Here is a 113,485-nt window from a genome sequence, read left to right as displayed (position 1 = left end):
GAGCTCTCGGTGCCGCCGGCCGCCCTCGGGGCGGACGCGGCGCTGCTCGACCTCGGGAGCGAGGTGGCCCGGCTGCGCTCCCGCATCGACGTGCTGACCCGGCAGCAGGAGGAACTGCTGCACCGCCTCCACCTGCTCACCGGCGGCCCCACCCTGGTCTGACCGCCGGACCCGCCCTTCGGACGGGCGGCACCGCTTTCGGCACGCCCCCTAACGACCCCAGCGCAGCAGCGCCGTCCCCACCGTCATCCCGCCGCCGAAGCCCGCGAGGAACAGCAGGTCGTCCTCGGCGAGCGCGCCGTCGCGGGCCACGTGGTCGAGGGTGACGGGGACGGACGCGGCCCCGGTGTTCCCGTGCCGGTCCACCGTCAGGTGCACGCGCGCCCGCGGCAGCCCCAGGGAGCCGGCCAGCGAGCGCAGCATCTCGCCGTTGGCCTGGTGCGGCACGAAGTGGGCCACCTCGTCCGGGTCCACCGCGAAGGCCTCCAGGGTGCCCGCGACGGCCGCCGGGAGCTCCCGTACGACGAAGTCCCGCACGTCCCGGCCCCGCATCCGGAAGTGGTGGTCGCCCCGCAGCAGGGTCTTCTCCGAGGCGGGGAGCCGGCTGCCGCCCGCCTCCACCCCGATCAACCCGTGCAGGTGCCCGTACGAGCCCATGCCGGTGCCCAGCAGTCCGCGCCCCGGGGCGACCGGGCCCAGGACCACGGCCCCCGCGCCGTCCCCGAAGAGCGGCGCGGTGCGCCGGTCCCCGCGGTCGAGGATCCGCGAGTACACCTCGGCGCCGACGACCAGGGCGCAGCGCCGCCCGCCGTCGGCCTCGGGGACCGCGAGCAGCCGCGCGCCGGTGTGCAGGGCGGTGGCGAAGCCCGCGCAGACGGCGTTGACGTCGAAGGCCATGGCCCCGGCGGCGCCGATGCGGTGCTGCACCAGGGCGGCGGTGGCCGGCTGGGGGTGGTCGGGCGTCGAGGTGGCCACGACGATCCAGCCCACGTCCCGGGCCCGCAGCCCGGCGTCGTCGAGGGCGCGGACGGCCGCCTCGGCGGCCAGGTCCGAGGCGGCCTCGTGGTCGGCGGCGTAGTGGCGCTCCACGATGCCGGTCTTCCGCTCGATCCACTCGGCGGTGACCCCGGCGCGGGTGGCGACGGTGTCGTTGCCGACCGGTTCTCCGGGCAGGTACGAGCCGGTGCCGAGGATTCCGATGGATCCCGCCGGGGGCGAGTAGACGGTCATGCCGCGATTCCGTTCATGAATTCTCCTAGCCGTTTTCCGGCGGGGCCGGACGACAGCATGAGCGTTTCGCGAGCGGCGTACATCCCCTGTTCGACCCCAGGGAAAAAACAGGGGTGCGCACCGGGGGAATTAGGGGTCCCCGGGCGTCGGAAACCGGCCTAGCCTGACCGCGGAGCGTCCCCTCTACTCGCAAGGGATTTCACGTGGACGAGATCGTCAATGCCCTGCTCGCCGAGGGCGTGGCGCCGGCCGACGTCGCGGCCCTGCCACTGCCCGAGTCGTACCGGGGCAGCGTGGTGCGCCGGGACGAGACGGACATGTTCGAGGGGATGGCCTCGGCGGACAAGGACCCCCGCAAGTCCCTGCACCTCCAGGAGGTGCCCACCCCGGAGCCCGGTCCCGGGGAGGCGCTGATCGCGGTGATGGCGAGCGCCGTCAACTACAACACCGTGTGGAGCTCGATCTTCGAACCGCTGCCCACCTTCGGGTTCCTGGAGCGCTACGGCCGCCTCTCGGAGCTGACCCGGCGCCACGACCTGCCCTACCACGTGCTGGGTTCGGACCTGGCGGGCGTGGTGCTGCGCACCGGTCCCGGGGTGAACCGCTGGAAGGCCGGCGACCGGGTCGTCGCGCACTGCCTGTCCGTGGAGCTGGAGTCCGCCGACGGACACGGCGACACGATGCTCGACCCCGAGCAGCGCATCTGGGGCTTCGAGACCAACTTCGGCGGCCTGGCGGAGCTGGCGCTCGTCAAGTCCAACCAGCTCATGCCCAAGCCCGAGCACCTGACCTGGGAGGAGGCCGCGAGCCCCGGCCTGGTCAACTCGACGGCGTACCGGCAGCTCGTCTCCCGCAACGGCGCCGGGATGAAGCAGGGCGACAACGTCCTGATCTGGGGCGCCAGCGGCGGCCTCGGCTCGTACGCCACCCAGCTCGCCCTGGCCGGCGGCGCCAACCCCGTCTGCGTGGTGTCCTCCCCGGAGAAGGCGGAGATCTGCCGGCGGATGGGCGCCGAGGCGGTCATCGACCGCAGCGCCGAGGGCTACCGGTTCTGGAAGGACGAGGAGACGCAGGACCCGCGCGAGTGGAAGCGGTTCGGCAAGCGCATCCGCGAGCTGACCGGCGGCGAGGACGTGGACATCGTCTTCGAGCACCCGGGCCGCGAGACCTTCGGCGCGAGCGTGTACGTCACGCGCAAGGGCGGCACCGTCGTCACCTGCGCCTCGACCTCCGGCTTCCGGCACGAGTACGACAACCGCTACCTGTGGATGTCGCTCAAGCGGATCATCGGCTCGCACTTCGCGAACTACCGCGAGGCCTGGGAGGCCAACCGCCTGATCGTCAAGGGCAAGATCCATCCGACCCTGTCCAAGGTCTACTCCCTGGAGGAGACCGGCCAGGCCGCCTACGACGTCCACCGCAACCTCCACCAGGGCAAGGTCGGCGTCCTCGCGCTCGCACCCCGCGAGGGCCTGGGCGTGCGCGACCCGGAGCTGCGGGCCGAGCACCTCGACGCCATCAACCGGTTCCGCACGCAGGAAGGCTGAGGGAGCCCGCCATGACCCAGGCACCGATCACCGCCGTCGTCGGCCTCGGCAGCCTCGGCGAGAGCCTGCTGCGGCTGGCCCTGGCCGCCGGACACGAGGTCGTCGCGGTCGACGCGGACCCCGACGTACGGCACCGGGTGGCCCGCCGGGCCAAGGCCGCCGCGCCCGACGGCGCCGCGGACCGCGCCGTCTTCACCGACGACCCGGCGCGGGCGGGCCGGGCCTCCGTCGTCGTCGAGGCCGTGACCGAGGACCTCGGCGTCAAGACGGAGGTCCTGCGGCAGCTGGCGGCCGCGGCCCCCGGGGCCGTCCTGGTGACCACCTCCGCCGAACTCCCCCCGGCCCGGCTCGCGATCGCCTCGGGCCGGCCCGCCGACGTGGCCGGACTGCGCTTCCTGGTCCCGCCGGGCCCGGGCGGCACCGTCGAACCGGTGCGCACCGCCCTGACCTCGCCGGACGCGGCGGCGGCGGTCGACGCCCTGATCGCCTCCCTCGGCCTGACGCGGGTGGCCCTGGGCGCCCGCCCGGCCGCCGACGCCACCGCCCTGGTCCTGGCCCACCTCAACCGGGCCGTCGCCTTCCTCGACGAGGGCCACGCCTCCCGCGACGACATCGACACCGCGATGCGGCTGGGCTGCGGGCTGCCGCAGGGCCCCTTCGAACTCCTGGACGCCATCGGCCTGGACACCGCGCACGCCGCGCTGACGCGGCTGCGCGAGCGCACCGGCGACGCCTCCTTCGAGCCCGCCGCGCTGCTGACCCGCACGGTCGGCGCCGGACGGCTCGGCCGCAAGACCGGCGAGGGCTTCCACCGCTACGACGACGAGGGCCGGGCGCCGCGCCCGCCCGCCGGCTCCCCCGGCGCCGCCGGCGTCCGGCCGGTGCGCACGGTCGGCGTCCTCGGCTCGGGCGCGATGGCCCGCGGCATCGCGGAGGTGACGGCGGCGGCCGGACACCCCACGGTGCTCGTCGCCCGGAGCCCGGAGAAGGCGTCGGCCGCCCTCGCGGCCGTCGGCGCCTCCCTGGACCGCTCCGTCGAGCGCGGCCGGACCACCGCCGGGGCCCGGGACGCCGCCCTGGCGCGGCTCACGGGCGCCTCCGGCGTCGCGGCCGTCGCCGGGTGCGACCTGGTCGTCGAGGCCGTGGCGGAGGACGAGGAGGTCAAGCGGGAGCTGTTCGCCGCCCTGGGCCGTACGGCAGGGCCGGGCACGCTGCTGGCGACCACCACCTCCAGCCTGTCGGTCGCGGACTGCGCCGCCGCCTCCGGCCGTCCGTCCGACGTCGTCGGACTGCACTTCTTCAACCCGGCGCCGCTGATGCGGCTGGTCGAGGTCACCCGGACCGCCGAGACCTCCGACGGCGCGGCGGCGACCGCCCGGGCCTTCACCGAGGGCCTCGGCAAGACCGCCGTCGACTGCCCCGACCGGGCCGGCTTCATCGTGAACGCCCTGCTCTTCCCGTACCTGGGCGCGGCCGTCGACCTGCTCGAACGCCACGGCACCGACATCGAGGAGACCGACGAGGCGGTCCGGCGCGGATTCGGCTTCCCCATGGGGCCGTTCGCCCTGCTCGACACCATCGGCCTCGACGTGTCCCTCGCGATCCAGAAGCGGCTGTACGAGCAGCTGCGGTCGCCCGAGCACGCGCCGGCCCCCCTCCTCGCCGACCTGGTCGCCACCGGGGCGCTCGGCCGCAAGAACCGCCGGGGGTTCCGTACGGCCGCCCGGCGCGGCTGACGGGACGGCGCTCACTCCCCCACCACCGCGCCCCGGTCCTCGCGGGCCGCCGCGTCCCCGTCGGCGGCGGCGGCCCGCCACAGGGCCGTGAGGTCGGCGCGGGAGCGCACGCCGAGCTTGCGGTAGACGCGGGTCAGGTGCTGCTCGACGGTGCTCGGGGTGACGAACAGGCGGGCCGCGACGACCCGGTTGGTGCAGCCCTCGGCGACCAGCCCCACCACCCGGCGCTCGGCCCGGCTGAGCACGGCGAGGGAACTCCCTTTTTCTGCGAAGGAGTGACCTGACCGGGAGCCGGCGGGCCCGGTGGCGTCACGGCCCCCGGTCAGCGGGACCACCGCCCCGCGCCCGTCCTCCCCCGGCCGGGACGCGTCCGCCGGCCCGGTCCGCCAGTCCAGCGCCCCGGCCGGTTCGAGGCCCCAGCCGGCCATCAGGTCCCGGCAGGTGTGGAAGTCGTCGCGGGCGGCCGCGGCCCGGCCCGCGGCGAGCTGGTGCCGGCCGCGCGCGAGCAGGTACGGCAGTCCCGCGGTGGTGCGGAACATCTCCTCCGGCACGGGGACCCGCAGCAGTTCCGCCGCCTCGCCGTGGGTGGCGCGGGCCGTGGCGGCGTCGACGGCGACGGCCAGCGGGACCCCGGCCGCGACGCCCCAGGCCGCCGGGTCCACCAGCTCCAGGGCGCTCGCCGCGTGCCGGGAGGCGGCCCGGTGCTCCCCGGTCCGCTGGTAGAGCACGGCCGCCGCCGCTTCGAGCACGGCCCGGCGGGCGGGCGAGCCCTGGGTCCACGCGGCCCCCTCGGCGAGCAGCGCGGACCAGGCCCGGGGGCGCGGGAGCCGCCAGGTGTGCAGGAGGGCGCCGAGGAGTTCGGCGACGGCGGGCCGGGGCGCGTGGCCGAGCGCGAGGGCCCGCAGGACCCGCTCGGGCGTGCCCGTCACGGCGGCCGCGGACCCGGCGCCGTCGGCCCAGGGCCCGCCGGTCCCGGAGACGAGGGCCCCGTCGGCGTGGACGCCGTCCGGCCGGGGCCAGATCCGCCCGGTCAGCGCGCGCAGCGCGGTCGCGGCGGCGGCCGGCGCCTCCGGCCGCCCGTGCCACAGCAGGGGCCCGGCGGCGGCGAGGGCCTGCCGGGGGTCGAGGCGGCCCCGTTCCAGGGCGTGGGCCAGGGCGGGCAGGTGCCGGGTGACGGAGCCGGGGTCGGTCTCCCACTCCGCGCAGGCGAGGTCCACGAGGACCGCGTCGGAGTGCCGCGCGTCCGGTCCCGACCGGTGCGCGGTGCGCAGGAGTTCGGCGGCACGCCACGGGTCGCCCGCGCGCAGGGCCGCCCCGGCGGCCTCGGCCAGGACGGGCACGGCCCAGGGCGGGCGGGCGGCGGGGGCGTCCGGGGCGGCGGCGTGGGCGGCGGCCAGGTGCCGGGCGACGGCGGCGGGCGGAGCCCCGTCCTCGTGCAGGAGCCGGGCGGCCCGCTCGTGCAGCCGGGCGCAGTCGTCGGGCGCCAGTTCCTCCAGCACGGCGGCCCGGACGCCCTCGTGGCGCAGCCGGCCCGAGGCGAGCAGCCCCATGGCGTCGAGTTCGGCCAGGGCGGGCACGGCGGCCCGGTCGTGGGTGCCGAGGAGCCCGCCGACGAGCGCGAGGGTGGCGCCGTCCCCGAGGACGGCGAGCGCCCGGGCGGCCTCGGCCGCGGCGGGACCGGCGGCCCGCAGGCAGCGGCCGACGGCCCGTTTGACGGCGGTGCCGACGACCGGGCGGGCCGGACGCAGGGGGGCGCAGGCCGCGTGGTCCTCCAGGAGGGCGCGCAGCAGGCGCGGGTTGCCGCCGGTGACGCGGTGCCAGGCGGGGGCGAGCCGCCGTGCGGCGTCCGCGCCCAGGGCGCCGGGCCCGGCGAGGAGGCCGGCGGTCTGCTCCGGGGTGAGGGTGGTGAGGGCCGCCCGGTGCGCGGCGGGGTGGCGCAGGAGCTGGGCCAGGGCGGGCGGCGGCGCGGTACGGGTCCACCGCTGTCCGGCGACCAGGAGCAGCAGCCGGTGGGGTCCGAGCCGGCCGGCGAGGTAGAGCAGGGCGCGGGCGGAGGGCTCGTCGGCGTACTGGACGTCGTCCACGGTGACGAGTACGGGCTCCCGCGCGGCCCGGTCCCGCAGCCTGCGGAAGCCCTCCTCGAAGGCCGACGCCCGGGCGTCGCCGGGGAGTTCGGGCAGTGCGGCGCCGCCGAGGAGCTGGCCGAGGACGCCGAGCGGGAGCTCCTGCTCGGCGGGCGAGGCCGTGGCGGCGAGGACGGCCGCCCCGGCGGCGCGGGCCCGCCGGGCGGCGGCGTCGAGCAGGGCGGTCTTGCCCGTGCCGGAGCTTCCGGTGACGACGGCGAGCGCTCCGGCGGCCGGGCGGCCGGGATCGGTCAGACCGCGCAGCAGGGCCGCCACGGGCGCGCCCGCGGGACCGTCGAGCGGCCCGCCGGGGCCTCCCGCACCCACCGCCTGCCCCACCGGGCCGCCCACCGGCTCCCCCACCGGGTCAAGCGGCTCCCCCGTCGGATCCACCGCGTCCACCGGGCTCTCCACGCCGGCCGGCCCCTCAGCCGTGTCGACCCAGCAGGACGAGTGCCTCGTCCACGGTGAGCCTGTCGTCGCGCACCGCGTCGAGCAGTACGTCGAGTTCGGTGCCGTGCGCCGCCGTCCCGGCGGCGGACGCGGCCGGGGCCGGAGCGGGCGCGGCCCCGGTGCGGACGGCGACGTGGGCGGCCAGCGCCGCGAGGTTCGGGTGGTCGTGGAGCGCGGCGGCCCGCTCCCGCAGCCCGAAGGTGCGGTTGAGGACGGTGACGAGCTCGGTGCCGATGATCGAGTCCACGCCCAGGAGCGGGAAGGACGCGGAGGGGTCGATCTCCCAGGCGTCGCAGCCCAGGATCGCCGCCAGCTGCTCGCGCAGGATGTCGAGGATCGCGCCGCCGTCGGCAGGGGCGCGGCTCCCGGACTCCGGGCGGGATTCCCCGTACGGGACGGGGTGCACGTCGGAGGCGTACGGCATGCCGACGTCGGCCCGCACCGTCGCGGAGGCGGAGGCGGCCCGGGCTCCGGGAACCGACCCCGCCCCGGGGATCGCCCCCGCCCCCTCGCTCAGCCCCTCCTCCCGGGCGAGCCGGCGGGCGAAGGCCGCGGGCGACGGGTGGTCGTAGAGCTCCGTGGGCAGGATCCGGAGCCCGTACCGCGCGTTGAGGACGGCGACGAACTCGACGGTCAGCAGCGAGTCGAAGCCGAGGGACTGGAACGTCTGCTCCGGGTCGATCCTCTCCGGCCGCACGCGCAGGACGTCGGCGAGGACGGTGAGGACGTCGGTCAGGAGGTCGCCGGGAGGAACGGTTCGGTCACTGGTCATCGGTGCCTTCTCCAGGAGGTCGGCGGCGCGGCCGGTCGCGTGCGCGGGGCGCGCGCACGGCCCGGCTCAGCCCACGCGGACGAGCCGGTCGTCGGCGTTCTCGACCGCCTCGACGACGCTCTCGGGACCGGCCATGAGGATCGCGCGCTGGAGCCTGCGCAGCGCGGCGGAGGGCTCCAGGCCCAGTTCGCGCACGAGGGTGCCGCGCAGCCGCTGGTAGACGTCCAGGGCCTCGCCGCGGCGCCCGGAGCGGTGCAGGGCGAGCATGAACTGCCCGTGCAGGTTCTCGTGGGTGCGGTAGCGGCTGGCGAGCACGGTGAGTTCGGCGAGCAGCTCGCGGTGGCGGCCGAGCCGCAGGTCGGCGTCGATGCGCTGGTCGAGCGCGCAGAGCCGGGTCTCCTCCAGGCGCCGGGCCTCCATGTCGAGCTGCACCCCGCCCTGCACGTCGGAGAAGGCGGGACCGGACCAGAGCGACAGCGCCTCGCGCAGCAGCCGGGCCGCGCCCGGGAAGTCGCCCGAGTCCATCGCCCGGTAGCCCATGCCGGCGAGCCGGTCGAACTCGCGGACGTCGGTGGTGCCGCCGCCGCTGTCGAGCAGGTAGCCGCCCGGCAGCGTCACGAGCACGTCCTTGGCGGTGCGCCGCCCGGTGGGGTTCTCCTCCCCGTCGGACGCGGCCCGTTCCAGGGCGGTCGCGATGAGGGCCCGCAGCTGCAGCACGTAGGTCTGCAGGGTGGTGCGGGCGCTGCGCGGCGGTGCGCCCGCCCACAGCTCCTCGATCAGCGCCGACACCGGGACGACCTGGTCGGCATGGAGCGCCAGCAGTGCCAGCACCTGCCGTGGTTTGGGGGCCGTCGGCGTGATGGAGACTCCTTGCTCCCGCACCGCCAGTGCGCCCAGTACTTCGATGTCCACGCGTACTCCCCTGTCCGCAGATGAAGCCTGGCTCAGTAAAAAACAGGACACGCGGTTTGTCAATACGAAACCGACCGCGCTGTTTTAACTGGAAGGAAGATTCGACGCTCCCTCAAGGAGCGCACCTGACCTGCGGGTTCATCGATCCACCGCAGCCTCGTACCTGCTCGGAGCGCCCTGTCCGGTCCCGGAAAACCGTTTCCGGACAGGGCGAAACAGACTGACGGGTCCTACGAGGACCGCGTCCCCTCGACCCTGACGTCGGACAGGGCGGTCTTCGGTACGAGCGTCGGCAGCAGCAGCCGCCAGAACCGCCCGACCGTGGCCGTCGAGAGCCACTCCGCGTCCCGTACGCCGAGCACCTCGAAGCCCACGGTCGCGGCCACCACGGCGGTCACCACGTCCTGCGCCGCGACCTCGGGGCGCAGCTCGCCCTCCGACTCGGCGTGCTTGACCGCCTCCTCGACCCAGCGCCGCCAGTGTTCGCGCAGGTCGATACGGACCGTACGGACCGTCTCGCCGTTCAGCGAGAAGCCCGCCCGCAGCACCACGTCGCGGCGCAGCGCGGCGGCGAGCCCCTGGGTGGCGTCGACCAGGAGCTGCACGCGGCCCGCTCCGGCCGGGGGGCCGGCGTCACTGACGGCCCGCAGCCTGATCAGCGCCTCCGCCTCCACGACGTCGGCGAGGGCCGCCTTGTTCTCGAAGTGGAAGTGCAGCGCCCCGTTGCTGACCCCGGCCCGGGAGCTGATCACCGAGAGCGAGGCCGCGGAGAAGCCCTCCCGGTCGAACACCTCGGCCGCGGACCGGATCAGGGTCTCGCGCGTGCGCGCCGCGCGCTCCTGTTTGACCATCGACTGCTCCGTCGTTGCAGAGGGGCCGCACCCGCCGAGGGGCAGGCCGGAAGGACGTGCTTGCTCCGGGGCTCCACGGGGAGGCGGGCCGGTGCCGCTCGGGCACCTTCACCGCCACGACCCGGCCTTTTCCTGGTAGGCCCCACGCAACTCTAACAAACCGCTCGCGCGGTTTCTATTGTGCGGTGGCACACAACCGGGCGCACGGGGGCGCGGGGCGACCCGTGTCGGGCCTCCGGAGGCGGCCGGAGCGACCGCGAGGAAGGCGTCCTCCGCCCGGCCGGCCGGGCGATGACGCGCCGTCGGAAAGGGGCCGGGCCTCCCGGTACGACGCCCGCGCCCGCCGTCGTCACACCGCCGCGGGCCCGGAACCGCCCCGTGAACGCTCCGTCCTGCGCCCCCTGTCGCCCGGGGCCAGGGTCCGGACGTCCACGGCCTCGGCGGGCGAACTCGTGGCGTACAGCCCGTCGGGAGCGGTGTCCCGGTCGTGCGGCAGCAGCCAGAACACCCGCCGCCTGAACGTGCCGGAGGGACGCGACGGCTTGGCCGTGGGCCCCAGCAGGGCGTACCCGACCATCCGTCCGTCACGGTGGTGGACGGGCCTGCCGCGCCGGGTCGGCAGACGGTCCAGGGTCTGCCGGACGTAGTCGAGCCGGCCGGTGTCCTCCAGCCAGACGAGGCTCACCTCGTGGGCGAGCTCGTCGTCCGTGATGAGGGCGCTCATGCCGTCTCCTCGTCCGCGAGCGGGCCGGCCCCGATCCTGACACCGCCCCCTGGAGCACGCGTGGAGCCGCAGCTCAACGGGGCTGTACGCACCCCCTGCCGGCGGCCGCACACCCCCTGCGCACCCCCGCCGGCAAACCGCCCCCGCCCACCGGCCATCCGCCCCGACCGCGACGGCCGAGGATCGCTCGAAGGCCGCTCGGGACACCCTGGAGAGCCCCCGTGACGAGCCCGGTCCGGCGCCTGGAAAAGGCAGTATGCACGCCCTGGGCAGCACGCCCTCCCCCTTCTCGAAGGCAGTTGCCAGGGGCACATTCCCGCACGTCAAACACCTTGCAGAGGTGTCCGGTAGGGAAACTTGGGTGCATTCGCGAAGGGAGTGTGGCGACCCCGTAGAAAATAAACCGGTTGGTCTGTATCTTCGCTGCCTGAGGGGACGTCACGCACGTTCGAGCCAAAGACACCTCAGGGGGAACCATGTCCATCAGCACCTTCCGCTCAGCAGACACGACTTGCCCCGAGAACCACGCACCGGCCTGGACGGCCGCTCTGCGCTACCCGTCGCTCACCACGACGGTGCCCAAGGAGTTCGTCCACAGAGCGAGCGTCGCCGAGGTGATGCTCACCGACTGGAAGCGCACGGGCGACGACCGCTTCGTCGTCTCCGCCCAGTGGCCCCGCGCCCACAGCTTCTTCACCGCGGTGGAGGGCCGCCACGACCCGCTCATATCCGCCGAGACCATCCGCCAGGCCGGCTGCCTCCTGGCCCACGCCGAGTACGGCGTCCCGCTCGACCACAGCTTCCTGATGTGGTCGCTCGACTTCGTGGTGTGCCCGGACGGCCTCCTGATCGACGACGCGCCGGCCTCGCTCGACATCGAGATCACCTGCTCCGACGTCAAGCGCCGGGGCGGTTCCGTCGCCGGGTTCCGCTACGACGCGGTGATCCGCCGCAACGGCCGGATCGCCGCGACCGGCTCCGCCGACTTCACCTGTGTGCCGTCCAGGGTCTACACCCGCATGCGCGCCGAGCGGCTGGCCTCCGGCCGTCCGCGGATCCCGCTCACCGCCCCCACGGCCCCGCAGACCGTCGGACGGATCTCGCCCACGGACGTCGTCCTGTCGCCCACCGGCGAGCGGGACAACTGGCAGCTGCGCGTGGACACCCGCCACCCCATCCTCTTCGACCACCCCGTCGACCACGTACCCGGCATGATGCTGCTCGAAGCGGCCCGCCAGGCCACGGCCGCGACCCTGGGCCGCCCGGCTCTCGCCCTCGGTCTGACCGGCACGTTCAGCCGGTACGCGGAGCTGGACGCGCCCTGCTTCATCACCGCCCGCCGCCTGCCCGGCACGAGCGCCGGGGAGTCCGTCCTCGTGACCGGCCACCAGGAGGGCGAACCCGTCTTCAGCACCACCGTGACCGCGGCCGCGGCCTGCTCCGAGTAATCCGGCACGGCCCCCGCACGGCGACGCATCGTTCCGGTCCTCGGGGCGCACGCCCCCGGCCCCGAGGAGACCGGCCCGCACCATCACGGCGGCCCCCGCCGCCGCCCTCTCCCGCTTTTCCGCCTCGCCCACCCACCGCGTTCCCGATTGTTCAGATGTTGATCAGTTGGGTTCGGAGAGCTGCGCCGAGCACCGCTGGATGTAAGATACATACTGGGCGGTTTTTTTATGGCGCCCTCAGGTTCACCGCAAGAAAGAGGCGAAAGTGGTCAAGCAGGACCGATCAGTCCGTACACGACAGACGATCCTCTCGGCAGCGGCCAAGGTCTTCGAGGAACGTGGCTATCAGATGGCGACGATCAGCGAGATCCTCAACACCGCCGGAGTGACCAAGGGGGCCCTGTACTTCCATTTCCCCTCGAAGGAGGACCTCGCCCAGGGGGTCATCCACGAGCAGGACCAGCTCCTCCCCGTACCGCCCCGGAGCTACAAGATCCAGGAGCTCGCGGACACGGTGATGCTGCACGCCTACCGGCTGCAGACCGAGCCGATGGTCCGGGCCGGCGTACGGCTCTCGCTCGACCAGCAGGCCCACGGCCTCGACCGCAGCGGTCCGTTCACCTACTGGACCGAGGTCGTCAGGGCGCTCCTGGACGAGGCCCGGATCAAGGGCGAGCTGCTCCCCCACGCCGTGCCCTCCGAGGCCGCCGACGTCCTGGTGGGCTCCTTCGGCGGGGTCCAGGCCATGTCCCAGGCCGTGTGCGACTACCAGGACCTGCTGTCCCGGGCCTCCAGCCTGTTGCGGTACGTACTGCCCAGCGTGGCCGTCTCGTCGGTCCTCGCCTCGGTCGACCTCACGGAGAGCCGCGGCGAGAAGATCGCGGCCGAGCTCCGCGTCCGGGCGACCGCCCCGGACGCCACGGTCGGCTGACCGGTCCGACACGGCACGGACGCACACCCCCGAAGAAATACGCCCCCGCCCGGCCTCCGTGGCGATTAAAAATATACCGGGCGGGCGGTTCTCTTTGCAAGACGGGTCCGTCCGCCGGTCTCCCGCTCGCGTCACGGGCGGGAACGAAGGTGCAGCGGCCGCACGGCACCCGCCGCCAGGCCGCCCCTGATGATCCGGTCCACCCTCGTCTCCTGGCCGGGACGGGCCGCCTCGGCGGTCCGGCGGAGCGCCTCGTACGCCTCCTCGGAGGACAGGTGACCGGCGGCGACCAGGCCCCCGGCGGTGTAGGCGGCCCGGTTCAGCCTCTCGGTGAAGCCGGCGCCCTCGGCGACCGCGCCGCAGGCCGCGACCTCGGCGAGGACGCCCGCGAGGACCCGCTCGGCCGGGTCGCGCCCGCCGCCCGCCGCGACGACGGCCTGACGCGCCCTGGGCGGTACGGCCTGCCGGACGGGAGCGGCCCGTTCGACGGGCGCGTGACCGGTGCGTTCGAGCTCGGCGGCCAGCCACCCGGGCAGCGGCGCGGGCCTGCGGGCCTCCCCGAGCGCGGTGTAGGTGCCCGCGACCGTGGTGGTGCCCGGGGCGATGATGTAGCCCCCGTGGGCCCGTACGTCGACCTGCCAGGCCAGGGCGCGGCCTCCGGTCGAGCCGGTCGAACACTGCCAGCGGCGCCCGTCGGTGACCCGGTACCAGATGTGCATCCCGCCCGAGGGCGTCCGTACGCGCAGGGTCGTCACGTCCTCCGCCGGACTGGGGCGGCCCCTGAGCGCGGCGAGCACCGCGAGGGTGTGGAAGCCGGTGGCGATGCCGGCCACGTCGACCCGCTCGTCGATCCCGATGCCCGGCAACAGGCGGTCTCGGGAGGGGGGTTCGCGGTCCGGATGCGCGTCGACGTCGATCACGACGAGCCCGGCGGGACCGCAGGCGACGCCGACGCCGAAGCGCGCGTCGCCGCCCCACCAGCGGTCGATGCGCGCGGTGTCGAGGGTCGCGGCCCGGAAGCCGTGGCACCAGCGGCCAGCCCCGGGGCAGGGGCAGTCGTCGTAGCGGTGGCCCGGCGCACGGCAGGCCTCGCAGTTGGCCGCGGGCGTCTTGCGCCCGGGAGCCAGCGGGAGGACCGGCCAGCCCTGCCGGGCACACCACCGCGCAGTGACCGAAGGGGCGGCCGGTACGGGCGCCCGGGCGGCAGCTCCTGAGTCGCTGGAGGGAAAGCCCAGTTCAGCGGGCATGCCGGCTCCCGGCAGCGACCGAAGCGACCGGACCTCGTGCACAGGACGTTCCGAACACCCGGGGAGCGGATGAACTCCTCGGGAAAAACGCCTCCTCGCTCATGTCCTGAGAGGGAACCAGCTACCGGAGGCGGGGTCAAGCGACCCGGTCCTCGCGGCCGGACGGCTCGGGTCGCCGGGAAAACCGCAGGTCGGAAGGGTGGGCACCCTCAGAAAGCGACTGAAGCGACTGAGTCTCCCTATATATGACGCGCACGCGCACACAGGGAACCCTCATATACCCGAAGCTTCGGTCGCTTGAGTCGCCGAGAAGTCCAATCCGCCCCCCTGACCTGGGATTTCCTCCCCCGATCCGGGAGCTACCCGGAGCGCTCCGGTCGCTCCCCCACAGTCGCTCCCCCGGCTCCGCCCCCGACCGGGCCCCCTCTCGGGTCGCTCCGACCGGACGTACGCACCGGGGTCTCTCGGCCGGCCATACGGGCCTGAGTCTCTTGGGTCGCTGCACACCCCTCCCCCAGCGGGTTGCGTCCACCGGGGTAGCAATGATTGGCTCGAACTTGATTCTGACAGACCGGACGGTTTTTTTCTGTAGGATCCCGAACGGCGTGATTCGCCTTCGGTACTGTTCATGTCATAGATGAGTCGCTTCGGTCGCTGGTGGGGGAAGAACATGGCCGGTGAACTGCGTTTTCCGCGCAGCGACTTAAGGCAGCCCTGGCGCGGTCGTTTCTCGCCCGGAGGCTGTCCGCCCCCGGGCCGTCGGGGAACCGAACCGGATCAGCGGGTTCCCTCTTCCCGCGCGCCCCGGTCCGGATCCGTTCCCTCTACGGCGGGATCAGTCGCCCACGGCTGCTCCCCAAGCATCGGCCGCACACGCCCGAGGGGCTCCAGGGGGGATGTATGACTGTCGGTCCCGACGACAAACTTTTCGACGCCCAGGCGGTGGCCGCGCAGATCCTGGCCCACTTCTCCGACGCTCCTCCCCAGCAGGCGCCCCCCGGAGCGCCCGGGCCGCCGGGGGAGCACGCCGGCCCGTCGGGCCTGCTGCCCGACACCCTCAGCGACCGCGGCAACGCCAAGCTCTTCGCCAGGCTCTACTCCCACGACTACCGGCACGTGCCCGGTCTGGGCTGGTACCGGTGGGACACCACCCGCTGGCAGATCGACGAGGACGACACGGTCCTGTGGGCGGCCGGCGACCTGGCGGAGAACATCGCCGTCACCGACCCGCGGGGCGTCTACACGGACACGGCCATGCGCCAGCACCGCCGCCGCGCCCTGAGCACCGGCGGCATGAACGCGATGCTGACCCAGGCGAAGTCCGCCCCGGGCATGGTCCTCAACGCCGCCTCCCTGGACGCCGACCCCTACGCCCTGTGCACCCCGGCGGGGATCGTGGACCTGCGCACCGGCGCGGTCCGGCCGGCCGCCTCGGACAAGGACTTCCACTCCCGTTCCACGTCCGTCAGCCCCCGGGCCATGCCCACCCCCCGCTGGCTCCGGTTCCTCACCGACACCTTCGGCGAGGACGCCAAGGGCGCGGAGATGATCGACTTCCTCCAGGTGCTCCTCGGGTACTCGATCACCGGCGACGTGGGCGGACAGGTCATGCCCTTCCTCTTCGGCTCCGGCAAGAACGGAAAATCGGTTCTGCTGGACGTGCTCCTGAAGCTCCTGGGCGACTACGCCGACGCGGCGCCGCCCGGCTTCCTGATGGCCCGGCCGTACGAAGGCCATCCCACGGACCTGGCCGAGCTCCACGGACGGCGCGTCATCGTCTGCAGCGAGGTGAAGCCCGGCGACCGCTTCGACGAGGCCCGGGTCAAACTCCTGACGGGCGGCGACCGCATCAAGGCCCGCCGGATGCGCCAGGACTTCTTCAGCTTCGAGCCGACGCACAAGCTCTGGCTCCTGGGCAACCACCGCCCCGAGGTCAACACCGGCGGCTTCGCCTTCTGGCGCCGCATCCGCCTGCTCCCCTTCGAGCGGGTCGTCTCCGACGACCGGAAGATCGACAACCTGGCCGATCTGCTCGTCACGGAGGAGGGCCCCGGGATCCTCAAGTGGCTCATCGACGGCTCCCGCCGCTACCTCGCCGGCGACCGGGACCTCACCGGCCCCGAGCGCGTCCGCATCGCCACCACCGCGTACGCCGAGACGGAGGACCACACCGGCCGCTTCTTCGAGGAGTGCTGTCTGCTCAACCCGGACCACCGGGCGGAACAGGCAAGCCTGTACGCCGCCTACCGGAGCTGGTGCCAGAATGAAGGCGCGCCCGCCATCTCCTCCCGGGCCTTCGCGGCACGGGCCAGGGAGCTCGTCGGACTGGCCTCGCCCAAGGAAATGATCCTGTCCAACTCCCGCAAGTACTACCCAGGCATCGGCATGGCGGTGCTCGCGGACGAGGAGACCACATGAGCTCCCTCATCACCGACGAGGAGATCAGCGACGAATCCGAGCTCGTCTGGCTCGAGAACGTCGAGGACCTCGACTACGTCCGGCAGAGCCTGGACCGCCTCCCGACCCGGCGGGGCAGGCCCGCCTACCACCGCGACGGGCGGATGATCGGCTACGCCCAGCTCAGCCCGCAGGCCAAGGCGTCCCGCTCCTCGGGCACGTTCCGCCGCCGCGTCTTCTGGCTGCTCCCCCACGACCGGGACAACGACCCCGAGGGCCTGTACGCGACGGGGGCCCCGGCCGAGGCGGTCGACCCCCGCACCCTCGCGCCCGGCGCCAAGGGCAGCAAGACCCAGCGCTCCAAGGGCACCGACGCCCCCCGTCTGTTCACGTAGGGACGGGGACGCCCCGCCCGGCGCCGGCGATGCCCCTCCCCCACCGGGGGACGAAGGCATCGCCGGTTCCGTGGCGCCGTCCTACGCGCCTTCACGGAGACCCGCGGCGACCTGCTCCAGGATGGCCGCCAGCGAGTTCCGGTCCTGCACGGCGAGGTCCCCCCGCATGTCCGCGATGACGGCCCCCACCCCCGTACTGCGCTTGAAGTAGTGCTGGATGAACGCACTGCGCTGCCTGGGATCGAGCCGGTCGAAGGCCGTGTCCATCAGAGCGACACCATCGTGCAGCGGCACCTCGGGAACGGCCGGTACCGCAGCGACGACCGGCACCGCCGGAGCCGCCGGACTAGTCGGAGCCTCCTGTGCACTTCTTGGCGCGGGCACCTCGTCCGTAAAGGACCCACGGTCTTCGCCCGCCGGGTTATCACGGCGTGATAGGTCGACGGCTCCCCCGTCGACGACTCCCCCGTCTGCGGCACCTTCTCCCGAGATGCCTCCACCCGAAACGCCTCCACCCGAAACGCCCCCACCCGAAACGCTCTCTCCCGAGGCACCCCCACTCAAGACGCTCCCGTCCGTGGTTCCGCCCCCGCCCGAGACCACCACCTCGTGAACGACCGGCGGGTTATCACGGCGTGATAGGTCGCGCTTGGCGGCGGACCTCTGCTCCGCCGCCTCCGCCCGGGCGTCGGCCTTCGCCCGCTGCTGCTCGGGAGGCAGCTTGGACAGATTGCGGACGTGCTCGATCGTCCGGCGCCCCTCGACGAGATCCGCCTGGAGCCCGTGGTCCAGGTCGAGGATCGACAGCTTGGAGGAGATGGTCGACTGACCGATGCCGAGGCGCTTCGCGGCCTTGTTCTGCGAACCGTAGAACTCCACGAGCTTCTTCAGCGCGTGGGCCTGCTCGATCGGGTTCATGTCGTCGCGGTGGACGTTGGCCACGAACGCGGCTTCGAGGAGGGCCTCGTCGGTGGCGACGAGGTGGTTGTTGACGCTGACCCGGATCACGGTGGCACCGGCGAGCCGCGCCGCTTCGAGCCGACGGTGGCCGTCGACGACGATGTACCGCGCTCCCTCGTCCACGTCCTCGGCCCGTTCGGGCCGCTCGGCCAGATAGGAGTCGACGGTGGCGACGGTGATGGAGTTGACGAGACCGATCTCGCGGATGCTGTCGGCCAGCCCTTCGAGATCGCGGAGCTCCTCGCGCGGGTTGTCGGGGTTCTGGCTGATGAGGCCGAGCGGAAGCTCCGTGGGGTCCGGAACGCCCTCGGTCGGTGCGGCCGTGGCCGCGCCGATGGCGGCTCGGCGGGCACTGATGGGACGGGCCTGCGCGAAGGAGGATCCGGCCCCGAGGTTCTTGGCCTTGCTCACTTGCTGATCTCCCGGGCGAGGGCGCGGAGCGCGACGGACTGCTCGCACCGGGGTGCGTAGGCGAGGAGGGGCCGCTTGGCGCGGACGGCCTCCTTCTGCTCCTTGAGGTCACCGATGACGCCGACGACCCGCGGATCCTTTATGTCCATCCAGGACTGGAGGGAGGACGTCGCGATGTACCCGCGGCGGGCGTCGTAGTGGTTGACGACGAGACCGAGGTAGTCGATGTCGAGGGCGAGGTCGCCGCGCATGTCCTCGATCTGCGCGGTCAGCAGGCCGTACGCGTCGGCGCTGCTGTCCTCGGCCTGGACGATGATGAGGACGCCGGAGTTGCCGGTCTCCTCGTTGTCGCGGCGGCGTCCGTAGTACGACGCGGCGTCCATGCTGAGGCCGAGGCTCGGGGGGCAGTCGACGACGATGACGTCGTAGTCGGCCTCGACGGCCCGCAGGGCACGTTCGAGGGCGGCCTCGCGGGCCCGCACGGAGGCGAGGCGGACGTCGAGGAGGAAGGCGTCGGTGCAGGCGGGCAGGAGGTCCAGCCGGTCGCCGAAGCGGTCCTCCTCGACGGAGACGACCAGATCGGCCAGTTCGCCCTTGCCCTCGCCGGCCATGTGGTTGGTGAGGGAGTCCCCGCCCATGGGGAGCAGTTCGTGGCCGAGCTGCTTGGTGAGGTGGCCCTGCGGGTCGAAGTCGACGAGCAGAACACGCTGACCGAGCCCGGGAAGGTCTTCCAGGGCGAGGGGATCCTCGGGGCGGTCGTCGGCTTCGAGCAGCGCGGCGAAGTGCTTGGAGACCCGGACGGGGACGAGCTCGGCCGCGTTCTCGGCGAGGGCCTCACCGAGCCCGGCGGTGATGGCGGTCTTGCCCACACCGCCCTTCTGGTTGCAGACGATGACGCGCCGGACCATCGCGGGCCGCTTCGCCTCGGGGACGGGGTTGTTGTCGAGCCAGAGGGCGACGGCCTGGGCGATGCCTTGGGTGAGGGAGACCCCACGGCTCTTGCAGTCGTCGCGGAAGCCGTCCCACAGTCCGGCGGGAAGGAAGGTGGAGTAGGTCTCCGCACCGGCGGTGTCGACGGCGGCCAGGTTCGACCCCAGACCGCGCCAGGCGGTGATGCCGGCTTCGACGGCGTTCTGCATGTCGAGACCGTGGAGAGCGGCTCGGACCTTGAGGTCCTGCCGGAGGGTACTGGTGAGCTTGGTGACGACCTTCTCCCGGTCGCCGCCCGTTTCGGGTGACGTCATGGACGTCACCCTACTAACGACTGAGATCAACTTCTGCCATTGACGCGTTAGGAAGGTTACGAACTCCTCTCGGGTTATCACGGCGTGATAACCCCTCACCCCACTCCGGCCCTCACCGACCTATCACGTCGTGATAACCCCTCAGCCCCTCTCGACCCCGCCCGACCTATCACGGCGTGATAACCCCGCGCCCCGTCTCCAGGCCGTCCGACCTATCACGGCGTGATACCCCTCCCTCCCACTCCGCCTCCTCGCCGACCTATCACGCCGTGATAACCCCGGAACCCCACAGCACACACCCACTCCCCATGCACGCGTTTCGTACGCCGAACGTACGCGATATGTACGTTTCACCAGGTAAGGTGTCGGCCCGGAGGTGTTCCATGTCCGAGTTGTTCGACGCGGTCGACGCCCTGCTCGCGTCCCGCGCCCCGCTCCCGCCGCCGGCGGAACGCAAGCGTCTGCGCAGCGCGCACGGTCTGACGATCGACGAGGTGGCGAGCGCGCTCCAGGTACGCCGGGCCACGGTCAGCGCCTGGGAGTCCGGCAGGACCGAACCGCGCCCGCCGGAACGCGACGCGTACGCACGCCTCCTCGACGGCCTCGCGAAGCTCTACCCCGCCGACACCGACACTCCTCCCACGGAGACACCGGACCCGGACCCGGCCCCGGAAGCGGAGACGGCTCCCACGCCCCCGGCTCGGGAAACGCAGCCCCGACCCACCCCCGCCGTCACCAACCCTCCTTCGGCCCCCCGGAGGACACCCCCGGCCGACACCTCTGCGCCCCGCACACCCGGCACGCCCGACAGGGCGGACGCACGGTTCGCGAACGGCCCGCTCGCCGTCGTCGACGTCGACGAGACCGGCCAGGCGCTGGCGTACTGCCCGGGCGGCCTCCTCCTGGAGATCCCGGCCAAGTCGCTCCCCTCACTGGTGGAGTGGACGCTGCGCGAGGGCAGGCTCGGCCAGCCCAAGCTGTCCGGGCCGGGCAAGGACGCCGACCCGCTCCTCGTCCTCACCGAGGCCGCGCTGAAGCGCTACGGCCTCCCCGTCGCCCTCACCGAGGAGGAGCGGCTCGCGGGTCGGATCCCCGAGAGCCACAAGGTCGTCAAGCAGCTGGCCCGCGCGGAGTGGAAGCTGACGAAACGCGGCTTCGGACCGTGGGCGCGGATCTACCGTCCGGCCACCGGCTCGGAACGGGCCTGCGTGCAGCTCTGCATCCCGTCCTGGCACGCCCTCGACACCCGGCACTGGGGGAGCGTCGGGCAGCTCCCGCCGGCAGAACTCGCCCGGGTCCTGGGCGTGTACGCCTCCCGCGTGATGACGCCGCGCGGCTCGACCGCGGTGACCGGCCTGGAGCTGATGACCGCCCTGCACCCGCCGACCCGCGCCTCGGAGCCCGACGCCGACGGCAAGCGGCACTCCGAGCGCAACCCCGCCTCCCTGGGCAAGGACCCGGTGGACTGCGCGCCGTGCGAGGCCCCGGACGGGCACCCCCTGCTCAAGGACCTGCCGCGCTTCCACGTGCGCGGCCCGGCGGAGAAGCTGTTCGAGGAGGCGTACGACTGGGCGCGGCCGATGACGGACGCCGAGTGCACCCTGCGCCACCTGGTCGGCGTCGACGTCAACATGGCCTTCGCCGCCGGAGCCAACGGCCTGGTCGTCGGCCTCGGGGCACCCACCCGCGTCCGGAACCCCGCGTTCGACCCGAAGCTGCCGGGAAGCTGGCTGGTCGACCTCTCCCACGTCGACCTGTCGCACGTGAAGGTCGCCAAGGACAAGTGGGCGGAGCTGGACGGCGGCCTGTTGCCCAGCCCGTTCACGCCGAAGGGCGACCGCCCGGAGGGACCGGCCTGGTATGCGACGCCGACCGTCGCGTACGCGGTGGAGCTCGGGTACGACGTGGCTCCGCTGGAGGCGTACGTACGCTACGAGAACGGCCGGTACCTGGACGGCTGGTACAACCGGCTGCGCGACGCCCACCTCGCCACGATGGCCGACCTGGGGGTCGGCGCCGACCTGTCGCCGGAGGAGTTCCTCGCCGCGATGGACGGCCACCGCGGCCGCGATCCGGAACTGGCCGTCGTCGCCTCGGCGATCAAGGCGACGGTCAAGGGCGGCCTGGGCAAGCTGCGCGAGCGCCCGCGCGGCGAGGGCTGGCGGCCGGGGGAGCCGTGGCGCGCCCTGTCCCGCCCGACGTGGCGGCCGGACATCCGCGCGGCCGTCATCTCCCGCACCCGGATCAACCTCCACCGGAAGATCGTCAAGCACGCGGCGTTCACCGGGCAGTACCCGATCGCGATCCTGTCCGACTGCGTCGTGTACGCGGCCGACGGCGAATCGCCGCTGGACTTCCTGCCCTACCGTCAGGGCAAGCCGCTGCCCGGCGGCTTCAAGCTCGGCATCAACCCCGGCCTGGTGAAGCACGAGGGCACCCAGACCGTCCTGTGGGGCGAGGAGGTCCGCGAGCGCTTCGACGCCCCGGACCTCAACCTCGCCCGGTACATCAAGGACGGCACCGTCACCGACGTCGACAACGGAGAGTAGGAGAGGGCGATGAGCCTGTTCGGGGACGGCCTGGAGAAGGCGGTGCAGAAGGCGTTCACCCGCCCCGCGCCGAAGTCGGCCGGCGCGCAGATGCGCTACCTGGTCAAGCGGATGGACGGCACCAAGGCGGTCGCCCAGCTGCTGCGGGTCTCCCAGCGCACCGTCGAACGCTACGTGAAGGGCCAGATCAAGAAGCCCCGCCCGGACCTCGCCGTGCGCCTGGAGCGCGAGGTGAAGAAGCGCTGGCAGCCCCAGGTCCGGGCCAGGGCCCGGCAGAAGGCGGCCACGACGGGCGGCATCGTCATCGACACCCGCGCCCGCATGGGCTACACCGCCCCGATCGGTACGACGGACGAAGACCGCATCCGTCACCTGACCGTGGCACTGCCACCCCACTACGCCGCCCGCCTCTTCGACGCCCAGGACGCCGGCGCCGGCGACCAGCGCCTCCAGGAGATCACCGCCGAAGGAATCAGAGAGGTGTACTTCCAGGACGGCGGCCGCCGCGCGGGCAGCCTGGAGGAGGTCCGCTTCACGAACGTCGAGCACCTGGAGTTCGACCTGTAGGGGCCGCGCCGGAGCCGCCCTGTAGGGCTTGGTGAGACCCGTGAACGTCTCCGCACCGTCCGGGATCATGCGGCGGCACGTACGAACCGGGACACATCCATGGCCGGGTTTCCCTCAGGCGGGTCGTTCGGACACGGATGGTCGAAGATCGAGATGGTGCTATCGCGGTGGAGGCAGTACTCTGACGGCGATATCTAGACGCATTGAGGCCCCTGCTCAGGCAGGGGCCTCAGTGTTTTCCGTGTTACTTCTTGCCGCTCCTGCGCCGTGTCCTTCTGGCTGCGGCGAAGTCGAGGACCGCGGGGTCCTCCACGGAGTCGGTCTCGGCGGATTCCGCCGGGGCCGTGTCCTGGGACTTCTTGCGGGCGGCGGCACGGCGGCGGCGTTCTTCCTCCGCCTCGGCGACGGCCTGGTCGTAGCGTTCTTGGTAGTCGTCGATGTCGAGCCGGTCTTCGGGGTCCATCTCGTTGATGGCCGCGAGCTGGTCGGCGACGGTGCGGTAGCCGCTGATCATGGGATTGAGGCGGTAGACGCCCTTGGCCTGCCGGAAGACGAGCCGGGCGTGACCGAGGCACTGGAACCCGCGTCCGACCAGCGACCGATGGACGTTGAGCATCTCGGCGAGCTCGTTCTCGGTGATGATGCAGCGTCCGCCGGGCTCCTGGATGCCCACGACTTTGGTCAGGACGCGGTACGCGATGCCCGGCATGGCCGGCAGGTAAGCGAAGCCGTTCAGCGAGCCATAGGTCAGCTCGGGTGGTTCGGGGCTCACAGAGGTTGCCGGGATCATCTCACTCCTCCGGCTGCTGGGTACTGGGGCTGGTCCTGGGTTCCTTGGAGGGTCGAGGAGACGGCGGTGGGAGCGTGGCGTCGGGCATCGCCATCTCCCGGAACACCTCCGGGACCTGATCGTCGAGGACCAGCTCGTTGAGCAGGCTGAGCTGTTCGATCCTGACGGTCGTCCGCTTCGCGGCGGCTCCCCGGACAGGGGTGTCGACGGTCACGTAGCCGCCGCGGAGGGTCACGGTGGGCTGGAGCTGGTGGCGGCCGCGGGAGACCGTGTGGACGAGACCCATCTTCCGGGCTTTGGTCATGGCGCGGGAAACCGCTTCGTCGGACAGCTTCAGATCGGTGGCGATCCTGCGCTGGGTGCGCTTGACGATGCCGCCGACCTCTTGGCTGCCCATCAGGTAGAGCACGACGCGCAGGCCTGTGAGGTCGTTCCAGTAGTACTGGGCGAGCCACATCAGGAAGTCGAGGCTGTCCTGGGCGAAGTACTTGCCGAGGAACTGGGCGGAGACGCGTTCCTGGGTGATCTCTGCCCGGTGGCCCGGCGGGAGCTCGACGGTGTTGGCGCGCGGGCGGAGTGCGCCGACCGCGAAGGGGCTGTTGGCGCTGGGGGCGCGTGGTGCTGTCCGCGGAGAACGCCGTGGGTCTCCGGGAGCGGATGCGGGCATGGGTTCCTGACACTCCTGATGATCGATACCTAGACGAAGCGCACAGTATCGATTGCGCACATGCATAGCAACGACGCGACCCATGTGCGCGTTGCGCCGGTGTTCTATGACTGGAGAGGCAAGGTTCTTCCGGCGTCGCAAGATTGCGCATAGAGGTCGCAATTTTTACGGGCGAACTTGCTTCCCCAGGCATGTCAGCAGGGGGTTTCTTGACCCTGAGACATAAGTTTTTCCCCATCGGCAAGGCTCTGACCAGCGGAAACGTGGTCGGTCAACATCTAGAACATCTTCTGCACCTGCCGCCCCATGAACCCGAAGCCACACGGGTACGACTCGCAGACACCAACTTCCTTACGTTCCACAACGCTGGTACAAGCCCACTACCAGCAGGTTTTCCCCGAGCTCAGCGCTCTCCCACCCTCCTGAACCTGCACCACCGACAGTCAGCCACGACGATGCGTCCACGTAGGCAGGCGTGCGCCACGTATGCACGGCGACCACTTCCCGTCATCAACCACGCTGCACTGGTCCCAGCTTGCTGGGACCCACCCGGACTAAGGTGCCACCTCCTCATTCACTGTGCGGTGCCCCTTGGTTGAAGGGTCGTAGTGCTTTGCCGAGATCATCTTGCAGCGCTGTGTGCCGTCTCCCGGGCCGCCTCGGTGGTCCTGCTGGCGTAGTCCCCAAGATCCACGGACGGGAGTGGCAGGCAGAGGTCGGGGGTGAAAGCCTGCACCGAGGCCGACCAGCGGCCGGACTCCATGATCGGGAGATGCGTGGTCATCGACCGGACCGGGCGGCGAGTTCGAGGTATTGGGCGTTGTCGGTCTGCATCACCGGCTTCTCGTACCCGGGGGAGGGGATGTCGGTGGAACGGGATGCCTACGGCTGCTGGTCGTTGTCCGCCGGCGGGAAGCCCATGGCTCGGGTGAGCGCCTGGCGGAAGACGGGGACGAGTTCCTGGTCCATCCGGTAGGCGATGTTCTGGTGCCAGGAGGGGTTGGCGGGGTTGGACACGGGGGTGATGGGGGCCGGGGTCCCCTCCGGCCACCAGTCCTTGCGGACGCCACGATCAACGGCTCGCTTCAGGGAGTTGGACGGGCCGTTGAGCTTGCCGAGCTCGCTGCGCAGCTTGTCGGCTTCGAGGTAGCCGTCGCCGTCGACGATGACCATCTGGGCCATCCGGCGACCGCTGGCGGTCAGGGAGCGGAGATAACGCTCGGCTCGGTCGACGGTCCAGCCCGGCTGGACGGTGCTGATGGACAGCTCCGCGTGATGCTGAGCGGCGAGCGCGACGAGCTTCTCGGCGAACTCTTCGCTCGCGCCCTTGATGATGATCTCCATAGGAGCCTTCCGACAGATCCTTACCTGGTTCTCCCCGGTCTCCACGCAGGATGCCCGCCTCCGGACCTTACTATCTAGACCGGGGAGAAGATTGACAGAATTTTGCACTCATCACAGAATTCCGCACTCATCATGGGTAGGCGATCGTCTCGATGGACTGCGGTGCGACGAGGATTTAGCCGACTGGTGTCCGCAGGATGGGCATTGGGGACTCTCGCCTGCCCAGCTGGCCACCGTGTGTGCTGCAGTTCCTGCTCGGACCGGCGGACCGGCGGACCGCCGAGAAGGAAGACGGGCCCGGGCTGCCGCCCTCATACCACGGCTGAGTGAACGTCGTGCTGACGCGCAGCCGTCGTTCGACCTCCTCGGCGCAAGCACGTTGCGGATGCCTTCCGCGGGACTCGTGTTCCGGCTTCAGTTGAAGGACCTGGTTGCGCAGGCGCCACGGTTGCTCCAATCCGCGAGTTCAACGGGCCGTCCCCACCCGTGTCGGACGAGGCCACTTGCGCCCGTGAGCGCGTGACCCGCTGACGCGGTGACTCCGGGTCGGCACCAGGCCCCCGCGCCGCCGACACGATCTGCGGCTTTCCGGAGTCCAGGCCGATCGGGACCGGGGGGACCCGGCTGCGGTCGGCTGTCGAGACGCGGTCCGTTCAAGGAAAGACCGAAGAGTGGAGCGCGGCCGACCGGCGGCGGTCGGGAGTCTGCTCATGGTCGGCCGGGTGCCGATCCGCTCGGATCGGCACGGGCTCGACCGTGACCTCGGCGGTCAGACGGGTGCTCTGCTCCTGCTCGACGACGGCCCGCAGTGTGTTGCCGCGTGACGGGGTTATCGAGACCCAGGCCGGCGCGTCCAGTTCCACCCAGCCGTCGAAGGAGACCGACATCCCGGTCACCATGCGGTCCGTACCGGGTGAGTCGGCGTGCGCGGCCTGACGGACGGCTTCCAGGAGGAGCATGCCGGGCGCATGGTCGACGGGGTGGTCGAACAGGACGGCGTGATCCAGGTCGGCGCGCAACTGCCAGTGGCCCGGGCGACCGGTGTCCGCCAGCACCACGTTCTCGCGGTGACGGTGCCCTACCGTGACCGGCTGGAGGGGCGGTGGTGGCGGCAGGGCTCGGCGGAGTGCCCCGGCAAGATCGTGCCCACCGCGTAATCGCCGGTAGACGGCGGAGGAGTGATTGGTGAACCGGGTGCGGGCGCTGCCGACGTGGCGACCGTTCAGCCGGACCTCCGCATACATGGTCATCGAGACCAGACGATCCTTTCTGGTCCGGACATCGGCGCAGGTGGCATCCAGGACGACGTCGGCGCGCGCCGACGGGGCCGACATGACCTGCGGTTCGACTTCGAAGGCGAAGTCGTCCCAGACCAGGTGGCTGCCGAAAGGCACGCCGTAGGCGACGTGGGACAGCAACGGAAACGTCTGACGCACCGTCTCCACGAAGAGCAGAGGGTCGAAACGGTGGTTCCGCGACTGGTAGAAGGAGTGATGACGGGGCCACGAGGCGTGGATGGTGTGCCGGTTCCGGCCGTGGGTGGTCCAGTCGGTGAGGAGGACCTCGGTCGAGTCCCGCTTGTGCACGAGTTCCTGTGGCACCCTCGCGGCGACCCGCAGTCCTTCCGATCCGCCGTTGTGAACGTTGGGCATGTGGCCCATCTCCCCGAGTTCATGGCCTGCGTGACAACCGTGCGGCTAACATAAATTATGTTATCTATGTGTGTCGAGGAGTGATGCAGGGTGACATCTGTCAAGGCGCAGCAGGCCGCTCGGACGCGACAGAGGGTCTTGCTGGCAGCGGCGGAAGTCTTCGACGAGGCCGGCTACGAGCAGGCGTCGGTGACTCGGATCGTCGAACGGGCCGGACTCACCCTTGGCGCGCTCTACTTCCACTTCGGCTCGAAGCAGGGGCTGGCCGAAGCCCTGATGAACGCCCAGCCGACGACGATAGAGCCTCACCTCGAGTCGACCGGACTGCAGCGGATGGTCGACATCACCCTCGTATGGGCGGATCGCATGAAGCGCGACCCGATCCTGCGCGCGGGCGTTCGTCTCGCTGTGGAACAGGGCAGTCACGGCATGAACGACGCCACCTCCTTCGAGGAGTGGCGGGAACTGATGCGAGACCACCTCGATGTGGCCCGACGGGAGGGTGAACTCCGTGAGGGGACCTGCCCGGACCGTTTGGCACGGTTCTTGGTGGGTGCCTGTACCGGTCTGCAGGTCTACTCGAATCTGGCGGCCGGGCGTGCCGATCTCATGGAAAGGGTCTGTGACATGTGGGACCTGCTGCTGCCCAGCGTCGCGTCCGAGTCCGTGGCGCACGACATCCAGATCGGTCCTGCGCGCGTCCCGGGTCGGTGACCGCGCTCATGTCGCACATCGTGCTCACCGGTGCGACGGGGCAGGTGGCCTCGTTGATGGTCCGCCATCTCCCGGCTCACTTCCGGGTCACTCTCACCAGCCGCACCTCATCACCCGAAGTGGTCCGTTCCGGGGTACGGCACGTCACCTGCGACTACGGCGTGCGCGAGAGCCTCGTCGCCGCGTTCCGAGAAGCGGACGTCCTCTTCGTGGTGACCAACGACCCCATGCGCCCCGAGCACGACCGGAACGTGGTGGAGGCAGCCGTCGAAGCGGGTGTGGGACACATCGTGAAGCTCTCCGCCGCAGCCGTGCTCGACAACGCCGCACACGACCTCGTCACCGAGTGGCAGCGGAAGAACGAGGAGCGCATCAGGGCGAGCGGAATCCCCTGGACCATGGTCCGGCCGCGATCGTTCATGTCCCATGCGCTGGGATGGGCACCTGACATGCGCAGCCACGACTCCACGCACGCCCTGTACCCGCACAGCCGCAACGCCTGCATCGCGCCCGAGGACATAGCGGAGGTCTCCGCCCGTCTCCTCGGGGACGTCAGGCACCACTTCCAGTCGTACCAACTCACCGGACCACAAGCACTGTCGGCCCACGAACAGTCGGCGATTCTCGCCGAGGTGCTGGGGCGCCCCCTCGTCTGCCGGGAGTTGTCCCCGGAGGAAGCGCACCGGCGCTACTTGCGCCGGCACCCGGCGCCGATGGCCGACGCCCTGCTCGTGAGTGCCGAGCGGCAGCTCGCCGGAGCCAAGTCCCACACCACCGACACGGTGGAGCGGATCATCGGGAGGCCCGCCACCACCTTCGCGCAGTGGGCACTGGACCATCGGGACCGCTTCGAGTGAGGTCGACGACCTCAGGACGACCACTTCCGGTACGGCTGTCTCGAAGGCGGTCGAACGCGACACACACATCAAGGAGCCTCATGGCCGGGCAGGGTCTGTTGGACGGCAAGACGGTCGTCATCACCGGAGCCAGCAGCGGCATCGGCGCGGCCGCTGCGGAACTCTTCGTGCGGGAGGGCGCCCAGGTGGTCCTGACAGCCCGCCGCAAGGACCGGTTGCTCGACGTGGTCGACAGGATCGGCGCCCGGGACGGAAAGGCCGTCGCCGTGGTGGCCGATGTGACGCGCGCCGAGGAGATGCGGACGGTCGTGCGGACCGCGGTCGAGACGTTCGGCGGGGTCGACGCCGCCTTCAACAACGCGGGGTGGACCTCCACCGGCACCCCCATGCACCTGATGGACGACGAAGAGTACGACCGCATCATGGATGTCAATGCGCGAGGCGTGTGGAACGCGATGAGGGCGGAGATAGCCGTGATGCTCGAACGAGGTGGCTCCATCGTGAACACCTCGAGTGTCGCCGGAGTCCGCGCGACCGGTGCCTCCGCCCCGTACATCGCAGCCAAGCACGCGGTCATCGGCCTGAGCAGGGCAGCGGCCGACGAGTACGCGAAGCACGGCATCCGTGTCAACGCGATGGCTGTCGGCAGCACGCGGACCGAGTTGATGGAGCAGGTGCTCTCCGACACGCCTGCACTTCTCGGGCCCTTCACCGAACGCTCGATTCAGCGGCGCCTGGCCGACCCCGTCGAGATCGCCCGGACGGCCGCGTGGCTCTGCTCGGACCGCTCGTCGTTCACCACCGGCGCGGTTATTCCGGTCGACGGGGGGTGGACCGCCCGATAGAGCATGCCCAACGGGTGAACTTGCCGAGAACGTAAGGGCTTTCCCCTGATCGCGTGCTCGTCGTCGGGCGTCGGCCGTATGGTCGAACCGCCCGTCGAGCCGTCGCCGCGGGACCGGTCAGGCACGACAGTTCATCTGTCGCCGCAGAGGCTGCTCAGAACGTTCTGGCCGACATGCCGACAAGCCCGGTGGAGCCGGCGTCGAACATCGTCGTGTGATCTTCGAGGCCTATATGAAGAAGAGTGAGCGAGCCGCGTCCACCCGCGCGAACCTCGTCCTGTCCGCAGCACGCCGCTTCGACCGGTACGGCTATGACGGGACGACGCTGAGCAGCGTGTGTGTGGAGGCGAACGTCACGCTGGGGGCCCTCACCTTCCATTTCCGCTGCAAGGCATCACTCGCCTTCGAGGTGGTGCAGAAGGGCGTCGACGAACTGCGGCACATCGGTACGGCTCGTCCGACCGCTGCCGGAGCCCTCACCGAGCTGTCCTTCCTCGTCCTGCAGATGGTGACGGCCCTCCAGGGCAACGTCCTCACCCGGGCTGCCGTACGCCTGATCCAGGAGGGGCACGTCGCCTCCGACTGGTTCGACGCCTTCCACGAGGAGGTGTCGCGCCTCCTCGAAAGAGCTACCGCCGCCGGCGACCTCGTCGCCGGCGTACGTCCGACCGTCGCCGTTCGGCTCGTCATGTACGTGGTCGAGGGCGCCATGGCGGACGCCAGGAGGGCCGGGGCCGGGGGAGTCCCGACCGGGCCTGACTTCGCCGAGGTCTGGAGCGCCGTGCTCGAAGGGTTGGACGCGCACACGGGCTGAGCGCGTACGGCGGCCCCCTGCTTTCGAAGCTGCTGCAGGGGGCCGGACGCGGGCCGGGCCTCCCGTGCGGGCTGACGGCACGGGCGCACGAATGCGGCGGACCCGGGCGGGTTCGTCGTGCGGCACGCGCCCGGGTCGGAGACGGGCAGCGGGGATCGCCGTCGGCACGGCCGTGGTCGACGGCGACGACGAACGGCGGACGGACAGCCGAAGGCGGTGCCGGCAGGGCCCGGCCGTCATGGCGGAGGACGTGTGCCACCGTGAAGCCGTTCACCGCTCCGGGAGCTCAGCCTCGAGGGACGGTCCCGGCAGTACGGTCACCGACCCGGGAGTAGGCGAAGGCGGCGGAGACCAGTGTTGTGTGGTGGTGCCATCCCGGGAACGACCGACCCTCGAAGTCCTGCAGCCCGAATTCCTCGTTGAGAGTGCTCACCACACCCGCGGCCAGTCGCGGCTGGCGCATCAGCGGCAGCAGCTCGGGCAGCTGCCGGTCGACCAGGTTCGTCAGCCACGTTCGCGCCGAGTCGTTCGGACGGTGCCGGACGAGCAGTCGCAGCGGTACGCGTTCCGTCGAACGGCCGGGGAGTGCCACCGGGAGGGAGACGACGTGGTCTCCTTCCCCTCCGGCCGCCGCCGAGGGGTCCGCGAGGATCTGCTGGAGGGTGAGCGGTGCTGCACCCGGCACCGAGGACGTCGTGCGCACGATGCGCAGGGTGTCGGGCACCTGCACCACGAAAGGCCGCTCGCTCCGCGTCAGACGGGTGAGGAAGGCTTCCTGGTCCGGCAGCCAGGACAGGTCCGCTGTGACGGGGGCGTTGTGGACGGAATGCCACGAGGGAGCGCGCCGGATCAGCCTCAGGGCCTGTGACCACAGAGGGCCACGTATCTCTTCCGGCACCCGCGCCCTGGTCCGCCGGTTCCCGGTCCACTCGCCGGGGATGTAGAGGTCCCAGTCGATCGGCAGGGGGCCGTGTTCGCCTGTGGCCAGTACGGCCATTCCCAGCTGGCAGTTCAACAGCCGTCCCCGCACGGGGTCGAACCTGCAGTGGACTCCGGCGGAGTGGTCGCCGCGCTTGGGTATGAACACCGGTGTCAGCGTCCAGGCGGTCACCGCTGAGCCGGCCTGCGCCGCCCAGCGCAGCAGTTCCCGACGTGCCATCAGCCAGTCCCACGGGCTTGCGTTCACGAACTGGTGCAGGGCCTGGGAAGCGGTCGGGGAGTCGCTGACGGATTCCGCCAGCCGGCGCGGCGACTTCTTGCCCGGTGTCTGCAACAGGGCCTCGACGTAGGACTTCGCCCACTTGAGTTGATCCGCTCGGGGTAGGCAGGCGAAGACGGTCTCGACGAACGCGGGGAGACCGGGGGTGTGGTCGTCTTCGGTGGACGCTCGGGACATCGGCTCGTGCAGCAGTGTCATCGGGATTCCCCTCCCATGCGATGTACCGCTGTCCCCGGTGGGTGTGAGGACGCTGTGCCCTCCGGGGGCGGGGTCCCTCGGAGGCGAGACCGAGCCAAGCATAAAAAGCGCTATTTATGGTCGGCTAGACGGTCGAGGTCGACTTGGCCGAATCCGCTGCCGCGTTCGGCCTTCCTGCGCACCGGACAGGCCGTGGCCGTTCTTCCTGTACGCGGACGGCATCAGCGCCGGCCCGCGCACGGCGACGCCGAACACGTCGCGCCCCGTCTCGGAGCGCGCAGGGCCTGTCCTCCTCCTGGTGGCGGCGTCGACGAGCGCGGTCTGCCCGTGGCGAGACTCTGTCCGAGCCGTGGAGGCGCGTACGGGTGGAGTTGCCGAAGTTGCGCCACGCTTGCCCTCCCGCCAGACATAAATAGCGCTTTTTATGCTTGGCTCGGTCTCGCCTCCGAGGGACCCCGCCCCCGGAGGGCACAGCGTCCTCACACCCACCGGGGACAGCGGTACATCGCATGGGAGGGGAATCCCGATGACACTGCTGCACGAGCCGATGTCCCGAGCGTCCACCGAAGACGACCACACCCCCGGTCTCCCCGCGTTCGTCGAGACCGTCTTCGCCTGCCTACCCCGAGCGAGCCAGTGCGTACGGCCGCTGCATGCCGAGGCCCTGTCGCGAACGACGGACAGCGGTCCCTGAGCCCCTCCCCGCTCACGCCGCCGGCCCCGTCGTCGACGAGGTGAGCCCCGCCCGTTCCCCGTCGCGTGACACGGGGGCGAGGCCCTTCCTACGGGTTCGGTCCGGTGCGCACGCCGCTCGACACGTCCGCTGCCCGCGGACTCGGCGCCCCGACGCGTGGCCCGTCGGTCCGCGCATCGCCCCGGCCCCGCCGGGTTCCCGTCCACGCTCCCGGCGAGACCCGTCTCCCGTGCGTCGTCCACCCCGTGCGTCCTGAGCCGGGACCGTGTCGACGGAGTCGTCGGGACGGTCCCTCGGCACCTGCGATCCCCTACCCGCGGAAAGACCGGACAGAAAGCAGACTTCAGTGCCTTCAGACCTGGCGGACACCCCGCCCGCGTTCCCGGCAGACCGGCCGGAGACGGCACGCGACCTCGGGGAAGCCGCGCGAAGCGAGTGCTCCGACATCCACCGAGTGCCCCTCGCCTCCCTGAAGGCCGCCGACTCGCCACGTCTGGGCGGGGTGGACCGAGAACACGTCGAGGCACTCGCGCAGGGTGCCATCGAGCCGATCCTGGTCCACCGGGACACCCTGCGCGTGGTCGACGGGATGCATCGGCTCCAAGCGGCCGGGCTTCGGGGAGAGGAGACGATTTTGGTCCGTTACCTGGACGGGCCGGTCGGCGAGGTCTTCATCCACTCCGTGGCGGCCAACGTCAGCCACGGCCTGCCGTTGACGCTCGCGGACCGGAGGGCCGCGGCCCGACGGATCCTCGGTTCGCACCCCGACCTGTCAGATCGGGCGATCGCCCGCATCACCCGGCTCTCCCCGAAGACCGTGAGTGCCGTCCGCCGGGTTTCGACCGAGGAAGTTCCACAGTCGAATGCCCGGGTCGGGGCGGACGGCCGGTCCCGGCCGCTCGATGCGGCGCGGCGCAGGGAGGCCGCGCGCGCCTTTCTCGCCGAGCACCCGGACGCCACACTGAACGAGGCGGCCACCAGCGCCGGAATCTCCGTCAGCACCGCGTGCGAGGTGCGCCAGCGTATGCGACGTGACAAGGGGAACTCCGCGTCGCGCCCAAGTGCCGCACGCGAGACCCGGGAGCGCGGTCCGGCAGGCGGCGAGGGGAGGGCGGCGGGCGGCCGGTGTGCGGGGCCCGGCCGGCCGCGTCGCACCGCGGCCCTGGCGAAGGACCCGTCACTGCGCCTCACCGAGTCGGGGCGCGCCCTGCTGCGCTGGCTGAACGAACGCGCACCCGACCTCGAAGTGGGTCGGCAACTGATGGCAGCGGTGCCTCCGCACTGCACCGTCGTCGTGGCCGACCTGGCCAACTTCTACGCCAGGGAGTGGCAGCGCTTCGCCGATGCCCTGCACCAGACCGACGCCGACACCGACGCCCATGCCGTCGAGGAGTAGGGCGCGTCGTGACCCGGTGGAGGGCGCGCACCGTACGCGCGAGTCGGGAACGAAGCATGGAATGACGCCGGGACGCGGAGGACGAAGCAGTTCCCCCGTCCCGGCGTCCGCCTGTCTTGGGACCGTGCATCCACCGAGCGGCAAGGACGTCCGGGCGGTGGTCGTCCCGCGCCGGCCCGTACGCGAAAAGTTTCTTCCGCCGCAGTCCGGGTCCGGTGCGGTCCGAAGTTCCGGGCCCTTTTCTTGACGGTGTACGCGTGCCACTGGACTATGAAATGGCGCTCGACGGTAATCCGGCTGAAACGCGAAAAGATCACCCGGGCGCTCTTGAGCGGAGCGCGAGAATCCTTGACGGCGAGAAGAGGTAATTCTGTCCGCCGCGAGGACGAACCGCCGAGAAAGCGAGCCGTCCGAGGCATTCGACCTGACGCGAGAAAGGCCTGGAGTCCAGGATGAACCAAGCGGGAGTTCGAATGGATAAGACCGTGGGCGGCATGAAGACGAACGCGGACGTCGCTGTGGTCGGAGCAGGCCCGGCCGGCCTTTACGCGGCCTACTGCGCAGGCTTCCGAGGGCTTTCCGGCGTGCTGGTCGACGCTCTGCCCGAACCGGGTGGCCAGATCGCCGCCCTGTACTCCGAGAAGAAGATCTACGACGTCGCCGGGCACCCGGCGGTGCGGGGCAGGGACCTGGTCGACAACCTGGTCGCCCAGGTCGCGCCGTTCCGGCCCCGGTACCTGCTCGGTCGGGCGGCGCTCTCCCTGGCGCCCGACGAAGGCGGAGGCTGGGTGATCGGCCTCGAGGGGGGCGGTCGGGTGCACGCCAAGGCCGTCGTGGTGGCGGCCGGACTCGGCCGCCCGGTCCCCCGCACCCTGCCCTGCCTGGCGCCCTACCAGGGCCGGGGCGTGGCGCACCACGTGCCGCGTCTGGACGAGCACCGCGGACGCGACGTGGTGATCGTGGGGGGCGGTGACAGCGCGGTCGACTGGGCCCTGGCTCTCGCGTCGGTCGCGCGGTCCGTCACCGTCGTCCACCGGCGCTCCGCCTTCCGCGCCCACGAGTACGGCGTCAAGCAGATGTACGCGAGCGGCGCCCAGGTGATCACCGATGCCGAGGTGGTGGCGTGTCGCGGCTCCGAGCGCCTGGAAGAAGTGCTCGTGCGGGCGGGGGAGAAGCAGTGGGTTCTGCCCGCCCAGGCTCTCGTCGGGGCGCTGGGATTCATCACCAACCTGGGGCCGATTGTCGATTGGGGGCTTCAGATGGTGAATCGCCGGATCATGGTCGACGCGACTATGCGCACCAATTTGCCCGGGGTCTACGCGGTCGGAGACATGTGCTCCTACAAGGGGCGTGTTCCTCTTATCTCGGTGGGCTTCGGAGAGGCGGCGACCGCGGCGAACCACCTGGCGGTGGAATTGCGCCCCGGATCCCGTCTCGCCCCGGACCACTCCACCGACACCGATGGCGCGTTGATCCCATGATCATGAAAAGGCTGAACATTCTTCCGACGGGTGCGGAGATATCTCTCCCCGTGGGATCCCCCCTGACCGAAGTCGAGTACGAGACGTCGCAGCAACTCATTCCGTTCGGATGCCGATCCGGTTCCTGCGGTGCGTGTGTCATCGAGGTCCTGGAGGGCTTCGGCTCCCTGGGGGAGCCCGACGACGACGAACTCGACTTCCTGGAAGACCTCGGCCGGACCGGCGGCTCGCACCGCCTGGCCTGTCAGTGCCGGCTGCAGGGCGACGCGACCGTTCGCGTCGCCGATGCCACCTGAAAAAGCTCGTCCACACGTGCGAGCACCCAGAAGAAGAGGTGAACCATGCAGAACCGCGTGACGAACGTCGGCTACGGGGAGCGCTCCCGTTTCCTCAGCGCCTCCGCCTCCGCAAAGCTGCGCGCCGAGATCGACCAGCAGCTCGACCAGCAGGTCCTCGAGTGGTACGCCAACGTTCCCGAAGCCGCCCACCTGGAGGGCAAGAACGTCGACTCCGAGTACTACAAGCGGAACCTGATCGAGACCGCCTGGCGTATCCGGCTGCTGCGCGTCTCCGAGGCCAAGGCCCTGGTCGAGATCGCCAAGCGCAGCCCGGAGGCGGCACAGGTCTGGGCCAACTACGAGCAGGAGGAAATGCTCCACGACGAGCTCTTCATCACCGACCTGGAGAAGGTGGGGGTGTCGCGGGAGGAGTTCCTGGCCACCGAGCCCTACCTGTCGACCAAGCTGCTGACCGGTTACTTCTCCTACCTCCTGGACCACGAGGGGCCGCTCGGCGTCGTCGCGTACTCCTACCTCGTCGAGTACGTGAACGTGAAGCTGGAGCCCAAGAAGCTGGAGGCGCTGAAGAACTCCGTCGGCGAGGGCAACATCGGCGGCCAGATCAACCACTCCCACACCGACATCAACGACGACCACCCCGGCGAGGTCTGGGCGGCCGTTCGCCACCTCCTGCGCAACGACGAGGACGTCGCCGCGTTCAAGCGGTACCTCCGCGAGCACCAGACGATCCTGGCGAAGTACTTCGAGGAGCTCTACCTGGACACCATCGCCAAGGCCGAGCAGCAGCCGGCCTGACACCCGCCCCAGCGGGGGGCGCGGCAGCCGACACCGCCACGCCCCCCGCCCGCCGGTTAGGAGGCCGGATTGAGCACGGAAAACGCCAGGGGAGTGCTGCTGCTCAGCCACGTCGGGTTCTCGTTCCTGGAGGATCTCGCCCGCACGGTCGCGGCACGAGGACTGAAATGCCATGTGCTCAGCTCGCTTCCGGAGCCACAGCACCAACAGTCCAGGCCGGCGGTGCTCGCCGACCTCGCCGACGACGTCCGCATCACACAAGGACACGTCCTGACGCCGCGCGACGTCGAGGAACACCTCGACCACCTCCGCGCCGCGGGCGAGGACGTGCGGTGCTGTCTCACCGTCTGGGAGGGCTACCGCCACCTCATGGCGCTGGCCAACGCCCGCCTGGGGGTGCCGGACCTGGACGAGAAGCAGGTCCTGCAACTGCGCGACAAGGTGACGGTGCGCAACCGCCTCTCCGACGCGCGGCTCAGTCGGAGCCGGGCATCCGTGCTCACTCCCGAGACGCTCGCCGAGCGACAGCGTGGGGGCGGACGCCATTTCGTGAAACCGGTCAGCGGCATCGCCTCCTTCGGAACGTTCCCGCTCACCGCCGACACGACCTGGGCCGACCTGGAGCGCATCGCCGCCGAGGCCCGGTCCGACACGGTCTACGCCGGCGTCTTCACGCCCCGGCACGACCCCGACGACCCGGTGGCCGCGCCCACGGCCGCGCACGGCGCGCACCCGGTCCCGAACACCCCGGCCATGGAGTTCCTCGTCGAGGACTACGTACCCGGTCGTGAGTTCAGCTTCGAAGTGATCGTCGTCGACGGCGAGCCGCACGTCGTGGCCGTACACGAGAAATGCGAGCTGACGGAGACGGCCGACGCCGTCCTGGAGGACGCCTGCACGAGTCCGCCCACGAGTCTGACGCGCGAGGATCTCGCTGCCGGGCTCCGATGGGTGTCGAGCGTGCTGGACGTCCTCGACCTCGATTGGGGCTGCTTCCACGTCGAGGCCCGGCACGCCCCGTCCGGCTGGGACCTGATCGAAGTCAACCCGCGCGTCGGCGGCAGCCTCATCTCGCCCAGCGTGGGGGCCTTGACCGGCGGCCCCGACCTGCTCGACCTCTGGCTGGACTCCCTGCTCGCCGCCCACCGGCCGGCCGCGTTCCTCGAGGAACTGAAGAGCCTGTCCTTCACACCCGACGGCACCCCGAAGGGACGCAGTGCGACCTTCTTCCGTGTCTTCTTCGCCTCGCCCGGAACGATCCGCGAGATCCGGCTGAACGACAGCCTCCTCCTGCGTCCGGTCCTGTCACACGTCCTCCTCGAGCCCGGGGACGTCGTCGAACGAGCCTCGCGCGAGGTGTTCCTCGGCCAGGTGCTCTGGAGCATGGACCGCGCCGACCGCGACGTGATCCTCCCCGAACTGGTGCCCGCCTCCGAGCACGCGCTCGAGATCGTGTACGAAAAGGAGCACGGATGAACAGGCCGGTCCTCCTCATCGTCGACTACAACCTGAGCAGGATCGACGAGGTCCGTCACCTGCGGAACTACGCCCACGAACACCACGGTGCGGCGGTCGTTCTGATCCGCGCCGACCCCACCGACGCCGACCGCTCCATCGCCGACGAGGTCCTCGACCTCGACCCGCTCGAAGACGACTTCGCCGAAACGGCCGAGAAGCTGCTCGACGGCCGGCGCGAACAGATCAAGGCGGGCATCGTCTTCTCCGACAACGCGGTGCGCAGCGGGGCCGAGCTGCTCGAACGGCTGGGACTCCCGGTCGACTCGTCCCGCCTGGCCGAAGGGGCGTTCTCCAAGCACCACTACCGGCGCTGCGAAGCGCGCGTCGCCGAACTCCTTGAGTCGCAGCGGGTCATGGTGCCCGCCTTCGCCGAGATCGCCTCGCTCGACCAGCTCAGGGCCTTCCAGCGGGAGCACCCCGAGGGCTTCGTCATGAAGCCCGTGGCGGAGGGCAACAACCGAGGGGTCGTCGTGGTCCGCCCCGGTGACGACCTGACCGCCGCGTTCGCCGAGGTCCTGCCCTATCTGGCCGGCGGGGTGATGTGCGAGGAGCTCATTCCCTACCGGCGGGAGTACTCCTTCGACGGACTGGGTCCGCTGGAGTTCGTGACCGAGAAGGTCAGTGCGAGCGGCCGCTACCCCGTCGAGATCGCCCAGGTCCTGCCCGCCCGGCTCCGAGAACACGAGCGGGCGACCCTGGAAAGGACGGGACGCCAGGCGAACTGGCTGGTCGGCCAGAGCGACGGCCCGTTCCACAACGAGATCAAGCTGAGCGACGACGGGCTGCGCGCCGCAGTCGTGGAACCCAACCGACGGCCGGGCGGCATGAAGATCTGGTCGATGGCCCGATGGGTCTACGGCATCGATCTGCACCACCGTTGGATCGACACGGCCTTCGGCGCCACCGCCGGAGCGGAACGACTCGTACCCGGCTGCTCGGCGGCCACGGTGATGCTGGGCGTCGGCACCGACCGTTCCTTCTCACCGGCCGACGTCGTCGTCGGCGCGGACCCGTTCGGCGACGCCGTCCGGGCCACCACCGAACGCTTCGGCCTGACCGACGGGCAGCTCACCGTCACCGAGTTCTCCTGGCTCTCACCCGGACAGCGTGAACTGCACGCCGTCGCCCGCGACAACGCGGACTTCGCAGCACAGGGCTGCGTCGTCCTACGGGGCGACCGCGCCGACATCCGCACCGTCGTGCACGCATTGCGCGAAGTCTGGCTGGACACCCTGGACAGCGCTCTGCGTCTCCCCACTCCCGTCAGGAAAACCCGATGAAGATCCTCGTCCTGCACCGCGTGCCCTACTTCAAGATCGAGTACCACCGGGGGATCTCCCACGACCGTCACGACGTGACCTACTTCGGGACCGACCAGGCCTTGGCCACCCTCCCACCCGGCCTTCGATGTGAACGAGTGAGCCGTCCGGGCGTCCGACCCGCCTTCGAGGAAGCCCGGGAGTGGCTGACGCACCGGTCCCGCGACTTCGACCGGATCATCTCCGTCTCGGAGTACGAACTCCTCGACGCCGCCATGCTGCGCGAACACCTGGGCGTCCCGGGCGCTCCACCCGCCCAGGTCGTGCTCGCCCGGGACAAGGTCCTGATGAAGCAGGCGGTCCAGGAGGCCGGTCTGCGCGTGCCGCGCTTCCTCCCGCTGCCGCGCTTCCTCGAGGGCGACAGGCCGGCCCCCTGGCGCGGCCGGACCGTGCTCAAGCCCCATCGTGGCGCGTCCAGCGAGGACGTGCTCGTGTTCGACACCCCCGCGCTGGCCGAGGCGGCGATCCGCGAGGGCAGGACCGGCATCCCCCGGCTCGACGCCGGACAGGACCGGGAGGACTTCCAGGTCGAGGAGTTCGTCTCCGGACCGATCCGGCACTTCGACGGACTGGTACAGGACGGCGAGATACTCGTCCTCAGCGCCAGCGAGTACATCAACACCTGCCTGCAGTACTCGCAGGGCCACCCGCTCGGATCGTTCCAGATCGAGTTCTCCGACAAGACCCGCGCGTGGGTGGCGCGCGCCCTGGCCGCGGTACGGATCGAGGACGGCAGCTTCCACCTCGAAGCGATCGTCCAGGACGGAGAGCCGGTCTTCCTCGAGGTCGGCAACCGGGTCGGGGGCGCCGACGTGGTGGCTGCCGTCGAGCTGGCCACCGGTGTCCACCTCCCCTCCTACGAACTACGCGCCCTGCTCGGCGAACCCGTCGCCGGCATGCTTCCCGAACCCCCGGCCCGGCCGCGCCGCTACGGTTGGTTCGCCTACCCGGGTCACCACTTGGCCGACAGGGAGTACCGGGGCCTGGACGGAGGGGCCACGTTCCGCGACACCCCCTCCGTGGTCGCCTGGAACGAACTGGCCGTCGGTGCGCCACTGCCCGATCACATCACCTACCAGACCGGAGAGACGATCCTCACCGGGATCGTCACGGGCGACACCCCGCAGGCCCTCCGGGACTGGATGACGGGCTTGTTCGGCTCCCTCTCGGTGCGCACCCGCCCGGTCGCCCCGACGCCTTCGGAACAGGTGCCGGCATGAGGAGACGACACGTGATCCTCCCGGCGGACCTCGCCTCCCGCCCCCCGTCGCCGAACGGTCCCCGATCATGACCGCCCTGAACGACCTCGCAGACCGGTACGTGGACGATCTCGCCGAACTCGACCCGTGCCTGGCCTCGGCGATGGGCGTCACCGGGCAGGACGACCGGCTCACCGACTTCGGTCCCCAGGCCGTGTGGGAACGGACCGAACTGGCCCGCCGCACGGCCAAGGAACTCCAGAGCGCAGCAGTGACGACAGACTCCGAACGGATCGCGGCGACGGTCCTCGGCGAACGGCTCGCCACGGAGACGGCGCTGGCCGACACCGCCGCATACGCCACACTGCTGGAGACCCTGGACGGGCCGGTGCAGCGGATCCGGCAGGCCGTGGAACTGCTCGACCAAGGCCCCGACACTCCGTGGGACGCGCTGCTCGCACGCCTGGGGGCCATCCCCAGCACCCTGCTCGGGCTGCGCGAGAGCCTGGAGGCCGCACGGCGCGGAGGGCGGGTCGCGCCCTACCGCCAGGTGGTCCGCAACGCCCGGGACTGTCTCGACACGCGGCCGTACCTGGAAGGGCTGTCGACCGGACCGGACGCCGGCGTACCACGCGAGGCGCTGGACCGGGCAGTGGCCGCCGCGAACGACGCGCTGACGCGGTTCGCCGGTTACCTGACGAACGAACTCGCCCCGCTGGCTCCTGAGCTGGACGCGCTGGGCGAGGACCGCTACCAGCTGGGAGTGCGCGAGTTCCTCGGCACCCGGCTCGACCTGCACGAGACCTATGCGTGGGGCTGGGAGGAACTGCACCGGATCCAAAGGGACATGGCCGAGGCCGCGCAGCGAATCGCACCGGGTGAACCGGTCCCGGCCGTGCTGGCGGCACTCGACGGGGACCCCCGCCACCACATCAGGGGCGCGGCAGCCTTCCGCGACTGGCTTCAGGAGCTCGCCGACGGCGCCATCGCCGACCTCGACGGCACACACTTCACGGTCCCCGAGGCCCTGCGGCGGATCGACTGCCGGATATCCCTCAGCGAAGGGCCCGCCGTCTACCTGGCACCCAGCGAGGACCTGTCACGCCCCGGAACGATCTGGTGGACCCGGGCGGACCCGGACGCGCTGATCCCGACGTGGACGGTACCCGGCACGATGTTCCACGAAGGGGTTCCGGGTCATCACCTCCAGCTGGGCACGACGGCGCTGAACACCACCACCCTCAACCGGTTCCAGCGCCTGGCGTGCGAACTGCACCCGGGGCACTGCGAAGGATGGGGCCTGTACGCCGAACGGCTGATGGACGAGCTGGGCCACTTCGCCGACCCCGCGCACCGCCTGGGCATGCTGGCCACCGGCCAACTGCTGCGCGCCGCGAGGATCGTCCTCGACATCGGCCTTCACCTCAGGCTCCCCATCCCCGCGGGCACCGGATTCCACGAGGGGGAGCGGTGGACCGCGCGACTGGGCCGCGCCTTCCTCCTCGAGCACTGCGGACTCGGTCCGGCGGGATTCGTCGACTTCGAGATCGACCGGTACCTGGGGCGTCCCGGGCAGGCCATCACGTACAAGCTGGGGGAGAAGGTCTGGCTGGAGTCGCGGGACGCGGCCCGCCGCCGCGACGGCGCCGGCTTCGACCTCAAGCGGTTCCACCAGCAGGCCCTGGACCTGGGGCCGATGGGTCTGGACCTGCTGCGCACCGAGCTCACGCGTGCGGATCGTGCCGGTTGATCCACGAAAGGCCCCCACAGGACGGACACGAGCGGAGCACATCGGATGGTGAGGAGGCGAGCGGGCGGATGATCACGGCACTGGGACACGCCGACCTGACCCCGGACACGTGGGACCTGGTCCGGAGCGATCTGCGGGCACGTCTGAAGGGGCTGCCGACGGACGCGACCGGACTCGTGCGCGCCGGCGCGGGACTGTCTCTGGAGTTCGGGCGGATGGTGCGTGAGGCGGGGCGCGGCCTGGAGGTGTGCCTCCCGGAACGCTCGGAGGTCCTCAAGGGAGCCTCGCTCCAGGAGCGGGAGGCGCAACGGGAACTCCTGGCACTGGCCGAGGCGATACGGGTGCTGCCCTTCGATCCGCTGGACCGGGACACCTGCGTCAGTGCGGACGAGCGGCTCGTCCGCGGCTGCGCCAGGCTGCTGGCCGTCTGGGACGGATCCCCGTCCTGCGGTCACGACGCCACCGCTCACATGGTGGCGTACGCCCGCGCCCACGGCGTTGCGGTGGAGGTCGTCTGGCCCGCGGGAGCTGCTCGTCGACCGTTCGATCGCGCGTTGCGGCTCAGCACGCGCGGACAGGAGCGCTGACAGCGGTTCCGTTCGTGCGTCATCGGCTTCTGCCGGTCTTCCGTACATGGGTGGAGTCGGCCGTGAGGGGGACGCCGTCGGCTCCGGTCGGTGTGAGGTCGGGGACGCGGGTGCCGTGTTCGTCGACCAGGGTGGAGTGGGGCTCGCCGGGGTCGAAGGCGTGGCGTTCCCCCCACTGGCGCAGGGTGAGCAGGACGGGGAAGAGGTCGCGGCCCTTGTCGGTGAGTGCGTACTCCAGGCGGCGGCCCGTGGGTGCGGTCTGCTGGACGAGGAGGCCGTGGGTGCTGAGCTTCCGGAGACGGTCGCTGAGGATGTTGCGGGCGATGCCGGTGCGTCGCTGGAACTCGGTGAAGGAGCGGGCCCCGTCCATCGCGTCCCGCACGACCAGGAGGCTCCAGCGGTCGCCGACGAGGTCGAGCGTGCGGGCGACGGGGCAGTCGGGGTCGGTCCAGGCATCGTTCGGGGTGCCGGGGGAGGGGCGCGGCATGACACCTCCTGGATGAGTTGCAGATCGAGACCATTGTGCCCTAGCCTCGAATAAGTTTCATTCTGCTACCAATTTTCTGATCGGAGAGCGATGGACGCCTGGCGACGGTTACTTCTCGCAGTCGTGTGCGGTGTCGCGGTGGCGAGCGTCTACGCCGCACAACCGGTACTGGCACCGATGGGGGACAGCCTCGGCGTCCCGGCGGGACAGCTGGGATGGATCGTCTCGATCGGCCAGTTCGGCTACCTGGCCGGCCTGGTCCTGCTGGTCCCCCTCGGCGACGTGGTCACCAACAGGCGCCGGCTCATCGCCGTGCACCTCGCGATCACCGCGGTCGGCCTGCTCCTGACCTCCGCGGCCTCGACCGCCTGGACGGCCTTCACGGGACTCGCGCTGGCCGGGATGTTCGCGGTCGTGGTGCAGACCACGGTGGCCTACGCGGCATCGGTCTCACCACCCGCCGAACGCGGGCGGAACATCGGGATCGTCACCTCCGGCGTGGTGATCGGCATCCTCGGCGCCCGGATCGTCACCGGCCTGCTCGCCGAGCAGTGGGGCTGGCGGAGCATCTACGTACTGCTCGGCGTGCTGGCACTCGGACTCGCCGCCCTCGTCCCGCGCGCCCTGCCCCCGGAGGACCAGACCCGCCGGCCCGCGGGATACCGCCAGGCCCTCACCTCACTCGGCGCCTTGTTCGGCGAGCGCCTCTTCCTGACACGCGGCTTCATCGCGTTCTTCCTGTTCGCGTCCTTCGGAACGCTGTGGAGCGGACTGTCGCTGCCGCTGTCGGACGCGCCGTGGCACTTCAGCGAAGGCCAGATCGGCATGTTCGGGATCGCCGGGCTGGCAGGCGCACTGGGCGCCGCGCGCGCGGGACGCTGGGCGGACGCGGGACGGGCGGTGCCGATGGCGGGCTCCGCGCTGGCCCTGCTCATCCTGTCCTGGGCCGCGATCGCCCAACTGCACTGGTCGCTGTGGCTCCTCGTCATCGGCGTCGTACTGCTCGACTTCGCCGTCCAGGTCGTACACGTGAGCAACCAGCACACGCTTACCAGCGCCCACGCGGAACGCACCAGCAGCGTCATCGGCGCCTACATGGTCTTCTACTCCCTCGGCTCCGCCCTCGGAGCCGCCGCCACCACCTCCGTCTTCACCTCCCACGGATGGACCGGATCCAGCCTCCTGGGAGCCGCATTCGCAGCCTGCGCCCTGATCACCTGGGCAGTCGGCAAAGGCCTGCCTGCCAGCGCGCCCAAACCCCTGCCCGACGCCGAGGCCCACGGTCAGGAGAAGAAGCAGGAGGCGGGAACCGCCCAGACCTCCCAGTCGGGCAGGTGAACGAAACCGCATGACCCGGTTCCCGCCCGCGCTTCGCGAGAACACCCCCGACCCCGGACACATATCGAGGAGCACCATGTCCCTCCCGAATCCCACACGCCCGGCCGACACCGGCATCGAACGCCTCCCGCACGCCACGGCCGAGGCCGGCCCCCAGCCCTTCGACCCCAACGACTGGAAGTCCGTCCGCGCGCAGTTCCCTCTCTCGCCCGACCTGGCCCACCTCTCGAACTTCTACTTGGCCTCCAACCCGACTCCCGTCCGCGACGCCATCACCAAATACCGCAAGGCGTTCGACGAAGATCCGCACAGCTTCCTCGACGACAACATGTTCGGCCGGGAAGAAGACCAGCTGTGGCGCACCGTGTGCGCCGAGGCCGCCGAATACGTCGGTGGCCACGCCGACGAGATCGCCCTGACCACCAGCACCACCATGGGCCTGGCACTCACCTACAACGGCCTGCGCCTCAAGCCCGGCCAGGAGATCCTCACCACCACGCACGAGTTCTACCCCCACCACGAGACGATCCGCCTGACCGCCGAGAGGTGGGGCGCGACCACGCGCGCCATCTCGCTCTACGAGTCGTCACCCGACTTCTCCGTCGACGAGGCGATCGCCCGCATCCGCGCCGCCATCCGCCCCCACACCCGCGTGTTCGGCGTCGCCTGGGTCCACTCCAACACCGGCGTCCGCCTGCCCATCTCCAGGGTCGCCGACGTCATCGCCGACCTGAACCGCAACCGTGACGAAGAGGACCGCGTCCTGCTCGTGGTCGACGGCGTGCACGGGTTCGGCGTCGCCGACGAGGACGTCGCGAGCATGGGCTGCGACTTCTTCTCCGCGGGCACCCACAAATGGATCCTCGGACCGCGCGGCACGGGAATCATGTGGGCGAAGCCGGAGAACTGGGCGCTCCTCCAGCCCACCATCCCCAGCCTCATGAGCAAGGAGACCTCTGCGGCCTGGCGCCAGGACCGCCAGCCGGTCGGACCGACCGAAGCCGCGTGGATCAGCCCGGGCGGATTCGCCGCGTACGAGCACCAGTGGGCCACCGCCGAAGCGTTCCGCTTCGTCCGCCAGATCGGGCGCAAGAGGATCCAGGACCGGATCGCGGAACTCAACAGCCAGATCAAGGAAGGCCTGGCCGCGATGGACCACGTCACGCTGCACACTCCACTCGACCCCGAGGTGTCAGCCGGCATCGTCACCTTCGACGTCGAGGGCTACGCACCGCGGGACGTGGCGAAGATCCTTCGCGAGAACCGTGTCATCGCCAACGCCACCCCGTACGGCGTCCCCCACGTCCGCCTGTCGGCAGGCATCGTCAACTTCCCCGAGGACATCGACCTGGCTCTCAAGGTCATCCGATCCCTCAAGGGCGCCGGCGCCTGAAACTGCACGTCTCCGCGCGGAGACGTACCGAGAGCCCGCCTCTCCAGGGCGGGCTCTCCACCTCCGCTCTGCTTCCCCTCCCCGGCGAAAGCCACAGGCGTGCGTGCGAACGCCCGAATCCGTCCTTCCTCCGGACCGCTTTCGGTTTTTCTCTCACGCCGCCGATTCAGGCGGTAGCCTCCTCACCTCGCGCACGGGAAACCGAGCCGAGGGGAGGCACCGGGCGTGTCCACACCGCCGTCCGCCGAAGATCCGGCAGGGAGCCCTGAGGCGGAGGGATCCCGCGCCGCTCTGCGGCCACCGTTGCCGCGGGTAGTCCCGGCCTCCATTCCGGCGCAGAGCGACAATCCCACACCGGCGGACGGGCTTGCGCTGGAAGAAGAGCCGACCTCGCTCGTGCCGTCGATCGGCGGACCAGCGCCGACCGCCGAACCTACTGGGCTCGTTGCGGCCGGATCTGAGCCGGGAGAGCTGGCTGCGACAACCACGGGTACTACTCCTGGCGACGATCCGGCGCTGGATGGGGAACGGTTCCACGACGCACTGGCCGAACAGTTCGCTCCCGGCACCGCGGTACTGCCCCCGACCAAGAGGCGGCGGACACGCGCAGCGGTCCTCACGGTCACCTGCGTCGTGGCGGTTTGCACGGTACTGCTCGGGCTGCTCGGGGCCTATGTCCATGAGTGATCCACCGTCGACTCGCGCCTGAAGCCCGAGCAGGACGCTGAGGGTCGGCTCGGCCGACAGGAAGCCCCCTCGAGCCTTCTCCAACCTCACATCTGTGCTGGTCAAGGGCGTGCAGGCGAGTGACCACGTCAGCCAGTGACAGACCTCTGACCAGCAGATCCACAGTCGGCCACCATGCTGCGAACGCTCCAACGGGCAGGGGCGGCCGACCTGACGGCCGGGTTGAAAAGGCTCCTTGTGCTGAGCCGTCTGAATACACGATTCCGTCGCGTCGGACAACCCTGGGCCGTTGTCCGACGCGATCACTCCTGTCCGCGCATCATGGACAGGTGCTCGGGGACGGCGGTCCCTCTTCCCCCTCCCACACACAGGACGGAAAGCGGACCTTCCGCCCAGTTCGTGAGGAAGTGGCGAACGGTCTCGGTGGGGCGGGTCGGCCGGGCAGAATGATCGCGGGTCGGAGAACGCGTGGGCCTGGAGCCGACTGTTCGGCGTCGGCAACGCCCGCGCTGAGACCTTCCTCGCAGAACGCGCCCAGGGGCCCGGGTGCACAGCACATCCGTCGCCGCCCCGCGTAGAGGAGCACGGCACGCCAGGGTCTCCGTCGTGGCGTGCCCGCCGTTCCGTGTCCGACGTTCTCGTCTCCGCGCTGCCCGAGTTCCTCGGGAGCCTGTCCGCCGGCCTCGTCATCGCAGGCGTCACCTGGACCGTGCGACAGCTACGCGCCCGACGGTCCGAATCCGCAGGCCCGGCTGCCGGAACCGACCAGGGATCGGATGCCGGCGGCACCTCGGCGTCCTGAGCGTGAGGCGTGACCTCGCGATGGTGGAAACCGGGTACAGCACCGTTTCTTCCGCCGCTAACCGTTCGTCATGACGACCGCACCGCGCCCGTGCTTCTCCGGCCTGCGCGATCTGGATGACGTGCTTGCCGCGCACCCCGCCGGCTTCCAGGGCCCGGTGGGCATCAGCGATCTTTTCGAGGGGGTGGACGGTGTCGAGGACGGGGACGATGTCGCCGTTCTCGGCGTGCCGAGTGAGTTCGGTGAGCAGGGCGGTGTCGGGGTTGCCACTGAAGGCGCGGATGCGTCCTGTGCCGTGGACGGTCGAGGCGAGGATGCGGGCGAGGCTGGTGGAGGGCTTGCTGGTGTCGATGGTGACGGCGACCATGCGTCCGCCGGGGGCGAGGAGCCGGCGGTAGATGTGTTGCCGTGTTCCGGCGGTGTCGACGACGACGTCGAAGCGGCCCAGACGGGAGGGGTGGGTGGTCCGGTAGACGAAGGCTTCGTCCGCGCCCAGGCCGCGGACGAAGTCGAGGTTCTCGGCGCCGGCCAGCGCGGTGACGTGGGCGCCGAGGAGTTTGCCGATCTGTACGGCGACGCTGCCCACGCCGCCGGCGGCGGCGCGCACCAGCAGACGCTCACCCGGCTTGAGCGCGGCCTTGTCGCGCAGAGCGGTCACCGCAGTCGTCCCACCTGCCAGCAGAGAGATGGCCTGCACCAGGGTGAGGTTCTCCGGGGCGGGGGCGATCTGCCGGGGACGGACGGCGACGTACTGGGCCGTGCTGCCGGACTTGCGGCCCAGCAGCCTTCATACCCGGTCCCCCACCCGTACCCCGGTCACCGACGGCCCGGTCTCGGCGACCTCACCGGCGAAATCGATACCGGTCACCTTCGGAAAGGTGCGGCCCGTGACCAGGCGCGGCTTCCCGGCCCGCCCGGGCAGCTCGCCGCCGTTGACGCTCACGGCATGGACCCGTACCAGCACCTCATCGGGCCGGACGGACGGTACGGGCATGCTGCCCACGTACAGGACCTCCGGAGGCCCGTAGCGGTCGAAGAGCGCGGCGCGCATCTCACTCATGATCTTCTCTCGTCTCGCGTGCCGAGGTCCTGCAGTCCATGCGATCTCACGATCACGCCGAACCACTGCCACCCGCAGCGCCGATGGGACTCCGGCAGATCCACCCCCACACCCTCAGGTCCTGAGCCGACGCCCGAAGCGATCGCGACGCAAGCCACTCTCCCGGCCTCAGGTGGCCGGGTCCATGGCCCCGGCGTCACGGTGCCTGCACCGCCCTACTGCTTCCGGGCCTCCTTGCCACGCGCCGGACATAACCCAGCTGCGCCGTAGTGCAGCTGACAGCCGGGGCGTGAACGAAGGTTCGCCGGGTACGCGCTGATCACGCACGACGAAGCGTCACCGCGCCACCGAGGAAGTGGAGTCCGACCATGATGATCGCCGGAATCATAGCCATCTGCGTGGTACTCGCCGTTCTGGCGTTCTTCCTGCCCCGCCTCTCCAAGCACCCCGAGCGCGGCACCAAGAAGACCCTCGGCCTGGGCTCCCGCGCGGGCGGCAAGGCCCCCGGCCCGCTGGGCCGCCTCTTCAGCAAGCCGTTCCGCAGCAGCTCGAAGGCGGTCGGCAAGAGCGGCTCCATCGGCCGTCGCGCCCGCAGCCACATGCCCTTCTGACCCCGCGTCCCCTTCGGCCCGGCACCCGACTCCCGTCGGCAGCCGGGCCGCGGCGCGTCTGTGGCGGGCCCACGCGGTGGTCGCCGCCCATACGCCGTGCGGGTTCGAATGCGGCGAAGGGCCCGGACCGGGGTCCGGGCCCTTCGGGCAGTAGCGGGGACAGGATTTGAACCTGCGACCTCTGGGTTATGAGCCCAGCGAGCTACCGAGCTGCTCTACCCCGCGTCGGTGAGACCACTCTACACAGTGACCTCCGCGGGGCAGGAGGGGTGTCAGGAGGGTCGGATGTTCTCGGCCTGGGGGCCCTTCGGGCCCTGGGTCACGTCGAACTGGACCTTCTGGCCTTCACTGAGCTCGCGGAACCCGCTGCCGGAGATGTTGGAGTAGTGCGCGAAGACGTCCGGTCCGCCGCCGTCCTGCTCGATGAAGCCGAAGCCCTTCTCGGCGTTGAACCACTTCACGGTGCCACTGGCCATGCTGTTTTCCTTCGATATCCCGGGAGATCCCGGCGGGTCCGTACGCTGGGGCCTTCCGCCGGTGGAAGGCCCCGGCGTCCTTTTTATCCCGCAGGCTGCACCTCTGCCCCGTATCCGGGCAGTACGGCGCGGCGCACCTTCTTGCCCGTGACGACTCCAGAGCGGCCCCAGTGCTCCAGGGCGGCAATCGCGGCAGTCCTGTCCTTGTGATCGCCGTGCTGTACGTAGATGGGGAGGCAAGCCCTTACGCCGACACCAGGCGCTGGCGGACGGTGGCCGTCGTGGTGGTTATCGCGACCAGGACCTCGCGTACGTCGGGGTCGACTTGGGCGAGCGCATCGACGAAGGTGTCGGTGGCGACCAAGGCGTCGTCGGCGCCGGCCGCGCTCCAGCCGGAGGCGACCGGGGTGGTTGTGAGTTCGCACGCCGCCTCCGCTATCCGGTCGGCCTGCTCCTCGATGCCGATCGGTCGGCCCCATGCCGTCCACAACGCCGCGCTCGTCCGCGGGGACAGTGCCGGAGGCGTCCCGGTGCTCACCGCTCGGTTCGACCCGCGAGACCGACACGGCCTCCGACCTCGTCCAGGGGGCGGTCGAACGCCTCCAGCACGGGCGGGAACTCCGCCGTCAGGGCCTGGGATGTCGCCAGGTCACCCGGCAGTCCCTCCAACGGGTGCCCGTCTCGAAGCAGGCGGTGAACCAGCCGCGCGTCGCCTCGGACGCCTCGGGACGACTCAAGAAGAACTAATCATGATCGTGTTACGAGCTCATAAGAGGTCGTCGCGCGAGCACTCCGGCTCCGAGCCCGCACCCCCGCAGCTTTCTTCGATACCGGAAAGCTGCCGAGCCGGGCGCCGCTCACCGCGACGGGCACCGGCCCGTCTGTGACACACCGGCGCTCTGTTCGCTCCTGGCTGTCAGCGGCCGCCGGCCTGGCCTGGACCTCACCGGCCCCGCGTTGGATGCTCCGGCCTGAAGCCGGTCAGCCCTGCGAAGAGAAGCGAGGTGACCAGGTGGCATGAAGGCACGCACGAGTTGCCGTCATAGAGGGCCTGAGCCGCTGCGCTCTGTCGCGACCTCCTCGGACAGCTCGCCCAGCGCCCTCAGGAACGCGCCGAATCCGTGCGGCGCGCGCGGAGTGATCCGTCCGGAGGTGGTGACAGGGCAGGCGTCTGTGCGCAGCACACGGGTGTCGGAGGGCAGGGCGGCGACGAGAGCACGGTCCTCTCCGTACGGCACGGCGGGGAAGCCGCCCGCCCGCAGATAGGTGTCCGCGCGGATGCCGAGGTTGGCCCCGTGCACGTGCGGGTGCACCCAGCCGGGCCCGTCGCGGCCGGCGAAGTAGTGCGCGTCGTGCAGCGCCCGCACCGGCGGGGCGAGGGACGGATGGGGGGCGACGCGGACGGTGCCGAGCAGGCACTGCCGGCCCCGGCGGGCGTGTTGCAGGTGGTGGACGAGCCAGTCGGGCGGGACTTGGCAGTCGGCGTCGGTGGTGGCGATCCAGGTTTCCTCGGGCCGCGTCCCACAGAGCTCCAGGGCCCGCGTCACGGCGGCGGCCCGGGCGGCACCGGCCATCCGGTGCGCGACCTCCACCACGTTCGCTCCGTGCCGGACCGCCGTGGCCGCGGTGGCGTCCGTGCAGGCGTCCGCCGCGACCACGACCGTGCACGGCGGGAACGCGGCGAGGCGCCGGGCGCGGTGGACCGAGCGAAGTGCCGCAGGAAGGTTCGCGGCCTCGTCGTGCGCCGGTACCGCCACGACCAGTGCGCTGATCCTGGCGGTCACACCAGGCCCTCGGCGGCGGCCGGCGAAGGCGGCGGGGTGCCGTCGGGCAGGAGACGGGTGTACGTGCCGAGGGTGAAGTCGGGGTCGGTGAAGCCGGGCCCGGTGACGAGTCCGGGCACGGCCTCCAGGTACGGGCGCAGCTGCTCGCCGGTCAGCCGGTGCTCCGGTACGGGATGGTTCCAGTGCACGGTCACCAGCGAGCCCCCCGGCTCCAGGGAGGTGACGGTCCGGTCCAGGATCCTCTGCAGCTGAGCGTCGTCGAAGTAGTACAGCAGCTCGGACAGCACCACGAGGTCGAAGCGGCCGGTGGGCCACTGGTCCGGTACGACGAGGTGCTCGACGCTGACGTGCGGCTGGTCGCGGTTGCGCGCCGCCGCCGTCTCCACGGCTCGTTCCACCCGGTCCGCCGCCACCACCTCGTCGCACCGTTCGGCCAGCATCCGTGTGAGCACTCCGGCGGAACAGCCCGGCTCGAACGCGCGGCGGTAGCGGCGCCGGGGCAGGACGGCCAGCGTCAGCGCGTACTTGCGCTGTTCGTACCAGCGGTTTTCCAGGTCCCAGGGGTCCGACGTGTCCGCGTACATGCGGGCGAAGTAGCTTTCCGGCGTGGAGGACCCGGTGTCGCGCACTGGTGAGTCCGCGTCCTTCATGGCGTGTCTCCTTCGACGAAGACTGTTTCGAAGAGGCGTTGGTGGTGGTCGAGTTCGTCCGGGGGCAGCACCACGTCCGGGTGGTCGGCGAGCGGCGCGATCTGTGTGCGGAAGCACCGCACGGCGGTCTTCTTGCGGTTCAGCAGTTCCGTGGTCAGCGGCAGGCGGCGCAGGCGGTCCCAGGGCACGCGGGCGTCACCGGGAGTGGCCCAGTGCCACATCCATACGGGGTACTGCCACAGGGGAACGGCCGCAGCGGCCGCGGCCGTCCTCGCGGCCCGGCCCGCCGCCTCGTGGTCGGCGTGCAGGTCGCCGCTCCACGGCGCCACGCACAGCCCGGCGCCCGTCTGTCGCACCAGCTGCTCCACCCGCGCGGCGACGAGGTACTCCGCCTCGTCGACGCGCGTGTCCGCGATGCCCATCCGGTACCGGTGGACGGGGTCGAGCCCGAGTACGTCCAGCGCCTCGGCCAGTTCGCCCCGTCGTACCCGTGCCAGTTCGGGCGGGGGCAGCACCCGGCTTCCGGGGTGGGAGCCCTCCCCGTCCGTCACCGTCAGCACGTGCACCTGCCGTCCCGCCGCCGCCAGCCGGCTCGCGGTCCCTCCAAACCCGAGGACCTCGTCGTCGGGATGGGCCGCCACGACGAGCACCGGCCCGTCGGGCAGCACAGCCTCGGACCAACATTCGCGTCCGGCCCACGCGGTCCACACCTCCTCGGCAGTGCCCGCGGCGTCGATGGCGTCGGCGGCCCGCCGCCGGTCGATGGAGTACGGAGGGGGAAGATCGGTGGCGGGCCGTTCAGCCATCGGTCCCCTCCTTCGTGCCGGCCGTGTCCGCCGTCTCCTCCGTCACCAGACGGCCCAGCGCGGCGAGATCGCGTTCGGCATGGTGCTGGCGGATGTAGACGGTGAGGTCGGCGACCCGCTGGGCGTGCTCGGCGTCATGGCACAGCGGCCCGGCGCCAAGTGCCCGGCCGACCTCGTCCAGTACGCGCGCGCAGACGTCGGCGACCAGGGCGCGCACCCGGGCCGCACGCAACTGGGCGGTCGGACCGTCCTCCAGCGGCTCGGCGTCGATCGCGGCGGCGGCGGCGTCGAGCGCCCACTGCCCGCTGTGCAGCAGGACGTCCACGGCACCCAGGTGGGCCGCCGTCAGCGGGTCCGGCGCGCGATGACGTGCCGCCGCGAACAGCGCGTCGGCCACGCCCCGGGCGCCGCCCAGCCAGCACGCGGCGACCCCCACCCCGCCGTGGGCGAAGCCGGGGCGCCGCAGGTAGGCGTCCACACCGCCTGTCGCCCGTGCCGGCACCGCGGTGAACTGCACGTCAGGGGTGTCGCTCCCCGCCATGCCCACCGCCCGCCATGTACCGGCGACCGGGGCGTACCCCGGATGGTCGGTCGCGACGGCGAACAGCCGGTATCCGTCATCGGTGTCAGCGGTGACCAGTGCATGCGTGCAGGTATGCGCACCGGAGCAGTATTTCTTTAGCCCGTCGAGCCGCCAGCCGTCGCCTCCGTCCGGGCGCGCGCGCAAGGTGGTCCCGGGCGGCTGCGCCGCCCATACTCCCCAGCGTTCTCCCGCCGCCGGTGCGGGTGCGCCGAGCTCGTGCAGGATGGCCGTGGCATCCGCGTGTCCTTCTGCCAGCCGGGCGAGCGAGAGGTCCGCCCGGCCGAGCGACTGCAGCGCGGTGAACCGCTCCTGCGTCCCGCCCGAACCGGGCAGCGGCAACTGCCCGGCTCCGTCCTCCACCCACCGGACGAAGCGCTCGGCGGCGATGTGCACCACCGGTCTTGTCGAATCCGTGTTCGAGCCCGCGTTCTGGGATGTCAGGGAGGTCGCCATGATCTACGGGTACACCCGAAGTCCGTTCTCATGCATCGCGAACACATCATCCCGACTGTCCGCTCGCGCGCTCTTGGCAGGCCACTGGCCGTACGGGCCCGCCGACGGGACTTCCGCGACATTCGGATTCGGTCTGCGGCCGTTCGGATGCAACCGGCCATCCCCTGTCTCATCGTCCTTCTGGAAGGCACTCATGGTCGGCCATCAAGGCCTGAGGAGCTGTTCGCCGACCCGCTCTGCGCAAGATTCAAAGCCTGAGGAGGGAGACGGCCGCCGTGCGGTGCAGGGTGTTTCGGTAGGGGTGTCGTGTGGTCACCGGCTAGTCATCGGGACCCCGGCCGGGAACCGGTGACGGTTCGGGAGCGGGATCGCCGAAAGAGGTGAGCGGGCCCGGCGGGGTCGTCCTTTGCCGGGCCGGCCGCGGGCGCGTCAGGTGGTCTGGGCGGTGAGGTGGCGGGCGGCGGTGTCCACGAAACCGTCATGAGCGGCCACCGCCTCCTGCCGGGCGGCCGCGAGCGCCGCGATGCTGTCGAGCGCCTCGCGGATCGCGTAGGTCAGCGTGATCATGCGGTCGGCCGCCTCCCGTACGGCCGGGTCGGTGCAACTCCCGATCAAGGGAGATGCACCGATGACCAGCGAGAACGTGACCGAGGCCGAGATCGTAGAGCCGACTGAACCGCAGCCGGTCAGACGGTGCCGAGTGACCATCCGCAGACATCACTGACCCGTCCGCGCCATACCGGGGAGGTGAGGGAGCCGGGAACGGACATGAAAGTGACGTCCACCAGGTGCAAGAACGGGTGCAGGCCGTTCTCGGAGACTTCACCGTGCCGCTGTGTCGACTGGATCATCTGCGGCAGCTGCGCCATCACCTTGGCCTGCCCCTGTTCGTCGGCTTGGCGCACGGTGTCTTCCCAGCGCTCCGCCCATGCCTGCGCGGCCACCAGATGGCCGGCGATGACACCGCCCCGTGTGGTCAGGCAGATCGCCATCCGGGCCCCGGGCTGCGCTTCGACCATGCGGAGCAGAACCTCCAGGTGCATGTCGACCGTGGTGAGGGGCACCTCCTCAACGGCCTGGTGCTGGTGCTCGGTCAATGCGGGTCCTCCCTGATTGCCGCGTCCGGCGTCGCGAAGCGGTCGGCGGGCCTTTGCCCCCTCGGGGGTATGGGGCCGACCGGTGCGTCGGTGGAGCCTCAGTCGGTGGTGAGCATGCCTTCGCGCAGGCGGTTCAAGATGCGTGCCAGCAGCCGTGAGACCTGCATCTGGGAGCGGCCCAGCCGCTCCCCGATCTGGGCCTGGGTGAGTTCGTCGACGAACCGCCAGTGGATGATCTGTCGCGACCGCTCGTCCAGCTCGGCGATGAGAGGAGCCAGAGCGTGGAAGTCCTCGACCAGATCCATGGCCGGGTCCTGGACACCGATGAAGTCCGCCAGGACCGCCTCGCCGTCTTCGTCGCCGGAGAGGGTGGCGTCCAGGGAAGCGGAGTTGTAGCCGTTGGAGGCGATCCTCGCTTCGATGACTTCCTCTTCGGACAGGCTCATCAACTCGGCCAGTTCCTTGACCGTCGGACTGCGGTCCAGGCGGGAGCGCAGCTCCTCCGTGGCGCGAGCCAGCTCGATGCGGGCTTCCTGCAGACGGCGCGGCACGTGCACCGCCCAGGAGGTGTCACGGAAGAACCGCTTGATCTCACCGATGATGTAGGGAACCGCGAAGGTCGTGAACTCCACCTCGCGAGACAGTTCGAAGCGGTCGATCGCCTTGATCAGACCGATCGTGCCGACCTGGACGATGTCCTCCATCTCATCGGCCCCGCGGCTGCGGAACCTGCCGGCCGCGTAACGGACGAGGGAGGTGTTCATCTCGATCAGCGTGTTCCGCGCGTACTGGTACTCGGGCGTGCCCTCCTCCAGCACTGCCAGCCGCTCCAGAAACTGCTTCGACAGCGAACGCGCGTCCTTGGGCGCCACCTTCATCGGATCGGGCACCATCGGCAGCTCGACACCACGCACCTTTATGCCGGTCTCCGTCACCATGTTTTCCGCCCCTCCTCCGCCGAACCCACCAACCCTCGCCCTGGGGGCGACGGTCCGCCGGATACCCCGCATCTTGTTCAACATGCACGTGAAACGCAGCATGCATGTCGGCTTTGCGCGGCCCTCGCCGGCCGTCTCACCTTCGGCGGCGACATCATCGAGACCGGCACCGATTCCTACCGTCTGGCCACTACCAGGGTCCGCGCCGAACAGCAGGCCGTCGGCCGGCCCACCGCCCGCACCACTCGACGCTACCGACCGTCGGCGTTCCCGAGTTCGACAGCCAGCGCGGCCATGTCCCGCAGATGCCTGTAGTACTCGAACGCGCCATCCTCATCATCGATCGACGGCAGGACCTTCTCAACGGCCGCAAGGCAGACGAGCATCGTCGTCTGCTTCCACCAGGCCGTCCTCGGCGACGACCAAGGCGTCACCGAGACCATCGCCCGGCTGCGCGAACTCACCGACGGCGGCGACTACGCGTACTACACCGACATCGCCGCCTTCATGGACGACCGGCACACCCCACCGGGACCCGTTCGGTGGAACGACGACGAAGCCACCGTCCGCGGACGGTGGCGCCACCTCGTCCTTGCCCGTCGCTCCCTCCCGCAGAGCTGAGCCGGACCGGCAAAGCCAAGGCCTGGCCCGCGGTCGTTCCCGCTGATCAGTCCTCGTGGCGGTACTGGGTGATCTCTTCGCGCAGGACCCAGGCGGGGAAGTCGGGGTGCTTCTCCCGGATGCGGGCGAGCACCAACTGGACGGGGCAGTGCCTGCTGTGCACAGGGGTCCAGTCGTAGGGGCCCGCACAGCCCGGGCAGTAGCCGTCGCGGTCCCGGGGGCCCGGGTGCATCTCCAACAGCCACGCGTTCGCCGCGGCGGCGGCCCGCAGGTGAGCGGAGGACAGGTGTGCCCCGAACTGGCTGCCGGTCTCCTCCAGGGCCGTGATCCGGCCGGCGTGCTGCCCGGCCTCGCGGATACGGGCCGAGAGGAAACCGGCGAGCTCACGCGGATCGTGCACCAGGTCCAGGTGCCCGTTGTCTATGGAGGGTGTCGTCATGGCGGTCATCGTGCTCGCCGCCGGTCTCTCTGACCGCCCGTCCGCGCCGTACTCCCCCCGTGGTGGGAGCGCGCGGAACCGCCGCGCGTCACATCTGCCTGTGGAGTATGTCGCGATCCGGCTGCGGGAAGCCGGGACCGGACCGCATCGTGGTTCCGGGAAGCGCCGGGCGCCATGTCCGGGGCGGCGGCGTCGAGGCGGAAGAGGAGCTCGTCATGTACGGGGAGCGGAGCGGGTGGCGGCGGGACGGACTGGAGTCGCACGAGGGCATGGTCGGGGTGCTGTTGGCCGATGGCAGCGAGCCGAAGCCGGTCCTCTTCGACCTGGGCAGCGGCGCCACCTTCCACGAGTCGAGCGACTGGTGGCACTATGACGGCGAGTTCCGCCGGCCCACCGCGGTGTCGATGCGGGGCCGGTGCGCGTGCGGCTGGCGCGGCACGAAGACGTACCCGATCGACTGGGAGAAGGTCCGCGAGGACGACGACCCCGATGCCTACGACACCTCGGGCCCGTACGCGGAGTGGGAGGCACACCTCGATGAAGTCGCCGGGCGCGCGGTGGCCCTGCCCGAGGACCTCGCGGAGTTACTGGGGAAGGTGCGCGAGCGCCTGGACCGGCTCTGGTTCGAGGAGGACAAGACGCGCGCGTACGCGATGATGCTGAAGACCTGTGACGGCCTGGAGGCGATCGTCGCCGAGACCGGTCCGGAGGCCGTCCGGGCCCTGACCCACGAACAGGACGAGGACGAGGGCGAGGACGGATTGGTGCCCGCGCTCGCCGAGGCCCTTGGCATGACCGAACAGGCCGCCCGCGCGCGCCTGCGGCACTACGAACACCTCACCTGGCGCTGACCCGCCGGACCCTCCGGGGAAAGAAGCGGAGCAGTGCCGCCCGTCGTGCTCGCTTTCTTACCGGAGCCGAGGTTGTTTCGGGCTGGTACCGGGTGAGCCGGCCCGCTCGGACGACAGTTCAGGGCCGTGCAGCTGATGGCCGCACGGCCCTGAACCTGTGGATCACATGCTGTGCCACCGGCTCTTCGTCTTGCCGGGGCGGGGGAAGGTCAGGCGGGGGTGATGTTCTCGGCCTGGGGGCCCTTCTGGCCCTGGGTGACGTCGAAGGTGACCGTCTGGCCTTCCTGGAGCTCGCGGAAGCCGGAGGAGTTGATGGCGGAGTAGTGGGCGAAGACGTCCGGGCCGCCGCCGTCCTGGGCGATGAAGCCGAAGCCCTTCTCGGCGTTGAACCACTTCACAGTTCCGGTAGCCATGTCTGATGCCTTCCAGTCGATGAACGCCTCCCGCACGGTACGGAAGGTGGAGGTGATCGCCCTGGTTCCTGCGGCACAGCACAGCAGAAAGCCCACGCCGGGGGCGTGGGCAAAGGGAACTTCCGAACCACGACAGCTAACGGTGACGCTACACGCCCGCACCCTGCGTGACCACCGGAAAGAGCGGCGCGTTCGCAGGGGCCAGGACGGGTGAAGCCCGCCGCCCGGCCGGCACCCGGGTCACTCCGCGGCCGGCGGATTCGACCCGGCCGCCGCGCGGCGGTACTGGTCGTTGAGGCGCTGGGCCTCTTCGAGCTGGTCCTCGAGGACGATGATGCGGCAGGCCGCTTCGAGGGCGGTGCCCTGGTCGACGAGTTCGCGGGCGCGTGCGGCGATGCGCAGCTGGTAGCGGGAGTAGCGGCGGTGGCCGCCCTCGGAGCGCAGCGGTGTGATCAGGCGGTGTTCGCCCAGGGCGCGAAGGAAGGCGGGGGTGGTGCCGAGCATCTCGGCGGCCCGGCCCATGGTGTAGGCGGGGTAGTCGTCGTCGTCGAGACGGCCGCGTGTGTCGTCCGCTGTCATCTGCACCTCTCTCTGGGACATGTTTGAGGGGCCCTGGTGCCGTACGGCACCAGGGCCCCGAAGGAACTACTACACCACCTGCCGGCCCTGATACTGCGCCGGCCTTCTGTGTCCGCACACCTGACACGGCTGCTGCCGGGGGTGCGGGGATCGCGGTTGCTTGACCGGAGACCACCTCACTCACGATGTCCTGCGGTACCCGGGCCAGATGCTTCCACCCGGGCGATCCCGATGGTGCTGCACTCCTCCGTTCTTCCCTCTGAATCGATCACTGCTTGTACTACTGGTGTTGCGCACTACCGGTGGCCTCTCACAGCACCACCCCGGTCGGCGGCAAGTCCTCCTGCCGACCCTCCCGGTGCGCGCGCCCGCAGCCGACGCCTTCACCGGGGTACCACTCACTCGACTGCACTGCCGGGTACTGCGAACTGCACTCACGGGTACCGCATCGGTCATGACTGCGGCCCCGCTGCGGCGGCCCCTGATCACTGCGGGCCGCCCGGCCCGGCGGTCAGCCCCGTCGCCGTCCTGCGACAACCCTGGCTCCGGAACTCCACCGCCGTACCGTCCTGCGAACTGCAACTACAGGTACTGCTCCTACCTCATGCCGGCAGTTCGTCTCTGCCAGGCCTTGCCGTCCTTCTTGGCTACGACAGAAACCATAACCCCACCACATCGCAATGTCTACTCTGGCCGATACAGATTTTCGCATGCAGAGCGGAAAGGTAACCCGCTTCGCGCGGTAGCGGATGCGAGGTAAAGAGTCGGTATGCCCGATTGACGGGTGAGGGGGAGGGGAGAAGCGACGGCCAGAGAGCACCGACGGGGCAGGGCAGTGGTCAGGAGGGCCTGATGAGCATGATCAGCGTCGGTGTCGAGCCCGACCGCACCGCCGGGTCCATAGCCGCCGCGCGTGACAGCGCCCGGCGCTTCCTGCGGAACCTTCGCCTCTTACCTGCCTCCGGGATCGCCGAGAACGTGCTCCTGGTCGGCCTCGATTCGGAAAACCGGCACCCTCGTCATCAACCAGCTCACCCCCGGCCCCGCAGGAGGGACGATTCTGCCCCGACCGGACACCGCCTGGTGCACCGGCCGGCCCCGGGTCACTGCGGGTGCCGCATCGGTTTTCTCCATGTCCTCCTCGCCTTTCAGCGGTGAGGATGCTTGGCTGCCGACGGTTCGCCGGGGCGAGCCGGCCGTAGTAGAACAGGGCGCAGGCGGCTGTATCCCCGTACCGACACCGGGCGTAGCACTTTCAGGTCGTACGCCGTCGTGCCCGCCAGTTCGCCGGCGAACGCCGTGTCGACCAGCACGGTGTCGGGACGTGCGACCGCGGTGAGCCGCGCCGCGATGTTGACCACTGCTCCGTAGACGTCGCCGAAGCGGTTGAGGACCGCGCCGTGAGCGAGCCCTGTCCGTAGTCGCGGCAACTCCTGGTCGTACGTGGCCCGGGCGGTCAGCTCCAGCGCGATGCCGGCGGCCGCGGACGCCGACTCGCACACGAAGAGCACCTCGTCACCGATGGTCTTCACCACCCGTCCCCCTCCTTCGGCGACCACGTCACCGATCAGGCCCTCGAACCGGTCGAGGACCCGGGAGAGTTCGGTGCTGTCCAGCCCTCGGGTCATCCGCGTGTAGGCGACCATGTCGGTGAAGCCCACCGCCAGGTGACGGATGTCCGCACCGTCGCGAGGTGGCTCCGGCTCTTCGCCCATGGCAGCCCTCGCCCGGACGTCCCCCCGCTGTTCCCCGTCCTTCAGGCCCGTTCCGCTCTCCCGCGCAGACCGGTGAAACACGTGTTCTTCGTCAGCGGCAAGCATCCGCCCGGCATGGGCCGCGAGGTGCCGGCGCCACACATGCCCCTGCAGCAGCTCCATCTCCGGCAACAACCGGGCGGCATGCTCGATCAGCGCCGCCCGGTCGTGGCCGCCACCTTCGCCGAGAGCATGGCTGAGCCAGGCCCACAGAGTCTGCATCTGCCATTCGGCGAGCCGGGAAAGATGGTGGCCCAGGGCACGGGCCATGACCGTCTCGCCGTCCTCGGTGATGAGCCCGGCCTCGATGAGCCGCTCACCCGACCGCAGCGCCTCGACATCGGCGTCGGTGAACACCCTCGCGTGGTCGTCGACCACGGGAAACCCGAGCGCGCGCCAGATCTGCGCCGAGCGCTCCGGGCCCACCCCGGACCGCTCGGCGATGTCCCGTCTGGTCCAGAGGCGGCCGCCGCCGAGCAGTATCGCCTCGATGGCCCGGTGCAGCTCATCGGCCCTCGTCAGGCCGGTCGCCGCCTCTCCTCCGGGCTCCGCCACGCTCATGTGGTGTGCACGATCAGCACGTCGAGCCCGGCCTTCCGCGCGATGTCGGCAGGCACCGAGCCGAGGATTCGCCCGGCGAGCGAACGTAATCCCCGGTTCCCGACGACGATCAGATCCGCCGCGTACTCCTGCGCGACCCGCTCCAGAGCCGCGACAGGTTTGTCCTCCACCGCGACCGTTCGCACATCCTCCGCACCCTCGTCCCGGGCCTTGTCCCTGGCGACGCGCAGGGTGCCCTCGGCCGGCGCCGAACCCACCACCTGGTACGCCTCGGCTCCCAAGCGGTCCTTTGCCACGTCCAGGTCGGTCCCGCGCATCGGAGAGTACGCGCAGGCGATCACGAGCCTGGCCCTACAGGCGACAGCGAGGCGTGCCGCACTGGTGACCGCTGCGAAGGACGACTCCGAGCCGTCCGTGCCGACCAGCACGGTCTGATAGGGGATCGTGGTCAAGGCCAATCTCCTTACTCGAAAGTAAACTTACTTTTAAGTAAGGTAAAGCGTGGCCATTGCGCGGGCAAGACAGCGTGAAGCGGCGACCGCTCACCACACCTGAGAACAGCCCAGCCGCCCCCGTAGGCCGAGGGCATGGGCGAACGGCCGACGTTTCAGCTCCTTCCCGGGCCGGGGGCACGGAGTCGCGCAAACGGCTCGACCTGCTCACGACTCGGTCTCACCCCGTTCTTCATGCGGTCGTGCATCACGACCCCGGTCATCCTTCTGAGCCCGGAGCCCAATACCGAGATGACTTGACAATGAGCGATCTCGAACGGCCGCTTGAGTGGCGAAGAACCCTCGGCGTCGGCGGTGAGATCACCGTGCCACCGGGACGGTTCGGCCGGCTGGAGAAGGGCGTCGTCGCCAAGAAGGTGGTCGGGGTATGGACCTTCAACGGTCCGGCGGCCTGGGAGGAGCCCGGCGAGTCCACCGTGCCGGCCGAAGGACGGCACCGACGGTGTCTCCAGTGACGTCACCGTCTTCCGGACAGGCGCGGTACCGCCGGACAACTGCTGACCACCCTCTCCTGCCACGCCCGGAAACCGAGCCGGTCCGAGCGCAGCGAAAAGACGGCCGCTCGGATCTGTCCGGGCGGCCACCTGGTCTTGTTCACCGTGCCGGTCGGTGTCAGGCGCGCAGGGCCTGCTCGACAGTGGGGTGGCAGTCGATGACGGTATCCACGCCGATCAGGCCGAGGACGCGCTGGACGGCGTCCTGTGCGCCGGCGATCCGCAGCCAACCGTGTGCGCCGGTCAGGTGCTGGTGGGCGAGGATGAAGGCGTTGATGCCGCTGGAGTCCATGAAGGTCACACCCGCCAGGTCCGCCACCACCATGGGCGGCAGCGCCGCGTCGTCCTGGGTTGTCAGGACGTCGGCCAGGGTGTCCTTGGCAGTGTGGTCGATCTCCCCTCGCAGGGTCACGACGCGGATGCCGTCGACCACGTGGTGCGCTACGGACAGCCGTTCGGCCTGATCCGTTTTCTCGTTGCTGGTCATGCATCTCCTCGACTGCGTTCCGGCTTGCCCGTATCCGGGCGTACACGGGCGATTCTGCCTCACCGGACGACACCGGATTCACCCGGACGGGGCATGATCGATCTGCGCCGATTCAAGGATCATCCGGTCGGGTAGCCGCGTTGCGTGAACCTGAGGAAGGGCGGATCCAGTGGAACTCGATGCCGGTTATGACAGCGGTGCCCAGCCCCGGCCGGAGGGGCATCTGGCGCGGGCCGACTACACGCTGGAGGGTGGCGGCAGCCGCATCGCAGCCGCCCGTCGCCACGCCGTGGCCTTTCTGGAGCGGATGCGTACCGAGTACGGTCTGCCGGTCTCGCGGCGGGTGCGGGAGTCGACCGTGCTCGTGGTCAGCGAACTGGTCACCAACGCCCACAAGTACGCCCTGGGGCCCGTGCTGATGCAACTGCGCGTCGGTGCCGGCGGTGTGGACGTCGTGGTGTGGGACAGCGACCCGGCCGTTCCGGTCCTTCGTGCTGCGGACCCCGGCAGGGCGGGTCAGCACGGTCTGGAGATCGTCAGGAAGGTCGCCGAGAAGCTGTCCGTCGAGCGGGAGCCGGTCGGCAAGCGCATGACCGCCCGTCTCGCGCTGGCCCAGGCGCCGGACCCGGCGTAAGGGCCGGTCACGGCGGCCGCCCTCACGTGCGTTTCCGTCCCGGCCCTCCTCGGGTCCCGTGCGGGCGCTGCTCCTCGCGATCCGTGTGCGGGCCCTGGCGACTGCCTTGTCCGCCGGTGGCGCGGGGAGCTCGTCCACGCATTCGGCCGAGATCCCGGTGGCGGCCAGGCAGCCGCCCGAGAGTTCCTACAGCACGCCCGCCAGGGGGTCGTCGGTCAGAGCGATGGCGGCGGTGATCCTTTTGCCGAGGGGCGTGCGGTGGACGGTGAAGCCGTGGGCGAGTTTGATGACGATTTCCAGGCCGTGCTGACCGATGCGGGTGGGGTCGTGCGGGAGGATCGCGGGCGGGGTGGGGTTGCTGTCCCAGACGCTGACGTTGATCGTCCCGCCACTGACGTCGAGGGTGAGCAGGCTCGCGCCGGGGGCGTACTTGTCGGCGTTGGTCATCAGCTCGCTGACCACGAGCTGAACGATGTCCATCGCGGACCGGCAGACGGGCAAGCCGTGGACGGCCTGGGCGTCGGCGAGGAAACGCTGGGCGAGGTCACGGGCGGCGGCGATGTCCAGACTGCCCTGGAACACCCCGGACACCGAAAGAGCTGCCCCCCGGCCCGGCCGCCGCTCTGCGCAGTCCACGATCCGCTCCACGGCATCCCCGTTCCTGACATCTTCCGATTCCACTTCCACAAGACCGAAAGCCGTGTACCCCCGAAGTTTGCTTCGACACGCGGATTCTGTGGTGAATGTTCCCGTGTGGGGCCGGACAGGCCTTTCCGCCCGTCCTGTGTCCGGAAGCGCCGGAGGCCCACCGCAGGCAGGATGGGCCGGCCCTGCGAGACCTCCGCCTGAGCTGAAGCGGCCTGAGCGTCGCCGGCTCCGGTGCTCTGACTGCCCTTCTGGCTCTGCGCCGCCGCACTTACCCTGCCGGTATCACTTCGAGTCCGGATCATCGGCCTGTCCATCTGGCCCGGATGTTCGAGCTCACCAGCCTCATGGGCCACCTCGCCCTCACCGATGAGCCCGGTGACATCTCCGGGCAGCGGTCCTCGTAAGGGGAGCGGACCACGTCCTCTCCGGCGTCCAAGAGCCCCCACCCGGTTTGTACAAGGCTTGCGCCAGGTGCCGCCCGGGGTGAGGAACTGCTGCTCTTCACCGACCGGCTGCTGGTGCGCACGGAACGCGCCGGGATTCTGTCATGGCGTAACAGCGCAGGTCAGGGGCAGATCTCGGCGACCGGGTCCGAGCAGTTGCATGCCAGTTTTTCTCCCGGCGAGCAGAACGGGCCGAAGGAGCGGCAGTCGGCCCTGGTCATGCCGGACGACCAGGACGACGGGGCTCCGCCGAACGGGACGGCGGTGGACCTGACCGCGGGGACAGCGATCGTACGGATCCCGCGTTCTGAACCGTAGGACCTTCGTCCGCACGTTCCGGCTGTCCGTCCCGCTCCGTCCGATGCTCCCGGCCCGGCGGAGAGACCCGCCCGTGGCCGGCCTCGTATCTTCCCGGCCCCCATGCCGGTGCCGGCCTCGCTTCTCGGACAAGGCGTGACGAGCGGTGGCCCTCCCCGGCCTTTTTCCCGTCGACCTCGTGGAGCGTGGTGTGGAGGGGGGTGGTGGAGCAGGACGTGGTGGTGCAGTCTCGGCGGAGCGGCAGGGCACTGCGGTGGTCACCGACCTCTTTCACCTTGAACAGTCGCAGTTCAGGAGGGTGCGCCCCTCTGGACGAGTGCGGGGGCTCATCACAGGCAGGCGGAGGTGGGACAGCGCGGGCCGGGCCCCGGAGCGAGAGGGGTCTTTCGTGTTCGAGGAGTTCGCCACCAGGACGGTGCGCACCGCTGAGGCGTCCGTCTTCGTCCGGCACGGGGGAGAGGGCCCGCCTCTCCTGTTGCTGCACGGCCACCCGCGCACATCGGCGACCTGGCACCGGGTCGCACCCGTCCTGGTCCGGCTCGGCTTCACCGTCGTCTGCCCCGACCTGCGCGGTTGCGGACGCTCCCGCGGCCCGGCACCCGCTCCCGATCATGTCCCGCACTCCAAGCGCGCCGTGGCGGCGGACATGGTCGAGGTCATGCAGGCGCTCGGGCACCAGCGCTTCGGTCTCGTCGGCCACGACCGCGGGGCCGCCGTGGCACTCCGACTGGTACTGGACCATCCCTCCGCGGTGACCCGGGCGGCGTTCGTCGACGGCCTGCCCCTGAGCGAGCATCTGGCCCGTGCGGATGCCCGCTTCGCCACCGCGTGGTGGCACTGGTTCTTCTTCGCCCAGCCGGAGATCCCCGAACGCGTCATCAACGCCGACCCCGACACCTGGTACCGCGGCGACCCCGAAGCCATGGGACAGGAAAACCACGACGAGTGGCGGGCCGCCACCAGGAACCCGGACGTCGTCCGCGCCATGCTGGAGGACTACCGCGCCGGGCTCACCGTAGACCGCCGGCACGAGGAGGCGGACCGCGCCCAAGGCACACGGATCGACTGCCCCGTCCTGGTCCTGTGGTCACTGCGCGACGACCTGGAGGACCTGTACGGCGACCCGCGCACCATCTGGCGCGACTGGGCCGACGACGTCCGGGGCCACGGCATCGACGCCGGCCACCACGTGGCCGAGGAAGCCCCCGGCCTCCTCTCCGCCGCCCTGGGCGACTTCTTCACCCACTGATCACCTCCGGCCCGCGGGGCAGACCGATCTCCGGAGGTGATCACCACGTCCGCTGAGACAGACGCGTTGAAGTTGTGTCAGGTGGTTCTCGACAGCACCGGCCCCCGAAGGCGTGCGGAGTTCTACCGCTCGCTGCTCGGTCCGGTCTACGCATCGGGAGACGAACCGCCCGGAGTGGGGGAGCCCGATGGGCGGGGTCAGGAACGGCTGGTGCTGCCCACCGAAGAGGGCACACCCCAACCGGCCTTCCAGCACGTTGACCGGTTGACGCCGTCGGCTCGGCCCGAAGGATCCGTTCCTCAGCAGCCGCACCTCGATCTGAGCGTGGCATCACGCGACGACCTCAGGGTGCAGCACGAACGAGTTCTCGCGCTCGGCGGCCGCCTGCTGTCCGACAACGAACAGGGTCCCGACGAACCCTTCCGCGTCTACGCCGACCTTTCGGGCCACCCTTTCTGCGTCTTCGTCGCCTGAGTGAGGCGTCTTGCAGAAGACCGTGTTCGGGCAGGTCAGGGCGATGCCGGGGGCTGCCGGGGCATGTGGCGGGAGCAGAGCTGTGCATGCGGACGAAGGGCCTGGACCATCCGGTGAATACCGATGCGGCGCTGTCGGCAGTCGCGGAGGATCCTGCGGTGCTTCCTGCGGGCGAAGGCGTGGCGGACCGGGGCGAGGGTGCCGTCCGCGCTCCACAGCCGGTCGACCGCTTCAGCGGAGCGAGTGGCCGGCTCGGTGACGAGCAGGGCCGCAAGCACGGGATCACCCGGCACGCGGTCCCCTCGCCCCGTAGAACACCTAGTTCCGGTCAGCACGCAGAGAGGGAAGTGCCCCAGCGTGACGAACGGCTCCGCCTCTTTTCAGAGGGGAGCCGTTCGTCAGGGTCGGAGAGGCACGATCAGGCGTGTCGTCGGTTTCCGGTGATCAGGCGGTAGAGGGCCAGGAGGATGACGGAGCCGATGATGGCCGCGATCCAGGTGGAGAGGTCGAAGAAGCCGTCGATGGAGTCGACGCCGAATATGACCTTGCCCAGGAAGCCGCCGAGCAGGCCGCCGGCGATGCCGATCAGGATGGTGATGATGACGCCGCCCGGGTCCTTGCCCGGCATGATCGCCTTGGCGATGAAACCGGCGATGAGGCCGATGAGAATCCACGCGATGATGCCCATGATGCGTCTCCTACCTGTTCGTATAAAGTCTGCGTCAATACGGCGTCTGCGCGATCGGAGGGTTTTCAAACCTGCCGCTCCTCACCGTTTGTGTGCACACCGGCGGAGAAGGCAGTCGCCGCCCCCCTGCTCGCCGACGTCCTTAAGACGCCCGGCACCCTGGAGCCGAGCACCCGGACGGCCGTGCAGCCGCGCTCCCTGGCCGACGAGATGTCCGTGGGTCGTCCGGCCCGTCTCACAGTGGCGTGCCAGGGGGCCGGCGCCGGGGCGTTGAGCGGACTTCAGTGGTCTGGGAAGGGTCAGGGGTTCAGAGCGTCTTCGAGGGTGGGGGAGGGCCCGGGTGGGTGGTGTCACACGAGCGGGAGGTCGCCCGAGAACCGCTTCGGACCACTCTGCTGTTCTGATCCCCAGCTCCGTAGGGCTGGGGGTTGTCCCGTAAATGATCTGAGGCGTACGGGCCGACCTGCCCGGTTGCCTGTCATCCGGTGAGGGTGAGGTTGGTGCGCCAGTACGCGGCCGCCGGCGGCACCCGGTTTTTCAGCGGCAGCGACCACGGTCGGCCCTTGCGGACCGGATCGGCTCCCTCACGCCGCAGCGCGGTGATCAGTCCGCCGAACTGCCGCGGGTTCAGCCCGGTGAACGGGCCTGTCCGGGAGGGCTCCGACGCCGTGATCACACCAGCCGCGGCAAGATCGTCTCACTCCTGACCAGCGGTTACGGGACAACCTCTGGTGGACTGGGACAGGACGCCACGTGATGTCCCCCGTATTTTCATCTGCAGGGCGGTTTCAAAACCGGGTTTTGAAACCGCCCTGGACGCGAGCCTGCGAGTCTCAAGACTCCGCGACCGTTGATCTTCCGCGGTAAAGGTTGAGCACGATCATCTGATGCTGGTGACCGCCAGGTTTTCTCGCCAAGGGCTGAGCGGCCGCTGAAGCCCGTGGGATCAGCGCAGCCCGAAGCGCTCGGCCCAGGCGGTCACATCGGCGGTCGTCGCATTGCCGCCGCAGACCACCAGACCGAGCTTGGCGTCTTCACCGACGCGCTCCAGTACCCGGCGTGCCGCGGGCAGCAGACAGCCGGCAGCAGGCTCGGCCCAGACCTTCGCGTGGTCAGCCAGGTCAAGGGTGCCCTGTACGGCCTCGGCGTCGGTCACCGTGAGGACATCGGTGACCAGTGCCGAGACGTGCTCGTAGGTGAGCGGGGAGACGCTGGGAGCGCTCAGTGTCGAGACGATCGAGGACAGTTCGACCGCCACCGGCCCGCCGGAGGCCAGGGCTGCCGACATGGCTCGCGCGCCTTCGGTCTCCACGCCCCAGATCCGTACGCCGGGACGGCGCGCGTGCAGCGCGGTGGCGACTCCGGCGATCAGTCCCCCGCCGCCGATGCTGACGAGTACGTCGGTGAGTTCCCCGGCGTCCTGCGCGAACTCCAGACCGACCGTGCCTTGAGCCGCGATGACGACGGGGTCGTCGAAGGGGTGGACCAGGGCGAGCCCCTTGGTCCGGAGTTCCTCCACGAGGGCGAACGCGCCGTCCATGGTGTCGACGAGGGTGACGTTCGCTCCGGAGGCCTCGGCGATGTCCACCGCACGGCCGGGGGCGGACCGCGGCATGACGACGGTCGCTTCAATGCCCAGCACGCCGGCCATGACCGCGACCCCGATGCCGTGGTTGCCGCCACTCACCGCTACGACTCCGGCAGCCCGTTCAGCCTCGTCGAGCGTGAGCAGCTTCGCCGTCGCACCGCGTGCCTTGAAGGAACCGGTGCGCTGCAGCAGTTCCAGTTTCGCGGTGACGCCCACACCCAGGAACGCGGACAGCCCAGGACTCGGCACTGTCGGGGTCCGCAGCACGTGCCCGCTGATCTGCTCGGCTGCGGCTTCCACGTCCGCAACGGTGATCAACACATTCGCCTCCGTCACATGATCCGAACCACGGTGACCGGGATTCGTACCCTCCACGGTAGAAGGGCGGCGCCCATATGAAGGCCCCACCTGCACACGGCGATCGACCGCGCGGCAATTCGACCACCCCGTGCCGTCCACCCACTGGTCGGTACGGGCCAGGTCGCCGTGATCACCGCGTACTGCAACGGCATGCAGAAGTGTCCACACTGGGTGAACGAGTACGGGGCCCAAGCCCCTGATCTCCGATGTCCGTCAAAGCGAAGCAAGCCCCGTTCACTGCGAGAAGTGGTGGGGCAGTTCCGCGGTGAGCGCAGCCGCTGCGGGGGAGAGCCAGCGTCGGCGGTGACGGGCCAACTGGACCGCGACGTCAGGAAACCGCGGCCCGGGCACCTGTGTCAGACGGCCCGCTGTGAGCGCGTCTGCGATGTTGGTGTGGGCCAGCAGGCTGAGGCCGAGGCCCGCGGCGACACAGGACCGGGCGACCTCCAGACTGCCGAAACGCGTGATCCGGGGCTGAGCACCTCCGGCCTCGGTGAGCAACCGGTCGACGAAGCGGTCGCTGTACGAGCAGCCCTGTTCGTGCAGGAAGTAGTCCTGACGGGCCAGCTCCGCCCAGTCGGCGGGCGCATCGGCGGCCTTGCGGGCGAGGGGATGTCCGGGAGAACAGACGAGTACCAGCGGCTCATGGGCCAGCGGCGTGCATGAGATGTCACGGAAAGCCGCTTCGTCCTCCAGTAGAAGCGCCAGGTCGAGCTCGCCGGTGCGAAGCGCGGCGATTGCGGTCGCGGTGCCCATCGTGCGCAGGTCCACCTCGATTCCCGGGTGACTGCGCCGCAGCGCGGCGATGACTCCCGGCAGCCGCGCGGACACCAGTGTCTCGCCGGCCGCGATCGTTACGCGCCCGGTCACCTGACCGTCCGCGCCACCTGCCGAGGCGGCAACCGCCCGCAGCCGGGACTCGGCCTCCAGCACCGTTTCAGCCTGTGCCAGCACCTCACACCCGGCACTGGTGAGTACTACTCCGCGCGGCAGCCTGTCGAACAGGCGCAGGTCCAGCTCCTTCTCCAACGCCTGCACCTGGGCGGTGACGGTGGACTGTGCCAGGTGCAGGCGCTCCGCGGCGGCGGTCAGGTTCTCGGTCCGGGCAACGGCGGCGAAGGTGCGCAGCAGTCGAGTGTCCATGCCGTCGACCCTAGACAATCCCATCGGTCAAAGCGATGAATCAGATCGAAAACCATCGTTTGTAACGATGCCTATGGGGTGCCACAGTAAAAGTCATGACCCTGAGGACACACCCCGAAATCCTGCGCTACACCGCCTTCACCACCGATCCCGCCGGCGGTAATCCAGCCGGTGTCGTCATGGATGCGGCCGCGCTGGACGAGACCGCCATGCTCGCCATCTCCGCCGAAGTCGGCTACTCGGAAACCGCGTTCGTCACGGCCGCCGACAACACGGCACGCCGGTTCCGGCTTCGCTACTTCAGCCCGCTCGCCGAGGTCGCCTTCTGCGGTCACGCCACCGTCGCCACCGCGGTGGCCCTGGCCGAGCGGATCGGTACCGGCCCGCTCGTCTTCGACACACCGGTGGGCGAGATCGCCCTGGACACTTCCGCCGACCTCGAAGGGCCCGTGACGGCGACGCTCACCAGCGTCCCCACTCGCTCCCGGCCGGCGACCACCGCAGAGCTCGATGCCTCTCTCGCAGCTCTGCGCTGGTCCCCGCAGGACCTCGACCCCGCGCTGCCGCCGCACGTCGCCTTCGGAGGAAACGAGCACCTGGTCCTGGCCTCGGCCACCCGCGAGCGTCTGGCGGCCCTCGATTACGACTTCGACGCCCTGGCCGAGGTCATGCACGGTCACGGCTGGACCACGCTCCAACTGGTCTGGCGCGAAAACCCGGAACTCTTCCACGCCCGCGACCCCTTCCCGGTCGGCGGCGTCGTCGAGGACCCGGCCACCGGTGCCGCCGCTGCTGCCCTCGGCGGCTACCTGCGCACCCTTCACGCCCTCCCGCCCACCGGAACCTTCACCATCCACCAGGGAGAGGACCTCGGCCGACCCAGCCTGCTCCGGGTCGAGGCCTCCACCACCCACCCGCGCGTACGGGTGAGCGGACATGCGGTGGCGATCGGGGGTGCGAGCACGAGGGCGGGCGCAGGAGAAGCCTGAGCGCACCGAGGACGCCGCATATGACGCTCGCCCACACCGCGCGGGTCAGAGTTCCGGCCCTCTTTCGCCCGTTTGGGACAGGACGAAAGGAGACCGCCGACCCTGCGGTACCTCGAGCCGGGGACACGCGCACGACGCACACGACCGAGACGACTCCCGCCATCCGTCCCCTTCCACCTTCCGAAGGGATTGGTCAGCGCTGGGGCACGGCGATGCCGGCGGCACGCAGCTCCGCCTCGACCAGGGCATTCAGGCGGGCTATGGACGGCACCCGGTCCTCCATGTGGTGGTTGACCATCCCGTAGCGAGTGGCGGTGTCGGATCGGCCCTCGAACCCGGACGGCATCGACAGCAGTTCGCGCCGGGTCAGCAGTTTCCCGGCCAGTTCACGGGCCACTTCCTCGATCCGCGGATCGTCCGGATCCCAGCTCCTCACCTCCCAGCCGAGCCTGGTCAGTTCGACGGTCTCGGGGTCGGCGAGCGATTGTTCGAGCCAGGTCATGAAGCCGTCGAAGATCTCCGGGACCAGAGCTCGGGTCAGTACGAGGGCCTCTCGCTGACCGGTCACGTAGGCGGAGTCGAAGCCGAGTCCAGCCAGTGTTTCCAAGATCGCACAGGCCCGGTCGGGCAGCAGGGCGCGATCACCGTGGTCAAGGCGGTGCAGCCGGTCCCGGCGCGCGGTCAGTTCCTCGATCCGGGAAGTGAGTGCGCGGTGAACCTCCTCCAGGGTCGCGGCGAAGGTCTCCGAGTCGGCCTCAAGGAGATCACCGACCTCAGCCAGCGGTACCCCGGCTGAGGCCAGGGTGCGCACCTGGAGCAGACGGAACAGTTCGTCCGAGCGGTAGCGGCGGTAGCCGGAAGCGTCGCGTTCCGGCTCGGCGACCAGACCAAGCCGGTGGTAGTGCCGCACGGTCTTGATCGTGACGCCGACATACGCCGCCGCCTGACCGATCGTGAGCCCGAACCCGTCCGCCGCCACCCTGACGCTCCTCCGTGTCGCTGGTCATCGCGGGGGCGAGGATAACGCGCCCGAAGCCGCCCTTGACCTTGACCCTGGGGCAAGGATGCAGCCTCTTGCCACGGCCCTCCTCAGGGCCGCGCGACCACCGGTGAGCGGCCGCGGGAAACGAAACCGTCAACAGGAGATACCCCATGGCAACGAACGACAGCGGCTTCACCGAGGCAGGACTGCGCCGACTGCGCGAGGTGCTGGAAAGGCACGTGGAGTCCGGAAAGATCCCGGGTCTGGTCGCCCTCGTCGGTCGCAGCGGACGGACGCACGTCGAGGCGATCGGGACGACGCGGCACGACGGCGGCCCGCCGATGCGCCGGGACACCATCTTCCGGATGGCATCCGCATCCAAGCCCGTCACCACGGCGGCGGCGATGGTCCTGCTCGACGAGTGCCGACTGCGACTGGACGACCCCGTGGACCCATGGCTGCCCGAACTCGCCGACCGACAGGTGCTCAGGCAGCCCGACGGCCCGCTGGACGACACCACTCCGGCGCGGCGGCCGATCACCGTACGGGACCTGCTGACCTCCACCTTCGGGCTCGGCACCGATTTCGAGTCGATGGCATCACCGATCAGGGCCGCGACCTTCGAACGCCTCGACTACAGCGTGGCTTCCGGCCCGGCGCCCCACCAGGATGAGTGGATGCGTCGCCTGGGCGAACTCCCCCTGCAGTACCAGCCAGGTGTGCGCTGGCAGTACGACCTGAGCAACGAGGTGACCGGCGTGCTCGTCTCCCGGGCCGCCGGACAGCCATTGGAAGCGTTCTTGCGCGAACGGATCCTCGATCCGCTGGGGATGAAGGACACCGGCTTCCACGTGCCCGCCGACCGAATCGACCGCCTGCCACCCCTGTACGGGCCCGATCCGCAGACGGGCGAGTTCACCGTCTGGGACCAGGCGGCAGGGGGCATGTTCAGCGCTCCTCCCGTGTTCCAGGGCGCGGGCGGCGGACTGGTCTCCACCGCCGACGACTACCACGCCTACTTCCGCATGCTGCTGAACCACGGGGTCCACGACGGCGAGCGCATCCTGTCCCGGGCCGCCGTCGAGCTGATGACCACCAACCGCCTCTCCTCGGGGCAGATGGCCGCCCGGGCAGCGATGTTCGACGGCGTCGCCCACCTGTCGTCCGGCCAGGGCGCGGCCGGCGGCTGGGGGTTTGGCATGTCGGTGGACACGGGCCGCGACAACTACGCGCCCGTCGGCCGGTTCGGCTGGTTCGGCGGCACCGGCACCACCGCCTACGCGGACCCGACCCATCAGCTCACTGGCGTCCTGCTCACCCAGGTCGGACTGTCCACCCCGGACTCGCCGCGGGCCATGGCCGACTTCTGGACCACGCTCTACCAGGCCCTCGACTGACGAAGCCCATGGAGCCCGGGGGCTTCATGAGATCGTTTGCCGATGAGTACACCGCCTGACGGATTGCCCATCTACCGGGTCCTGACCGGCCCGGACGATCCCGCGTTCTGCCACCGTGTGAGCGAGGCGCTGGAGCTTGGATACGAGCTGCATGAAGGTCCTGCTGTCACCTTCAACGGCGAGAACGTCATCGTCGCCCAGGCGCTGATCTGGCCGACGCAGTCATGGCAACAAGACGGCGAGCTCCCTCAAAGCGGCCATTCAGGGCCTGTTTCAGAAGGGGATCACCAACGAGCGTGACGTTCGGCTGCGGCGTGCCACCAGCTGGGCGGAGAGGGCGCTGTGACCCGGGAGGTCGGCTGGTCGGGGTGCAGTCCATGGCGTCGCAGAGCACGGGCATGGATGTGGACGTCGAACCAGCCGTGCCACCGACCGTCGGCACCGACACCACAGGCCAGATCCCAACGGACCTCGGTCTGGTCGAAGGGCATCCAGTCGATGCCCCGATCGCGCAGTCAAGCGCGGACGGCCGCCATGGGCCGGAGGCAGCCCGGCAGGTTCTCGTAGGCGGTGACGGTGATCCAGTCGGCGCTCGGCGTGGTCATGGTGTCCATCATGCCGGGCACCGGTCCGGCATGAGGGCCGACGGCCCTGTCAGAGCCGCTCGTTGATGGCCGCGATCAGTACCGTCGCCTCATGGCGGACGGCGAGCCCGTCGTATCTCGTGGCGACCGCGCGGTGGCGCTTGAGGCGGTTGGTCCGGCGCTCCACCGCGTGCCGCTCTTTGTAGCCGTCCTTGTCGAACTTCGGCGGCCGCCACCGTGGGAGCCGCGCTTCTTGCGGTCGGCGATCTGGTCGCGCTTCTCCGGGATCGTGCAGTAGATCTTGCGTTTGCGCGGGTGGACGCGGTTCGCGTGGGAGCCGTATGCCTTGTCGGCGCGGACCTTGTCCGGTCGGGTGCGCGGCCGACCCGGGCCGAGCCGAGGCACCTGGACACGGCCCAGGAGGACCTGGAAGTGCGGGGAACCCCCGCGCTGTCCAGTCGTGATCACTAGCGACATCGGCTTCTGGGACTGCTCAACCGCGAGGTGGACCTTGGTGGTCAGTCCACCTCGCGAGCGTCCGAGCCCGTGGTCTTCTGGCTCGGTGAAGACGCCGCCGGGCGGCTCGACCTGCAGATCCCCCTTTTGCGGGCACCGGCCGCACGCTGGTGCGCTCGGGCGATCGTGGAGTCCACCGAGATGTTCCGGGTGATAGGCCCTTCGCGTCGGATCGGGCCCGGAGCTGCTCGAAGATGCGGTGCCAGGTGCCGTCGCGCTGCCAGCGGCGGAACGGACCGTAGACCGTCTCCCGCGGCCCGTATCGGTCGGGAAGATCTCGCCACGGCATCCCGGTCCGGGTCCGGAACCGCATGCCGTTGATCAGCTGCCGCTCGCTGTGCACCGGCGGCCGTCCGGGCTTGGCACCCTTCGGCAGCATCTGAAGCAGGCTTTAGTCCCCGGGCCGGGCTTCAGTCCTCGGACGCCAGGGTGATGAGCCGGTGGCCGGGTCGCTGAAGGGGCCGTCGGCCGGCTCGTCCCTGAGGACGCGGCGCAGCAGCGCCGTCGTCCCCTCATCGTGGGTGGCGTTCACGGGGGCCGGGGTCTTCAGGCGGCGGGTCGGTTGGTGTGATCGGGCAACTGCTGTCCCGGGCGCAGGAACCGCCGGCTGCCCTGTTCGTCGCGCACCGTGAGGAGCCCGGCGTCCGTCAGTCGCTGTGCGATCGTCCTGCGGCGGACCGTGCCCGCCTTGAACGCCACGGTGCACAGCAGCGCGACCGCTCCGCCGGAGGCGACCGCTTCGACCGGCGAGCTGTTGTCGATGAACATCAGGACTGTCAGGACCGCGCAGGCGAGGTAGATCAGGAGCTTCTGGCGCCGGTCGGCGACGTACAGGGCCATGACGTCGAAAGTGATGAGGTCCTTCAGCACCGCCACGGTGCCGGCCGCTTCGGGCAGCGGCTTCAACGAGCCCTGCTTCAGCCCCGGCACCGTCCCGCCGTTGCCCGCCCACGGGTGGGCGGTGATGGTTGCCGCCTCGCGGACGCGCGCGTCGGGCCGCGGGTCCCGGTACATCCTGACCTGGACCAGTGAGTTCTTGAACCCGGCCCTGTACGCCGTGCCGTACGTGTAGCCGTACTGCTCCGCCACATGCGCCAGAGCGGCCGCCTTCGCCGCGGAGCCCTGAGGGGCGATCTCAACGATGTCCTGCTGACGGGCGATCTGCTGGAGCACCCCCGCTATGTGACGTTCCACCGACATCCTGTTCTCCACCCCCTGGGCCCCCGTGCCCGTGCCCGACCGCAGCACAACCTGGAGGGCACGCACCGATCCGAACGCGCACGGTGCCCCGACCATGGACCAGGAGACACCGCTTCGCGCGGGGTCAGGCCCCTACAGGGAGCATGCCATGACGATGCGCTGCTCCCCGCGCCTATGGGGGTTGGGCCCTGGCTCTCGCCGACAACACCGGGGTTCGTGCCCTGCTCCCCGCTTGAGTGGGGATGAACCCGCCTGATGAGGACCCTGCTTCGGGCCGTCACCCTGCTCTCCGCGTTTCCACTGGCAGGAGACCTACGCCGGGCCGTACCTGGAGCGGCCCTTCCCGCTGCTGCTGTTCGTCTTCGCCCCTGATCACCGAGCTCGGCCGGTGGCCCGGAGGCTGTGCCCCGTACGATCCGCGCCCCGGCGAGGCCCGGGTGCCCGGGCCGGGCGTCGTGTGCCGCTTCTACCACTCCGGTGACATGCCCTGACTGTCGGCATCACGGTGTTCGGTCAGCAAGGTGGCGGTCTTTGACGGTGTTGCGGATCGGGGCGGTGACGGTCCGCAGGTCAGTGGTGCAGCGCCTGCTCGAGGGTGGGGTGACAGCCGATGACGGTGTCGAGGCCGACCAGACTCAGAACGCGCTGGGCGGCTTGCTGGGCGGCGGCGACGCGCAGCCAGCCGTGTGCTTCGGTCAGGTGGCGGTTGGCGGAGATGAGGATGTTGATGCCGCTGGAGTCCATGAAGGTCACGCCTTCCAGATCCGCCACGACACGCGGCGGTTCTGACGACGGGTCGTCCTGGTCCAGCAGGGCCGCTTGGAGGAGGTCCTTGGTGGTGTGATCGATCTCGCCCCGCGGAGTGACGACATGGACACCGTCGACGGCGTGGTGCGCCGCGGACAGGTGCTGGGACCGGCCCGCTTCTGTGCTGCCGGTCATGCTCTCCTCGAGTGCGCCTAGGCTTACCCTCCCGGCAAGGGACGGGAGCGCGCGGATGATTCTGCCGCATCCGCCCGGGCCGGAAGCACCCGGACAGCGGCGCGCTCAGCCTCCACTCGGGTGGGGATCACCCAGGCGGGCAGCCGCGTCGCGTGAACGGGAACGAGGACAAAACCGATGGACTCCCACGGCGACGGTGACAGCGATCCCCAGCCCCCGCCCGACCGGTACCTGATGCGCGCCGACTACGCGTTGGACGGTGACGGCGGATGCATCGCCGCCGCCCGCCACCACACCACCGCTTTCCTGGACCGGGCCCGCACCGAACACCGCCTGCCCGTCTCGCAACGCGCGCGGGACCTGGCCGAACTGGTCGTCAGCGAACTGGTCACCAACGCCTGCAAATACGCTCCCGGTCCCGTCCTGATGGAACTGCGCATCAGCACGAGCAGCGTGGACATCGTCGTATGGGACAGCGACCCGGTCATTCCGGCGGCCCGCGCCGCTGATCCGGGCCGTATCGGCCAACACGGCATGGAGATCATCAAGGCGGTCGCCGAGGAGCTGTTCATCGAGCGGGAACCGGTCGGTAAGCGCATCACCGCCCGCCTCACTCTGGCCGACGCTGCCGGCCTGACGTAAGCGCCGGACAGTTCTGAGGCCGATCGGATGAAGGCGTGGATGGCACCGAGCGGCTGTCGCGGGGCTGTGGCCGTGGCGCCTCGCTGCCGGCACTGTCTTCGACCGGATACCGGACCTTGTGAGAAAGCGAACCCCAGACACCCCTGGCACTTGGACACCGCCCCGCCCCACCAACTTCGTCATCCCGTACATCAACTCCTCGAAGGAGCGTCCGGTCCACCTCGCACAGGCCCGTGAGCTGGAACGCTCGCCCGTCGTTTCACGTCTGGGACCGGGTATGGGACGCTGGCAGGACGCGAGACCGGTCGCCGCTCATGGTGGCGGCCCTTGGGATATGGGAGTCGCCCCCATTCCGGGCACCCGGATCCCACCATCGTCGTCCACCCCACTTGGCACAGGGGTGCTTCGCCTTTGGGCTCATCAACCCCCGGGAGGGGGGGCACGCCCGGCATGAACATCACCACCACGATCACCGGCACCAGCGCCCGTATCACCCCGCACGGGGAGATCGACCTCGACACCCTGCCCCCGCTGCGCGCGGCCGTGGACCGGCTGCCGCCGCACGTGACCGGCCTGGTGTGGGACCTGGAGCACTTGTCCTTCACCGACACAGCCGGCCTGCGCCTGCTGTTCGGCCCAGCCCCGCAGGGCAGCGTGTGCCGCAGGACGTCGGTGACGAACCTGCGCGAGCAGCCGCTGCAACTCCTGCTGATCGCGGCCGACCTGTTCCCCACCGTCTATGACGTGGCCCAGCTGATCCCCGACACCCCTGCCGCTCTCACGGCCCGCAGGCCTTGAGCTGTCCGGAGAGCGACACCGCCCCGCTTTGACCGTTCGTGACGCGTCACTGGGCGTAAGGAGCACGGGCCTGCACGTCATCTCCTGTGCGCGTCTCCTGGCGCGACCCAGTCCAGGCGACTCTCCGGAAGGCCTGGGGGCCGACGGGATCGGGGGCATGCGGGGGTTTGAGCGAACGGGTTCGCTCTGGACAGGAAAGGGCCCGCTGGTTTTCCCCCTTCCGGCGGGTTCTCGGGTGGTGAGACGGCCCGCACCGTATCGGTGCGGGCCGTCTCCGTGTCCGGGCTGGTTGGTGCGGTGCGGCTCAGATGTTCTTGCGGTTTCCCCGGTCGTCGCAGGGCAGGTCGGCCGCGGTGTGGTTGGCGAGGTAGTCGCGGGTGGCCTGGCGTTCGATTTCGCTGATCGCGGTGGGTTCGATGTCGATGATGCCGCCGAAGGGGCGGTCGACGTCGCGGATGATGCACAGGGTGGTGGTCAGCAGCGCGGTGATGACCACCAGGGTGATGACCTGCCCGCGGTTGTTGCGCCTGGGCAGGCAGATGCCCAGGGCCATGACGGTGATGACCAGGGTGGCGAGCAGGAACCACAGGATGGCGCCGGGGATGCTGGCGGTGGCCTGGGTGAGGCGTTCCTCGCGTTCCTCGGAGCGCTTGTTGTCGGCGGCGACCAGCATGCCGAAGACCGGCTTGCCCTCCACTTCGCGGAAGACGCGGCGGAAGTCGGTGGACCGGACGCTGGGGGCGGCCGAGCCGTTGCCGTCGGCCATGGCGGGCCATTCCTGGGTGCGCACGGCGCGGGCGTAGCAGACGGCGTCGGCCTGGATGGCGGCCTTTTGCGCGGCGGGTGCGTATTCGGCGGCTTCGACGAGCTGGTCGACGGCTTTCGCCTCGCCGCGGGAGGCGACCTCGGCCTTGCCGTAGGAGCCGTTGGCGGTGACCAGGACGAAGGCGAGCAGCAGCACGGTCAGGGTCAGCAGGGGGCCGACGAGGTCCTTGACGGCCATGCCGGTGTCGTCGTCCTCGCTCAGCAGGCGGGGCCGCAGGAAGCGGTTGGCGGCCAGGCCCGCCAGCAGGGCCAGGGCGGCGACGATGATGATGAGGGCCACGAACGGCCACATCCAAGTGGAATCGGCAGGGCCCCGGGCGAAGAGGGGCGTCGTGGCCATTTCCCGTGTTGTGCACGGCTGTGAACTGCGGAAATGTTTCTTCGCCTTCGAACGAGCGACCTGTTTGAGCCGGCGGGCTCTTTTCCGGGGATACGCAGGCCCTGCGTGGAGGCCGCGCCGTCTGCGACCGCTTGCGCGTAAGGGCTGTGCGGGGAACCGGCCTCCGGCTGTCACCGGAGGCCAGTGCGTCGAGGGAGGCGGGCGTGAGGTGCCTCAGCTGATGGCGTTCAGCATGGCTTCTTCTACGTGGTCGGCGGCGTTGCGGTGGCCGAGGGCGTTGGGGTGGACGAAGGAGAGCTGGTCGGGGAGGGCGACGAAGCCTTCGACCCACTCGGAGTTGCCGCAGACGCTGTGGTTGCGTGAGGAGGCGTAGAGGTCGACGACGCCGGCGGCTCCCTGGGCGTTGGTGGAGTTGTCGATGGCCCTGTTCAGGGGCTCCAGGACGTCCTCGCGCAGCCAGTCCAAATCACCTGGGGTGACGGTGCCGAACTGGGTCAGGTCGCCGTAGTTGCAGCTGGAGGCGTCCTGGGGGACGACCGCGGGGCAGCCGACGGCCAGGATCCTGGCGTGCGGGGCCCGCTTGTGGAGCACTTCGAGCATCCGGTCGTACTCATGGCGCACCTTCTGAGAGACGGTTGGGTACCACGACTCATCGATCAGTCCGAAGTGCGTCCCTGCGGCGGGCACCTCACGCGATGCGGCATTGCCTTCCGTGGGGAGTCCGGAGACGGGCGCGGCCCGCCCCCCCCCCCCCGCGGGCGACGCGGAACCGGGCGGGGGGCAGACGCGGCCGGGATGGTGCCGCAGGGGGTTGCTCGTTGCCGAGCACGGGCTGCTCCGCCTGAATGCCCCCTGCACCATCTCTTTCGGCGCAGATGATCGATCCTCGGCGAGGATCTGGGTGCTGCGGCATTTCGCCGGCACTGAGGTTCGCGCGCAGTGAGATCCGGGCAGGTACCGTTCAGGTAGCGCCCTCTCCGCCGGGTGCAACTCCAGTGGAGACGACGGAGTTTGGGGCACGACGGGGGATGGAGGGCCCATGGAGGTGATCACGGCCGAGCTCCTCACGGCGCTGGCCAGTGGCGCGGCGGGCACGGCGGGGCAGCAGGCATGGATGTCGCTGCGTGACCTCGTGCGGCGCCGCACCGAACCGGACGGGGTGCTTGGCGCACCCGAGGAGGTTCCGTCCGGGGAGGAAGAACTCGTGGCTCTGGACGAGCAGGCCGAGAGCACGGAGCGGGCGCGAGCGCTCGCCCGCGTGCTGGCGCTGCGGGCCACGTACGACAACGCGTTTCGCGACGGTCTCACGGCCTGGCGGAGCACTGCGGAAGACGCCGCAGCGCGAACCGGTGCGGGTGATGTCGACAACCGCATCACGGGCGGCAGGCAGGACACCGTCGTCATGGGGCGGGATTTCCACGGCCCCATGACGTTCAACCAGTCATGACGCGGCGCCGGCCCTGGCGTGGACGCCCCGGCGTGGCGTCGCCGGTGCGCCTCCACGAGCCCGTACGTCCGGAGGCGCGCCGCCCGATTTCGTGGTGGCCGGAGCGCGGCGTCGGGCGGGACGGGGCGTACCAGTCGAAGCTTTCCTGTAGACCGCGGACAGCGACCGGCTGAGCGGCCATGTCGGAGCAAGCACAGGGCGACGTGCACAACGTGTTCTCGGGCAATGCGACGTACGTGATCCAGGGCCGGGACTTCAGTGCCGTTCACCTGCATCTGCCGTTGCCGCAGACGCCGCAGGACCGCGCCGCCGCCGAATTGGCGCGCGTGGTGCTCGCCCAGTGGCGGGACGAGGCGGGGGCGCTCGGCCTGACCGGAAGCACCAGGCTCGCGGTGGGCTGGCGAGCCGACTGGACGGTGGCCGATCACCGTGAGCACATCGGGGCGGACGTGGCAGGCAGCACTGTGGGCCTCGCCGAACTCGCCACCGCCTTCCGGGCTCTGCGCGCCCGGCGTCTGGTGATCATCGGCGGTCCCGGCACGGGCAAGACGTCCCTGACGATCCTGCTCGCGCTGCAGTTGCTGAGCCTGCACGATGTGACCAGGCCCGTCCCCGTACCGCTACTGGTCTCCTCCTGGGACGCGAGCAAGGAACACTTCGACGTCTGGCTCGCGCGCCGTGTCCACGAGGAATACGTCGGCCTGAGCAGGGATCTCGACCGAGCCCGGATCCGCGAACTGGTACGCGACCGGCGGATACTTCCGGTTCTCGACGGCCTGGACGAACTGCCGCGTCCGCTTCGGTCCGCGGCGCTGGCCGGGCTCAACAAGACGGGCGTCGACAGCGCGCCGCTCATTCTCACCTCCCGAACGACTGAGTACGCCGAACTCGTCGAAGAGGAGACCGTGCTACAGGCGGCGGCCGTGATCAAAGCACAACCGGTGGAAAGGGCCGCGGCGGCCGCGTACCTGCGCGGTTCTTCGCATCCCCAGCACATCCGGCGCTGGCAAGCGCTCCTGGAACACATCACCCACCACCCCGAGGCCGTGTCGGCCAGGGCCCTCTCGTCCCCGCTCATGCTGTGGCTGGCGCGCACGGTGTACGCCCGTGCGGATTCCGATCCCGGCGAGCTCGCCGACGAGTCCCGCTTTCCCGACGTCGTGGCGATCGAACGCCACCTGCTCGTCTCCATGGTTCCGGCGGCCTTCCCCTGCGGACCGGCCTCGCCCCACCAGCCCCGTCCAGTACGTGAGTGGGGGCACGCGCAGGCGCAGCGTGCCCTTGGCTTCCTGGCCGTCCATCTCACCGCGGCAAAGACCAAAGAGTTCGCTTGGTGGGAGCTGCACCGAGCGAAGGCGCCGACGTTCCTCAAGGCGCCTGCGCTGCTGGTCGGCTACGTCCTGCTGATGCTGGGTTCTTCGTGGTTCCAGGACTGGATCACCGGAGACGATGCGTTTCAGGCCTTCCAAGTAGCCGCGGGAGCCTGGGCTGCCATGATGTTCGGGACGATGGGAGGCCTGTTCCTGCTGCTCTCGCAGATATGGAAGGGACCTCTGCCCCGTCGGCTCGCCATGTTCGGCAGGCACCGCTCGCGTATCCCGGGCCTGTTCTGGCTTCTCGTGTTTCTGGCACCCATCGTCTTGCTCCTGGCACAGGACGAGCCGTTCATGGCACTGGGCTTCATCGTTCCGCCGCTGCTCATGATGGTCGTCGGCGCGCCCGCCGACACCGCGCAGGCCGTCGGACCGCGGGCGCTGCTGAGCGGCGAGAGGGCCAGCACCGTACTCATGGTGCTCGGTGTCGCACCGGTGATCGGAGCCATCGGCACCCTCGGCATCGTCCATGTCCCGGACCGCACCGTGCTGTTCGGTAGCTGGATCTCCGGGACCGCGGGGGCGGCCGCGGTGATCGTGGCGAGCAGCCCCTGGACGCAGTGGCTGCTCGCGAAGGTGACTCTCGCGGCTTCGGGGAGACTGCCATGGTCGACCATGGCATTCCTGGAGGACGCGCGCCGGGTGGGCCTGCTGCGACAGGTCGGCGGCGTCTACCAGTTCCGCCACGCCCAGATCCAGGCGGGCTTCGCTGACCATCAGCGAGGCGGGACCCCGGCACGTCGGCGTCGCGCCCGCACCCGCGTGCCCTGGCCGGTCCGCCCGCTGCCTGCGGCGAGCAGCAGCCCACAGTCCGTACGCATCCCCGGCTACGTCGGGCTGCGGAGCACCAGAGGGCGACCGGGCACGTACGTGGGGATGTGGACGATCGCGCTGGTGTGGATCGGCATCATCACCCTCCAGGACGGCTGGCAGGATCCCGGTGCCCTGCAGACCGTGGGCTTTTTCGTGGCGCTTCCCCTGGCCATCGACCTTCTGATCCCGCCCCTCACCTGGCGGCGCGCCGAGCTGCGCCTGGACGAGAACGGGATCGAGTTCGCGTCGAGCAGGCGGGCGCTCCGCTTCGAGTGGCGGGAGGTCGCGGACGTCGCACCGCGCCTGTTCGAACCGCCGCTCGGCAAGAATGACGACGGCACCGTCATGCTTCACCTGCGCCTCATTGCCGAAGCCGCTCCCGGGCCGGGGATCCGTGTCAACAGCACGGGCTGGGTGGCCCTGTGGCCGCTCGACTGCCCCACCGGAGACCCGGACGACGCGATGATCCGGCCTGAATTGGATGACGCGCTCGTCCGCTTCGCGGGCGCACGATGGCGGCGGCCTCCGGCCGGAAGATGACGAGCCGGCAGTGAACGACGCCACCGGGCGTTGGTCAAGGTTGCTGCACCTGGGCGTATCGATCACGAGCGTGTCGTCGCCGGTCTGGCCGCGCCTCTGCGGGCCGGATGACACACGGCGGCGAGGGGTGACGCCTGACGCTGACACCGGCCACTCCCCGCCGTCACCGCCGCGGTCGACATGCAAGCTGCCGGTCCGCTGAGTGAGCTCGCTGGTCAGGGCTGCCAGGAGGAGTGGGCAGGGGCAATCCTCATCGGGGCGGGACCGGCGAAACCGCCTGCCAGCCGTGAACCTACTGACCTCTTCGTTGGCTGGGTGGAGGGTGAAGCCGGTGTGAGTGAGGAAGGACCGGGGCAGTCGGGGGTTGGTGTCGATGCGGTGGATGCCTGTTCGGTGGCGCCGGCAACGTCGGCGAGGTGGTCGCCCGCGAGGTTGGCGAGCTCGCGTTTCTTCGGCGAGGACCACAGCAGCTCCACCAGGCTGAGCTCGGGTGCGCAGGCGGGCAACCGCTCCAGGATCAGCCAGACCCGCTCGGCCACCCGGGCCCGTATCGCCCTCCGATGAGCCGACGGCCCTTCCCGGACCAATACCACCCGCTTGTCGCGGTAGGAACACCGATCAGACCGGCCGCAGGTCCGTTCGACCATGCGGATGAAGCGTGATGAACCTAGACTTTTCAAAAGCTGTTCCTCTCCTGAGGGAGGCTCTCCATGGGCGGTTCGCTCTTCCGTCGACGTGACGTGCGCGCCGGCGCGGCCCTGGTGGTGGCGCTTGCACTGCCGGCCTCGACCGGTGTGGCATATGCGGCACAGGGCCCACCGGGCGTCCTCGCGGCCGCGCTCCCCTCCGATGCGCAGCCTTCACCGTCACCTGGCGGGGCGTTCCGCACGTTGACGCCGCAGGTGCGCACCGAGGTGGACGCGGCAGTCCGCGGGGCCCTGAAGGAGGCCGGGGTGCCGGGGGCGATCGTGTCCCTGTCGGCGCCGGGCAAGGGCGAGTACGTGCGCGCCTACGGTGTTGCCGACAAGGCCACCGGGGCGCCGATGCGCACGGACTTCTACACCCGGATGGGCAGCGAGACCAAGACCTTCACGGTGACGGCAATACTGCAACTCGTCGACCGGGGCAAGCTGAAACTGGACGATCCGATCGGAAAGTACGTCGACGGGGTACCGAACGGCGGGAAGATCACCCTGCGGGATCTGGCCGACATGCGCAGCGGACTGTTCAACTACAGCGAGGACTCGGCCTTCCAGAAGCAGCTCCTGGGAAATCCCCGGCAGCCGCTGACCCCCCAGCAGCTCCTGGACTACTCCTTCCGGCACCCGGTGAACTTCCAGCCCGACGCGCGCTTCGAGTACAGCAACACCAACCTGATCCTGCTGGGGCTGGTGGTGGAGGAGGTCTCCGGGCAGCCGCTGAAGGACTTCCTGCGGGAGAACATCACCGGGCCGGCCGGGTTGCCGGACACCTTCCTGCCGACCGGGGCGGAGTTCCCACAGCCGCACGCCCAGGGCTACACCGACCAGAGCGGCGGACCGGCGGAGGAGATCGCAACCGATTGGGACCCGTCCTGGGCATGGGCGGCCGGCGCCATGATCTCCACCGTCCGCGATCTGCGCTCCTGGGCCCGCACAGTAGCCACCGGCACGCTGCTGGAGCCGAACACGCAGGCCGAGCGACTCGTGCCACGCAGCACGTTCGCCCCCGGCATCGGCTACGGCATGGGCATCTTCCTCACCGAAGGTTGGATCGGGCACAACGGCTCACTTCCCGGCTACGAGTCGGTGACGGTCTACCTGCCCGAGGCACAGGCCACCATGGTGGTGGTGCTCAACACCGACGACGCAGCCCCGGACGGACAGGAACCGAGCACCGTAGTGGCGGAGGCGGTCACCAAGGTGGTCAGCCCCGAACACGTCTACACCATCCCGGCGACGCCGGCCACACCGACGAAACCGACCCCGACACCCTCTTCCTGAGGACTACCGCCTCAAGCGTTGTGCACCACCTCGCCGCCGACGCCGGGAAGGCCGGCCGCGAAGGCCTCGGCCTCCTTGATCACCCCGTGGAACACCGGCGTGCGCTTCAGGTTCTCCTCGGCCGACGCCCTCGTCAGCACCGTCTGGAGCGCCGCGAACCGGGCCCCGCGCATCTCCTCGTACCGCGACTCCGCGCCCAGGAGCCGCGTGGCCTGGAGCTGGGTGCCGGTGACGTCCACGCACACCACCTGTTAGGGGGGACACAGATGCCCCGGTCGATGGCCTCGGAGAGCATCAGGGTGAAGCAGTGGCCGCCGAAGAGCCCCGCAGGGTCGTCGTCCATGCTCGCCACCAGCTCGCCGGGTGTCCCGGCCATGTCGTCGTCTCCGAGCTGCCACAGGCGGGGCGTGGCGGTCATGTAGGGGCGGCGCAGGGACGGGATGCGGGCGTTGTCGTGGACGACGGCCCAGGGTTTCCCGATCCGGCCCGAAACCCGGTGGGCCCCGTCCACCACGATCAGGTCCCACCCCGGAAGACCGGCGGCGTGCGCGCGCTCCGGGGCCCCCGTCCCGAGGCCGGCGTACGTGGCGTACACGGTCACCTTCTCCAGGCCCCGCGTCCGTTCCACCGCGCTGCGGGCGGCCGCGAGGGTTTTGCCCGATCCGGTCGCCATGATCACCTGCGTGCGGAGTCCCCGTTCGGGCACGGTCGAGTGTGCGGGCAACTTCGCGGTGACGGGGGCCGGGGTCTTCAGGCGGCGGGTCGTTTGGTGTGGCCGGGCAACTGCTGTCCCGGGCGCAGGAACCGCCGGCCGCCCTGTTCGTCGCGCACCGCGAGGAACCCGGCGTCCGTCAGTCGCTGTGCGATCGTCCTGCGGCGGACCGTGCCCGCCTTGAACGCCACGGTGCACAGCAGCGCGACCGTCCCGCCGGAGGCGACCGCTTCGACCGGCGGCCTGTTGTCGATGAACATCAGGACGGTCAGGGCCGCGCAGGCGAGGTGGACCAGGAGCTTCTGGCGCCGGTCGGCGACGTACAGGGCCATGACGTCGAAAGTGATGAGGTCCTTCAGCACCGCCACGGTGCCGGCCGCTTCGGGCAGCGGCTCCAGCGAGCCCTGCTTGAGCTCCGGCACCGTCCCGCCGTCGCCCGCCCGATCGGCGCATCTTCCATGATCGGGAGTCGCACCGAACGATTCATCGTCTCCTCGTCGGCGAACACAACAGAAAAATCGGCCGACTTTCCGGGCGTGCGCGGGCCCCGCGGGCCGTCCCGGGGGCGCTCTCGCTCGACACCGGTCGCACACACCGCCGCCGGAACCGCCGCCGCACCTGCCGGTACCAGTGCCCGGCGCACGAGACCGTTGAAGTGGTCCATCACCGCTCTGTGAGGAGATCCCGTGCTCGAAGGCTTCGGCGAGGCACTCGCGGACCAGGAGTACTTCCTACCGCTGCCCAGCGCGGCCGACCCCGGACCGCGCTTCGCTCCTGGTGAGGTTCCGCCGGGCGCGCACGGCTCCTCCCAGGGGCTTTGGACGGTCTGGGCCGGTCTGCGGGCCGGCTTCCCCGAACAGGGCTGGAAGATCCACGTGTCGGCGCGTCTGGAGCGGGCGCAGCACGTGCTCGACACGGTCGCCGGAATCTGCTTCGCCGAAGGAGTGCCCTTCAAGCACCTGAGCGCCCGCCTCTTCTTCCTGTTCCTCCATCACAAGCACGCCGTGCGTGCCCAGGCGGGCAAGTTCTGCACCGTGTATCCACCGGACACGACGACCGCACGCCGACTGCTGGAACGCCTGCGCGAGGCGCTCGACGGGGAGGAGGGACCCTACGTTCTCACCGACCGGCGCTTTCGCGACTCGCGGACGGTCCACTACCGCTATGGCTCCTTCGACGGCGCCAGCAGCCGGCTCAGGGCCGACGGCACCCGTGAGGGGGTGATCCACGACGGCTCCGGCCGCGAGATCGTGGACTCACGGCTGCCCGCCTTCCACCTGCCCCCGGGAGTCACGGACCCCTTCGTCGAGCGGGAGGAGCAGCCGCACGCGGGCCCGATCCTGATCCGCGACTACGAGGTGAACCGAGCGGTGCGCCTGAGCAACGCCGGTGGTGCCTACCGGGCCCGCGACCGGCGGACCGGCCGTACCGTCTTCCTCAAGGAGGCCCGTGCCCACAACGGTCTGGTCTTCGACGGGACCGACGCGAGGCAGCGGTTGCGGCACGAGTACGACGTGCTGCGCGACCTGCACGCGGCCGTCCCGGGGGTGGGCCCGGAGCCCCTGGAACACTTCACGGAGTGGGAGCACGATTTCCTCGTCACCGAGTACGTCGCCGGGCAGCCGTTGGTGGGCTGGTTGAGCCGGTCCTCCCCACTGGCACGCGCCGACCGCACGGCCGAGTCCGTTGCCGCGTACTACGAGGCGTGCCGGCGGCTGCTGGCCGCGCTGGACGCCTCGCTGGAACGACTGCACGCCGCCGGTTACCGGTTCGGTGACCTCAACCTGGGCAACGTCCTGGTCACGCCGTCGGGCGGGGCACGGCTGGTGGACTTCGAGGCGGCCTCGGCACTGTCCTCGGCTCCGAGCGGGATGGGCACTCCGGGGTTCACCCCGCCGCCCGGGCTGCGCCGGGCCGACACCGATCCGCTCCTGCAGGACCGGTACGGCACGTCGGCGGTCGCCCTCGCGTTCCTGGCGCCGTTCAACGAAATCGCCGAGCACGCGCCCGCCAACCTCTTGCTCCTGCGCCGCGATCTGGCGGACGTGGCTCCCCCGCAGGACCTGTGGCGGCGCGCGACCGTCTTCCACCTGAACGACGACGGTTCCGATCCTCTGCCCTCCACCGAGCCGGACACCGATCTGCACGGCCGTCTCACTCGGCTGGCCGAGGAGGTGACGGCGGGTCTGCTGGAGATGGCCGACGTCGACCGTCCGGAGTGGGCTTTCCCTCCCTCCCCCGAGGCGTTCCGCACCAACAACGTATGCCTGGCCTACGGTACGGCCGGGGTGGTGTACGCCTTGCATCGCGCCGGGACCGCGGTACCGGAGGAGATATGCGAACGGCTGCGCCGCGACGCCCTGGCCCTGCGTGGCGCGCTGTCTCCCGGGCTGCTCGTCGGGTCGGCCGGTGTCGCCCGGGTCCTGGCCGGCCTCGGTCGGCTGGACGAGGCCGTCGATCTGCTCCAGGACGCCGACGATCACCCGCTCACCGCCTCGTGCGGCACGCTGGCGGGCGGGCGGGCCGGGGTCGGCCTGGGCTGGCTCGCCCTGCACCGGCTGACCGGAGAGAACAGCCACCTGGAGCGGGCCGCAGCGGCAGGGGAAGGCCTGCTGGATGTCCCCGACCTGCCGGCCGCCCTCGGCGAGCACGATGCCCGCGGCCTGCTGCACGGCCGCTCGGGTCTGGCCCTCTTCCTCCACCGCCTGGCGCGTGACACCGGCGAGGCACGCTTCCTGGAGGCAGGCCGTCTGCTGCTCCACCAAGAGCTGGACCGGACCTTCGCCTTGGAAGACGGTGCCCTGTCCCTCTCGGACAACGCACGACTCACCCGCGCCATGCCCTATCTGGCCACGGGCGCGGCCGGTCTCGCGGCGGTGCTCACCCGCTACACGACCACCACGCCGGACGAACGCTGCGCGGCGGCACTTCCGCGGCTGGTGACCGGCATCAGGGTTTCCCGTGCCACGAAGGAGGCGGGCCTGTACCGGGGACTGGCCGGACTGACCTGGTTCCTGGCCGACCATGCCGAAGCGACCGGCACGGACGCCGCACGCGAAGACGCCGTGCGCGCCGGGACCGGTCTTCTGAAGTACGCCATTCCGTACCGACGCGGTGTCCGCTTCCTCGGAGCGGGTTCGCAGCGGTTCACCGCCGACCTGTCCAGTGGCGGAGCCGGTGTCCTCCTGGCCCTGCACCGCCTGCTGTCCGGCCCGCTCCTGACCGTGCCCCACGATGCCCGTCCCGGGCTCCCGGCAGCCGCCTGACGTCACCGGGCGGGCCTCCTATGACCTCCTCGGCACAGCGGCGGATACCTCCGTGCCGAGGTGTGCAGTGACCAAGCGACATGACCTCGACAGGAAAGAGGAGATCATCCATGTACCAGATCCTCGCACTCCAAGCTCTGGACACCGAGCAGGAGGACCACGCGTTCATCCCTTGCTTCAGCGTCGCCTGGAGCATCAGCGACATCTTCCCCGAGCCGATGTAACACGTCGGCGTCCGCGCGGGCCGGGACCGATGGCAGGGCCACCGGTCCCGGCCCGCGCGTTCTCCTGTCCGACGGCCGGTCTTCCCTCCCGGCCGGGTAGCAGCGTCGGCGACCGGGAGGCACGCCCCGTCCGGAAGGTACCGGCTCGGCGCGCCACGCAGCAGGCTGCCAATGACGCCGGTACCGAGCCGAAACCGCGCGAGGAGGAGACGACCTGGATCCAGGTGGTCACGCGTCGGCGAGGAGAGGGTCGTAGGGGGTGGTGCGCCGACGGCCGGACATGAAGGACAGGAAGTCGTTGACGAACGCGCTGCGGCCGTAGGTCCCGCCTGCTTCGGTGGTGTCGCGGTGGAAGGCCGTCCGGAACAGGGCCCGGTACTCGTCCGCGTCGATGCACTGATCACCGTTCTTGTCCGTGACGTCGAAGAGGACCTCGGCGACCCTGATCAGCGCGGGTCCAGCCAGGGACGGCACGGCGGCGGCGTACTCGTGGAGACCGACGCGCCCGTCCCCGTCGGTGTCGAGGGCGCTTTGCAGTTCGCGCCACCAGTCGGCGTAGGCGGCGTAGAGCCTGGTCTCCTCGGGCTCGTCCAGATCGAGGCGGCTGGAGAGCTCGCGTGCCATGGCGGCGAGGTCGGGCCAGTCCAGGTAGCCGTCCCCGGTCTGGTCGAGGACCTCGGCGAAGAACTCCTGGGCGTTGCGCTGCGCTTCGCCTCCGGAAGCGGGTCCGGGTTCCGGGGGAAGCGGGGTGATGAGCCGGATGAGGGCGCCGGCCCGCTTCATCCGATCGCGCACGGCGGTGATCGTCCGTGCGCGGGGATCGTCACCGTCAGGAGAGAGCGTCAGCAGGTCGAGGACGTTCTCGGCCTTGATCCAGCCTTCGGGCAGGAACCGGGTCAGGCCCGCGGCCAGGTAGGCGCCCTGCATCAGGGTCTGTACCCCTGCGATCTCGGGCAGGCCGGCCCGGCGGCGGAACGGTTCCGGAAGGGACGCCACGGTGATCGCTCCGACGACCGGGCCGGCGACGGCACGGCCGGTCGCCCACAGAGCGGGAAAACCGTTCAGCACGGGCGGAGCGGGGAGGTGGTCGAAGAGCTTGTAGAGGATGATCCGCATCGCCTCGGTGTTCTCCAGTTCCTCGGCGACCACCCGGTCGTAGTAGGGCCAGAATTCGTCGAGAGTGCGCGGCAGATGGTCGGCCCGGCCCTCGAGGGCGGCGAGGAAGGCCTGGAACTCGCGGTACAGCTGTTCCATGGTCCTCTGCTCGAGTGGTTGTCCGCTGAGCCGGCACATGGTGACGGTGCTTTCGAAGAGGGTGGCCACCACCCAGGCGCGCGTGTCGGGGTCCATGGCGTCGTAGGGCCGGTTGCGCGGGTCGGTGCCGTGCAGTCGTGCGTGCAACCGGTTGAGGCGTGCGGCTTCCCTCTGCCGGGTGTGGTCGTCAGCCCCGAACATGCGTTGCAGGCTCGTGAGGGTGTTGCGCAGTCGCCGCCAGGGGTGGGCGACGAAGGTGGAGTTGTCGATCAGGGCGGCGCCGACCTGCGGGTGCGCGGCCTCCAGTACGGTCGCACGGATTACTGCCAGGGCCCAGCGCGGGTCATTGAAGAAGCCGTGGAACTGTGAGCCGGTCCCGAACAGGGATTCTCCTTCGGCTCCGCTGTCCCCCCTGTCGTGGTCGCCGGCGCCGGTGCGGGCGTTCGTGGAGCGATGGTCGTCCGAGGTGGTCACGATTCAGGTTTCTCCGTTCTGGTTCGGCAGCACGGCGCCGAAGCGGCGTTCACGCTGCCCGTAGGAGTGCAGGCATCGCACGAAGTCCGGTGCGCGGAAGTCGGGCCACAGCACCGGCGGAAAGACCCACTCGGCGTAGGCGACCTGCCAGAGCATGAAGTTGGAGATGCGCTGTTCGCCGGAGGTCCGGATGACGAGGTCCACGTCCGGGGTGTCGGGAAAGGGCAGGTGCGCGGCGAAGCTCTCCTCGGTCACGGACTCGGCCGACGCCCCACTGCGGATCAGTGACCGTGCGGCCTCGACGATGTCCCTGCGGCCGCCGTGGTCGAAAGCGACGGTCAGCGTCATCTGCCGGTTCCTGTCGGTGAGCGTCGTCAGGTCCGCGATGTCCCCGGCCAGGCCGGAAGGAATGCGGGGATCGGTCATGCCGAGGAAGCGGCAGCGGATGCCCCGGGCGTGCAACAGAGGAGCGTGTTTGCGCACCACCCGGCGCACGAGATGCATCAGGAACTCGACCTCGGTCTGCGGGCGACTCCAGTTCTCGGTGGAGAACGCGAACAGGCTCAGCCATCCCACCCCGGCCGCACGCGCCGCCTCGATGACGTCGATGACCGTCGTCTCCGCAGCACGATGACCCGACGTGCGCGGCAGGGACCGCTGCTCCGCCCACCGGCCGTTCCCGTCCATCACGCACGCGACGTGCCGTGGCATCCCCCCAGGGTTTCCGGACAGCCCGACGTCCCGCGGAACGGTGAGAGGAGGAAACTCCTTGTTCATGGTCTGTCGTGCTGTCACGCCTACCCTTTCAGCGCCCGGGCAGGACGCTGGCCCACGGCGGAAGAAGCCCACCCCACGGGTTCGCCGTCGTACACGATTCACTGACGACAGGCTGCCAGCATCCGGCTCCGCGCAGATCGTGAGCCCTGCGAATTCACCTTTGGCACTCGCGTCCGAGCCACAACAACGTGAACGGTGCAAGGCTCCCGTGAAGCGCTTGTCCGTTCAGTGCGCGTGGAGTTCGCACGGGCGGTCGGTCGTGGGGGAGGAGTCAGTGGCGTGGAACAGTCCGGAGGGCGGATAGCGATCGTGAGGCCGGCCCTTTGGAGCGGTCGGTCGCACTCCACCGTGCCGCGGTCGGCAAGCGGACGTACGCGGCGGTGGCCGCGGATCTCGGCATCACCGCGGAGCCGCTGCGGACAGCCAACTCCGAACGGGGAGGACTCATGGCCGCCGGGCCACACTGACGCGCGCGTTCTCTCCCCTCATCGCCTGCGGCCAGCGATCATCGATGACATCCGCCGCTTCCCGGCAGGCGCCGCAGACGTCTTCCCGTTCCGGGAGCCACCAGTGGTCGGACGGTGACATGCCGGTTTCCTGGATGCCGCACAGCGTCCTGTCGAAGATGCCGAAGGCATGGGAGACACCAGCGGTGAGGCCATCCGCGACGGCCTTCTCCCAGCGCATCCCCAGAGGCAGATACGACGGTCGCGAAATCTCGAACCACTCGTCGCCCACATGGGTGACCGCATGGCACCACAAGCAGGACCAGGTCCCCTCTTCCCGGACCGTCGGTGGCACCGGCCACCGCCACATCGACCGCCCGCATACATCACACTCCACAAGCGGATCCTCACATGCCGGAACGGACCACCCCAAGCGGCCGGCATCGCCCGAGTAATCAAACGCCCTGGCGAGGACACAACGCTCTTCCAGGGCTCGGAATTGCGTCGTAGGTCCATGGCAGGATCCCGGCATGAGCGAGCTTCAGATCGCCTTGATCGCTGCGGGGTCGGCGGTAGCGGGCGGCTTCGTGACGGGGTTCTTCGCGTTGAGGGCCGGCCACCGCCAGGCCGCCGCAGCAGAGAAGGCGGGGCAAGCGCAGGCTGCGGCGCTGATATCGACTGTGCAGGCCACCCTCGACGAACAGCGGCGCGCCCGGGCCGAGGAACGGCGACGGCAGGCCTACGTCGACTTCCTGACCGCCGCCCAGACCGCTCATCTGACGTTCGACGAAGACACGATGACCAGGATGGCCGGTACTGAGACAGCGGTCATCCTCGAAGGTCCTGACTCCGTTGGCGAAATGGCGTTCCTCTATGTGAAGGCTGTGGCAAACCATCATGCGGGCCGCGTAGACGGAGACGCCGTCGAGGATGCCAGGCAGGCCTACATGGAAGCCGCCCGCCGCGTCCTCGACGAGGGCTGACGGCCGAGAGCCCGCCACCGGCTGGTGAAGGGCTTGTCCCCTGCCGGCCCCGTGGCGGTGGGTGTCCCGGTTGATCCGGCCGAGCAGCCACTGCGCATCGGATTCAGCGACGTGGGCGCTGCCGACGCGCATGACGTGGATGGTGGTGTGCTGTCCGTCGCCGTCACGTTCGGGGCCGAGGAACGCGCCCCAGGGCTGGGAGCCTCGGTCGGGCGGGGCGTGCCCGTCGGGGCAGTGCGGACACGCAGTGGCGGGCTGCTGGGCCGAGACGGACGCCAGAGGACCCGAGTCGAGCGCTGCCCGGACCGCGCAGTCCTTCGCTTCCAGGAGCTCGCGCAGGCCTGCGCTCAGCTCGGCTCGGGCAGAAGCCAGTCGGCCATGGTGTGGGCGAGGCCGTGGAAGGGCTCGCTGATCTGGGCGAGATGGGTCGACAGGCGGTCGAAGGCGAAGTAGCGGAGGATGGCGGGCCGCTCGGTCATGACGGGTCTCCTTGCTTCGGTGCGGTGAAGCTGTCTGTGTCAAGGAGGTGCTGAAGGCGTTCCATGAACCGCTCCCCGAACTCCGGCCCCGTGCGGTGCGCGAGGGCCATCAGCTCGGTGACGAGGGCAGCGGCACCGTCCTCTACGAGCAGCGGTCAGCTACTCTCACACTTGCCGCACAACGACACGAACAGGTGTCCACCCTCCGGTGACAAGACCCGTGGCTGTTCTACGCTGACAGATGTTTCGTCAACCGCCCAGCGCAGACGCGCTGGGCGGATTGCGACCACCGATTGCGGCAGGGGATGCGTTCTGACAACGACGGTTCGAAGAGCGGTGCGGAAGACGGCGTGAAGGACTCTTCGGCGTTTCTCGAGCAGGTGGGTCCGGGTACTGCCGCGGACGGGGGGATGGACCGGTTCGCACGTCTGGCGGCCGGCGTGCTGGGCGTGCCGGCGGCCGTGGTTGCCCTGGTGGATCAGGACCGGCAGCTCCTGCCCGGGGCGGTAGGCCTGGGGGAACCGTGGTCCCTCGTCCGGCAGACCGATCTGACCGGTTCACCGTGTGAACAGATTGCCGCTTCGGGCGAGCCGCTGGTGGTGAAAGACGTGCGCGCCGACGCACGGATGCGGGATTTCACTCCTGCTGCCTGGTTCGGCACGGTGGCTTGTGCGGCGGTGCCGCTGACGGACGGTGAGGGAACGGTGCTGGGAGCCCTGTGCGCCCTCGATTCCGCCCCTCGTGCCTGGAGCGAACAGGACCTGGAGACGCTGGAGGACCTGGCGCAGGCGTGCAGCGCGCAGCTACGGCTGCGGGCCTTGGCCCAAGAGGCGCAGCAGGCCCGTGCCCAGGCAGCGGCGCTGCTGGGGAACTCGCGGTTGTTGTTGCGGGCGGCGGAGACCATGGCCCGTACCTCCGGCCTGGAACAGGTGCGCCGCCAGGTCAGCGATCTGGTCAGTGGCGATCTGCGGCCGGCCTACGTGGGGCTGGTGCTGCGTCAGGAAGGTGCGCTGCGGCGGGTGACCGACCAGGCGGCCTCGTACGTCTCGCTGGAGGAGCGCTTTCCGGTCTACGACTCTCACGAGCAGTGGCCCAGCGCCCAGGCGGCGCGGGAGAACAGGATCGTGCTGGTTCCCGACCGACAGACCCTGGTGGACCACTACCACCCCGACACGGTCGCCGAGTTCGACGCCATGAACCTGCGCTCAGCCGTGTGCGTGCCTCTGCCCGACACCTACGGCCGTGCGCTGGGCACCCTCATCCTCGCCTGGGACACTCCCCGCACGATCGACATCTCCGAACGGGCAGTGCTGACCGTCCTGGCCCGTTATACCGCCGATGCCGTCGAACGCGCCCTGTTCCTGGACGGACGCATCGACGTGGCCCGCCGACTCCAGCAGGCCATGCTCACCGACCTGCCTACCGTTCGGGGTCTGCACCTTGCGGCGCTGTACCGCACGGCGGCTGATCAGGAGATGGTCGGCGGTGACTGGTACGACGCCTACCGGCTGAACCCCACCCGCCCCTCCGGCGCCGACGCCCACACTAGTACCCCTGCCACCAGGCTGGCGCTGACTGTCGGTGACATCACCGGCCACGACATGCAGGCCGCCACGTTGATGGGGCAGGCCCGCAGCATGCTGCGCCAAGCCAGTCACGACCATTACCGCGGCGGACCGGCCGCCGCGGTCGACGCCCTGTACGGCGCGATCACTGACCTGGACATGAGCATCTCCGGCACCCTCGTCCATGCCCACCTCACCCCCCTCGGCGACGGCGCCTGGGACTTCACCTGGACCAACGCCGGCCACCCGCCCCCGCTCCTGGCCCGACCCGGGCACCCCGTCCGCCAGCTCCAGGAACACGACCTGCTGCTCTGCCCCGGCCTGCCCGCCCGCCGCACCCAGCACCACGCACGCCTGGAGCCGGGCTCCACGGTGCTGCTCTACACCGACGGCCTGGTCGAAGAACCCGGCACCCCCCTCGACCAGAGGATCGACCAGGTCTCCCGCCTGCTCGGCGAGGACAACAGCATCCCGGCGGAAGGTCTTTTGGAGCAGATCGCCGACCGCGTCGCCGGTCCGGCTCACGATGACGACATCGCCCTGCTCGCCGTTCGCATCGACGCTTTGGGGACGGTTCAGACCGAATCGTCGTAAGGCAGAAGGCCTCTGCTTCCCGCTCTTCGTGCCGAGCCGGCTCAGCGGCGGATGCAATGCCTGCTCGGACGCGTGGATTGCCAGTGTTCAGAAGGATCGGCCTCACTCGGCGATCGCCGCATCACATGGGGCGCAGTTCTACGGGCCGGGTGGATCTGGGGTGGGCGTGCGCAGGGTGGTAGTGATGACGGTGTCCAGGCCGAGGCGGTGGAGCAGGTCGTAGACGTTGGCGTTGACCTCGGTCAGGCTCAGGGTGCCGTCGAGCCGGGTCAGGCGCTGGTACCAGTGGATGAGCAGGGTGACGCCGCTGGAGTCGAGGAAGCGGCTTTTGGAGGCGTCCAGGACAAGGTGGCGGCAGCCTTCGTCGATCATGCGGGCCCCCACGGCGCGTAGTAGAGGAGCGGTGTGAAGGTCGACGTCTTCGGGCAGCGCTGCGGTGACCCGGTCGCCGGTGCGCGTGGTGACATGGAGCACAGCAAGGTCCCCCGCTTTATGGGCCGGTGAACCTGCGGTCAGGTATTCCCGGCGCTGCCCCTTCCACTGTAGACCTGCAAGGCCGGCCCGGGCACCGGCTCCAGGAACATGACCTGCTGCTCTGTGCGGGCGGCCTGGCCGAAGAACCCGGCACCTCCATCGATCAGAGGACTGAAACGGGCCTCCCGGCTGCTGGGCGAGAACAGTAGTACCCCGGTGAAAAGTCTTCTGGAACAGATCGCCGACCGCATCGCCGGTCGCGCTCACGACGACGGAATCGTCCTGCTCGCCGTCCGCATCGACACCCCGAACACGGTTCGGAACAAGCTGTTGTGAAGAAACGGAGGGCTTTGCCTGACGTTTTCGGCGGCGAGCCCGTCCACCGGGGATCGCGGTATCCGGTCAGACGCGTGGCTCGGTGGTGTCCAGGACGACCTGGATGGTCTTTCCCGATCCGAGGGGGGTGACGGTGAGCCGGCGGCTGAGTTTCTGGATCAGCGGCCAGCCGAACCCGCCGGGCGCGGTGGGATGGCTGTCCGTCCTCGTCCGCGGAATCACGGGGGAGGCGTCAGTGGCGCGGACGATGAGGGCATCATCGGTGAGATGGGCGGTGAAGCCGGTCAGCCCGCCGCCGTGCCGGAAGGCATTGGTGACGAGTTCGGAGACGACCAGCAGGATGTCGTCGGTGACCGTTCGGGGCGGGGGAGCGCGTCCGGTGGTGTGCAGGAGGTCGCGGACCTGGTCGCGGGCGGCGCCCGCGGTGGCGGGCAGCGTATGCCGCCCCGTATCAGACTCCAGCGTCGTCATGCTCGTCCGCCCTTCTCCTTCATATGGTCACCATCGCGTTTTCCCGTGCGGGCGGGTTGTACGCGGTTCACCGCCGGCGGGGCAGGGGAACGCGCGTGCGGATGAGGTCCGCGGCCGCAGGCGGGGTGGGGGCGATGGTGAAGGCTCGGGTGAGGTCGGTCAGCTCCAGCATTCGCTGCAGGAACGGCGTGAGCCCGGCCAGGACCAGGGGGACGGCGGCCCGCTCGTGATGCTGCCGGGCGGTGAACAGGGTGTGCAGGAAGGAGGAATCGGCGAAGGCGACCCCGGCCAGGTCCACCACGGTGCCGGCCGGAGAACCATCAGGGGGCAGGGCGAGGGCGTGGGCCAGAATGTCGGCCTCGTCGGTGTCGAACTCCCCTGCGACCCGCACCGTCCGTATGCCGTCGACCACGGCCACAGTCACTTCCACCTCATCGTTCATCCGGGCATTTTTACAGACCGGCTCCTCTCCGAACCAGCTCAGGGCGTCTTTCGCCACGGTCCTGCGGGCATCGCCGAACAAAGAGGCCCAAGGAGAGACCGACGTCACTGCTCCGCCGGTAGGGGCCAGTACTACCGGGCCTGCGAGAAGGGCGATATATGGCTAATGGCGTGGGGAAGTCGTGCTGGCTTTGGCCTGACATTGCATAGGACCAGCGGATGCGAGACGGTTGCAGCCGGTCAACTATTTTCCAGCGGAAGAAAGGTGGTGGGGTACGCACGATGCGTCCCCTCCTATGTGATTCCCTCCCCTGGTACCCCTGACAGTCCGCGCGGTGGTGGTGTTCACGTCAGTACGGCGTGGAGCAACGCCCCTTATCCCGTTCTCGTCGCAGACCGCGACGGGAACATCATCGAGACCAACGACGCCGCCCGCCACCTGCTCATCCAGGCCGGCGGAGATCCGGCGGCCTGCGCGCTGCCGGACTGGCTCGCCCGCGCCCACCGGCACCTGGATCCGGAAGCCACCTCACCGCAAACCGTCTCCGGCACGGTGGCGGGCCGCACCTTTGAGGCGCATCCGTCGCCGGGCGAGGACGAGTACACGGTGTGGTGGCTGGTGGAGAACACCGACCTGCACCTCGCGGAACAGGCACTACAGAGCGAACGCGAGCGCACCAGCCTGCTGGTGGACATCTCCAGCGCGCTGTTCTCCTCGCTGAACGTCGAACGGTGTACGGAGGTGACAGTGCGCATGGCCGCCGACCATCTCGCCGATGCCGCCGTCATCGTCGCTCCCTCCCAGGGACGCCGCCACACCCTCACCTACGCCCAGGTCGGCGGAGAGGTCACGCAGAAGACCGCGCCGATCGACCCGCACACGGTTCCGGGCCTGACCGAAGCCCTGCAGGGCTTTCCCCCGGTGCCGACACGGTGGATCGATCCGGGAGACATCCCCGACTGGGCCGTCCCGCCTGGTTTCACCGGCCCGATCGGATCGGTCATCGTCACACCCCTGCCCGGCTACGGCATGCCCGCCGGCGTGCTCATCCTGCTGCGTTCCAGCACCCGCCAGGCCTTCAGCGACGGCGAAGAAGTCTTCGCGCGCCTGTTCGCCGCCCGAGCCGGAGCCGCCCTGTCCGCGGCCCGCCTCTACGCCGAGCAGGCCTCCATCACCGCCACGCTGCTGCGCGAGCTCCTGCCGCCGAAACTCGAGCGCGTCCACGGCGTGGAGTACGCCGGCATCTACCGGGCCGCGAGGGACCACGAGCGCGTCGGAGGCGACTTCTACGACGTCCACCCCGGCACCGACGCCACGAAGGAGACCTTCGTCGTCCTGGGCGACGTGGCGGGCAAGGGTCTGGAAGCAGCCGTTCTGACGGGAAAGATCCGCAGCGTCCTGCACGCACTGCTGCCACTGTCCACAGACCACCAGCGCGTACTGAACCTCCTCAACGACGCGGTGCTCACCTCCGACCACACCCGCTTCGCCACCCTGGTCCTGGCCTCCGTCCAGCGCCGCCAGGGACAGGTGCGGATCAGACTGACCAGCGCCGGCCACCTGCCCCCGCTCGTCGTCCGCACCGACGGCCGGGTGGAAGAAGCCGGTACTCGCGGCACCCTCATCGGCGCTCTCCCCGAGATCAACACCCGAAGCACGGAGGTGGTGCTGGCGCCGGGGGAGACGTGCCTGCTCTACACCGACGGCATCACCGAGGCCCGCGGCGGCCCGCTGGGTGACCAGCTCTACGGTGAGGAGAGGCTGCGGGCCGCGTTGCGGGAATGCGTGCGGATGCCGGCGGAGGCAGTGGTGGAGCGGGTGCAGATGCTGGCCTCGCAGTGGCTCGGCGGCCGTGAGCACGACGACATGGCCACCCTGGCGATCACCAACCCGGCCAGCGGACACGGCGCACTGCACATCGTGGGCGGCCACAACGACTCCCGCACGTACACCAGGGAAGGCCGATGACCACCACTACTGCGCCCCGTCCTCTTCCTGAACCGCCGGAGTTGTCCGAGCAGCTGTGGACGGCGGTGATCGGCCGGGACGAGCCGGCCGCGATGCGCCTGGTGACGGCCGCGGCCGACGCCGGGACGGACCGCGAAGTCCTGCTGCTGGACGTCGTGGCCGGGGTTCAGAACAGGGTCGGCACCGAGTGGGCAGCCGACCGGATCAGTGTGGCCGACGAGCACGCCGCCAGTGCGATCACCGACCGGGTCCTGGCCGCCCTCGCCCACCACCAGGCCCCCCGGCGACTGCGCACCCGAGGACGGGTGACGGTGGCCTGTGCGGAGGGCGAGTGGCACGTGCTGCCGGCCCGGCTGCTGGCCGAGGTCCTCACCCACCGCGGCTGGCAGGTCGACTTCCTCGGCGGCCACACCCCCACCCCGCACCTGGTTGCCCACGTCCACCAGACCAACCCCACAGCCGTCCTGCTGTCCGCCTCCCTGCCCACCCGGCTGCCCACCGCCCACAAGGCGATCAGCGCCCTGCAGTCCATCGGCGCCTCTGTCATGGCCGGCGGCCGCGCCTTCGGCCCCGACGGCCGCTACGCCCGCCTCCTGCACGCCGACGCCTGGGCCCCCGACGCCCGGGAGACAGCCGACCACCTCGACCAGGGCCTGGCGCAGCACCGCGCCGGGCAGCGTCAGCAGATCGACGATGATCTGCCCCACCTTCTCGACCAGGAATACACCCTGGTCACCACCCGCCGCGCTGCTCTGGTGAAGCAGAGCCTGGAGACGCTGGAGGAACGCTGGCCCGCGATGCGTACCTACAGCCTCGCCCAGCGCGACCGCACCACCGAGGACCTCGCCCACATCGTCGACTTCCTCGCCGCCGCCCTCTACGTCGACGACGCCGAACTGTTCACCACCTTCACCACCTGGACCGCCGACATCCTCACCGCCCGTGGCGTTCCCGCCGCCGGCCTGCTTTCGGGCATGGACGTACTGGCCGGACAACTGCGCGACTTCCCCCGCGCCCTGACCTTTCTCACAGCAGCCACCGACGCGCTGCACACCACCTCCGATCACACCGGCCCGGGAATAAGCGCATGACCTACCTGCCTGCTGACCTCACCATCACCGCCCACAGCGTCCAGCCGCACGCACTGCACCTGGCTGTTGCGGGAGACCTCGACTACGAGACCGCCACCCGGTTCACTCACGAGGTCAACCAGGCACTGGACACCCACCACCAAAAGCACGGACCGGTCCTACGGGATCTGCACCTGGACTTCAGCGGGCTGACCGGCATCGACTCCAGCGCCCTGACCGCTCTGCTCGCCCTGCGCCGCCGCACCCACCCCGCGGGCGTCACCCTGCACCTGGACCACCAACCTGTCCGCATGGTGCGCATCCTCGAGCTCACCGGCATCGCCGACCACCTCACCCAGAACGCCCGCACCTCCCACGCCGCTGGCAGCGCCGCACCGGACGAGCAGACGGAATCGGCTTCCGCGCCCTGAAGGACCCCGACCTTCGCCCCGCTTACCCGTGCGCCGATGCGAGAGCCGGGTGCCGCGTCAGACGCTGCAGGGCGCGCCGGGCATGGCTTTTGACCGTGCCCAGTGAGCCTCTTTCATCCTGTGCTGGAGGGTGAAATGGGCTGGTCAGCGGGTGTGGTGACGAGGCAGGGCCCCTGGTCGTCGGCGTGGTGATCTCACTCATCACACCGGCGACCGAAGGGGCCCTGAAGGTTTCCGTATCCTGCCACGCTCGACGTCCCGCACGAGCTGATTGAGCATGTCGCCTGGCTGCTGCACGAGCACCGCCAAGCCCGTAACACCCGCTGGCGCAGGCTCGGCTGCTTCCAGCAGGCACTTCTCACGCTGGTGCACTTACGGAAGAACGAGACGCTCTCGCAGCTCGGAGCCGGTTTCGGGATATCACAGGCCACCGCCTGGCGCTACGTCGACGAGACCCTGGACGTCCTGGACGGCTGGGCGCCCGGCCTCCACGAAGCACTCACCAGCCTCGGTGAAGGCGACCACGTCATCGTCGACGGCACCCTGATCCCCATCGACCGGACCGGTGCGGACGAGCCGTACTACTCGATGAAACACCGCAAGCACGGCATGAATGTCCAGGTCACCGCCCACCCCGACGGCACACCACTGTGGTTCTCCCGCGCGACACCCGGCCGCACCCACGACCTGACCGCGGCCCGCGCCCACGGCATCCTCCAGGCCTGCCTCACCAGACAGATCCTCGCCCTGGCCGACCGCGCCTACCAGGACGCCGACGCCACCGTCCGCACCCCGTACAAGAACCACCGCGAACAACCCGAGCACTACCAGCATTTCAACCGCGACCACGCCCGGCTCAGAGCACCCGGCGAACGGGCCTTCGCACAGCTGAAGACCTGGCGCATCCTCCACCGAGCCAGATGCTCCACCCGACGCATCAGCGCCCTCGTCCAAGCCGTCCACACCCTGCTGACCTGCAACTCTTCAGGACGAAAAAGACTCACTGCTCCGTATCGAATGGAACGAAATGCCTTCCGCGCTGATGCTCGTCGTTTTCAGCTGTCGACTGTCAGCAGAGGCATTGGCAGCCGAAACGGTGATGTGGCCGGCGCAGTACTTCCACGAGCTGGACGTCAACGTGGTCCGGAAGCTGCAGGGCGGACCGGACGCCCAGGCGGGACGTGTGGGTCACACACCCGCCGCACCCCCTAGATCCATCGCGATCATGGCTTTGACCTGCGGATTTCGTACAAGTCTCCAGCGTGAACAGTGAGCGAACCCCTGCCGTGACGGGTTTTGGAGGGGTCGCGCTACGTCATAGCCTCCCCGCCATGTCCGACTTCTCACGCCGTAAAGTCCTCGGCACCCTTGCCGCGGGCTCCGCGCTCTCCGTTCTGCCGCCCTCTCTCCTGACGGCCATGGCCGCCCCCATGCCGCGCGGTGGTCTTCGGGCCATCGAGCACGTCATCGTGCTGATGCAGGAGAACCGTTCCTTCGACAACTACTTCGGCACTCTCAGAGGCGTCCGTGGTTTCGGCGACCGCAGAGCCCTGCGACTGCCCGGCGGCGCGAGCGTGTTCGAGCAGCCCCGTTCCGGCGGGCCCGCGGTCCTGCCGTTCTCCGCGCGGCAGGCGGCCGTCGACGCCGGACGGGCCGAGAGCGACATCCAGTACCTCGGCTCGCTGCCGCACGGCTTTACCGATGGAGTGCAGGCCCGCGCGAACGGTTGGTGGAACGACTGGATCGCGGCCAAGGGACAAAGCACCATGGCCCACTACGACCGGCGTGACATCCCCCTTCAGTACGAACTCGCCGACCGCTTCACCATCTGCGACGCCTACCACTGCTCCGTGTTCGGCTCCACCAATCCCAACCGCAACTACCTGTGGACCGGAACCACCGGGTTCGAGCCCAACGGCGGAGGCCGGGCCATCACCAACGCCGCTTACTCCTACAGCCACGCCGGCTACGACTGGACCACCTACCCGGAGCGCCTGGAGGCTGCTGGGGTGTCCTGGCAGATCTACCAGGAATGGGACAACTTCACCGACAACGCGGTGGAATACTTCAAGCCCTGGAAGCGGATCGGCCGGAAGATCCTCACCGCTGCCGGGTTCGCCCATGCCACCACCGAGGAGTTCTACGACAAGCTCTGGGCGAAGAGCGACAGCGAGCGGCGGGCCGACCTGGCCCGGTTCCGCACTGCGGTCGATGCCCTTCCCGAGCCGGAGCGCCGACTGTTCCTCCGTGGCGCCCACCGCTCCGAGCCGGGCACTTTGCTCACCCGGATCAAGGCCGACATCGAGGCAGGGACCCTTCCGAAGGTCAGCTGGGTGGTGCCCACGGCCGCACTGTCCGAGCATCCCAGTTCCTCCACTCCCGTCGGTAGCGCCAACCTTGTCTACGATCTGCTGGACGCCATCGCTGCGGATCCCAAGACCTGGTCGAAGACTGCGCTGTTCATCAACTTCGACGAGAACGACGGCTACTTCGATCATGTACCCGCCCCTGTCGCTCCCAGGCCGGACACCGGCGATGGTGACGACTGGGTGGGGGGCCGTCCCGTCGGTCCCGGGCCGCGCGTTCCGATGACCGTCGTGTCTCCCTGGACGGTCGGCGGGTTTGTGAACTCCGAGCTCTTCGATCACACCTCGGTGATCCGGTTCCTGGAGAAGTGGACCGGTGTCCAGGAACCCAACATCAGTGCCTGGCGCCGTAGCGTCTTCGGTGACCTGACCTCCGTGTTCGACTTCGACCGCGCCTACCGGCAGCCCGGGGTGGAGCGGCCCGGCGCGGTCCCGGCGCCGATCGGCCGCTGGAATCCGGTCCCGCCCACGACGCAGAAGCGACCTGCCCAGGAGCCTGGTGTCCGTCCTACGCGGCCCTCTCCGTACCGGCTCTCGCTGCGTGCCGCCGTCACCAGCACCGAGCTAGGGCTGAAGCTCCACAACAGGGGGCGACGAGCCGCCGCAGTCACCGCCTACCCGGGAGACGGTGCAGCTCCGCGGACCTGGACCGTCGCCGGCCAGGAGAACGCAACGGGTAGCCTGCCGTACGGCTCCGAGGGATACGACCTCCAGGTGCACGGACCCGGCTGGACGCTGTGGGAACTACGCGGCACCGGCATCGGAGCCGAGGCGCACGTCGTGGAGCACGCCCATGCCCGTGGCGTGGACGTGCAGTGCAGTAATCCGTCGGGGCAGACCCGGACGCTCCTGGTGGGCGAGTCCACCCACGTACGGCACGGCAAGGACGGCGTGCAGACCGTCCGGCTGGCACCCGGCCGGAGTCGGACCGTGTCCGTACCGCTCGCCCGGCACGGCTGGTACGACATCGTGGTGCTCGACGAGGACGACCCGCGCTTCTTGCGCAGGACGTCTGGCCGGCCCGCAGACGACGGACCGGGGGGAACCGACCCGTCGATCGGGACGGGGGCGGCACTGAGCGCGACGCTCACCCTGCCGCAGCCGCTGCCCGCGCTGACCGCACCGCTCGTGCAGGGCAGCCCTGCCGAGGTCGTGGTGCACGTGCGCAACGAAGGGACGAGCCGGCTGCGGGACCTCGTGGTGTCACTCCTGGCACCGGTCGGCTGGACGGCGAAGCCCTTCGGTCCGGTACCGAGGAGCCTGCCAGGAGGTGGCTCGGCGGACCTGCGCTTCACAGTCACCCCCGCGGCGGACGCCGCCGCCGCCACCCTCACCGTCGCTGCCCGCGCCGAAGGCGACGGCCTGCTGCGGGTTGCGGACGCCCGGGTTCGGGCCGAAGTCGCCCACGCGGTGAGCCTTGCTCTGACCGCGCCGGCGAGTTCCCCCGACACGGATGGCTGCGCGCTGTACCCGGAAAGGCCCCTGGCCGTGACCGCGACCGTCACCAACGCGGGCAACGCCCCGCTCACCGCCCTGTCGGCGGCGCTGGCGGTACCGGACGGATGGCGCGCCAAGGCCGTCGCCGGCAGCCCGACCTCCGTTCCGGCCCGCACGTCGGTGAAGGTGGTCTGGGAGGTCACGGCGCCCGTATCGGCTGCACGCGCCTCGGCAACGCTGAAGGCGACCGTCGGCGCGCGCACCGCGGGCGGTACGGTGGAGGAGACCGGGTCGCTGGCTGCCCGGGTGGGACCGGTGATGACCGGCTACCTGCTCGCCGAGAACTTCGAGTCTCTCGCCGACCGGCTGGCCCCTGCCACAGATCTGGCCCGTCCGGGGCTGAGAGGCTGGACGCGGACCGCGCCCGAGGGATGGACGGTCACCAACGCGGCAGGAATGCCCCGGGGCACGGAAGAGCTCAACGGCTGGTCATTCCTGTCCCGGCAGTTCTGGTTTCCCGCCGGCCAAGAACGTGCCGCGTTCAACCGGTCCCTGGGCATCGTCGCCGTCGCCGACCCGGACGACTGGGACGACACAGGCAGTCCGTCCAGCCGTGGCACCTTCGACTCGACGCTGATGACACCCGCGGTCGCGGTCCCGGCAGGGACTTCGACGCTGTACTTGGGATTCGACTCCCATTACCGGCAGGAGAGCCCGCAGGAAGCCGAGGTGACCGTGGTCTTCGACACCGGCGCCACCTCCCGGGTGCTGCACTACTCCAGCGCGACGTCGGGAAACACCAACAACGGCCGCGACCAGCAGAACCGGCTCGTCACCTGCTCCTTCCCGGTGCCGACCGACGCGAGCTCGGTGAAGGTGGGCTTCAGGGTCCACCACGCTGGTAACAACTGGTTCTGGGCCGTGGACAACATCAGGCTGAGCGCCTCTCCTGTCGTCGACGCCTGACCCGTTCCGACCGTCCCGGGCCCCGCCTCCACCCGCCAGGCCCGGGGCGAAGGCCTGTTCGAGATCCACCGGGCCCGTGCGACACCCGCTGGATGTCCTGGCCGGCTGAGCACACGTCTCCACGAAGCACTCACCGGTCTCGACGGAGGCGACCACGTCGTCGCCGACGGCATCCTGATCGCCCGAGGAGCGCTTTCCGCAACCGGCTCCCAACGGGTCTCCTCCATGCCGGTGAGCCGGCCGACCGCGGTGCGCAGCGCGACGGCAGTGGCCTCGGCCCTGTCCGGGAGCAGGGGCGGCATCGCGGTCGGCCGCGCTCGGCCGGTACCCGCCGGAGTGGCCGGTAGTGCCCTCCACGGGATGCTCCAGCTCGCGCAAGCGGTCGCCGTCGCGGCGTACGGTACGGCTGGTGACACCGAGCTGCCGGGTGAGCCCGGCACCGGACCGCTCACGGCGCGTCCGCGACAGCGACGACGAGCGCAGCGTCCGAGGAGGAAGGCCGTTCGGCTTGGCTTCAGGGCGACCCTTTTTCCACGGCCCGCCCGCGCCCCGCACCTGGCGGGTCAGGTACGGGGCACAAGGCGGGACGGTGTCAGGGAGCTACCACCAGTTCGTGCACAGCGGGGGACCAGCGGGTGCCAGCGCTGCGCAGGCGCGGAACTTCCAGGCGGACGAGCTGCTGGTGTTCTTGGCGGCACTCGTCTTCGGGGTGTCCTGGGCTCCGACGACGAAGGGGCCGCACTGCAACCAGCTTGAGCCTCCGTTGGTGGTCCAATCCATCCATACCTTGTCACCGGGGAGGGTCCATCCGTCGATCTTGGCCCAGCCTCGCTGGACACCACCGAGCGTGGCGTACTGGATGCTGATCCTGGTGCCCCCGCCGATCGTCCGCTGAGTCCCGACCGTTCCGCTGAGGTTGTCGGGAATGTCGACGAACCCGTTCGCGCCGCCTTCGCAGTCGGCGGGACTCGCTTGGGCCGGCCCGCTGACGCCGAACACCGTCACGCCCGCCGTGACCAGGACTCCGGCGACCACCGTGGCCGTGCTGCGCATGATATTTCGCATCAGTTCCCCTACTTGCATGGGCGAATGCTCCGATCCGCACCAGTCTGCGGGTGAGATCGGCGGCACAGAAGTATACTTTTGGACGATTGCGAACTATCCGGCAAAGGTCTTGAACTCCGAGCACCGGAGGGCCTTGCAGAGCCGGTGATGCGTTCGGCCGGTGAGGACCGTCGCCTCGGACGGCGCTGCCACACGACCCCTGCTACGGCCGCCCACGCCTGCCTGGCCGTCCCGCGAGCCCGGCGGTCGAATACCGGAAGAGCAGAGACGGATCCTCCCGGCTCGTCTTCGGCCCCGCCGGGACACGACGGGGCGAGGGCGGATCGCAGATGCCGGGCGGGCCCCGGGCGGTGATCGGCTCCCCCCACGTGCGAGCGGGCCGCAGAGGCCCGAAGCTCCCCAGCGCGGTCGACCGCGCAGCAAGCACCGCGTCCTCACCGACGCTCGGGGTGTCCCGCTCGCGGTGTCCCTGACCGGCGGCAACCGCAACGATTCACCCGGCTTCCGCCTCTGCCCGACAAGGTTCCGCCCATGGCCGGCGTCGTGGGCCGTCCGGGACGGCGGCCTGACACCCGGCCTGCCGACCGCGGCTACGACCGCGACAAGCACCGGCGCCCGCTGGGGCAGCCCGGCATCCGCCCGGTCATCGCCGAACGCGGGCAGGAACGCGGCTCCGGGCTGGACGTCTTCCGGAACGACGGCCAAAGGACCACCGCCTGGTCGTACGGCTTCCGCTGCCTACGGATCCGTCGGGAACGACGCGACGACATCCCCGAGGCCTTCCTGTACCTCGCCGCCCGCCCCGTCACACACAGACACGTCCGATGTCTTCATGCGGGCCTCCGAGGCGGACGTAAGCGAAACGTGAGAGAAACGTAAGCGGCAGGGCTGAAGCTGGGCACGTATCGCCCCGCTCTGGACAGGAGTCCCATGCCCAGCCCCACCCCCCGCGCCGGCACGGGATCGCGCAGACGATCCCGCACGCTGGCAGGTCTGATGACGGTCAGTGTCGCGCTGGGCGCGGCACTTCTGACGCCCACGGCCGCAGGGGCGGCCGGGTCGACCAACAAGGACGCCTTCAACAACCTTGGGCAGCCGGACCGGGCCGAGTGGATGTCGGGCGTCGCCAGCGAGACCAGGCTGTCGGCGATGTCCATCCCCGGCACCCATGACACGCTCTCCCTCCACGGCGGGTCGGCCGTGCAGACGCAGGAGGACTACGGCGACAGCGCGAAGACGCTGACGGCGCAGTACGAACGCGGGATCCGCGCCCTCGACATCCGGGTCCGCGTCGTCAACGACGGCCAGGACTTCGCGATCCACCACGCCGCGTTCTACCAGAACGCCAACTTCGACGACGTCCTGGAGAAGACGCAGTCCTTCCTCAAGGCGCATCCGACCGAGACGGTCGTGATGCGCCTGAAGTCCGAGTGCCCCTACTCGGGTGCCGCGCTGCACGAGTGCGAGCACGACCCGGACACGATGACCCCGCAGAACGTCAAGGACATCTTCCGCTTCTACGCGAACAAGGATAAATACTCCAATCTGTTCTGGGCGCCCTCGATCAAGGGCAGCGGCCCGGCGACGATCCCCAAGCTCGGGGAGGTCCGCGGCAAACTGGTCCTGGGCAGCTTCGACAGCGTCGAGGACTCGGGCTACGGGCTCGCGGGCTTCAACGACCGCAACGAGGACCACTACAACGCTTCGGACATCACGGAGAAGTGGAACCACGTCAAGAAGAACGTCGACGAAGCCATGTCCGCCGCCTCCAACATGTACGTGACGTACACGTCCGCGAACAGGGTCCCCGGCGGGGGGTCGCCGCTCTACTACGCCGGCGGTTACACGAAGGTCCAGAGCGGCGTCAGCACTGAGGTCCCGGGGGTGAACTACCACCTGATGAAGTACCTCAACAAGACACAGGGCCGCGTCGGCATCGTCATGATGGACTTTCCCGGCTGGGGCCTCGTGAACGCGATCATCGACCACAACAGGGACGATGCCCTCAGCAGCGGCAACCGGATGCTCTGGCAGGTCAAGGGTGACAAGACCTACGTGAACACGCTGTACGGACGGTGCATGGTGCGGGGCCCCGAGTTCGACGACTCCAAGACCGGCGGTCTGGTCACCCAGCGCGAGTGCCAGTCGAGCCCGCCCAGCAGCCACCAGTGGGGGGCCGAGAAGCCCTCCTCGTTCGACGGCAAGGGCCACTTCTGGATCAGGGCGAGCAACGGCAAGTGCCTGACCGTGCCCTACAACAACGGCACCCCGCCCGGCTCCGGCACCCAGATGTTCTGGTGGGACTGCGAGACCCGCTGGTTCTCCGGCAGCCAGATGTGGAACGTCGTCCCCATCAAGGTCACCACCTCGAACGGTGAACAGCAGGCCTACAAGTTCGTCAACAACTGGACGGGCCTGTGCCTGTCGATGGACCCGGCCACCGCCACTACGGCGGGCGGCAAGGTGACCCAGGAGACCTGCCCGAGCAAGTGACCCCGCAGTACGCCTCCGGCTTCCAGACCGCCCTTCCTTCCAGGAGGGCGGCCTGTTCGCGTCTACCTGAACTGCACCGGATGCGGCCCCCGCAGCACCCGCCGGGCCGGCGGCGGCGTCCCCGCGGCCGTGTTCACGGCCACCGCCGGGGTGATCGGCGCCGCCCGCGCCGCCGCGAGGGATGTCGTCCTCGCGGACGGCGGGATCCAGCGTCCGGTCCGGGCCGCGCGGGTGACACCCGGCACCGGCAGGCGGTCCAGGCCGGGCCGGCCCGTCTCCCGCCCGGCGGGGACTCGCGCCCGGTGACCCGGCCGGACAGGTCGCTCAGGCACTGCGCAACACCGCCATCGGGTTGGCCGGCGCGGACGCGGCCTTCTCGGACGTGCTGCGCCTGACGTTCTACGTGACCCGAGGGGCCCCGGAGAAGATCGGCGACTTCATGGCCGGCGTGGAGGCCGTGGCTGCCGAGATCGGCCTCCCGATCCCTTTGCCTCCGGCTTCGCTCATCGGTGTCGGCCACCTCTTCGAGCCGGATGTGCTCGTCGAGGTCGAGACGACCGCACTTCTGGCCTGACACCTTGTGGCGGTGCGGCCCCGCCCTTGGGCGGAGCCGGTCGCTCTGCCTCGTGCCCCCCGTCGCAGACCCGTACGTCGCCGACGTGCTCGCATCGGTCGCATCAGAGCGTGACGCGGCAGCTCCGCCGTGGTTCGGGACCTGGCGGAGCTGCCACGTCGCGCCCTGGACGCGTTCTGGCTGCGGATCGGTCGGCTCCGGCCCGCGACGGCTGTTCTGGGCGTCGGTCCGGCAGGGGCGTGCCGTGCGTGGATCAGCGGGCGATCGATATCGCGAAGGGGCGAACCCGTTGGTTCGGATCACGTGCGGTACGAACAGGATCGCGGCCTCGGTGGCGCGGGCGGTCCGGATCCCGCCGAGGTCCGTGATCCATTCCCGCTGCCAGCCGAGGTCGCCGAGCAGTCGGCCCACCGTCTGCTTGGCCTCCGCGTCTTCGCCGGAAAGGAAGACGGTCGGGGGCCGGTCGAGTGCGGCGGGTGCGGTCATCACCGTGTAGTGCATCGTGTTGAGCGTCTTGACGACGTGGATGCGGGGGGGGGGGGGGCTTCCTGAAGCTGCTCGGCGAGGCTGGAGCCGGGGTGGATCAGGTCGGTCGGCAGCCCGTCCGGCCCGTCGACGGTGGCGTTGGAGACGTCCACGAGAATGCGGCCCTCCAGCTCCGGGCGCAGCGTGGCGAGCCGTTCGACTGGTCCGGCACCCGGGGTGGCGTTGATGACGATCTCCGCTGCCTGCGCGGCGACTGACGCGGCGCCCGGTGCGCGGTCCGCCACGGTCACCTCGTGTCCGGCCCGGGCGAGGGCCTTCGCGAGGCTGCCGCCGACGCGGCCGTTTTCGAGAACGGCGATCCTGGTCATGGTGATGTGGTCCTTCCGGTGGGTGCGACGGTCGTGAGGGTCGGTGCGGGTACCGCTGGAGGTGGGAGTCAGCAGGAGAGCGTGGTGACGGCCTGGGCGTGCACGCCGGGCGCCGCAGCCAGGAAGCTCTCGCTCTCCAGGGTCCGGGGACGCCCCTCGGCGTCGGAAACGCGTCCTCCGGCCTCGCTGACGAGCAGCGCCCCGGGAAGCAGGTCCGCGCGGGCACCGGCGAACTGCCAGAAGGCGTCGATCCGGCCGGCGGCCACGTTCAGCAGGTGCAGGGTGGTCGGCACGGAGGTCCGCACCACGAGCGCGTCGAACACAGCATCGCGGTGATGGAGGAGCCGATGCGCCGCACGACCCCTACCTCCCCGACGGCGTCGACGGCCCGCTCGCCGCCATCGTCGTCGGCCACCCCACGACCGGGGTCAAGGAGCAGGCGCCGGCGGCGTACGCCACCCGCCTGGTCGAGGAGGGATTCGCCGTCCTGGCCTTCGACGCTGCCTTCCAGAGCGAATCCGAGGGCATGCCCCGCGGTCTGGAGGACCCCTTCCAGCGTGCCGAGGACTTCCGCGCAGCGGTCTCCTACCTCACTTACCTCACTGATCGTTTCAGAATGAGTTCGCTGTTGGGGCTTGGCGGCCGGGCTTGGTGGCGGCAGAGTGTTGCGGGTGTCGGATGATCTTGTGCCTGATGGTCTGTGGGAACGCATCGCTGCACTGCTGCCGCCCCGCCCGCCGCGGCGCCATCGGTACCCCGGACGCCTGCCGGCGGACGACCGTGCAGCCTTGCGGGGCATCGTGTACGTGCTGCGCAAGAACGTGAGCTGGAGGGACGTGCCCGCCGAGCGGACCGGGTGCAGCGGGGTGACGGCCTGGCGGCGGCTGCGGGACTGGACCGATGCCGGGGTCTGGCCCCGCCTGCACGAGGTTCTTCTGGCCGAGCTGCGCAAGGCCGGTCTGCTCGACATGGACGACTGCGCGATCGACGGCTCGCACATCCGGGCCCTGAAGGGGGGCTCACACCGGACCTTCGCCGGTCGACCGCGCGCGGCCGGGCAGCAAGCACCACCTGATCGTCGACCGGCACGGAACACTCCTCTTGCCGTCTCGCTGACCGGCGGAAACAGGCACGACGTCACCCAGCTGACGCCCCTGCTGGACTTGATCCCCCGCATGCGAGGGCTCCGCGGGCGGCCGCGGCACCGGCCGGGCCGGCTGTTCGCCGACCGCGGCTACGACTACGACAAGTACCGCCGCATCCTCCGGGCCCGCGGCATCACACCCAAGATCGCCCGACGCGGTGTCCCGCACGGCTCCGGTCTGGGCAAGACACGCTGGGTCGTCGAGCGGACCTTCGCCTGGCTCCACCAGTTCAAACGACTGCGGATCCGCTACGAGATACGTGCAGATCTCCACCTCGGGCTGCTCCAACTCGCCTACAGCATCATCTGCTTGAGGCGCCTTCGAACCTCATTCTGAAACGATTAGTTAGACACCGGCCACCACCTGGGCCCCCGCCGTCACGCCGCGCACCGCGCCGCAAAAACCGCTGGTCACGGCGGGCGCGTCGCCGCTGCTGACCTGCGGATCGGGGGAGCCGGCCTCCGTGGCTGAGCTCGCTTCGCGTGCGGCTCCACGCCCAGGTGCGGGTCGTGGACAGCAGCAGCGGCTCTGAGTCTCGGGTGGTGCCGGCCGTGACGCTCAAAGCGAGGAGGCGTGGCTGGTGCCGGTGGGCGGTTCCGCCGCCCGGCCCGAGGGGCCGTTCGGCTCCGGTACCTCCGTACGTCGGAATTCAAGCTTTCCGATATCTGAGGTTCCGTTCTGTGGCTCGGGCGCACAGCTTCCTAATCTAGGATTCCTCGCACGAGTGGTGGGCAGAACTCGGGCGCTGACCATCTATCAAAAATCGCGCCGCCACCGGGTGGTTGAGGGGTGTCCTGTGTTTCCGCCAACGGTACATGCTGCATCTCACGGATGCACGCGGTACACTGGAACCCACACGAACGAGCGACCCACCCCCTCACAGCCAGCCCGGCCCGCGCCAGCGGGCCCCAAGGGACTGGAGGCGCAGCCGGAAGGACCGTCAGGCGGGGGAGCGCAGCAGACCCGCCGGGAAGCGCCCCCCCCCAACTCCCGTACTGGAGACCTCACCAGCCGCACCCACCCGACCCGAACGGCCCGGCCGCGCGCTGCGCGGCCCGCCGGGCGCGCAGCGGCCGGCCCCACCGGCCTCCTGGAGCGCAGCGGAGGGATTGGCGGCCCACCCCGGTGGAGAAGAGGTAGAGCGGGGGCAGCAGCGCGGCGGCGCAGACGGTCCAGAGGGCGGTGTGGGCACC

Annotated in this window: 104 protein-coding genes, 1 tRNA gene and 9 pseudogenes (1 of these 114 cut by a window edge); 54 read left to right on the top strand and 60 right to left on the bottom strand. The window is 70.2% G+C overall.

Going from position 1 to position 113,485, the window contains the following annotated elements:
- Positions 1-162 carry the 3' end of an AfsR/SARP family transcriptional regulator gene (locus tag AB0398_RS27780; protein ID WP_366378358.1) on the top strand. Its footprint begins 807 nt before the window's first position, so only the last 162 of its 969 coding nucleotides appear in the window; its start codon lies beyond the left edge, outside the window; the stop codon is at positions 160-162.
- Positions 163-210: 48 nt separating this feature from the next.
- Here AB0398_RS27780 and AB0398_RS27775 read toward each other — a convergent pair whose 3' ends face one another.
- Positions 211-1,230, bottom strand: a complete 1,020-nt coding sequence (locus AB0398_RS27775; protein ID WP_366378357.1) for a ketoacyl-ACP synthase III — start codon at positions 1,228-1,230, stop codon at positions 211-213.
- 203 nt (positions 1,231-1,433) lie between these two features.
- Between AB0398_RS27775 and ccrA the strand changes: the two genes are divergently transcribed.
- A complete protein-coding gene (gene ccrA / locus AB0398_RS27770) occupies positions 1,434-2,777 on the top strand; it encodes a crotonyl-CoA carboxylase/reductase (protein ID WP_366378356.1) in 1,344 nt (447 codons plus the stop codon).
- 11 nt (positions 2,778-2,788) lie between these two features.
- Positions 2,789-4,513, top strand: coding sequence for a 3-hydroxyacyl-CoA dehydrogenase family protein (locus tag AB0398_RS27765; protein ID WP_366378355.1), 1,725 nt, complete (start codon positions 2,789-2,791; stop codon positions 4,511-4,513).
- A gap of 11 nt (positions 4,514-4,524) precedes the next feature.
- On the opposite strand, the gene AB0398_RS27760 is transcribed toward AB0398_RS27765, so the two are convergent.
- The 5 genes from AB0398_RS27760 to AB0398_RS27740 form a co-directional block, all read right to left on the bottom strand.
- A complete protein-coding gene (locus AB0398_RS27760) occupies positions 4,525-7,050 on the bottom strand; it encodes a LuxR C-terminal-related transcriptional regulator (protein ID WP_366378354.1) in 2,526 nt (841 codons plus the stop codon).
- 13 nt (positions 7,051-7,063) lie between these two features.
- Complete coding sequence (locus AB0398_RS27755; protein ID WP_366378353.1) at positions 7,064-7,861, bottom strand: acyl carrier protein; 798 nt, start codon at positions 7,859-7,861, stop codon at positions 7,064-7,066.
- 66 nt (positions 7,862-7,927) lie between these two features.
- Positions 7,928-8,773 (bottom strand): AfsR/SARP family transcriptional regulator, encoded by an 846-nt coding sequence (locus AB0398_RS27750; protein ID WP_366378352.1) that lies wholly within the window; start codon positions 8,771-8,773, stop codon positions 7,928-7,930.
- Positions 8,774-9,003: 230 nt separating this feature from the next.
- Entirely contained in the window at positions 9,004-9,624 is a 621-nt protein-coding gene (locus AB0398_RS27745; RefSeq protein WP_366378351.1) for a ScbR family autoregulator-binding transcription factor, read from the bottom strand.
- A gap of 349 nt (positions 9,625-9,973) precedes the next feature.
- The gene (locus tag AB0398_RS27740; RefSeq protein ID WP_366378350.1) at positions 9,974-10,348 is read right to left on the bottom strand and encodes a DUF6009 family protein; all 375 of its coding nucleotides are present in this window, start codon (positions 10,346-10,348) and stop codon (positions 9,974-9,976) included.
- 476 nt (positions 10,349-10,824) lie between these two features.
- On the opposite strand from AB0398_RS27740, the gene AB0398_RS27735 reads away from it, so the two are divergent.
- Complete coding sequence (locus AB0398_RS27735) at positions 10,825-11,796, top strand: ScbA/BarX family gamma-butyrolactone biosynthesis protein (RefSeq protein ID WP_366378349.1); 972 nt, start codon at positions 10,825-10,827, stop codon at positions 11,794-11,796.
- 265 nt (positions 11,797-12,061) lie between these two features.
- Positions 12,062-12,727, top strand: a complete 666-nt coding sequence (locus AB0398_RS27730) for a ScbR family autoregulator-binding transcription factor (RefSeq protein ID WP_366378348.1) — start codon at positions 12,062-12,064, stop codon at positions 12,725-12,727.
- Between the two features lie 131 nt (positions 12,728-12,858).
- Here the strand turns inward: AB0398_RS27730 and AB0398_RS27725 are convergent, their stop codons facing one another.
- Complete coding sequence (locus tag AB0398_RS27725) at positions 12,859-13,974, bottom strand: bifunctional DNA primase/polymerase (RefSeq protein WP_366378347.1); 1,116 nt, start codon at positions 13,972-13,974, stop codon at positions 12,859-12,861.
- A gap of 900 nt (positions 13,975-14,874) precedes the next feature.
- On the opposite strand from AB0398_RS27725, the gene AB0398_RS27720 reads away from it, so the two are divergent.
- Together AB0398_RS27720 and AB0398_RS27715 are read left to right on the top strand one after the other, a co-directional pair.
- Positions 14,875-16,392: a phage/plasmid primase, P4 family gene (locus AB0398_RS27720; RefSeq protein WP_366378346.1), complete on the top strand. Its 1,518-nt coding sequence runs from the start codon at positions 14,875-14,877 to the stop codon at positions 16,390-16,392.
- Positions 16,389-16,766 carry a DUF6009 family protein gene (locus tag AB0398_RS27715; RefSeq protein WP_366378345.1) on the top strand — a complete coding sequence of 126 codons (378 nt, stop codon included), beginning with the start codon at positions 16,389-16,391 and terminating at the stop codon, positions 16,764-16,766. Before AB0398_RS27720 ends, AB0398_RS27715 begins: the two co-directional genes overlap by 4 nt.
- An 81-nt stretch (positions 16,767-16,847) precedes the next feature.
- On the opposite strand, the gene AB0398_RS27710 is transcribed toward AB0398_RS27715, so the two are convergent.
- Both AB0398_RS27710 and AB0398_RS27705 read right to left on the bottom strand, forming a co-directional pair.
- The gene (locus tag AB0398_RS27710) at positions 16,848-18,137 is read right to left on the bottom strand and encodes a ParB/RepB/Spo0J family partition protein (RefSeq protein WP_366378344.1); all 1,290 of its coding nucleotides are present in this window, start codon (positions 18,135-18,137) and stop codon (positions 16,848-16,850) included.
- Complete coding sequence (locus AB0398_RS27705) at positions 18,134-19,381, bottom strand: ParA family protein (protein ID WP_366378343.1); 1,248 nt, start codon at positions 19,379-19,381, stop codon at positions 18,134-18,136. Before AB0398_RS27705 ends, AB0398_RS27710 begins: the two co-directional genes overlap by 4 nt.
- A 383-nt stretch (positions 19,382-19,764) precedes the next feature.
- On the opposite strand from AB0398_RS27705, the gene AB0398_RS27700 reads away from it, so the two are divergent.
- The gene (locus AB0398_RS27700) at positions 19,765-21,930 is read left to right on the top strand and encodes a helix-turn-helix domain-containing protein (RefSeq protein ID WP_366378342.1); all 2,166 of its coding nucleotides are present in this window, start codon (positions 19,765-19,767) and stop codon (positions 21,928-21,930) included.
- A 9-nt stretch (positions 21,931-21,939) separates the two neighbouring features.
- On the top strand, positions 21,940-22,497 hold the full coding sequence (locus AB0398_RS27695; RefSeq protein ID WP_366378341.1) for an XRE family transcriptional regulator: 558 nt from the start codon (positions 21,940-21,942) through the stop codon (positions 22,495-22,497).
- A gap of 244 nt (positions 22,498-22,741) precedes the next feature.
- On the opposite strand, the gene AB0398_RS27690 is transcribed toward AB0398_RS27695, so the two are convergent.
- The 4 genes from AB0398_RS27690 to AB0398_RS27675 all read right to left on the bottom strand — a co-directional run bounded on the left by AB0398_RS27690 (position 22,742) and on the right by AB0398_RS27675 (position 26,959).
- The gene (locus AB0398_RS27690) at positions 22,742-23,287 is read right to left on the bottom strand and encodes a hypothetical protein (RefSeq protein WP_366378340.1); all 546 of its coding nucleotides are present in this window, start codon (positions 23,285-23,287) and stop codon (positions 22,742-22,744) included.
- 1 nt (position 23,288) lies between these two features.
- Entirely contained in the window at positions 23,289-23,954 is a 666-nt protein-coding gene (locus AB0398_RS27685; protein WP_366378339.1) for a hypothetical protein, read from the bottom strand.
- 882 nt (positions 23,955-24,836) lie between these two features.
- Positions 24,837-25,298 carry a hypothetical protein gene (locus AB0398_RS27680; RefSeq protein WP_366378338.1) on the bottom strand — a complete coding sequence of 154 codons (462 nt, stop codon included), beginning with the start codon at positions 25,296-25,298 and terminating at the stop codon, positions 24,837-24,839.
- Between the two features lie 653 nt (positions 25,299-25,951).
- On the bottom strand, positions 25,952-26,959 hold the full coding sequence (locus tag AB0398_RS27675; RefSeq protein WP_366378337.1) for a ScbA/BarX family gamma-butyrolactone biosynthesis protein: 1,008 nt from the start codon (positions 26,957-26,959) through the stop codon (positions 25,952-25,954).
- Positions 26,960-27,040: 81 nt separating this feature from the next.
- Here AB0398_RS27675 and AB0398_RS27670 point away from each other — a divergent pair, with 81 nt between their 5' ends.
- The 4 genes from AB0398_RS27670 (at position 27,041) to AB0398_RS27655 (ending at position 30,180) form a co-directional block, all read left to right on the top strand.
- On the top strand, positions 27,041-27,664 hold the full coding sequence (locus AB0398_RS27670; protein ID WP_366378336.1) for a ScbR family autoregulator-binding transcription factor: 624 nt from the start codon (positions 27,041-27,043) through the stop codon (positions 27,662-27,664).
- Positions 27,665-27,672: 8 nt separating this feature from the next.
- On the top strand, positions 27,673-28,521 hold the full coding sequence (locus tag AB0398_RS27665; protein WP_366378335.1) for an NAD(P)H-binding protein: 849 nt from the start codon (positions 27,673-27,675) through the stop codon (positions 28,519-28,521).
- Between the two features lie 80 nt (positions 28,522-28,601).
- Positions 28,602-29,366, top strand: coding sequence for an SDR family oxidoreductase (locus AB0398_RS27660; protein ID WP_366378334.1), 765 nt, complete (start codon positions 28,602-28,604; stop codon positions 29,364-29,366).
- Positions 29,367-29,598: 232 nt separating this feature from the next.
- Entirely contained in the window at positions 29,599-30,180 is a 582-nt protein-coding gene (locus AB0398_RS27655) for a TetR/AcrR family transcriptional regulator (RefSeq protein WP_366378333.1), read from the top strand.
- A gap of 286 nt (positions 30,181-30,466) precedes the next feature.
- On the opposite strand, the gene AB0398_RS27650 is transcribed toward AB0398_RS27655, so the two are convergent.
- A complete protein-coding gene (locus tag AB0398_RS27650) occupies positions 30,467-31,597 on the bottom strand; it encodes a transposase (protein ID WP_366378332.1) in 1,131 nt (376 codons plus the stop codon).
- Between the two features lie 1,040 nt (positions 31,598-32,637).
- Here AB0398_RS27650 and AB0398_RS27645 point away from each other — a divergent pair.
- From AB0398_RS27645 to AB0398_RS27605, 9 genes are all read left to right on the top strand, one after another.
- Entirely contained in the window at positions 32,638-33,687 is a 1,050-nt protein-coding gene (locus AB0398_RS27645; RefSeq protein ID WP_366378331.1) for a ParB/RepB/Spo0J family partition protein, read from the top strand.
- A gap of 473 nt (positions 33,688-34,160) precedes the next feature.
- The gene (locus AB0398_RS27640; RefSeq protein ID WP_366378330.1) at positions 34,161-35,168 is read left to right on the top strand and encodes an NAD(P)/FAD-dependent oxidoreductase; all 1,008 of its coding nucleotides are present in this window, start codon (positions 34,161-34,163) and stop codon (positions 35,166-35,168) included.
- Positions 35,165-35,464, top strand: a complete 300-nt coding sequence (locus tag AB0398_RS27635) for a 2Fe-2S iron-sulfur cluster-binding protein (protein WP_366378329.1) — start codon at positions 35,165-35,167, stop codon at positions 35,462-35,464. The genes AB0398_RS27640 and AB0398_RS27635 overlap by 4 nt, the downstream gene beginning before the upstream one ends.
- Before the next feature lie 45 nt (positions 35,465-35,509).
- Positions 35,510-36,262, top strand: a complete 753-nt coding sequence (locus AB0398_RS27630) for a hypothetical protein (RefSeq protein WP_366378328.1) — start codon at positions 35,510-35,512, stop codon at positions 36,260-36,262.
- Positions 36,263-36,331: 69 nt separating this feature from the next.
- A complete protein-coding gene (locus AB0398_RS27625) occupies positions 36,332-37,738 on the top strand; it encodes an ATP-grasp domain-containing protein (RefSeq protein ID WP_366378327.1) in 1,407 nt (468 codons plus the stop codon).
- Positions 37,735-39,060 (top strand): biotin carboxylase, encoded by a 1,326-nt coding sequence (locus AB0398_RS27620; protein WP_366378326.1) that lies wholly within the window; start codon positions 37,735-37,737, stop codon positions 39,058-39,060. The genes AB0398_RS27625 and AB0398_RS27620 overlap by 4 nt, the downstream gene beginning before the upstream one ends.
- On the top strand, positions 39,057-40,319 hold the full coding sequence (locus tag AB0398_RS27615; protein ID WP_366378325.1) for an ATP-grasp domain-containing protein: 1,263 nt from the start codon (positions 39,057-39,059) through the stop codon (positions 40,317-40,319). The genes AB0398_RS27620 and AB0398_RS27615 overlap by 4 nt, the downstream gene beginning before the upstream one ends.
- A gap of 67 nt (positions 40,320-40,386) precedes the next feature.
- On the top strand, positions 40,387-42,048 hold the full coding sequence (locus AB0398_RS27610; RefSeq protein WP_366378324.1) for a DUF885 domain-containing protein: 1,662 nt from the start codon (positions 40,387-40,389) through the stop codon (positions 42,046-42,048).
- A 68-nt stretch (positions 42,049-42,116) separates the two neighbouring features.
- Positions 42,117-42,635, top strand: coding sequence for a hypothetical protein (locus AB0398_RS27605; RefSeq protein ID WP_366378323.1), 519 nt, complete (start codon positions 42,117-42,119; stop codon positions 42,633-42,635).
- A gap of 19 nt (positions 42,636-42,654) precedes the next feature.
- On the opposite strand, the gene AB0398_RS27600 is transcribed toward AB0398_RS27605, so the two are convergent.
- Positions 42,655-43,122, bottom strand: coding sequence for a helix-turn-helix domain-containing protein (locus tag AB0398_RS27600; protein WP_366378322.1), 468 nt, complete (start codon positions 43,120-43,122; stop codon positions 42,655-42,657).
- A gap of 90 nt (positions 43,123-43,212) precedes the next feature.
- On the opposite strand from AB0398_RS27600, the gene AB0398_RS27595 reads away from it, so the two are divergent.
- Positions 43,213-44,460: an MFS transporter gene (locus AB0398_RS27595; RefSeq protein ID WP_366378321.1), complete on the top strand. Its 1,248-nt coding sequence runs from the start codon at positions 43,213-43,215 to the stop codon at positions 44,458-44,460.
- 76 nt (positions 44,461-44,536) lie between these two features.
- Entirely contained in the window at positions 44,537-45,853 is a 1,317-nt protein-coding gene (locus AB0398_RS27590; RefSeq protein WP_366378320.1) for an aminotransferase class V-fold PLP-dependent enzyme, read from the top strand.
- A 1,598-nt stretch (positions 45,854-47,451) separates the two neighbouring features.
- Here the strand turns inward: AB0398_RS27590 and AB0398_RS27585 are convergent.
- Positions 47,452-48,402: pseudogene (locus AB0398_RS27585) on the bottom strand (NAD(P)-dependent alcohol dehydrogenase); the annotation flags it as partial.
- Between the two features lie 368 nt (positions 48,403-48,770).
- Between AB0398_RS27585 and AB0398_RS27580 the strand changes: the two are divergent.
- Positions 48,771-49,013: a DUF6411 family protein gene (locus AB0398_RS27580; protein ID WP_366378319.1), complete on the top strand. Its 243-nt coding sequence runs from the start codon at positions 48,771-48,773 to the stop codon at positions 49,011-49,013.
- A 151-nt stretch (positions 49,014-49,164) separates the two neighbouring features.
- On the opposite strand, the gene AB0398_RS27575 is transcribed toward AB0398_RS27580, so the two are convergent.
- From AB0398_RS27575 to AB0398_RS27565, 3 genes are all read right to left on the bottom strand, one after another.
- A tRNA-Met gene (locus AB0398_RS27575) sits at positions 49,165-49,238 on the bottom strand.
- A gap of 47 nt (positions 49,239-49,285) precedes the next feature.
- On the bottom strand, positions 49,286-49,489 hold the full coding sequence (locus AB0398_RS27570; protein WP_366378318.1) for a cold-shock protein: 204 nt from the start codon (positions 49,487-49,489) through the stop codon (positions 49,286-49,288).
- Between the two features lie 244 nt (positions 49,490-49,733).
- Positions 49,734-49,979, bottom strand: a complete 246-nt coding sequence (locus AB0398_RS27565; protein ID WP_366378317.1) for a hypothetical protein — start codon at positions 49,977-49,979, stop codon at positions 49,734-49,736.
- Here AB0398_RS27565 and AB0398_RS27560 point away from each other — a divergent pair.
- Positions 49,967-50,236, top strand: a complete 270-nt coding sequence (locus AB0398_RS27560) for a hypothetical protein (RefSeq protein WP_366378316.1) — start codon at positions 49,967-49,969, stop codon at positions 50,234-50,236. The two genes, AB0398_RS27565 and AB0398_RS27560, sit on opposite strands and share 13 nt — an antisense overlap.
- A gap of 293 nt (positions 50,237-50,529) precedes the next feature.
- Here AB0398_RS27560 and AB0398_RS27555 read toward each other — a convergent pair whose 3' ends face one another.
- From AB0398_RS27555 to AB0398_RS27525, 7 genes are all read right to left on the bottom strand, one after another.
- Positions 50,530-51,273, bottom strand: coding sequence for a glycosyltransferase (locus AB0398_RS27555; RefSeq protein ID WP_366378315.1), 744 nt, complete (start codon positions 51,271-51,273; stop codon positions 50,530-50,532).
- Positions 51,270-51,923 carry an SAM-dependent methyltransferase gene (locus AB0398_RS27550; RefSeq protein ID WP_366378314.1) on the bottom strand — a complete coding sequence of 218 codons (654 nt, stop codon included), beginning with the start codon at positions 51,921-51,923 and terminating at the stop codon, positions 51,270-51,272. Before AB0398_RS27550 ends, AB0398_RS27555 begins: the two co-directional genes overlap by 4 nt.
- The gene (locus AB0398_RS27545) at positions 51,920-52,729 is read right to left on the bottom strand and encodes a PIG-L deacetylase family protein (protein WP_366378313.1); all 810 of its coding nucleotides are present in this window, start codon (positions 52,727-52,729) and stop codon (positions 51,920-51,922) included. Before AB0398_RS27545 ends, AB0398_RS27550 begins: the two co-directional genes overlap by 4 nt.
- On the bottom strand, positions 52,722-53,765 hold the full coding sequence (locus AB0398_RS27540) for an acyl-CoA dehydrogenase family protein (RefSeq protein WP_366378312.1): 1,044 nt from the start codon (positions 53,763-53,765) through the stop codon (positions 52,722-52,724). The genes AB0398_RS27545 and AB0398_RS27540 overlap by 8 nt, the downstream gene beginning before the upstream one ends.
- Positions 53,766-54,194: 429 nt before the next feature.
- Entirely contained in the window at positions 54,195-54,332 is a 138-nt protein-coding gene (locus AB0398_RS27535; protein WP_366378310.1) for a hypothetical protein, read from the bottom strand.
- A 119-nt stretch (positions 54,333-54,451) separates the two neighbouring features.
- Positions 54,452-54,862 carry a hypothetical protein gene (locus AB0398_RS27530; RefSeq protein ID WP_366378309.1) on the bottom strand — a complete coding sequence of 137 codons (411 nt, stop codon included), beginning with the start codon at positions 54,860-54,862 and terminating at the stop codon, positions 54,452-54,454.
- A 98-nt stretch (positions 54,863-54,960) separates the two neighbouring features.
- Complete coding sequence (locus AB0398_RS27525; RefSeq protein WP_366378308.1) at positions 54,961-55,800, bottom strand: RNA polymerase sigma factor SigF; 840 nt, start codon at positions 55,798-55,800, stop codon at positions 54,961-54,963.
- Between the two features lie 108 nt (positions 55,801-55,908).
- Between AB0398_RS27525 and AB0398_RS27520 the strand changes: the two are divergent.
- Positions 55,909-56,019: pseudogene (locus AB0398_RS27520) on the top strand (AAA family ATPase); the annotation flags it as partial.
- Between the two features lie 32 nt (positions 56,020-56,051).
- Here the strand turns inward: AB0398_RS27520 and AB0398_RS27515 are convergent.
- Entirely contained in the window at positions 56,052-56,243 is a 192-nt protein-coding gene (locus tag AB0398_RS27515) for a hypothetical protein (RefSeq protein WP_366378307.1), read from the bottom strand.
- Between the two features lie 224 nt (positions 56,244-56,467).
- Complete coding sequence (locus AB0398_RS27510; protein ID WP_366378306.1) at positions 56,468-56,860, bottom strand: hypothetical protein; 393 nt, start codon at positions 56,858-56,860, stop codon at positions 56,468-56,470.
- Positions 56,861-57,009: 149 nt separating this feature from the next.
- Here AB0398_RS27510 and AB0398_RS27505 point away from each other — a divergent pair, with 149 nt between their 5' ends.
- Positions 57,010-57,711, top strand: coding sequence for a hypothetical protein (locus AB0398_RS27505; protein ID WP_366378305.1), 702 nt, complete (start codon positions 57,010-57,012; stop codon positions 57,709-57,711).
- Between the two features lie 209 nt (positions 57,712-57,920).
- On the opposite strand, the gene AB0398_RS27500 is transcribed toward AB0398_RS27505, so the two are convergent.
- Both AB0398_RS27500 and AB0398_RS27495 read right to left on the bottom strand, forming a co-directional pair.
- On the bottom strand, positions 57,921-58,124 hold the full coding sequence (locus AB0398_RS27500; protein ID WP_048475199.1) for a cold-shock protein: 204 nt from the start codon (positions 58,122-58,124) through the stop codon (positions 57,921-57,923).
- Positions 58,125-58,364: 240 nt separating this feature from the next.
- Positions 58,365-58,703 (bottom strand): MerR family transcriptional regulator, encoded by a 339-nt coding sequence (locus AB0398_RS27495; protein ID WP_366378304.1) that lies wholly within the window; start codon positions 58,701-58,703, stop codon positions 58,365-58,367.
- Between the two features lie 852 nt (positions 58,704-59,555).
- On the opposite strand from AB0398_RS27495, the gene AB0398_RS27490 reads away from it, so the two are divergent.
- Positions 59,556-59,861 carry a hypothetical protein gene (locus AB0398_RS27490; protein WP_366378303.1) on the top strand — a complete coding sequence of 102 codons (306 nt, stop codon included), beginning with the start codon at positions 59,556-59,558 and terminating at the stop codon, positions 59,859-59,861.
- Here AB0398_RS27490 and AB0398_RS27485 read toward each other — a convergent pair.
- Positions 59,852-61,018 (bottom strand): adenylate cyclase regulatory domain-containing protein, encoded by a 1,167-nt coding sequence (locus tag AB0398_RS27485; RefSeq protein ID WP_366378302.1) that lies wholly within the window; start codon positions 61,016-61,018, stop codon positions 59,852-59,854. The genes AB0398_RS27490 and AB0398_RS27485 overlap by 10 nt on opposite strands.
- Positions 61,015-61,461, bottom strand: a complete 447-nt coding sequence (locus tag AB0398_RS27480; RefSeq protein WP_366378377.1) for a universal stress protein — start codon at positions 61,459-61,461, stop codon at positions 61,015-61,017. Before AB0398_RS27480 ends, AB0398_RS27485 begins: the two co-directional genes overlap by 4 nt.
- A 311-nt stretch (positions 61,462-61,772) precedes the next feature.
- Between AB0398_RS27480 and AB0398_RS27475 the strand changes: the two genes are divergently transcribed.
- The gene (locus AB0398_RS27475) at positions 61,773-61,985 is read left to right on the top strand and encodes a hypothetical protein (RefSeq protein ID WP_366378301.1); all 213 of its coding nucleotides are present in this window, start codon (positions 61,773-61,775) and stop codon (positions 61,983-61,985) included.
- Positions 61,986-62,142: 157 nt separating this feature from the next.
- Here AB0398_RS27475 and AB0398_RS27470 read toward each other — a convergent pair whose 3' ends face one another.
- Positions 62,143-62,511: an STAS domain-containing protein gene (locus AB0398_RS27470; RefSeq protein ID WP_366378300.1), complete on the bottom strand. Its 369-nt coding sequence runs from the start codon at positions 62,509-62,511 to the stop codon at positions 62,143-62,145.
- Positions 62,512-62,680: 169 nt separating this feature from the next.
- Between AB0398_RS27470 and AB0398_RS27465 the strand changes: the two genes are divergently transcribed.
- Complete coding sequence (locus tag AB0398_RS27465; protein WP_366378299.1) at positions 62,681-63,145, top strand: ATP-binding protein; 465 nt, start codon at positions 62,681-62,683, stop codon at positions 63,143-63,145.
- Between the two features lie 186 nt (positions 63,146-63,331).
- Here AB0398_RS27465 and AB0398_RS27460 read toward each other — a convergent pair whose 3' ends face one another.
- The gene (locus AB0398_RS27460) at positions 63,332-63,727 is read right to left on the bottom strand and encodes an ATP-binding protein (RefSeq protein ID WP_366378298.1); all 396 of its coding nucleotides are present in this window, start codon (positions 63,725-63,727) and stop codon (positions 63,332-63,334) included.
- A gap of 578 nt (positions 63,728-64,305) precedes the next feature.
- Here AB0398_RS27460 and AB0398_RS27455 point away from each other — a divergent pair.
- The 3 genes from AB0398_RS27455 (at position 64,306) to AB0398_RS27445 (ending at position 66,277) form a co-directional block, all read left to right on the top strand.
- On the top strand, positions 64,306-64,554 hold the full coding sequence (locus AB0398_RS27455) for a DUF6191 domain-containing protein (protein WP_366378376.1): 249 nt from the start codon (positions 64,306-64,308) through the stop codon (positions 64,552-64,554).
- Between the two features lie 388 nt (positions 64,555-64,942).
- A complete protein-coding gene (locus tag AB0398_RS27450) occupies positions 64,943-65,803 on the top strand; it encodes an alpha/beta hydrolase (protein ID WP_366378297.1) in 861 nt (286 codons plus the stop codon).
- 81 nt (positions 65,804-65,884) lie between these two features.
- Positions 65,885-66,277 (top strand): VOC family protein, encoded by a 393-nt coding sequence (locus AB0398_RS27445; RefSeq protein ID WP_366378296.1) that lies wholly within the window; start codon positions 65,885-65,887, stop codon positions 66,275-66,277.
- 35 nt (positions 66,278-66,312) lie between these two features.
- Here the strand turns inward: AB0398_RS27445 and AB0398_RS27440 are convergent, their stop codons facing one another.
- The 5 genes and pseudogenes from AB0398_RS27440 to AB0398_RS27420 all read right to left on the bottom strand — a co-directional run bounded on the left by AB0398_RS27440 (position 66,313) and on the right by AB0398_RS27420 (position 70,056).
- On the bottom strand, positions 66,313-66,570 hold the full coding sequence (locus AB0398_RS27440; protein ID WP_366378295.1) for a hypothetical protein: 258 nt from the start codon (positions 66,568-66,570) through the stop codon (positions 66,313-66,315).
- A gap of 125 nt (positions 66,571-66,695) precedes the next feature.
- Positions 66,696-66,965 (bottom strand): GlsB/YeaQ/YmgE family stress response membrane protein, encoded by a 270-nt coding sequence (locus AB0398_RS27435; RefSeq protein ID WP_366378294.1) that lies wholly within the window; start codon positions 66,963-66,965, stop codon positions 66,696-66,698.
- A gap of 487 nt (positions 66,966-67,452) precedes the next feature.
- A pseudogene (locus AB0398_RS27430) lies at positions 67,453-67,641 on the bottom strand (IS5/IS1182 family transposase); the annotation flags it as partial.
- Positions 67,642-67,911: 270 nt separating this feature from the next.
- The gene (locus AB0398_RS27425; protein ID WP_366378375.1) at positions 67,912-68,871 is read right to left on the bottom strand and encodes a threonine/serine dehydratase; all 960 of its coding nucleotides are present in this window, start codon (positions 68,869-68,871) and stop codon (positions 67,912-67,914) included.
- A gap of 276 nt (positions 68,872-69,147) precedes the next feature.
- Positions 69,148-70,056: a LysR family transcriptional regulator gene (locus AB0398_RS27420; RefSeq protein WP_366378293.1), complete on the bottom strand. Its 909-nt coding sequence runs from the start codon at positions 70,054-70,056 to the stop codon at positions 69,148-69,150.
- Between the two features lie 95 nt (positions 70,057-70,151).
- On the opposite strand from AB0398_RS27420, the gene AB0398_RS27415 reads away from it, so the two are divergent.
- Positions 70,152-71,045 carry a PhzF family phenazine biosynthesis isomerase gene (locus AB0398_RS27415; protein WP_366378292.1) on the top strand — a complete coding sequence of 298 codons (894 nt, stop codon included), beginning with the start codon at positions 70,152-70,154 and terminating at the stop codon, positions 71,043-71,045.
- 193 nt (positions 71,046-71,238) lie between these two features.
- Here AB0398_RS27415 and AB0398_RS27410 read toward each other — a convergent pair whose 3' ends face one another.
- A complete protein-coding gene (locus AB0398_RS27410; RefSeq protein ID WP_366378291.1) occupies positions 71,239-72,024 on the bottom strand; it encodes a MerR family transcriptional regulator in 786 nt (261 codons plus the stop codon).
- 173 nt (positions 72,025-72,197) lie between these two features.
- Between AB0398_RS27410 and AB0398_RS27405 the strand changes: the two genes are divergently transcribed.
- Positions 72,198-73,424, top strand: coding sequence for a serine hydrolase domain-containing protein (locus AB0398_RS27405; protein ID WP_366378290.1), 1,227 nt, complete (start codon positions 72,198-72,200; stop codon positions 73,422-73,424).
- Between the two features lie 42 nt (positions 73,425-73,466).
- Positions 73,467-73,724, top strand: coding sequence for a DUF1737 domain-containing protein (locus AB0398_RS27400; RefSeq protein WP_366378289.1), 258 nt, complete (start codon positions 73,467-73,469; stop codon positions 73,722-73,724).
- Positions 73,725-74,104: 380 nt separating this feature from the next.
- On the opposite strand, the gene AB0398_RS27395 is transcribed toward AB0398_RS27400, so the two are convergent.
- The 4 genes from AB0398_RS27395 to AB0398_RS27380 all read right to left on the bottom strand — a co-directional run bounded on the left by AB0398_RS27395 (position 74,105) and on the right by AB0398_RS27380 (position 76,666).
- A complete protein-coding gene (locus AB0398_RS27395) occupies positions 74,105-74,530 on the bottom strand; it encodes a transposase (protein ID WP_366378374.1) in 426 nt (141 codons plus the stop codon).
- Positions 74,502-74,903 carry a transposase gene (locus AB0398_RS27390; protein WP_366378288.1) on the bottom strand — a complete coding sequence of 134 codons (402 nt, stop codon included), beginning with the start codon at positions 74,901-74,903 and terminating at the stop codon, positions 74,502-74,504. The genes AB0398_RS27395 and AB0398_RS27390 overlap by 29 nt, the downstream gene beginning before the upstream one ends.
- A 167-nt stretch (positions 74,904-75,070) precedes the next feature.
- Positions 75,071-75,724 carry a hypothetical protein gene (locus AB0398_RS27385; protein WP_366378287.1) on the bottom strand — a complete coding sequence of 218 codons (654 nt, stop codon included), beginning with the start codon at positions 75,722-75,724 and terminating at the stop codon, positions 75,071-75,073.
- A 570-nt stretch (positions 75,725-76,294) separates the two neighbouring features.
- Positions 76,295-76,666: an STAS domain-containing protein gene (locus tag AB0398_RS27380; protein ID WP_366378286.1), complete on the bottom strand. Its 372-nt coding sequence runs from the start codon at positions 76,664-76,666 to the stop codon at positions 76,295-76,297.
- 177 nt (positions 76,667-76,843) lie between these two features.
- On the opposite strand from AB0398_RS27380, the gene AB0398_RS27375 reads away from it, so the two are divergent.
- Positions 76,844-77,308 carry an ATP-binding protein gene (locus AB0398_RS27375; protein ID WP_366378285.1) on the top strand — a complete coding sequence of 155 codons (465 nt, stop codon included), beginning with the start codon at positions 76,844-76,846 and terminating at the stop codon, positions 77,306-77,308.
- A gap of 450 nt (positions 77,309-77,758) precedes the next feature.
- Positions 77,759-78,106 (top strand): STAS domain-containing protein, encoded by a 348-nt coding sequence (locus AB0398_RS27370; protein ID WP_366378284.1) that lies wholly within the window; start codon positions 77,759-77,761, stop codon positions 78,104-78,106.
- Positions 78,107-78,410: 304 nt separating this feature from the next.
- Here the strand turns inward: AB0398_RS27370 and AB0398_RS27365 are convergent, their stop codons facing one another.
- Both AB0398_RS27365 and AB0398_RS27360 read right to left on the bottom strand, forming a co-directional pair.
- Positions 78,411-79,211, bottom strand: coding sequence for a hypothetical protein (locus AB0398_RS27365; protein WP_366378283.1), 801 nt, complete (start codon positions 79,209-79,211; stop codon positions 78,411-78,413).
- A 273-nt stretch (positions 79,212-79,484) separates the two neighbouring features.
- Entirely contained in the window at positions 79,485-79,892 is a 408-nt protein-coding gene (locus AB0398_RS27360) for a hypothetical protein (RefSeq protein WP_366378282.1), read from the bottom strand.
- 418 nt (positions 79,893-80,310) lie between these two features.
- On the opposite strand from AB0398_RS27360, the gene AB0398_RS27355 reads away from it, so the two are divergent.
- The 3 genes from AB0398_RS27355 to AB0398_RS27345 all read left to right on the top strand — a co-directional run bounded on the left by AB0398_RS27355 (position 80,311) and on the right by AB0398_RS27345 (position 85,426).
- Positions 80,311-80,718 (top strand): hypothetical protein, encoded by a 408-nt coding sequence (locus AB0398_RS27355; RefSeq protein WP_366378281.1) that lies wholly within the window; start codon positions 80,311-80,313, stop codon positions 80,716-80,718.
- A 179-nt stretch (positions 80,719-80,897) separates the two neighbouring features.
- Positions 80,898-83,444, top strand: coding sequence for an NACHT domain-containing protein (locus AB0398_RS27350; protein WP_366378280.1), 2,547 nt, complete (start codon positions 80,898-80,900; stop codon positions 83,442-83,444).
- A gap of 710 nt (positions 83,445-84,154) precedes the next feature.
- Positions 84,155-85,426 (top strand): serine hydrolase domain-containing protein, encoded by a 1,272-nt coding sequence (locus AB0398_RS27345; protein WP_366378279.1) that lies wholly within the window; start codon positions 84,155-84,157, stop codon positions 85,424-85,426.
- Positions 85,427-85,452: 26 nt separating this feature from the next.
- Here the strand turns inward: AB0398_RS27345 and AB0398_RS27340 are convergent.
- A pseudogene (locus AB0398_RS27340) lies at positions 85,453-86,099 on the bottom strand (helicase); the annotation flags it as partial.
- Between the two features lie 77 nt (positions 86,100-86,176).
- Positions 86,177-86,560 carry a hypothetical protein gene (locus tag AB0398_RS27335; protein WP_366378278.1) on the bottom strand — a complete coding sequence of 128 codons (384 nt, stop codon included), beginning with the start codon at positions 86,558-86,560 and terminating at the stop codon, positions 86,177-86,179.
- Positions 86,561-86,824: 264 nt separating this feature from the next.
- Here AB0398_RS27335 and lanKC point away from each other — a divergent pair, with 264 nt between their 5' ends.
- Positions 86,825-89,404, top strand: coding sequence for a class III lanthionine synthetase LanKC (lanKC, locus tag AB0398_RS27330; protein WP_366378277.1), 2,580 nt, complete (start codon positions 86,825-86,827; stop codon positions 89,402-89,404).
- Between the two features lie 452 nt (positions 89,405-89,856).
- On the opposite strand, the gene AB0398_RS27325 is transcribed toward lanKC, so the two are convergent.
- The 3 genes from AB0398_RS27325 to AB0398_RS27315 all read right to left on the bottom strand — a co-directional run bounded on the left by AB0398_RS27325 (position 89,857) and on the right by AB0398_RS27315 (position 92,871).
- Positions 89,857-91,266 (bottom strand): oxygenase MpaB family protein, encoded by a 1,410-nt coding sequence (locus AB0398_RS27325; RefSeq protein ID WP_366378373.1) that lies wholly within the window; start codon positions 91,264-91,266, stop codon positions 89,857-89,859.
- 93 nt (positions 91,267-91,359) lie between these two features.
- Positions 91,360-92,067, bottom strand: coding sequence for a polyprenyl diphosphate synthase (uppS, locus tag AB0398_RS27320; RefSeq protein ID WP_366378276.1), 708 nt, complete (start codon positions 92,065-92,067; stop codon positions 91,360-91,362).
- Between the two features lie 510 nt (positions 92,068-92,577).
- A complete protein-coding gene (locus AB0398_RS27315; protein WP_366378275.1) occupies positions 92,578-92,871 on the bottom strand; it encodes a hypothetical protein in 294 nt (97 codons plus the stop codon).
- Positions 92,872-93,109: 238 nt separating this feature from the next.
- Between AB0398_RS27315 and AB0398_RS27310 the strand changes: the two genes are divergently transcribed.
- Positions 93,110-93,562: a hypothetical protein gene (locus AB0398_RS27310; protein WP_366378274.1), complete on the top strand. Its 453-nt coding sequence runs from the start codon at positions 93,110-93,112 to the stop codon at positions 93,560-93,562.
- 347 nt (positions 93,563-93,909) lie between these two features.
- Here the strand turns inward: AB0398_RS27310 and AB0398_RS27305 are convergent, their stop codons facing one another.
- Complete coding sequence (locus AB0398_RS27305) at positions 93,910-94,041, bottom strand: hypothetical protein (RefSeq protein ID WP_366378273.1); 132 nt, start codon at positions 94,039-94,041, stop codon at positions 93,910-93,912.
- Between the two features lie 305 nt (positions 94,042-94,346).
- Between AB0398_RS27305 and AB0398_RS27300 the strand changes: the two genes are divergently transcribed.
- A complete protein-coding gene (locus tag AB0398_RS27300; RefSeq protein WP_366378272.1) occupies positions 94,347-96,200 on the top strand; it encodes a SpoIIE family protein phosphatase in 1,854 nt (617 codons plus the stop codon).
- Between the two features lie 138 nt (positions 96,201-96,338).
- Here the strand turns inward: AB0398_RS27300 and AB0398_RS27295 are convergent, their stop codons facing one another.
- From AB0398_RS27295 to AB0398_RS27285, 3 genes are all read right to left on the bottom strand, one after another.
- Positions 96,339-96,674, bottom strand: coding sequence for an STAS domain-containing protein (locus AB0398_RS27295; RefSeq protein ID WP_366378271.1), 336 nt, complete (start codon positions 96,672-96,674; stop codon positions 96,339-96,341).
- A gap of 402 nt (positions 96,675-97,076) precedes the next feature.
- Positions 97,077-97,481, bottom strand: a complete 405-nt coding sequence (locus AB0398_RS27290; protein ID WP_366378270.1) for an ATP-binding protein — start codon at positions 97,479-97,481, stop codon at positions 97,077-97,079.
- A 67-nt stretch (positions 97,482-97,548) separates the two neighbouring features.
- Entirely contained in the window at positions 97,549-97,923 is a 375-nt protein-coding gene (locus tag AB0398_RS27285; RefSeq protein ID WP_366378269.1) for an STAS domain-containing protein, read from the bottom strand.
- Positions 97,924-98,223: 300 nt separating this feature from the next.
- Here AB0398_RS27285 and AB0398_RS27280 point away from each other — a divergent pair, with 300 nt between their 5' ends.
- The 5 genes and pseudogenes from AB0398_RS27280 (at position 98,224) to AB0398_RS27260 (ending at position 106,161) form a co-directional block, all read left to right on the top strand.
- A complete protein-coding gene (locus AB0398_RS27280; RefSeq protein ID WP_366378372.1) occupies positions 98,224-99,891 on the top strand; it encodes a PP2C family protein-serine/threonine phosphatase in 1,668 nt (555 codons plus the stop codon).
- Positions 99,888-100,982, top strand: a complete 1,095-nt coding sequence (locus AB0398_RS27275; RefSeq protein ID WP_366378268.1) for a cobalamin-dependent protein — start codon at positions 99,888-99,890, stop codon at positions 100,980-100,982. Before AB0398_RS27280 ends, AB0398_RS27275 begins: the two co-directional genes overlap by 4 nt.
- Positions 100,979-101,392, top strand: a complete 414-nt coding sequence (locus AB0398_RS27270; RefSeq protein WP_366378267.1) for an STAS domain-containing protein — start codon at positions 100,979-100,981, stop codon at positions 101,390-101,392. The genes AB0398_RS27275 and AB0398_RS27270 overlap by 4 nt, the downstream gene beginning before the upstream one ends.
- A gap of 185 nt (positions 101,393-101,577) precedes the next feature.
- Positions 101,578-102,382, top strand: a pseudogene (locus tag AB0398_RS27265) (transposase family protein); the annotation flags it as partial.
- A gap of 341 nt (positions 102,383-102,723) precedes the next feature.
- Positions 102,724-106,161: a phosphocholine-specific phospholipase C gene (locus AB0398_RS27260; protein ID WP_366378266.1), complete on the top strand. Its 3,438-nt coding sequence runs from the start codon at positions 102,724-102,726 to the stop codon at positions 106,159-106,161.
- A 381-nt stretch (positions 106,162-106,542) separates the two neighbouring features.
- On the opposite strand, the pseudogene AB0398_RS27255 reads toward AB0398_RS27260, so the two are convergent.
- Both AB0398_RS27255 and AB0398_RS27250 read right to left on the bottom strand, forming a co-directional pair.
- Positions 106,543-106,716: pseudogene (locus AB0398_RS27255) on the bottom strand (hypothetical protein); the annotation flags it as partial.
- Positions 106,717-106,761: 45 nt separating this feature from the next.
- Positions 106,762-107,214 carry a hypothetical protein gene (locus AB0398_RS27250; protein WP_148002516.1) on the bottom strand — a complete coding sequence of 151 codons (453 nt, stop codon included), beginning with the start codon at positions 107,212-107,214 and terminating at the stop codon, positions 106,762-106,764.
- Between the two features lie 1,008 nt (positions 107,215-108,222).
- Here AB0398_RS27250 and AB0398_RS27245 point away from each other — a divergent pair.
- Together AB0398_RS27245 and AB0398_RS27240 are read left to right on the top strand one after the other, a co-directional pair.
- The gene (locus tag AB0398_RS27245) at positions 108,223-109,719 is read left to right on the top strand and encodes a phosphatidylinositol-specific phospholipase C domain-containing protein (protein WP_366378265.1); all 1,497 of its coding nucleotides are present in this window, start codon (positions 108,223-108,225) and stop codon (positions 109,717-109,719) included.
- A 331-nt stretch (positions 109,720-110,050) separates the two neighbouring features.
- On the top strand, positions 110,051-110,293 hold the full coding sequence (locus AB0398_RS27240) for a hypothetical protein (protein WP_366378371.1): 243 nt from the start codon (positions 110,051-110,053) through the stop codon (positions 110,291-110,293).
- A gap of 253 nt (positions 110,294-110,546) precedes the next feature.
- Here the strand turns inward: AB0398_RS27240 and AB0398_RS27235 are convergent.
- A pseudogene (locus AB0398_RS27235) lies at positions 110,547-111,147 on the bottom strand (NAD(P)-binding domain-containing protein).
- A 68-nt stretch (positions 111,148-111,215) separates the two neighbouring features.
- Positions 111,216-111,508 (bottom strand): annotated as a pseudogene (locus AB0398_RS27230) (inositol monophosphatase family protein); the annotation flags it as partial.
- Between the two features lie 3 nt (positions 111,509-111,511).
- Here AB0398_RS27230 and AB0398_RS27225 point away from each other — a divergent pair.
- Positions 111,512-111,742: pseudogene (locus AB0398_RS27225) on the top strand (alpha/beta hydrolase); the annotation flags it as partial.
- A 67-nt stretch (positions 111,743-111,809) separates the two neighbouring features.
- Positions 111,810-112,628, top strand: coding sequence for an IS5 family transposase (locus AB0398_RS27220; RefSeq protein ID WP_366378264.1), 819 nt, complete (start codon positions 111,810-111,812; stop codon positions 112,626-112,628).
- Positions 112,629-113,296: 668 nt separating this feature from the next.
- Here AB0398_RS27220 and AB0398_RS27215 read toward each other — a convergent pair.
- Positions 113,297-113,485, bottom strand: a 189-nt coding sequence (locus AB0398_RS27215) for a hypothetical protein (RefSeq protein WP_366378263.1), incomplete at its 5' end; no start/stop codon positions are given.

The organism is Streptomyces sp. NPDC086147, from assembly GCF_040702165.1.
Taxonomy (GTDB): domain Bacteria; phylum Actinomycetota; class Actinomycetes; order Streptomycetales; family Streptomycetaceae; genus Streptomyces.
Note: the sequence above shows the minus strand (reverse complement) of the source record. Positions and strands in the feature narration are given on the sequence as shown.

Coding starts and splice junctions, on each gene's coding strand:
- AB0398_RS27500 (WP_048475199.1), bottom strand. CDS start 58,124: ATGGCTACCGGAACTGTGAAGTGGTTCAACGCCGAGAAGGGCTTCGGC.
- AB0398_RS27405 (WP_366378290.1), top strand. CDS start 72,198: ATGGCAACGAACGACAGCGGCTTCACCGAGGCAGGACTGCGCCGACTG.
- AB0398_RS27470 (WP_366378300.1), bottom strand. CDS start 62,511: ATGACCAGCAACGAGAAAACGGATCAGGCCGAACGGCTGTCCGTAGCG.
- AB0398_RS27735 (WP_366378349.1), top strand. CDS start 10,825: ATGTCCATCAGCACCTTCCGCTCAGCAGACACGACTTGCCCCGAGAAC.
- AB0398_RS27695 (WP_366378341.1), top strand. CDS start 21,940: ATGAGCCTGTTCGGGGACGGCCTGGAGAAGGCGGTGCAGAAGGCGTTC.
- AB0398_RS27350 (WP_366378280.1), top strand. CDS start 80,898: ATGTCGGAGCAAGCACAGGGCGACGTGCACAACGTGTTCTCGGGCAAT.
- AB0398_RS27385 (WP_366378287.1), bottom strand. CDS start 75,724: ATGTCGGTGGAACGTCACATAGCGGGGGTGCTCCAGCAGATCGCCCGT.
- AB0398_RS27650 (WP_366378332.1), bottom strand. CDS start 31,597: ATGACACTGCTGCACGAGCCGATGTCCCGAGCGTCCACCGAAGACGAC.
- AB0398_RS27485 (WP_366378302.1), bottom strand. CDS start 61,018: ATGAGCGTGGCGGAGCCCGGAGGAGAGGCGGCGACCGGCCTGACGAGG.
- AB0398_RS27310 (WP_366378274.1), top strand. CDS start 93,110: ATGAGCGAGCTTCAGATCGCCTTGATCGCTGCGGGGTCGGCGGTAGCG.
- AB0398_RS27705 (WP_366378343.1), bottom strand. CDS start 19,381: ATGACGTCACCCGAAACGGGCGGCGACCGGGAGAAGGTCGTCACCAAG.
- AB0398_RS27725 (WP_366378347.1), bottom strand. CDS start 13,974: ATGCCCGCTGAACTGGGCTTTCCCTCCAGCGACTCAGGAGCTGCCGCC.
- AB0398_RS27435 (WP_366378294.1), bottom strand. CDS start 66,965: ATGGGCATCATCGCGTGGATTCTCATCGGCCTCATCGCCGGTTTCATC.
- AB0398_RS27475 (WP_366378301.1), top strand. CDS start 61,773: ATGAGCGATCTCGAACGGCCGCTTGAGTGGCGAAGAACCCTCGGCGTC.
- AB0398_RS27680 (WP_366378338.1), bottom strand. CDS start 25,298: ATGGAGATCATCATCAAGGGCGCGAGCGAAGAGTTCGCCGAGAAGCTC.
- AB0398_RS27540 (WP_366378312.1), bottom strand. CDS start 53,765: ATGGCGACCTCCCTGACATCCCAGAACGCGGGCTCGAACACGGATTCG.
- AB0398_RS27690 (WP_366378340.1), bottom strand. CDS start 23,287: ATGATCCCGGCAACCTCTGTGAGCCCCGAACCACCCGAGCTGACCTAT.
- AB0398_RS27285 (WP_366378269.1), bottom strand. CDS start 97,923: ATGAACGATGAGGTGGAAGTGACTGTGGCCGTGGTCGACGGCATACGG.
- AB0398_RS27515 (WP_366378307.1), bottom strand. CDS start 56,243: ATGGTCTCGGTGACGCCTTGGTCGTCGCCGAGGACGGCCTGGTGGAAG.
- AB0398_RS27535 (WP_366378310.1), bottom strand. CDS start 54,332: ATGATCACGCTGACCTACGCGATCCGCGAGGCGCTCGACAGCATCGCG.
- AB0398_RS27525 (WP_366378308.1), bottom strand. CDS start 55,800: ATGGTGACGGAGACCGGCATAAAGGTGCGTGGTGTCGAGCTGCCGATG.
- AB0398_RS27605 (WP_366378323.1), top strand. CDS start 42,117: ATGATCACGGCACTGGGACACGCCGACCTGACCCCGGACACGTGGGAC.
- AB0398_RS27675 (WP_366378337.1), bottom strand. CDS start 26,959: ATGGGCCACATGCCCAACGTTCACAACGGCGGATCGGAAGGACTGCGG.
- AB0398_RS27720 (WP_366378346.1), top strand. CDS start 14,875: ATGACTGTCGGTCCCGACGACAAACTTTTCGACGCCCAGGCGGTGGCC.
- AB0398_RS27300 (WP_366378272.1), top strand. CDS start 94,347: ATGCGTTCTGACAACGACGGTTCGAAGAGCGGTGCGGAAGACGGCGTG.
- AB0398_RS27495 (WP_366378304.1), bottom strand. CDS start 58,703: ATGACAGCGGACGACACACGCGGCCGTCTCGACGACGACGACTACCCC.
- AB0398_RS27260 (WP_366378266.1), top strand. CDS start 102,724: ATGTCCGACTTCTCACGCCGTAAAGTCCTCGGCACCCTTGCCGCGGGC.
- AB0398_RS27400 (WP_366378289.1), top strand. CDS start 73,467: ATGAGTACACCGCCTGACGGATTGCCCATCTACCGGGTCCTGACCGGC.
- AB0398_RS27755 (WP_366378353.1), bottom strand. CDS start 7,861: ATGACCAGTGACCGAACCGTTCCTCCCGGCGACCTCCTGACCGACGTC.
- AB0398_RS27610 (WP_366378324.1), top strand. CDS start 40,387: ATGACCGCCCTGAACGACCTCGCAGACCGGTACGTGGACGATCTCGCC.
- AB0398_RS27270 (WP_366378267.1), top strand. CDS start 100,979: ATGACCTACCTGCCTGCTGACCTCACCATCACCGCCCACAGCGTCCAG.
- AB0398_RS27655 (WP_366378333.1), top strand. CDS start 29,599: ATGAAGAAGAGTGAGCGAGCCGCGTCCACCCGCGCGAACCTCGTCCTG.
- AB0398_RS27640 (WP_366378330.1), top strand. CDS start 34,161: ATGGATAAGACCGTGGGCGGCATGAAGACGAACGCGGACGTCGCTGTG.
- uppS (WP_366378276.1), bottom strand. CDS start 92,067: ATGCCACGGCACGTCGCGTGCGTGATGGACGGGAACGGCCGGTGGGCG.
- AB0398_RS27415 (WP_366378292.1), top strand. CDS start 70,152: ATGACCCTGAGGACACACCCCGAAATCCTGCGCTACACCGCCTTCACC.
- AB0398_RS27590 (WP_366378320.1), top strand. CDS start 44,537: ATGTCCCTCCCGAATCCCACACGCCCGGCCGACACCGGCATCGAACGC.
- AB0398_RS27570 (WP_366378318.1), bottom strand. CDS start 49,489: ATGGCCAGTGGCACCGTGAAGTGGTTCAACGCCGAGAAGGGCTTCGGC.
- AB0398_RS27560 (WP_366378316.1), top strand. CDS start 49,967: ATGCCGTCCACAACGCCGCGCTCGTCCGCGGGGACAGTGCCGGAGGCG.
- AB0398_RS27510 (WP_366378306.1), bottom strand. CDS start 56,860: ATGACGACACCCTCCATAGACAACGGGCACCTGGACCTGGTGCACGAT.
- AB0398_RS27765 (WP_366378355.1), top strand. CDS start 2,789: ATGACCCAGGCACCGATCACCGCCGTCGTCGGCCTCGGCAGCCTCGGC.
- AB0398_RS27635 (WP_366378329.1), top strand. CDS start 35,165: ATGATCATGAAAAGGCTGAACATTCTTCCGACGGGTGCGGAGATATCT.
- AB0398_RS27390 (WP_366378288.1), bottom strand. CDS start 74,903: ATGCTGCCGAAGGGTGCCAAGCCCGGACGGCCGCCGGTGCACAGCGAG.
- AB0398_RS27355 (WP_366378281.1), top strand. CDS start 80,311: ATGGAGGTGATCACGGCCGAGCTCCTCACGGCGCTGGCCAGTGGCGCG.
- AB0398_RS27685 (WP_366378339.1), bottom strand. CDS start 23,954: ATGCCCGCATCCGCTCCCGGAGACCCACGGCGTTCTCCGCGGACAGCA.
- AB0398_RS27595 (WP_366378321.1), top strand. CDS start 43,213: ATGGACGCCTGGCGACGGTTACTTCTCGCAGTCGTGTGCGGTGTCGCG.
- AB0398_RS27740 (WP_366378350.1), bottom strand. CDS start 10,348: ATGAGCGCCCTCATCACGGACGACGAGCTCGCCCACGAGGTGAGCCTC.
- AB0398_RS27305 (WP_366378273.1), bottom strand. CDS start 94,041: ATGACCGAGCGGCCCGCCATCCTCCGCTACTTCGCCTTCGACCGCCTG.
- AB0398_RS27745 (WP_366378351.1), bottom strand. CDS start 9,624: ATGGTCAAACAGGAGCGCGCGGCGCGCACGCGCGAGACCCTGATCCGG.
- AB0398_RS27665 (WP_366378335.1), top strand. CDS start 27,673: ATGTCGCACATCGTGCTCACCGGTGCGACGGGGCAGGTGGCCTCGTTG.
- AB0398_RS27245 (WP_366378265.1), top strand. CDS start 108,223: ATGACGGTCAGTGTCGCGCTGGGCGCGGCACTTCTGACGCCCACGGCC.
- AB0398_RS27290 (WP_366378270.1), bottom strand. CDS start 97,481: ATGACGACGCTGGAGTCTGATACGGGGCGGCATACGCTGCCCGCCACC.
- AB0398_RS27420 (WP_366378293.1), bottom strand. CDS start 70,056: ATGGACACTCGACTGCTGCGCACCTTCGCCGCCGTTGCCCGGACCGAG.
- AB0398_RS27250 (WP_148002516.1), bottom strand. CDS start 107,214: ATGCGCAGCACGGCCACGGTGGTCGCCGGAGTCCTGGTCACGGCGGGC.
- AB0398_RS27620 (WP_366378326.1), top strand. CDS start 37,735: ATGAACAGGCCGGTCCTCCTCATCGTCGACTACAACCTGAGCAGGATC.
- AB0398_RS27660 (WP_366378334.1), top strand. CDS start 28,602: ATGGCCGGGCAGGGTCTGTTGGACGGCAAGACGGTCGTCATCACCGGA.
- AB0398_RS27615 (WP_366378325.1), top strand. CDS start 39,057: ATGAAGATCCTCGTCCTGCACCGCGTGCCCTACTTCAAGATCGAGTAC.
- AB0398_RS27545 (WP_366378313.1), bottom strand. CDS start 52,729: ATGGCTGAACGGCCCGCCACCGATCTTCCCCCTCCGTACTCCATCGAC.
- AB0398_RS27580 (WP_366378319.1), top strand. CDS start 48,771: ATGATGATCGCCGGAATCATAGCCATCTGCGTGGTACTCGCCGTTCTG.
- AB0398_RS27775 (WP_366378357.1), bottom strand. CDS start 1,230: ATGACCGTCTACTCGCCCCCGGCGGGATCCATCGGAATCCTCGGCACC.
- AB0398_RS27490 (WP_366378303.1), top strand. CDS start 59,556: ATGAGCATGATCAGCGTCGGTGTCGAGCCCGACCGCACCGCCGGGTCC.
- AB0398_RS27375 (WP_366378285.1), top strand. CDS start 76,844: ATGGACTCCCACGGCGACGGTGACAGCGATCCCCAGCCCCCGCCCGAC.
- AB0398_RS27630 (WP_366378328.1), top strand. CDS start 35,510: ATGCAGAACCGCGTGACGAACGTCGGCTACGGGGAGCGCTCCCGTTTC.
- AB0398_RS27550 (WP_366378314.1), bottom strand. CDS start 51,923: ATGAAGGACGCGGACTCACCAGTGCGCGACACCGGGTCCTCCACGCCG.
- AB0398_RS27370 (WP_366378284.1), top strand. CDS start 77,759: ATGAACATCACCACCACGATCACCGGCACCAGCGCCCGTATCACCCCG.
- AB0398_RS27715 (WP_366378345.1), top strand. CDS start 16,389: ATGAGCTCCCTCATCACCGACGAGGAGATCAGCGACGAATCCGAGCTC.
- AB0398_RS27275 (WP_366378268.1), top strand. CDS start 99,888: ATGACCACCACTACTGCGCCCCGTCCTCTTCCTGAACCGCCGGAGTTG.
- AB0398_RS27600 (WP_366378322.1), bottom strand. CDS start 43,122: ATGCCGCGCCCCTCCCCCGGCACCCCGAACGATGCCTGGACCGACCCC.
- AB0398_RS27380 (WP_366378286.1), bottom strand. CDS start 76,666: ATGACCGGCAGCACAGAAGCGGGCCGGTCCCAGCACCTGTCCGCGGCG.
- AB0398_RS27345 (WP_366378279.1), top strand. CDS start 84,155: ATGGGCGGTTCGCTCTTCCGTCGACGTGACGTGCGCGCCGGCGCGGCC.
- AB0398_RS27700 (WP_366378342.1), top strand. CDS start 19,765: ATGTCCGAGTTGTTCGACGCGGTCGACGCCCTGCTCGCGTCCCGCGCC.